A 115,343-nucleotide genomic window follows, 5' to 3' on the forward strand; every position below is an offset into this window, starting at 1 on the left:
TTGCCATCGAACTCGATTTTCTAGGTAACCTTATCATCCGTTCGAACGAACTGGAGAACGACGCGCATATGAATGACGCACTGCACGAGCAAGCGGACTTCATCAATACTCATCTCATGAGTTGGTTGCCTCAGTTTGTTAAAAAGTGCCAACAGTTTGATGAATTTGGCTTCTACTCTGCTGCTGCAAGCCTCTTGCACGCCTTCTGTCTGTTAGACCTGACCTACCTTGCGGATGAAAACGACTAACTCCGATATCAACTGATAGGTGCGACACATACTAAAGGCGCAAACGTGGTTTTCAGTCATCTGAGTCAATTTTGCGCCTTAGTTATAAATTTGTGGGATAAATGATTGCCAGCTCACTAAGCTGCGACTACAATTCGCCGTTTAAATGCAATCGCCCATTGGTATTACAGAAAATCATCTCCACTTAGGTGGCAATATCGAGCTTTGAGCTCAATTTGTTGATTCTGCCTAGGCTTGCATACACTTGCCGGTTTCCGCTTTTACATCCGTTTATTCACAAAAGCGCTGGAACCACTAAAATTAAAGCGGCACAAACGTTTACTCACTAATTCAATAAGCCGCGACTAATAGGATATCACTATGGCAACCATTAAAGATGTCGCCCGACTTGCTGGCGTTTCCACGACCACAGTATCCCATGTAATTAATAAAACTCGTTTTGTTGCAGAAGCAACGCAAGAAAAAGTGATGGCGGCGGTCGATGAACTCAACTACGCGCCTAGTGCTGTTGCTCGTAGCCTGAAGTGCAATTCGACTAAAACCATTGGTATGTTGGTCACCCAATCGACCAACTTATTTTTCTCAGAAGTTATCGATGGCGTTGAAAGTTACTGCTATCGCCAAGGCTATACACTGATTTTGTGTAACACAGGTGGTGTTTACGAGAAGCAGCGTGACTACATTCGCATGCTGGCAGAAAAACGCGTCGATGGTATTTTGGTGATGTGTTCCGACTTGACTGAAGAGCTTCTTGAAATGCTTGACCGTCACGCAGACATTCCAAAAGTGATCATGGATTGGGGTCCAGAGAGCTCTCAAGCCGATAAGATCATCGATAATTCAGAGGAAGGTGGCTATCTAGCGACTAAGTTTTTGATTGAGAAAGGTCATACCGATATTGCCTGTCTAAGTGGTCACCTAGAAAAAGCGGTATGCCAAGAACGCATCATCGGCTATAAACGCGCACTGGCGGAAGCCGGCATTGAGATGAAAGAAGATCGCATTCTTGAAGGTAACTTTGAATGTGATACTGCGGTAATCGCCGCTAACCGCATCGCCGCAATGGAAGAGAGACCAACGGCCGTGTTCTGTTTTAATGACACAATGGCATTTGGACTTATGAGTCGCCTTCAACAGCTTGGTGTAAACGTACCTGAAGATATCTCTGTTATCGGTTATGACAATATTGAACTGGCTGAATACTTCTCGCCACCGCTGACAACGGTTCACCAACCGAAGCGACGTGTTGGTAAAAATGCCTTTGAGATTCTACTAGAACGAATCAAAGATAAAGGTCACGAAAAACGCATTTTCGAAATGCACCCAGAAATTGTAGAACGTGACTCTGTCAAAGCCCTAACCTAACGCTGACAAAAGTGCCGAAATCGGCACTTTTTTTTGATCTCTATTCAAAGTTTCTCCCTTCATCTGTCAATTTTTTATTCACCTTGAGGCACAAATAACCAAACATTATTTGAACCAAGATCACATTTCCTAAAATCAATAATCAATAACTTACATAGTTTTCCTATATGCTATATGTGTCACGCACAGGGCAAACCATCTGAAAGGGTGGGACGCAAAGCCACCGGCCTAAACCAATTTTTATTGATAGGTAGCGGGGTTGCCGATGGCAAGGGGAAAGACTCAGTTATAGCAGTGGCTTAACAGAGTTCTGACACCCGTTTGCTATACTCTCGGACCTGATTTTGGTGACACAATCAATAACACCGAGAAAAGAATAAGCATGGATAATCCTATACTAAAAGATTCAATGCAGTTATTCGCTCAGCTTGGAAGAGTAAAGTCTCGATCCATGTTCGGCGGATTTGGCATCTTCGTAGACGATACGATGTTTGCATTAGCAGTGAATAACAAATTACATATCAGAACTGACCGTCAGACCATTTCCACCTTTAAAAAGCTAGGTTACAAACCATACGTTTATAAAAAGCGTGGATTTCCCGTGGTAACCAAGTACTTCGCACTACCAGACGATTGTTGGCAAGACCAAGACGCTATCTTGACTCATGCTAAACAGGCGCTCGCGTTTGCAAAAACTGAAAAAGAGCAGCAGTCTGAAGCGAAGCCAAACCGATTAAAGGATCTTCCTAATTTACGACTGGCGACTGAGCGTATGCTTAAGAAAGCCGGTATCGAATCTGTGGGCGATCTACAGCAGCACGGCGCCGTTGAGGCATTTAAAGCCATCCAAAGAACCCACTCTAGCTCAGTTGGGCTCGAGTTACTATGGGCACTAGAAGGCGCCATCAACGGCACTCACTGGTCTGTGATACCACAAACCAAACGAGAAGAGCTTGCTAGCTTAATCAACTAACCCTTGGTTTTCCCAATAAAAAATCAGCCTTATGGCTGATTTTTTTCGTATTAGATGAAAGGAAAAGGTCACACTCCCTTTCTACTACACTAATACTAAGACACTACAAAGGATATCGTCATGAGCAAGAAGCTAATACTTGGATTAGTACTGGTTGCCATCATCGTATTTTTAGGCGTTAATTTTGGTCAACATCTTACGCTCGAAAACGCCAAAGCGCAGCAAGCCGCACTGGCTGAGTACATCGATGCCAATTTTGTTACTGCGGCACTCACTTACTTTTTTGCCTACATCGCGATTACTGCGTTTTCGATTCCAGGCGCTGCAGTCGTTACCTTGCTAGGTGCTGCATTGTTTGGTTTTTGGACAAGTCTATTACTGGTTTCTTTCGCGAGCACTATTGGCGCGACATTGGCGTTTTTGAGCAGTCGATTCCTACTTCGCGACTGGGTGCAGAGTAAATTTGGTTCTAAACTCGATACCATTAATAAAGGGGTCGAAAAAGACGGTGCCTTTTACCTGTTCTCACTTAGGCTCATCCCGGTATTCCCGTTCTTTTTGATTAACCTATTGATGGGTCTGACGCCAATCCGCGCATCAAAATACTACTTGGTGAGTCAACTTGGTATGCTGCCTGGTACGGCCGTGTACTTAAACGCAGGTACGCAACTTGCCAACATTGATAGCCTTTCTGGCATTGTATCACCGACAGTATTGGCTTCCTTTGCACTACTTGGTTTGTTCCCGCTCATCGCTAAATGGATCATGGCGCGACTGTCTCGCTCACCGCAGGTACAAGAATAGATGAAGATTTTTATCGGCAACAACCCACCAGAAACTCACATCGTGCAGCAGCAACTGGCTTCAGAGGGCATACATTGCGAAGTGCGCGGAGAGGGAGTATTTGGGCTAAGAGGTGAAGTGCCTTTTGACGAAAGCTCACTGCCTTATGTTTGGCTGTTCGATACTGAGCAATCAATGATGGCAAAAGCCATTATCAAGCAGTGGCAGTTAAAAAACCAATATACCAATCACGCAGATTGGCATTGCTTTGCATGTGATGAGCTCAATGAGGGACAGTTTGAGGTTTGCTGGAACTGTCAAACCCCAAAACAAGTTAAGATGCCACTGACTTGATGAAATCTATCGAGTGCTTATTGAACTCGTCTGGCCTTTCAACATTGCACACATGACCACAATCTTTAATCTCTAAAAGTCGGCTGGACTTGTGTTCAGCCACCATCTCTTTGACCGGCTTGATAAACATATAATCTTTATCACCCATCAAATACAAAGTTGGGATCGGCAACTCTCGATCTTTGAAGTAACGGTTAAGCGGATTCACTTCTGTTGTCAGTTGATACCAGCGCTTAAACTCTTTCTGACACAACTTCTTCGCTTCACGTACGAATAAGTGACGAGATTCTTTTTGACCCGGCTGTGGCATCACAATATAAGCAAATAGGCTGTATAACCACATGTAAGGGATCATGTGCTTACTCCAGTTGCCTATCTTCACCAAGATCTGCGAACGCGTGTTAAAACGCGTTACAGCGCCACCTAGCACCATAGAGCGAACTCTTGAGTGCGCGAGCTCCGCAATATTGCGAACGATGATAGTTCCTAGAGACATGCCAACAAAATGTGCTGACTGAATTTTCAAATGATCCAATACGCGCACAATGTCCATTGTCACCTCTTTAAAGGTGTACTTATTGGACATGATGTCTTTTAGAAACTGATTCGACTTACCGTGGCCACGAAGGTCTATAAACAACAGATTGAAATGTTCACGATAAGCACGGATTTGTTTGAACCAGATATTTGAACTACCGCCGGCGCCATGCACAAAAACCACCCACTCGTTACTGGTAGGGTGTTGATACGTTTTATGAAACAGCAAACTCTCTGACATAGTACTCAATATTCTTGATGCAATTGGAAGTAAGTTACCATAATTCGCCTAACGACAGGCAAAAACTATCGATGAATTTGGTAAAAATGATTAATAAGTGTAGCTAAAAATGAAAAAAAGCGGCGATTGCCGCTTTTTAAAGTGAGCTTACTGCTGACTGAGTGCCAAGTCATACATCTTAATGTATTCCTTCGCTGATTCAGTCCAGCTAAAGTCCTTACGCATTGAACGTAGCTGCATTTCATGCATTTGTTCAGGGTGCTGCAGATAAAATAGCAGTGCACGTTGCAGAACAATCAGCAATGCATCATGGCAGGGTTCATCAAAACCAAAACCCGTTGCATTCACTGGATCGTCATCAAAATCAATCACTGTATCTTTAAGCCCGCCCACCTTACGTACAATAGGCAAAGTGCCATAAGCCATACTGTAGATCTGATTAAGGCCGCACGCTTCAAACTCAGAAGGCATCAAGAAGAAATCCGAGGCAGCCTCAACTAAGTGAGCAAAGCGGTTGCTATAAGCTTCAACAAACTTGAGCTTGTCTGAAAACTCTTCAGCAAGGTCGTTCAAATGAGACGCGATTTGTGGCTCACCGGTACCGATAATCACTACCTGAACATCATTCTTTAGGAACTTGTCCAAAATTGGCAAGATATAGTGGAAACCTTTTTGGTGCGTTAATCGGCATACCATGCCCACCATAGGAACGTTGCGTTCAGGCAGTCCTAACTCTTGCTGAAGTGCTGTCTTAGAAGCGAGCTTCCCAGACAACATGCTTTCTAGCTCATCACCGTAGTTGGCAGGCAAAAACTCATCATGCTTAGGGTTCCACTCGGAATAGTCACAACCATTCACTATGCCATGTAAGTCTTTAGAACGATGAACAAAGTCGTCAACAAGACCATGAGAGCCTAGCGGCGTCACTAGCTCAGCGGCATAGTTTGGGCTAACCGCGTTGATTTTGTCCGCAAAGGCAATACCCGCACGCAGCGTACTCACCCAACCTTCACCATATTGCAGAAACTCCATTCCAGAGAGATGGAGCTCTGGAATGATTTCCAGCTGGCTGTATGAAAAGATGCCTTTAAAGATGGCATTGTGAACCGTCAGTACCGATTTCGTACCATCAAAGCGCGTGTCTTCGCCATAACGCGTTCTTAGCAGAAATGGGATGAGGGCTGTATGCCAGTCGTTAGCATGCACAACTGCAGGTTTGATACCAAGCTTTGGTAGAACGTCTAAACTCGCAGCAGCGAAAAAACCAAAGCGCTCGCCGTTATCTGCGTATGCTCGGTTATGCTCAGCGTAAAGCTCTGGGCGGTCGAAGTAGCGATCGCACTCGATCACGTATACTTCTACCCCATCGAGATAGGTTTTTTTAACTTGATAAGGCGTATGAGGCCAATGCTCCAGCTCAGTGGCAAGCACAAACTCATACTGATCCTTATTAGGTAATTTCTGATAGCCAGGTAGCGTAATCGCTACCTCCTTGCCAAGTTCTTGAAGCGCTTTCGGCAGAGCCTTGGCGACATCCGCCAAGCCTCCACTTTTAATCAGCCCTTGAACTTCTGAAACTGGAAACCATACGTCTATGTTTCTCATTCTAGAATCCAACTTTTGTCCCTTTTTTGATGACAACAATGCCACCTGGAGACACATGGAAACGCTTCGCGTCTAGCTCGAGATCCTCGCCGATCACAGTTCCAGGGGCAATTTCAACATTTTTGTCTATGATTGCGCGCTTGATTGTACAACCCGCACCAATCTTAACGTCACCTAGAATAACAGATTCACTCACTACAGAACCAGCAGCAATATTACTTCTAAAACCCAGTACCGATTTGTAGATAGAAGAACCACGAACGTAACTACCACCAGCAATTAAGCTGTCCGTCACTTTGATTTTTTGGTGCTCAGCATCGACAAACGTCGCAGGTGGCAAAGGCGGGTAATAAGTATGTAGAGGCCACTTACGGTTATAAAGCGAGAACTCCGGGTCTTCGTGGAGTAGATCCATGTGAGCAGCCCAGTAAGAGTCGATGGTACCTACATCGCGCCAATAAGTAGTATCCTTCTCACCACTAATTTTGTTCGTAGAGAAATCATACACATAAACACTGCCTTCAGGGAACATCTTAGGAATGATGTCTTTACCGAAGTCATGACTTGAGTTTTCATTCTCCGCATCGATGCGAAGCTCATTACACAAACTCTCTGCTTCGAAAATGTAGTTACCCATAGACACAAGCGCCATGTCAGGGTGGCCTGGTATCGATTTCGGGTTCTCTGGTTTCTCTTCAAAGCCGATCATTTTGCCATTTTCGTCCACTTCAATAACGCCAAACTCAGAGGCCTCGGCGAGTGGCATACGCAGCGCTGAAACCGTCAGCTTAGCTTCGGTACGTTTGTGGAAGTCCAACATCTGACGAATATCCATTTTATAGATATGATCAGAGCCGAAAATGCAGACATGCTCAGGGTTAGCCAGTTCAATGAATCGAACGTTTTGGTAGATAGCGTCGGCAGTCCCTTCGTACCAGCGCTTTCCGTCACGCATTTGCGCTGGGATTGGGTCAATAAATCTGTCGGTAATCCCCGTCAGATTCCAGCCTTTACGCATGTGTTGATAGAGAGATTGGGATTTAAATTGGGTAAGAACATAAATTCTCATCAAGTCCGCGTTAATAAAATTATTGAGCGCAAAGTCGATAAGACGGTAACTGCCTCCAAAAGGTACTGCAGGCTTACTGCGAGATTCCGTAAGAGGACGAAGGCGAGAACCCTCGCCACCAGCAAGGATCATTCCTAAAACACCAGCCATTGATTTCTCCGTTTTTATTTCAGCTTTCCATGTTGCTAGATACTTAGGTTGTATAATTGGGGGGTATCTAGCGTCGTTTTTAACGGATGACAATGTCGATTGCTACACCGATCATTCAAACGTTGAATCTTGTATACAATTCGTTTGAGAGGCCTTATTTTGCTTTTTTTTTGGCCTTATTAGCTCCATAACTTTCGTATGGTTTTTCACTAAATTATCGTTTTATAGCGAGATTACAATGTACTATCGCTCAATATTAAGCATTGAACCCAATTGCATTGAAACTCTTGTGCTTCGTCACAGAATGCCATACTGAGATCACCTGTTCAACACATAGGGTTAACATTGGATTCACTAAATCGCGTAAATTGATAAAACTTACTAAAAATCAGAAGACTAAAGTGATACGACCAGTTAAAAAGTTTAAAAAGTGTTGCATTTGATTAAAAGCCGGACTGAAGTTGATAAATTATGTATAAAATGAATACAAAAAAAGCCCCAAGCGTTAATTGATACGCAAGGGGCTTTTTAAAGCGCAAAGTGCTTGATTTGTTACTTGTTCATTAACGAATGACATCAAGATTAATATACTTGCCTAAATCTCGTTTCTTGCAGCCAGGCACATATGGAATTTCACCCAATTTCGGTGCACCCATCGAGCCTTCCAGCATCTCAATGATCTCAGCATAATGCTCAACGCCTGGGTTAACACGATTCGCAACCCAACCAACCAGCTCAAGTCCATCCGCTTTGATGGCTTCAGCAGTTAACATCGCGTGGCTCAAGCAACCCAGCTTGATACCCACAACAAGCACGACTGGTAACTTCTCTTGCTTAACCCAAGTCGACAAGCAATCGTCTTTTGATACCGGTACGCGCCAACCACCTGCGCCTTCTACCAGCACAAAATCACTGTTTTGTTTATGTTGCTCTAGCACGTTAGAGAGTACTTGGTAATCCACTTCAACGTCATCAGCAATCGCCGCGATATGAGGTGATGCTGGTAGAGACAACGCATACGGGTTGACGAGATCGTAATCAACATTCAGATTCGCTGCCTGCTGGAGATGCAACGCATCCGAGTTACGTAACCCCTGCTCGGTCTTCTCACACCCTGCTGCTACCGGCTTATACCCTATCGTCGTTTTTCCTTGTGCACCAACAGCACTTAATATCGCTTTTGATACAACGGTTTTCCCAACTTCAGTATCCGTACCTGCAATAAATAGTGCTTTCATCATAATGCAACTGATCCTAAACAAATTTGATAACTGGCGGGTAATAGGCCGTTTTGATTTGCGTACTGCTTGTATTCCAGTTCGAGCATCTTCAATGCACCTCGACTGGTAAACCCTTTGGAGCGACCTTCAACATGCGTTGCTCCAATTCCTTTTAGGTCTTTCATCAAACCAAAAGCGGTTTCATACCACATAACTATTTTCGGCAAGTCTAGTTGATGGTGGATGCACTCAGATTGCGCTAACGCAATTTTTACCTGATTGAGAGAGGTAAAGTCGTTGACATGTTGATATGCATCAATTTTGCCCCATGAACGCTTCAGCTCCAGTAAAGAGCCATCAAGAAGCGTTGAAAAATGTAGGCTTCCACCGGGTTTTGTCACTCGCTTCATCTCACTAAGCGGCACAGCTAAATCACTGCACCACTGTAATGCAAGGCTTGATATCACGATATCAAAACGATTGTCTTCAAATGGCAGCGCCTCTGCGTCAGCAACTTGGTAGTGAACTCGCTCGACACCGCAGCGCTGTTCGGCAACAGCAAGCATCTCACTGGACAAGTCAGCACAAACAAGGTTCGCTCCCCGCTCCAACAACGCTTTAGAACAATACCCAGTACCACAGCCTAAATCGAGAACACGATATCTTGTCAAATCGTTTGGTAGCAAAGCCAATAAACGATCAGCGACCAGACGCTGAAGTTCGGCGTGCTGGTCATAAAATCTAGCAGCACGGCCAAACGACTCCGATATCGCAGCTTTATTGGTCTGATAATTCACAAGATTTGCTAATACCTCTGACATTTAGCATCCCTCCGAATGTCGTTTTAAATTGAAAGCAAGTTTTTGAACGGCCTTCGCTTCATGGGCGGCTGATAGCGTAATCCTGAGTCGCGCCGAGCCTTTGGGTACCGTTGGCGGTCGAATGGCCGTCGTCCAACTCTGCTCACGCTTTAACGCAGCGCAAAGTGCTAAAACATCACTTTCTTCGCCAATCAGCCAAGGTTTAATTGGCGTTTTAGTGGCAACAAAACTTGCCGTTCCATTTAGCGTTTCATCATAGATAGCGCCGAGTTCAATCAGCTTTTCCCGGCGCCATTGCTGTGTTTGAATCATCGCGACTGCTTTGGTAATCGCCACAGCATGGGCGGCTGAAAACGCTGTTGAGTAAACGTAGTGACGCGCAAATTGAGTTAGGTAATCTTTCATTTCTCGTGAGCACAATATAGCGGCACCATTGAGGCCAAATGCCTTACCAAATGTCACGACCAGAATATCTGCGCGTTTACTTGTCATTCCGACTGCGCCATTGCCCTGCTCGCCAATCACGCCGATACCATGAGCATCATCAATCATGGACAACGCACCCGCTTGCTTGCACAGAGAGACAAAGCCATCAAGATCGGCAATATCGCCATCCATACTGAACACACTTTCTGTTACTGCCATCATGGGCTTATCGGCCTGCAGCAACTGAGCAAGGTGCCCTTGATTGCAGTGACGATAGCGTTTCATTTCGGCGTCACACAGCATCCCTGCTTCCATCAATGATGCATGGTTTAGTTTATCTTGAAGCAGCAAATCGCCCTTTTGCAGCAATGCAAAAACAACGGCTTGATTAGCGGCAAATCCGGAAGAAAAGAACAGCGCACTGTCATACCCTAGCCATTCCGTTAATGCAGACTCGAGGCTTTGATGCTGATTTGAGTAACCCGTAACCAGCGGTGATGCTGCGCTGCCAACGCCATAGTCACTTACGGCTTGCTGATAGCAAAGTTTGAGCTCATCACTCGCCGCTAAACCGAGGTAATCATTGGACGAGAAATTATCAAACCACTGACCATTGTTTCGAAAAACCGCTTGGTTGCCGCTTTCTAAGGCGATGACAGAGCGTAATAAGTCGCTCTGCTTTCTCTCTTCCAGCGCCTTATGAATGCGCTGATTAAACGCTAGCGTCATAAAATAGGTCGTCTTTGGTAGGACGTGCCGCGACTCGGCTCACCACTTGGTCAAGAAGATCGTTTTCTTGCACCTCATCCGGTTTTTGAGAGGTCTCTTCTCGGTTGATCCCGAGCTTTTTAAACAGCTGAAGATCTTTATCTTCATCTGGGTTTGGTGTAGTAAGTAGCTTACAACCATAGAACACAGAATTAGCGCCAGCCATAAAGCATAACGCCTGCATTTGCTCGTTCATGTCTTCACGTCCTGCAGAGAGACGAACCGCTGATTTAGGCATCATGATCCGAGCAATCGCAATAAGACGAATAAAGTCAAAAGGCTCGACATCATCCACTTCTTCAAGCGGTGTGCCTTTCACTTTAACCAGCATATTGATAGGAACACTTTCTGGCTGCACCGGAAGGTTGGCAAGCTCCATAAGCAAGCCCGCGCGGTCATTAGCACTCTCACCCATACCAATAATGCCACCTGAGCAGATTTTCATACCTGCGTCACGCACGTGACTGAGCGTATCCAAACGGTCTTGGTAGGTTCGGGTCGTGATGATATTGCCGTAGAACTCTGGGGAGGTGTCAAGGTTGTGGTTGTAGTAATCCAGACCAGCATCTGCAAGGTGCGTTGCCTGATCGGGCGTCAACATGCCTAGCGTCATACAGGTTTCTAGACCCATCTCTTTGACGCCTTTAATCATATCGGTGAGCAAAGGCATATCACGCTCTTTGGGGTTCTTCCACGCCGCCCCCATACAGAAACGTGTCGAGCCAGCATTTTTGGCTTTTTGCGCAGCATCAAGTACGCGCTCAACTTCCATCAAACGCTCTGCTTCAACATCGGTTTTGTAGCGTGCGCTTTGTGGGCAGTACTTACAATCTTCAGGGCAAGCACCGGTTTTAATCGATAACAGGGTGCTAACTTGAACATGGTTGGTTTGCTGATGTTGACGGTGTACAGTTTGCGCTTCGAACAATAGATCCATAAATGGCTTGTTCATCAGCTCTTGCACTTCGGCATGCGTCCAATCGTGTCGTACTTCCACAGTTAAATCCTTTGCTCTCATTGTTTTTAGTCTTGGCTAGTGTACCGACAAGCGATACACTGTCAACACCGACCACAAACACAAGTTTACACTTGATTAAAAGTTGAGCGACCGGATTTCATGGATTTAGATTTCGACAAAAAACACATTTGGCACCCCTACACTTCCACACTCAATCCCCTTAGTTGTTATCCCGTAGTATCCGCTAAAGGCGTTCATCTGACTTTGGAGGATGGAACAGAGCTCGTCGATGGGATGTCATCTTGGTGGTCGACCATTCATGGCTACAATCACCCTAAGCTCAATGCAGCACTGCAATCTCAGAGTGAACAAATGTCCCACGTGATGTTTGGCGGTATCACCCACCAGCCTGCCATTGACGTCAGCAAGAAGCTGCTTCAGCTTGCACCCGATAATATGGAGCACATCTTCTTGGCTGATTCGGGTTCGGTAGCGGTTGAAGTGTCACTGAAGATGGCGCTGCAATATTGGCACGCTCGTGGTGAGCGCAGGCCAAAGTTCCTCACTCTCTCCCACGGCTACCATGGCGACACGTTTGCTGCCATGTCAGTGACCGATCCGAATAATTCCATGCATAGCTTGTACAAAGGATTTTTGCCTGAGCATATCTTCGCTGACTCTCCAGAGATTGGGTTTTGGGACGAATGGAATGAAGCGGACATCCGTGATTTCAAATGCAAAATGGATACTCATCACTCTGAAGTCGCTGCGGTGATCCTTGAACCTATTGTGCAAGGGGCTGGCGGAATGCGTTTGTACCATCCTACTTTCCTAAAACGTGTAAGAGAGCTTTGCGATCAATATGGTGTCCTGCTTATTCTTGATGAGATCGCCACTGGCTTTGGCCGCACGGGGAAACTGTTTGCCAGCGAACACGCCAACATCCAGCCAGACATCATGTGTGTCGGCAAGGCTCTCACCGGCGGTTACATGACACTGTCAGCCACATTAACCAGTAAACACGTGGCCGATACGGTATGTGGCGGCGAAGCAGGCTGCTTTATGCACGGCCCGACCTTCATGGGTAACCCACTGGCTTGCGCCGTGGCAAGCGCGAGTTTAGATATTGTTGCGAGCAATGAATGGCAGTCTCAAGTGAGCAGTATTGAATCCCTGTTTGCAGAATTACTGCCTACACTAACACGCTATTCGAATGTAAAAGGTGTGCGTTGGTTGGGCGCAATCGGTGTGGTCGAAACCCAACAAGCGGTGAATATGGAAGTGATTCAGAAGCACTTTGTTGAGCAAGGAGTTTGGATACGACCATTTGGTAAACTCATTTACATGATGCCTCCCTACATTAGTCAGCCAGAGCATATTGAAAGGTTGGTGGCAGCAATCGAGACGGCTCTTGAAAATGAAGAGTGTTTTAACTAACACCAAAAGCGGCTGCTAAAGCAACCGCTTTTCAATGCCTCTCCCAGAGAAAGACTACCTAAGTTGGCTGTCCTTGCTTCCTCTACGATTAAACAAAGCCTGTCGGTAACGATGGTGTTCTTGGTTTGACTGACACTCAATACAGAGTCTCACACCTTTGATAGCGGTTCGCCTTGCTAGTGGAATAGGTTCCCCACATTCATCACAAAACTCGGCACTCACACCCTGGCTTGAAAGACTGCGAACTCTTGAAATTTCATCGTCTATGGTATTTTGAATTTGTTGGCTGACACTATCGTCATTTGCCCACCCTACGGCCATAACATCCCCTCCTCATTATGTTGAGAAACAAACACGCTCCGCAGCAGAGGTGGGTATTATAGTTGTTTAAGCTGACTTGATAATCACATCAAATACATAAAGACTATTACAAATTGGTAATAATCCTAGTGGTGATAGTCGAGAGATAAGAATCACAAGGCAAAAAAAAGCTCGGCAATGCCGAGCTTAGAAACTTGTGTATCGCTAACATTAGCCGATGTGCGTAGCGCCGCCCATGTACTTCTGTAGCGCAGTTGGGATAGCAATACGGCCGTCCGCTTCTTGGTTGTTCTCAAGAATAGCTACCATAGTACGACCCACTGCAAGACCAGAGCCGTTTAGTGTGTGAACAAGCTCAGGCTTCTTCTCACCTTTACGACGGAAGCGAGCTTGCATACGACGTGCTTGGAAATCCCACATGTTTGAGCAAGAAGAGATCTCACGGTATGTCTCTTGCGCTGGAACCCAAACTTCTAGGTCGTAAGTTTTACGAGCACCGAAGCCCATGTCACCAGTACAAAGAACCACTTTACGGTATGGAAGCTCTAGCAGTTGTAGAACTTTCTCTGCGTGACCGGTTAGCTCTTCAAGCGCATTCATTGAATCTTCTGGCTTAGTGATTTGAACCAGTTCAACTTTGTCGAACTGGTGCATACGGATAAGACCACGAGTGTCACGACCGTAAGAGCCTGCTTCAGAGCGGAAACATGGTGTGTGAGCCGTCATCTTAAGTGGCAGTTCAGCCTCTTCAGAGATGGTATCGCGTACTAGGTTAGTCACCGGCACTTCAGCAGTTGGGATTAGAGACAGTTTACGTGGCTCTTCATCGCTTGCTTTTTCAGTCAGTGGCTCTGTATGGAACAGATCTTTACCAAACTTAGGTAGCTGACCTGTGCCAAATAGGCTGTCAGCGTTTACTAGATACGGTACGTACATTTCTGTGTAGCCGTGCTCTTCAGTATGAAGATCAAGCATGAACTGTGCGATAGCACGGTGCAGACGAGCGAACTGACCTTTCATGACGATAAAGCGAGCACCAGTGATCTTCGTTGCGCTGGCAAAATCTAGACCGCCACCCATTTCACCTAGGTCAACGTGGTCCTTTACTTCAAAGTCGTAAGTCTTAGGCTCACCCCAACGAGAAATTTCTACGTTGTCGTTTTCATCTTTACCTTGTGGTACATCGTTCGCTGGCAAGTTAGGCACAGAAAGTGTGATGTCTTCAAGTTGAGCCATTACCGCTGCTAGCTCTTCTTTCTTCGCTTCAAGATCGCTACCTAGTGTACCGATCTGCTTTTTGATCTCTTCAGCGCCTTCTTTGTCGCCAGCAGCCATCTTCTGGCCGATCTGCTTAGAAATGGAGTTACGCGTGGATTGTAAATTCTCAACTTCTACTTGAATCGACTTACGTTGATCTTCAAGTTTACGGATAGTTTCTACGTCTAGCGCGAAGCCGCGACGTGCTAATTTTTCAGCTGTTTCATCCAGCTCTGTACGAAGTAATTTAGAATCCAGCATTGCCAATCCTATGCTTTATAGTTGTGAAGAACTCTGTCCCTGGTCAATTCCTAACCAAGGACAGATATTGATTTGTTAACCGAGTAAAGATAACGAAAAGCCACTACTTTTCATAGCGCTTTTGTGGGCTTTTTGCGTCTAAATCCGCCAGATAATCTAACTTTTCGCCAATTTTGGTTTCGAGCCCGCGATTTGTCGGCTCGTAGTAGCGCGTACCCGCCATTTCAGGGGGTAAGTAGCGCTCGCCAGCGGCATACGCACCCGGCTCATCGTGTGCGTAACGATACTCCGCGCCATAGCCCATGTCTTTCATCAATGACGTAGGGGCGTTTCTTAAGTGATGTGGTACTTCATACTCTGGGAGATTGTGGGCATCTCGCAGTGCTTGCTTCCACGCAGTGTAAACTGCATTACTCTTTGGTGCGCACGCAAGATAGACAATCGCTTGTGCAATCGCCCGCTCACCTTCGGCAGGACCTACACGAGTGAAACAGTCCCATGCGGATAAAGCGACTTGCATCGCTCTTGGGTCAGCATTTCCGACATCTTCTGACGCTATCGCCAATAAACGCCTCGCGATGTACAAAGGATCGCAACCTGCTGCTATCATTCTTGCTGACCAATACAGAGCGGCATCTGGGTTTGAGCCACGAATCGATTTGTGCACAGCAGAAATCAGGTCGTACCAAATGTCACCTTTGTTATCGAAACGATTAACCTTCTCTCCGGCGACTTCAGCAAGTAACGGCAGTGTAATGTCTTTCTCACCAGCCTCGTTCTCCTCCGCCATATCGTACAGAAGTTCAAGGTAGTTCAACGACATCCTTGCATCACCGTTTACCAACTCGGCAAGGCGATCAAGCACATTGTCATGGAACTTCGCGGCGATTGCGCCTAGGCCACGCCGCTCATCATTTTTTGCTTGTTCAAGTACCAGCAAAATATCAGCAGTATCGAGCGAGGTGAGCTTATACACCCTTGCGCGTGAAAGCAGTGCGTTATTGAGTTCAAATGACGGGTTTTCAGTGGTGGCACCAATAAAGGTGACCGTGCCGTCTTCGATGTGTGGCAAGAACGCATCTTGCTGGCTTTTATTGAAGCGATGTACCTCATCGACGAACAAAATGGTGCGTTTGCCAGCGAGTTTGTTTTCTCGAGCACGCTCGATTGCCGCACGGATCTCTTTAACGCCGGAAGTCACCGCAGACACACGTTCCACTTCTGCATTGGCATAATTAGCAGCAACCTCCGCGAGCGTTGTCTTACCGGTGCCAGGAGGTCCCCACAAAATCATTGAGTGCAGTTGCCCAGCCTCAAGCGCTCGTCTTAGCGGTTTCCCCACACCCAAAATATGCTGCTGACCAATATATTGCTCAACGGTTTCTGGGCGCATTCTAGCAGCAAGGGGACGAAAATCTTCGTCCCCTGAAAAATCAAAACTGAAATTACTCACGATAACGTCCTAGCTACCTAGTTCCGTTGGTCATCAATTTCGACACCATCCGGAACTACAAAGGTAAATCGGTCTGAGGCAGGTTTGCCCACTTTTATGTTATCGAAAACAAAGCGGCCTTTTTGGCCATCTTGTTCAATCACATTAAAGCCATGAACAATGCCTTTGCTATCGATATTGATTTGAAATTGGCCTTGCGTTGAGTCGACGGCCGTTGGGACTAAAGTAAATACATCACCTTTTTGGTTGACGCTGTAGTTGTCCCAATCGCTAGCACGATTACGTGTCAGTAACACGAATGGCGTCTGCTCTGTTGCTTGCTCTTGATTGTAAATACTGACCTGCTCGATAAATGGGCTGTAGTACCACAGGTTTTGACCATCGGATACCAGCACATTTTCATCAGGCAGTGTCGTCACCCAGCGAAACATGCTTGGGCGTAAAATATCGACATTGCCTTCCCCTTCCATAACAACATCCCCATCAGGGCTGGTCACTTCTTGAGTAAAAGTCGCGCTAAAACCATCATTCAATTGAAGCCTTTCACTAAGCTCCTTTTGCGGCGTTGCAAAAGCCAGGGCTGAAAAGCCTATTGCTGAAGCACTTAACATCGCGGCATTAAACCATTTCTTCATTTGATTTCCTCTTACCTCTTAAGGCGAATCGAAATTATTCTTTTGGTGGCGCTGGCGCGAGGACTTCGCGGTTACCGTTATGACCCGGTGCGCTTACGATACCTTGAGCCTCTAGCTGCTCGACAATACGCGCAGCGCGGTTATAACCAATCTTAAATCGGCGCTGCACACCTGAGACAGAACCTCGACGTGACTGAACAACATGTTCGACAACTTGATCGAACAGTGGATCCATGTCTTCGTCACCTTCCATCTTTTCACCTGGTAGCAACGTCTCTGGAGACTGCTCGCCATTGGTGATTTCATCAATATAGTTCGGCTTACCGCGTGCTTTCCAGTTATTCACCACGGCATGCACATCATCATCAGACGCAAATGCACCGTGTACACGAGTTGTATGACTAGAGCCCGGTGGCAGATACAACATATCACCCATACCAAGCAGGGATTCTGCGCCGCCTTGGTCGAGGATAGTACGTGAATCGGTCTTGGTCGAAACCGTGAACGCCACACGAGTTGGAATATTGGCTTTAATCAAACCGGTAATGACGTCTACCGAAGGTCGCTGAGTCGCCAGTATCAAGTGAATACCCGCAGCACGTGCTTTCTGAGCCAAACGTGCGATCAGTTCTTCTACCTTCTTGCCTACGACCATCATTAGGTCGGCAAACTCATCGACCACCACTACGATGTATGGAAGTTTCTCAAGCAGTGGCGGCTCTGGATCCATACTGTCGCCTTCTTGCCACAAAGGATCATGAATAGGATGACCGGCGTCTGCTGCCATTTTCAATTTGTCATTGAAGCCCTTGATGTTACGAACGCCAAGCGCTGACATCAACTTGTAACGGCGCTCCATCTCACCCACACACCAACGAAGTGCATTCGAGGCATCTTTCATGTCGGTTACCACCTCAGAAAGAAGATGAGGAATACCTTCGTAGATGGAAAGCTCCAACATTTTCGGGTCAATCATGATAAAGCGTACGTCTTCAGGCGTTGCCTTATAAAGCATACTCAAGATCATGACGTTAACACCCACGGACTTACCTGAACCGGTTGTACCCGCGACAAGCACGTGTGGCATTTTCGATAGATCCGCCACCACTGCTTCACCTGCAATATCTTGACCGAGTACTACGGTAGTTGGTGATTTCGAATCGATAAACGCTTGGCTACCAACCACATCTGAGAAGAAAACGGTTTGACGTGTCATGTTTGGCAGCTCAAGACCAACATACGGCTTGCCCGGAATGACTTCCACCACACGAACCGCCATCGCCGACAGTGAGCGTGCTAAGTCCATTGAAAGGCCAGAAATTCGACTTACCTTTACACCAGGAGCAAGATCCAGCTCAAAGCGGGTAATCACTGGGCCTGGGAAAATATCCACCACTTCCGCTTTGATTTTGTAATCTGCCAGCTTAGATTCGACCAAGCGAGCAATGTTTTCCAGCGCTTCTCGGTCAATAAAGTTCTCTCGCTTCTCTGGGTGGTAGAGAAGTTCTAGCGTTGGCATCGGCTCTACTGGTCTAGGTAAATTCTGATCCCGCTGAACCAAGAATGGATTCATTTTTGCCACTTGCGCTTTTTGCGCCTCGGCCACTATGTTTTGGAACGCCTCGACATCTTGATCAACAGGTTCGTTTTCGGCTTCTGCATCGATAGCATCGAAATCTACTGTCGGTTCAATATGTGATGTTGAAGACTCAACATCTATATCAGCAGTATCAACCCATGGAGGCGTAAAGTCCTCTACCTCTTCAACTTCTTCATATATCGAAGGCTGAGGGTGCACCTGCTGCGTGGCTTCATCCATTGCATAGGTTGATGACTCTACTTGTTGATTAATTGGCTGTTCACTAGCCAAAGGTTCAGGTTGAGGCTCATGAGCAAACATGGTCTGGTGATTAACTGGCTCTTCAAATGTTGGAGCCGCTGTTTGTTCTGCATTTGCCATTGCCGCAGCTGGAGCTGTTGCCGCCACTGACGCAGTAACACTCGACGCTGGCGACTCAGGCTCTTCTCCCTGATTCGCATAGTCATCACTAGAGCGAGCAGCATTTTCCAACTCTTCAATAGTCGCACCAAGCTGACGAGTGCGTTCTACCTGAGGTGGCTGAGATTGAAGAGAACCCGACACTACCGGTTCAACAGGTTGTACTGTTTCAACCGCGCTCACTTCTGATGGCGCTGACGTTACTTGCGGTGCGATTGATTCTTGTGAAGCAGTGTCGTCTTCTGGTTTTGCAAACAGTGGGTCATAGGCTGGTTCAGGCTCTGTCGCAACCGAAGGCGTCGACTCTGGAACATGAATATTGTATTGCTTCTTGCTGGTAGCCGGAGCCTCTTGTACTGCACTGTCTGCGCTAAAGCGTGGGAGCTCCTCTGTGTCATCGGACTCTTGGTCGTCAAGCACAGGCTCATATACTTCTTCTTTGGTACCACGAACCTTGTTGACCAATGCGGCGCTCATCGATAGCACGCTATCACCGATCCACTCGACGACTCTTAGCCAAGAGATTCCAGTAAGTAGTGTAAAGCCCGCTCCCCAAAGAAATAGCAGCACCAAAGTCGTACCAAGCACATTCAGCGTTGGTAAAGACAGGCTGGTTAAAACATCTCCAATTACGCCACCTGAGGAGAAGTACCAGATATCATCAAAGTTGATGTCAGCAAGGCCACAGCTCGTCAGAATAAGAACGGTTAGTCCAAGTAAACGCGTACCCCAGATCATCAAATCAATCGGATCATCTTCGTCACGATTGCGGAAAAAGACCCAAGCACTCAACGCTATGATGAAAGGGATTGGGTATGCCAAAGAGCCGAAAACAAAAAATAGAGTATCCGCTAGCCACGCACCAACAAAGCCGCCAGCGTTTTGAATGTCACCACCCCATGCAGTCTGTGACCATGAGGGATCCGCCGGACTAAAGGTGAATAAGGCTACAGCGAGTAGAATAGAGGTAAGTACAGCTAAGATGAAACAGCATTCTCTTAACCGCTGAAATCCGTTTAGACGAGTCGCCTGAGGCTCTTCACTCGTCTTGATAATCGTTTCGACTCTTTTTTTGTCCTGTTTGAACATAACCAACATCTAATTATTGAAAACAGTCCGAGCGGCAAAAGCCGCTCGGTGTATTCATTGATTTAACCACAATGAGGATTAAAACCCAATCTGACTCGAGAATAAAGCATGCTTTATCATAACTTTAGTCAACTTCTTGTCAGACTTGGAAACGCCGTCTCTAGCGCGTTTTAATCACAAGCTGGTTAGTTTGTTTCACTTCTTCCATAACCACATAGGTTCGCGTGTCATTCACACCAGGAAGGCGAAGCAAAGTATCCCCTAAGAGTTTACGATATGCGCCCATATCCGACACCCTTGTTTTCAAAAGATAGTCGAAATCACCTGATACTAGGTGACATTCTTGAATATCGTCTAACTTCTGTACCGCTGTATTGAACTGTTCAAATACATCTGGCGCTCCACGGTTCAATGTAATCTCTACGAATACAAGTAGTGAAGCATCTAAGTACTGCGGATTTAAGAGTGCGGTGTAGCCCGTAATATAACCCTGTCTCTCCAAACGACGTACACGCTCTAGACATGGTGTAGGCGATAACCCTACACGTTTTGAGAGTTCGACGTTTGAAATACGACCATCTTTTTGCAACTCATTGAGGATGTTGCGATCGATACGGTCTAGTTCCTTGGACGGCTTCTTATAGTTGTCTGCCATTTTTTATTCCACCTTGTTACTTCCTTGCAAAAAAATATACTACAACTCTGTAATATACAGTATCAAATTTTGTGTATTAGCTTCTATACTAGACATTAATTCGACAATAACACCCTACAAACAGTTAATACAACCACATTATAATGAGGAGTCAGGATGATAATTGGCGTACCTAAAGAGATTAAAAACCACGAGTACCGAGTTGGTATGGTTCCAGCGAGCGTTAGAGAACTAATCTCACACGGCCACGAAGTTTACATTGAAACTCAAGCTGGCACCGGTATCGGTTTTTCAGACGATGATTACATCGCTGTAGGCGCATCCATTCTTCCTACCGCTGCAGACGTCTTCGCGAAAGCAGAGATGATTGTAAAGGTCAAAGAACCCCAAGCTGTCGAGCGTGCTATGCTACGTGAAGGACAAATTTTATTCACGTATCTCCATCTAGCACCAGATTTTCCACAAACTGAAGAGCTAATCAAAAGCAAAGCTGTCTGCATTGCCTATGAGACTGTAACAGATAATATGGGTCGTTTGCCACTACTAGCACCAATGTCAGAGGTCGCTGGGCGAATGTCTATACAGGCTGGTGCACAAACACTCGAAAAGTCCAATGGTGGACGTGGTCTACTACTTGGTGGTGTACCAGGTGTTGAACCGGCGAAAGTCGTCGTCGTTGGTGGCGGTGTAGTTGGCTCTAACGCTGCTCGCATGGCTGTTGGTATGCGTGCAGACGTCACAATCCTCGACCGCAATATTGATACATTACGCGTTTTGGATGAAGAATTCCAGGGTCGCGCAAAAGTTGTTTATTCTACAGAAGACGCACTTGAGAAGCATGTTCTAGAAGCAGATCTCGTAATCGGCGCTGTTTTAGTCCCAGGTGCTGCTGCACCTAAGCTCGTCACCAAAGAACACATCGCGAAGATGAAGCCTGGTGCGGCAGTGGTTGACGTTGCTATCGACCAAGGCGGTTGCTTCGAAACTTCTCACGCGACAACTCACGCAGAGCCAACTTACATTGTTGATGAAGTGGTTCACTACTGTGTCGCTAACATGCCTGGTGCGGTTGCTCGTACTTCTACGTTTGCACTGAACAACGCGACGCTACCTTACATCATCAAGCTCGCGAACAAAGGCTACCAGCAAGCACTTACTGAAGATAAAGGCTTCCTAGATGGTCTAAACGTGATTCACGGTAAAGTAACGTGTAAAGAAGTGGCTGAAAGCTTTGACCTTGAATACGTTGAGCCAGCAACGGCTATTGCGATGTTCAACTAATAGGTCTTTAACCAGAAAGAACGACATCCAAATTGAAAAACGGGCTTATTGCCCGTTTTTTTTGTGCCTGCGTTTTACGCTTAACTTATCTGACGCTATGACTTAAACGCGTGCAGCAGTATGTTACGCGGAGTAGTGGCAGTATCGCAAAAAGTCGACAAGCTCACCTGATAGCCGTGAGACTTCAAATACAAGGCTTTGTCCAGCGCTAGCCACACCTCAAGCGGACGACGAAACACACTTTGCACCAAGCTCAGCGCTTCCATCTTCCAAAAACGCGCCTGCCCAACCCGCTCAAAATGCTCGAAATCAACCTGGGGTATAGTGAGTGACTTCTGCGCTGCTGCCCAATGACAAAAATGCTCAAATCCATCAGAAAGCTGCGACTTTTTGATACTCGGTACCGGCTCATATCCCTCAGTAACCTGATTTTGCTGACAGAGCGCATCAAAGCCAAGCCTAAACACCATCTCTTGCTCTCTGTGACGTTTCACGCGTTCACCACCTGTGACGGTTTCCTGAAGGGGAATACGTAGCTCTTGCTTCGTTAAAGAAAGTTCGGCTTGCCTACCTAGCTCAGATAGAGGTTGGTATTGTTCGTCTTGAATTAAGTGATAGCAACAAGGTGACAAAGTGAGTGCTGGAAGCCTCGCATCTATAGCATGTTGAATCAGCGTGACATGCAGATCACCACACGCATGCAATGCAACCGCATGTTGATTGGCATTGAATACCTGTTTTGAACTTTCATCAAATGCATCACCTTGTACGAACTGCATGCTTAAACCACGTCTGTTAGCTTCATGCTGCCCAGCGTCACAAAGGGCTTGCTGATATTCAAAGCTCGTCACCTTCTGCTCAGTTTGAGAGGAAAGAATACGTCCAAGAAAGCCTTTACCAGAGCACCACTCTAACCACTCGCTACCATGATGGTTATGAATGCATGCAGAACCCATTTGGCGAATTTGTTCAAGCTTGCGCCCTGGTACGCCAGAATCGAGGCCACGGGGAAGAGTTAAATGGGAAGCTTCGCCGATCGAATCAATCACGGCAGCCTGTTGAAGCGCATGCAACTCAGGTATGAACGGGCTAAGCGCCTCTGCGCACTGTAACGGAGACTGCTTCAAGGTTTGGATGTGTTCTGGGGAGCATTCAGAAAGCCACTCAGATAAGGCTGGATGCTGTGATTGCCAAGGAAGCTGACCACTGACTATTTGAATAAAGGGATCATGCCGCCAATAATCTTGGTAGGCTTTGAGTATGGCGGTAAGTTGGTCAAATTGCTGGCGCACATTTCCCCCTATTCTTCAGGCAATGCGAAACTGCATGGATTGTAGGGGGAAGTGAGTACTAACAAAAGTACTTTGTGTTATCGAATCGGCAATTCGATATCTCTGAACATCTCTTCAATTTCGGTGTTCGACTTAAGTGATATCGCCTGTTCCACCACTGGACGGGTTAAATGAGGCGCAAATCGCTCCATAAAGTCGTACATGTACGAGCGCAAGAAGGTGCCTTTTCTAAACCCAATGCTAGTGGTGCTCGCTCCAAAGATATGGCTAGCGTCAATAGCAACAAGGTCCGTATCTTGAGAATCATCCATCGCCATACTGGCAATAACGCCAACACCGATACCCATACGTACATACGTCTTGATTACATCGGCATCTGTTGCTGTAAAGACAACTTTTGGTGTCAGTCCTACTTTGTTAAATGCCGTATCTAGCTCTGAACGCCCAGTAAAGCCAAACACGTATGTCACCAAAGAATAGGCCGCAAGATCTTCAATCGTTACGAGGTCTTTTAGTGCAAGTGGATGGTCTTTAGGTACCACAATAGAACGGTTCCAGTGATAACAGGGTAGCATGATCGCGTCTTGGTAAAGGTGCAGTGCTTCCGTTGCGATAGCAAAGTTGGCCGTGCCTTTCGCAATGGCTTCTGACATTTGCGATGGCGTACCCTGATGCATGTGCAGCGATACTTTCGGGTAACGAGCTGTAAACCCTTTGATGACTTCAGGGAGCGCGTAGCGCGCCTGCGTGTGCGTGGTTGAAATGTTCAATGTACCCATTTCAGGATGAGTATGTTCCCCTGCTACGGCTTTGATACTTTCAACTCGAGACAGAATTTCTTGAGAGATTCGAACGATATCTTCGCCGGCATTGGTCACCTGAGTTAAATGCTTACCGCTGCGCTCAAAGATTTGGATCCCTAATTCGTCCTCCAACAAGCGGACTTGTTTACTGATACCAGGCTGAGAGGTATAGAGACTTTCTGCGGTCGCGGACACATTTAGATTATGGTTCACCACCTCAACAATGTACTTTAACTGCTGTAACTTCATCTGCTCGTCTTCATCCTTGTCAAAATTCGCCTCAGCTCACCACCGCCAGCCTAAGCATATAATCAATAGTTATAACGAATTACTAAACAGATTAACAGTTTTTTTGGATAGGAATTGTTCTACCTCTCAAACCCGCTCAGAAAGTTTCCACGTTTTCCTCGGATTATGACCAATTCAACAACTTTGCAGTGTTGGTCAGTTAGCCTTTGGTGTATCCTGTCCCATTAGACTGTAGGGAAACTCACTGTAGATACAAAACGTTATGAATATTGGTTTAATTATTGCGCTCGTCGCCCTTTTGCTGGTTTTGGTACTGGGCTACAACATCATGCTGCAATACAAACTAAAAGCCGAAGCCACTAGAAGGCAAGAGTCGGCCAGATATGTTGCCTTGATTGATGCCACTGAAGAACTGATCAGTGGTGCGAGCTACTTGCCATACAGCAAAGAACTAATGCTATGTCTTCATAACCGCATTTTAGATGCCGTTACGAATATGCATGAGTTGGATCCTAAGAACAAACACTTAGTGCAACGCGTCGAGGCCGCAAAGACACAAATTCAGCAACTGCAAGAAAACTACGAAGGCAGTGAAGCCACATCGTTCAAAGTGCCAACCAGCGACAAGCAAGCGATCATTATGTTGAAACTGGTCAAACGCCTGCGCGATACCGTTCGCACTGAACACAACAAAGGACGTATGGATACCCAATCTTATATGGTTGAAAATGCGCGCCTTGAAACGATCCAGATCCGCATCAACATTGAGAACGTCGTCAAACGTGCTCATGATTCTATGGCCAAAGGACAGCCTGGTACGGCGGCACAGCTGCTGAAAAAAGGGATCGATGCGCTAAGCTCGAAGAACGACAACTACTCCATTCAAGCCAAAGAGAAGCTCACCGAGATGCTCGACAAGCTGCAAAACTCTCGCCAAGCCAAGGCTGAGGAGAAACAGCAACAAGCGAACAGCGAGCGAGACGACGACATCAATGCTCTGTTTGGTGAGAAGAAAAAGTGGTAGAGTTAACCAAGGTCGCAAGCGCGGCCTTTTTTAATTCAACAACAACGAAATTAGCCATGATCAGTCCCTCTCAAATCGACGCCATTTTAGAACCCATCAATCAATTTCTGCACTGCTCGACTCCAGATGCTTGGGTGCAAGAGGCTAAACGCCCAGAAAACCTACCAGTGATCCTTATTGATCACCTATTGTGTGAGCTTAAAGCCGGCCAATCCGCAATGTACTTAATTCGCAAGTATGCCGTTGATAAACAGAGCAGCTCAGCACTGTTTGAATGGTTCAAGCCCTATGAAGACTTTGCGTATCGCCGTATTGGTGACATGGCTTCTTTGAAGGGCAAAAGTAATATTTCTAAGTCGATCATTGCTAAGTCTGATTCACCTTATAGCCAAGATTTGATCGACAAAATGGTTCTACTGATCAAAGAAGAGTTGCATCACTTCTATCAAGTGTTGGAAATCATGGAAAAGAAAGGTATCGCCTATGAGCCAATACCGGCGAGTCGCTATGCCAAGGGCCTGCTTAGCCACATGATAACGCATGAACCCAACACACTTATCGACAAACTGATCATTGGGGCTTATATCGAAGCACGCTCTTGTGAGCGTTTTGCCAAACTTGCGCCGTTTATGGACGATGATATCGCGAAGTTTTACGTGTCCCTGCTTCGCTCTGAAGCTCGTCACTATCAAGACTACTTGACGTTGGCAGAGCAAGTGGCAGGCAAAGACATCAGTGAAAGAGTTGCTTACTTCGGTAAGGTGGAAGCTGAGCTGATTTCCTCGCCAGATACCGACTTTAAGTTTCACAGCGGTATACCCGCTTAATACAAAAATGCCAGAGCTGTTAAGCTCTGGCATTTTTAGTTTTACTCTATCGATTAACGTAGAGAGGCATTTAACCTAGAGAGGTGATTAGCTTAGAGAAGCATTGATCTCAGCAAGAACCTTAGCAGGATCCTCAGCTTGAGTGATTGGGCGGCCAATCACGAGATAGTCAGAACCGGCTTGGATTGCCATATCTGGCGTCATGATACGCTTTTGATCGCCCACTGCAGCGCCTGCAGGGCGAATACCTGGCGTCACCAACTTGAACTCTGTACCTAGCTCTGTTTTAAGCATGCTTGCTTCTTGCGCCGAACAAACCACACCATCAAGGCCGGCATTCTTTGTTAGATTCGCTAAGCGAAGTACTTGTTCTTGAGGTGCTACATCAATACCGATACCCGCTAGATCAGACTGCTCCATGCTAGTCAGCACCGTTACACCAATCAGTAACGGACGATCTTTACCGTAAGGCTCTAAGATCTCGCGAGATGCTGTCATCATGCGCTCGCCGCCACCAGCGTGAACGTTTACCATCCAAACACCCATTTCCGCTGCAGCGCGAACGGCTTTCGAGCAGGTGTTAGGAATGTCATGAAACTTAAGATCTAGAAATACTGAGAAGCCACGCTTGTGCAGCTCTCGAACGAACTCAGGACCAAATAGTGTGAACATCTCTTTGCCCACCTTCAGTCGGCAAGAACTTGGGTCAATTCTATCGACAAAAGCTAATGCATCGGCTTGGTTATCATAATCCAGTGCAACAATCACTTTTTGGTCAATCATTTTCGCTCCTCGTTTTACTCAAAAAAAGCAGCACCTAAGTGCTGCATTACAAATCTGTTCTGGTCTTGGCTACTCGCCGTCCAACCCTCGAATGGGCTTGATCGTACCCCATCCCTTACATGAAGGACAATGCCAATATAATGAATGCGTTGAGAAACCACATTTACGACATCGATAATGCGGCTTTGTCTTTAGCTGCTCACCTACCAGCGATTGCAACGTCGTCAAACTCTCTTTCGCTCTGCCTTCTTCAGCGTTGGCAAGGTGATAATCCATCAAACGATAGAAGCCCTTCATTGTAGGGCTGCGCACCAACTGCCTCGTTAATAGCGCTTGTGCGGCCTCTGTGCCGTCATGCTGGGCAACAAGCTGGGCAAGCATCAATTCTGCAGAGACCCCAGCCCCTTTATCGATGCTGGCTCTTAGAAACTCGACCAAACCTTGTTCTTGGCCAAGGTGGTGATAGCACTCTGCTAAAGTAGGTAAAACTTCACTAATAAAATCTTTATCTTGCTCGAGCACCGACTCCATGTAGGAAATGGTTTTTGGATAATCTTCGTCTTCAAGACAGAGTTTACCCAATGAAATACTCGCTCGAGTACAACGAGGATCCACGGCCAGTGCTTTCTTAAAGTTCTGAATGGCCTTGTTGGTATTGCCATCGGCCTTCTCGATCATGGCAAGCTCACACCAAAAGTGGGCGATACTGTTTCTAATACGCTTTTTGCCCATTTTCAGCAGCGCATTCGCAACCTCGATCGCCTTATGCCACTCACTCGTTTGCTGATAGATAGCAAGCAGCTGAGTTAATGCTGCTTCGCGATGTTCGGGCTCATCGACCAGTTGAACAAAGATCTTCTCTGCTCGGTCTAGAAAACCAGACACCATGTAGTCTTTTGCTAGCTGCTGCAAAGCGAGGTTTTTCTGATCGATGGTAAGTCCTGATCGAGAAATGAGGTTTTGGTGAATACGGATAGCACGGTCAACTTCACCGCGAGAACGGAATAGGTTGCCGAGAGCAAGGTGGGTATCAATCGTTTCGTTGTCGACCTGAAGAAGCTCAATAAAGTGATCGACCGCTTTGTCTGACTGATCTGACAACAATAGGTTAAGGCCCGTCATGTATTGACGAGAGATCTGATGCGATTGCTCTTGGCGATCATGCTTAGCACTGCGCTGACCCATGTACCAACCGTAGGCCGCCGCGATAGGCAAAAGCAAGAATAATAGCTCAAGCATTAATTAAATCGACCTTAACCCTTTATCTCATTAATTGCTGGTAGTCGCGACTTCTTTTGATTCAGAAGGCGTCTGTTTAGCCAGCTGCTTCTTTAGCTTACGCACTGTCATTTGAGACTTCAGGTGTAAGCTACCAAAAATTAACCAAGCAACCACGAAGCCAACCACGAATACACTGCCTAGCAGCGTCGAGAGATGGAAGTCACCTTGCGCTAACAAGTAGTTGAAGGTTACCACTTCCTGGTTTTGAGAACCCAGAGCTAGGGTTACCAGGAACAATGCGATGAGTACAATTATTTTTAGAATCTTCATATGCTCGTGCCATAGTTATTGGATAGCTCGATTATGCAGGAATTTGCCTCAGCGCACCATGGTCTAAGGCAATTATCTTGATAATCTAAGTGATATTTAGAGCAACTAGCCTATTCTTTATCCAAGCAATTGAAGCTCATCAAAGCCGCTCGCCTAAACGTAAAACGGCACACTAAAAAAGTATGCCGTTTCATCAAGATAGAAGCTCTATAGACTTTCGTTCACACGCTCACGAAGCTCTTTACCTGGCTTAAAGTGTGGTACGTACTTACCTTCTAGCTCCACTTTATCGCCTGTTTTAGGATTACGCCCAACTCGTGGCTCACGGTAGTGAAGCGAGAAACTACCAAAACCGCGGATCTCAATACGATCCCCACTTTCCAGTGTAGAGGCCATATGTTCCAAAATATCTTTTACCGCATCTTCAATTTCCTTTGCGGATAAGTGAGTTTGCTCCGCGCAGAGTCTTTCTATCAGTTCAGACTTAGTCATAGGTAGTTACCCTCGTTACTCTTAATCTTTAGTGTCTCTATCTTCGATGTCTCATACTACAGCGGACAGCGGTCTACATATATTCTACATCAACAATGCACTAACTGCCTGTATAAATTGATAATAGTCTAAATTTCGCAAAGATAAAAACAAAAAAAAGGAGCCTTACGGCTCCTTTTTCACTAATGGCGTAAATTATTCGCCTTTAGCAGCTTTGAATGCATCAGCCATAGCATTACCGAACGCGCCTTCTTCTTGCTTGTTCAGTGAAGCCATTGCTTCTTGCTCGTCAGCTTCATCTTTAGCTTTGATAGATAGGTTGATTACGCGGTTCTTACGGTCAACACCGGTGAACTTCGCTTCAACGCTGTCGCCAACGCTTAGGATTAGAGACGCATCTTCGATACGGTCACGTGATACTTCAGAAGCGCGGATGTAACCTTCTACACCTTCTTCTAGCTCGATAGTAGCACCTTTAGCATCAACTGCAGTAACAGTACCGTTTACTAGAGTACCTTTCTTAGTGTCTGCAACGTAAGCATTGAATGGGTCATTTTCCATTTGCTTAACGCCTAGAGAGATACGCTCACGCTCAGCGTCTACTGCTAGAACAACTGCAGAGATCTCGTCACCTTTCTTGTACTCACGAACTGCTTCTTCACCAGCAACATTCCAAGAAATGTCAGATAGGTGAACTAGACCGTCGATGCCGCCTTCTAGACCGATGAAGATACCAAAGTCAGTGATAGACTTGATCTTACCAGTAACTTTGTCGCCCTTAGCTTGCATTTCAGCGAATGACTGCCATGGGTTAGCTTTACACTGTTTCAGACCTAGAGAGATACGACGACGTTCTTCGTCGATATCAAGAACCATAACCTCAACTTCGTCGCCAACATTAACAACTTTAGATGGGTGGATGTTCTTGTTAGTCCAATCCATTTCTGAAACGTGTACTAGACCTTCAACGCCTTCTTCGATTTCAACGAAGCAGCCGTAGTCAGTTAGGTTAGTAACACGACCAGTTAGCTTGTGACCTTCTGGGTAACGCTTAGCAATTGCTACCCATGGATCTTCGCCTAGTTGCTTAAGACCTAGTGATACGCGAGTACGCTCACGGTCGAACTTAAGAACTTTAACTAGGATCTCGTCACCAACGTTAACGATCTCAGATGGGTGCTTAACGCGCTTCCACGCCATGTCAGTGATGTGTAGAAGACCATCAACACCGCCAAGGTCAACGAATGCACCGTAGTCAGTAAGGTTCTTAACGATACCTTTAACTTCAGTACCTTCTTGTAGAGTTTCAAGAAGTTCGTCACGCTCAACACTGTTTTCAGATTCGATAACAGCACGACGAGAAACAACAACGTTGTTACGCTTCTGGTCTAGCTTGATAACTTTGAACTCTAGCTCTTTGTTTTCTAGGTGAGCAGTGTCACGGATAGGACGTACGTCAACAAGAGAACCAGGAAGGAAAGCACGGATACCGTTTAGTTCAACAGTGAAACCGCCTTTAACTTTACCGTTGATGATACCAACAACAGTTTCAGCTTCTTCGTAAGCTTTCTCAAGAACGATCCAAGCTTCGTGACGCTTCGCTTTCTCACGAGAAAGTTGAGTTTCACCGAAACCGTCTTCAACAGCGTCTAGAGCTACGTCAACTTCAGCGCCAACTTCAACTTCAAGTTCGCCAGCAGCGTTCTTGAACTGTTCAGCAGGGATAGCAGACTCAGACTTAAGACCAGCGTCAACAAGAACGTAACCGTTCTCGATAGCTACTACAGTACCTTTAACGATGCTGCCTTGTTGGAATTCTGTTTCGTTTAGAAACTCTTCAAAGAGTTGAGCAAAAGATTCAGTCATTATTTAATCTTCAATAAGTAAACGTCCATGGGCATCCTACCGCATGGGGTTGATAATTTAGTCGGTCATCATCCTTGCGACCAACAGCTCAAAGCCCACCAAGTCAGTGCCTATTAAAGGCTACTTAGTGAGTTTAGATTCGATATATTGTAGCGCTTTTTCCAACACTTGCTCGATGTTTAGCGAGGTTGAATCTAGCACAAGAGCGTCATCAGCCGGACGAAGAGGGGCAACCGCTCGGTTGCGATCTCGGTAGTCTCGTTCTTCGATCTCGCTCAAAAGGTCGTCAAATCTAACATCTAAACCCTTTAGTTGCAACTGCTTAAAACGCCTTTGCGCTCTTTCCTGCGCACTTGCGTCTAAGAAGATTTTTACAGGTGCTTCAGGAAAAACCACTGTGCCCATATCACGGCCATCAGCAACCAATCCAGGTTCAATGTTAAATGCACGTTGACGACGCAATAATGCTTCACGTACGCGTGGCAGTGCCGCTATTTTGGAAGCTGCATTGCCGGTTTCTTCTTTACGAAGCTCGCCAGACACATCTTCCCCTTCCAGAATCACTTTTACCAGTTCGCCTTCAGCAACAAACTGCACATCTAGATGCATCGCTAGCGGTACCAAAGCATCTTCTGATTCTAGATCTACTCCGTGGTGAATCGCCGCTAATGCTAAAACACGGTAAATAGCCCCTGAATCCAGCAAGTGATAGCCTAATTTTTCAGCCAACAGCATACACAGTGTGCCTTTACCAGCACCACTTGGTCCATCCACAGTAATCACTGGTGTGTTTAAGGACATGTTCTACTCCACGTTGTCACATTATTGTTGTTAATTTTACGGCGCAGAATTATATACCCTATAGCCTTAAGTTGCTATGTCTTTGCTAGTTTGACTCTATGTTCTCATGCAATCTATTGATTACTGAGACCATCCTATAAGCAAAACACTTCGGTAGCGCCGCTCAGCCACGTCGAGCTGCAAAGTGTACCCACTATAGTCACCTTTTTGGTACTGCTCCGACAAATGACACAAACTATAGAGTCCCCCACAAGCGCCTAGATTGCCTAGCAACATATCGAGAAACACAAATTCCGTTTTTGAGGTGATGATGGATGATAGCTGGTTAACATTACTGTAAGAAGGCCATGAAGTTGGGTCACTCTCGGTTGAATCAAGTCTAAAAGGGGCTGAATCGCCAACTAATTTTTGCCCCGTAATGCGTTTAGACTCAAAGTTAAAGCCAAGATGTTCACGTAACTTTGATAAAAATAAAGTTATGATTTCGAAATGCTAGATCTTGTTCCGTGTGTTCTTTTGTATGTAGAGAGACGATAGCACTGATTTGTATGGTGTGATTGTAGAGAAGACTGTTTACAGGAAAATCACATTTTTAATCTTAATTTTAGGGCGAGTCTGGTTAAACTTTCAGTAAGAAGTTTATTTTATTATTGAAGTCTTAGGGTTGGCTCGGATTAATACAGCTTGGTATCCAAGCTGCTGACTTTCTCAATGTAGACTTGTGATCGTTAATCCATACGAGCGCTTTAACGTAAACATATCCATTAGGGTTTGGTAACGCAAATATATCAATCGTATCTAAAATCACTTCAGATGGCATGAGCTTGTCGTTCGACAATGACTTTAAATTGAATTCCGATTCACTAGCCTTAAGATAAAGAAACTGATTTTCGTTTGGTTCATATTGAATGTAGGTGTAAGTCTCTTTTTCTTTTAGCTCTGGATAATCACCCCAGTAAGCCAGTACTTCAACATTGCCAATATCAGCACTTCTAATACTCTGATTCTCAAGTTGAACAGTGATTTTATATAGGCATGATTTTTTAGGTTCAAACCATTGACCTTCAATAGATACATCCGAGTCTACGTTAGTCTTCATACTCGGAATAACAGTGAAAATAAAAACAGATAGAGCCCAAGTGGCAGCTACTAAAATAGCAAGTATTTGGAGAGATACGCTAATTGCCTCTAACTTGGGTTTTGCTGTCACCAACCTTGACATTACCTCTCTCACGCATAATCCCTTACATGAATGAATGTGTATCTAAGTATATATCTCTATGCCACTTTGCCAAATCCCACTCCCAGATATGCCTAACTAGTTCCTTACTTCAGGAAGTGACCATTTAATTCGATGTGTCCTGGCTGAGTGAATTTGGGAGCTTGATTAGAGGTTTCCAATACCCGAGGTTGTCCATGAGACTCTAAATTGAGGAAGCGACTGCCAAGGTTTTGTCCAGAGACGTGCCGAAGGGGCATGTAACGCAGAAATGCCCCTTTATCAGTTAGAGCTTTAGCTCATACTCCATTCTTTGCTCTAAATCTTCCATAATTTATCTAATGGCACAGCATAACTTTTGAACTGGTCAACATTCGAAAGCTTGATGCTATTTGCCTCCCTTTCATAACAAATAGCTCTAACCGACTAGTTAGTCGCAATCTACAACCCCATGAATTGTCGCATAAAGATTTGGGTGTAGTGATCCATCTCCGATTTATAATTAGCTAATTTTGCTAAGTTAGCTATCCATTCAGTTGCACACTATGAGCTACAAATGAAAGAAGATATTTTTTTGGCAATACGCAAAGCGATTGATTGCGCTCCACGTAATCAGTTTATGGCTGAATTGCATCTTCAAATGATCAAGTACGCAGACGACCTTCACGACATTACGGCCAAGGAGTTTTGCCAAGAAGTCGAACTCAAGCCAAGTTATGGTACTGAATTCAGCAAGATGAGAAACCTTACAAATCGCTTGAAACAAGCGGGTTTAGATGTAACCAAAATTTAGGATAAGAAATGGCTAGTAGTAAATACCCTCGCGGCTCAGAATGGCGTAAGTGGGATCTACATATTCACACTCCAGCTTCCTTTCATTGGGAAGGTCAAAAGTTTAATGCAGATCCAAACTCGCCTGAAAACACTCGGCTTATCGATGAAATGATCAGTGCTCTGAATGCAGCAGAACCAGCGGCATTCGCAATAATGGATTACTGGACTTTTGATGGCTGGTTCGCATTGAAAAAACGCTTAACGCAACCTGGAGCCCCAAAACTAGAAAAGACGGTTTTTCCAGGCATTGAGTTAAGGTTAGTTGCTCCAATGGATGGACGACTAAATGCTCATGTTCTGTTCTCCAATGAAATAGATGATCAAGTCCTACATGATTTTCGAGCTGGACTGAATATTGCGCTTATCGACCGTCCTCTATCTGATTACTCGTTAAAATGCCTAGCTCGCCATGTAGGTGAAGACTTACTTAAGCAAAAAGGGTTCAGCAAGGAAGATGTTGATAGCAATGATGATACTGCTTTAAAAGCTGGTTCAACTATTGCGGAAATCTCTTGTGAAAGTTATAAGCAGGCAATACGTAATGTCCCTAACCAAAAGGCTCTCGGCTTTATGCCATTTAACACAAATGATGGTTTGGCTGACGTTAAGTGGCAAGATCATTATGCCTACGTTCTTGGTTTATTTGATACATCACCGATTTTTGAAACTAGAACCCCCGACCTCTGGGCAGCCTTTGCTGCGGTAGAAACAGATACAAATAAAAAGTGGATTCGTGATTTCCAACGTGCATTAAGCAATCTACCAAGACTTGCTGTTTCAGGTAGTGATGCTCATAGGTTTACAGGTGAGCCTGGAAACAATGATCGCAGGGGATATGGTGACTATCCGTCAGGAAAAGCAACGTGGATAAAAGCGAACCCAACATTTGAAGGGTTAAAGCAAGCGATAAAAGAACCAGCAAAGCGATCATTTATTGGTGCAACTCCTCCAAAACGACAGCTAGTAAGTGAAAACAGAAGTCGTTTCATTGAAAAGCTAGAAGTCAACAAAGCGGTTGGAACATCACTTATTGATTCCTGGCTTGACCAAACTGAATTACACCTAAACCATGATTTAGTAGCGATTATAGGCAATAAAGGCAGTGGTAAAAGCGCATTAGCAGATATTGCCGCATTACTTGGTAACTCCAAACAAAGCCACCATTTCTCTTTTTTAAAAGAAAATCGATTCAGAGGAAAAACTGGTGAGCCAGCAAGTCACTTCAATACAAAAGTAACATGGGGTGATGGAAAGGAACTTGAGAAAAATCTAAATGAAAATCCAGCAACTGAAAATGTTGAACTTGTAAAGTATATCCCCCAAGGTCATTTTGAAGAACTATGTAATGCACATGTATCAGGCCAGTCAGATGCATTCGAGAAAGAGTTAAGATCTGTAATTTTCTCACATGCTGATGATTCTATTCGTTTAGGTTCTCATGACTTTGACCAGCTTATTGAAAAGCAAGAAAGTTCACTTCGAAGCAAGCTAGAAAGCTACCGCAGCGCATTACACAAGGTAAATGAACAGATAGCTTACCTTGAGAGTCAAATGACAGATGAAGCGCGGAAAATTCTCGAAGAGCTATTAGCTCAAAAGCAGAGGCTACTGGACGAACTGACAAAGGTTAAACCAGAAGAGGTTCCCGAACCAACAAGCGAGCTCACTATTGAACAACAAAAAGTAGTAGAGAAGCTTGCATCGATCGGCCAGGAACTAGAAAAGTTACAACAACAGCATGAATTAAATCGAGAAGAGCTAACAAAGCTGGCTGCAAAGAAAAAAGCATGTAAGAACATCGGAGCAGGCTTTGAAATAGTCAAGAGCGCAGTAAGTCAATTTACTTCTGAGTTTAGCTCTGACGTCCTGCTTCTGGGCTTGAATGTCGAAAAGTTGATTAAGTTAGAAATTGATGAAAAAGTAATTTCAGATTTAGAAGCAGCCTGTGTCAATCGAGATAAAGAACTAAAAGAAAGTCAATTATCTCTTGATACTAATAAGCAATCTCTTACTGATAAGAAAACTCCATTAAACGCACAATTAAATGCGCCACAGCAAGCGTTTCAGCAATATAAAGAGCAGCTTAAGGTTTGGGAAGAAAAGAAAACGGCACTATTAGGAACCAAGGATGAACCAGACTCACTTGAGGGTGTTAAACATAGAAAAGCCCAACTCGATCAACTTCCGAGTAAAAGACAGGAGCTACTTGGACAACGACTGGGATTAACCCGTCAAATATTCAGAGCTATTGATGAGCAAAAATCGAATCGCGAGGCACTTTTTGGGCCAGTTCAATCTCTCATTCAGAGTAACGCTCTGATCCGTGATGAATATAAATTACAGTTTAGGGCTGAGCTGAGTAGTACAACGGATCAAATTTCGAACAAATTATTCTCCATCGTAAAACAAGCATCGGGAGAATTTAGAGGTGAGTCCGAGAGCCTGTCAGTAATCAAAGAGCTAATGGATAGGCACGATCTAGATAACGAAGATTCTCTTATCAACTTTATTCAGGAGTTACACCGAAAACTAGAAGATGCGTCTAAAAATCCAACTGGCATAGCATCTTTGCTGCGTAAAGATCGTTCATCAAATGAAGTTTATGACCTCATATTTGGCCTAAGTTACCTTGAACCGAGGTACACATTGATGTTCCAAGGTGCGCATATTGGTCAGCTGTCACCAGGCCAAAGAGGCGCATTACTGTTGATCTTCTATCTACTTGTGGATAAAGGCAATACTCCCATTATCTTAGATCAACCAGAAGAAAACTTAGATAATGAAACAATTGTTAGCTTACTTGTTCCTGTCTTAACAGAAGCAAAACAAAAGCGACAGATCATTATGGTTACACACAATCCAAACCTCGCCGTCGTCTGCGATGCAGAGCAGATAATTCACTGCGAGTTTGACCGAACAAATGGCCATAACATCACATATACACCAGGGGCTATTGAGTGCAGCATAATCAACAACAAAGTGGTTGATGTGCTTGAAGGTACGATGCCTGCATTCGATAACCGTAGAATGAAGTACATGTAAGTCTATATATAACCAGCCTATCAGAAGTATTCTGGTAGGCTGGAATACATGAAACTGCTGATATATGTAAGTAAGGATTGACCTGAGATGGCAATTTACAATCACTATAGAACATTACTAATCTGGATTAGAATGCGGGTTTCAGCTTAAGTAGCTATGAGCTGGTTAGTCAATAACGTAAGTATAAATGAAGGGTGGTTTAGGGAGTTATGTCTACATGGGCAGGGGTTGAGCTAGGTGATTACACCATTGATGAATGGCAGAACACATATCATAAGTGGCTTTTCAATGATTCTGAACGGTTCAGGGAAGTAGCCAAGGATAGCCAATTCATAGGCTACCGAATGGAGGCCGATAAACTTAAGCGCAGACTCGAGTTGCTTGGAGTAAACCAGCAGTCAGTAGAACTTGAGCTCAATGAGCATAAGGCGCTTTGGGTCGAGCAGTTAAAAAGCCTATTGCAAACACTTGGAGATGACACCAGAGAAAGTCTACCTGACTATCATCTCTATCTAGATGGCCTTCAGAAATGCTCTTTAGATAGTTGGCTGAAGCTCCTCCCTATTGCTAATCGTGTTTGTCGATTAGTGCATAATTATGAAACCCCTTTGAAAATTAGAATTCGGGGTATTCAAGTTTCGTTAACAGACGCAGAGCGAAACCTGCTGAAGTTCATGTGCTCTGATTATGACGAATTCCCTCATTACACCAGCGGAGGTTATCATTTCCCTTGTAAATCAATAGATAGTTACGCATGGGCCATACTTCAGCTAGTAGAACCTGACTCTGTCTGTGAGTTAGATATATCAGGCTTAATAGACAGTGGTTGGGTAGATGATTTTGAAGATTTAGCTGAATACCAGGCGGGACAAACCAAGTTCCATGAAAGAGCGAAAGCAGAAGCATCTGAAATAACAAAACTAAGTGAGTCCGATGGGGGCAACCACGTTTTGCAGCGCCTTTCATACAGCGGGCTAATAACGATACTTGAAGCCTATTTGTCTGATGTGGCGAAAAGACAAGTGCTAAATAAAGATGTTATTAAGAGAAGGTTTGTTGAGAGGTTTGAGCCTTTTGGGAGAAGTCAAAAAAGTTTCAAAATCACAGAGCTTTACTCCAAAATAGAGCAGCTAGACAAATTAATCATTGAGTGCATCGACAGTCAGTCATTTCATAGTGTTAAAACGATTAATGCTTTTTTCACCTCAGTTTTACTGATAAACCTCTCCAACCATTTGCTACAAAGACTATCTGAAGCTGTGGACACTCGTCATGATATTGTTCACCGTGCGGGTAAAACAAGGGAAGGTGAGCCGATCGAAGTTACTCTTCAATCTGTTCAAAAGCTATCAGGTTTGGTTCTTGAGGTGATGGCTTCGGTAGATGAACAGATTGTAGATGGGTTGCTGTATGATTAATAAGTGAATAGCCACCAAATTGATAGCACATTTTAGATTAACTGCCTAAGTTGTTACGAGTGGGACTTTGCCAAACCTCAATTAATCCGTAATCTGCTAATTTAGCAAACGTTGTAACTCACAAGTGTCAATAACCTTCACAGATGGTACTTCGTAACTCAGAAGTGCCCTAAACCTTCACAGAACCTGCAAACGGTACACCTGAGCAGTACACCAATAGACCAAGTTAATCTAATCTGTACTTTGTTCTCTTATACGAAATTTTTCCGTAATTCGACCCCGCAACTATACTCCGATTCATATAACAGGATGATACCAGTTGAGTTTAATAATAAATGGCAGCAACATAGACGGAAAAAGTCCGTCTATAAAGCGTTATACGAGCCTGGTTGGACATAACCTTCCCAGGGCATTGCACCTTTGTTATCTTGAATTATTTGAAGCACTAATTAGTATGAAAAATAGTAAGTATAGAGCAATGTTTGCGAAGGTAAGGTTGCTTATATCATTGTTTAGTAGACTAAAAAATCGATGCTCATATATGTTGAAATAAAAACTGTATGAACGATAAAACAGTAATAAACAATGATCAAATGCTTTTATTTTTCTATCAAGGTAATTGGATTTAGAGTCATCAAATATTGTTCTTTGGTGTTGTGCAAAAAAGAAAGGAAGTAAGAACAAGTAAAATAGGACGTATTGAAATATATCTGCCAAAATAAGCTCCTCTTATTGGTAATTATTAATTTTGTGAAATTCAGACGTAGAAATGCCCTCGCAAACAATCTGCGCAGTTCATCTTGGTATAGTTGAATTCGTTTTATTCAGATAAACGTAGTTCTCGCTATAATCGGCAGCGCAGTACTAGAGGTTCGATTGAATTAATGATCGGAAAGTACCGAATAGGATAATAAGACTCGGTATAGTTCTTATTATATCAGGTGTTGATAACCATTCTCAACTAAATCGTATAATAAAGCGTTTAAGACGGATTCCCAACGCTTGGTAGTGTCGGTTTGATTCAGCTGTAGTGTTTGCGGCACAATGATTTATCTCAGGTGGTAGCGTTGCTCACCACTTAACGTGGCGTTACTTTTCCATACGTGGACTAATCCGTTACATTCTAATTTAGTAATGTAACTGACTCAGTTTTGTCCAAAAATGAGCTAGACACCATGCAAGCTACTAAACAGCACCTCTATAAACTTAGGAGTACGCGTTCGGTTTATTCCGCATCAAGTGCGTAATGACGGTGCACTAGCAAGCTGAACCAATATAAAGGTAGCTAACCTAGTCCACTTTAGTGTTCAACCAATGCCCCACCCGATTAAACACAAAATTTCCTGCCAAATCACAGTTTGCGGCTTTATCTCACAAAGCAATTACCAAAGTACTCAATATTTCGTTCCAGTCACACTTTTGTAATACAATAATATAGTAACATCCTAAGCATACCCATTAATGATTGCTTACCAAAGGAACGATAATGAGATCATTGCACCTCACTCTACTTGCCACCAGTATTATTGCTGGTTCTGCTATTGCGGCTACTGAGTCTCCACTTGCAACCCAATACAACCTTGACCCTAACAAAGCGCCGTCACAAAACTTCGATATGACTAACTGGAAAATTAATTTACCAGTACTCACTACCGAAGGACCACGCAAAGGTAAGACACTTGAGATAGCAAAAGAGCAACTTGGTGATACTAAGACACCTTATGTACATCCGGAGTGGTTCTATACGGACAAAGAGTCTGGCGCGGTTGTTTTTGTGGCACCGAACGATGCACCAACCACACCCAACAGTAAAAATACACGAAGTGAGTTGCGCGCTATGCTTGCAACTGATTACGGAGAGCCAAGCAATAACTTTGTTATCGCCTCACATCCAAATGCCTCTGAATATGGTGCGATTGGCGGTGAGTTAAAGGCGACACTATCAGTTGATCAAGTAAGTGAAAGCGGTAAATACAGTCATAACGGTGCATTTGGTGTTGTGATTGGCCAGATCCATGCGGCTAAAAATGAGCCTCTTAAAATCGTCTATCGTAAGCTCCCTGAACATGAACACGGTTCATTGGTATGGAACTACGAGTTGAACCCAACCAAAGATCTTCAAAACGCGAAAGATGAGAACGGCAAAAAGCTGAGAAAAGACATTCGCCACAACGTATTCGGTGAATACAACTTGCGACAAGGATCTGTCGATCCAAAAGAGGGTATCAAACTTGGTGAAATCTTCTCATTCAGTGTGAACGTTGAAGGCGATATGATGCACCTTACGTTTACCAAGAACCCGGGTACGGATAACGAAATCGTCAAAACTTTCGATGTTGATCTAAAAGCGGGTAACTACCAAGGCCACGACATTGACCAAGGTTACGGAAATACGTGGATGTATTTCAAAGCGGGCGCATACAACCAGTGTAATACGAAGAAAAGCAGCGCCTCTTGTGAGTGGCGCGGAATGGATGCAGGTGACTATGTTAAAGCAAGCTTCTACCAGTTAGAGCTAAATCAATAAACCCTAGCCGTTAAACAAACAAAGGGAGCTCAGTTGAGCTCCCTTTGTTTTTATCTGATCGAGCATTTAGAAGCTGTAGCGAACGCCAATGCCTGCGCCAATGCCTAACTTAAGGTCACTATTGTCAAACATCAGGCTCGGGGTTAACTGTGCGTAGCCATCCCAGTTTCTTGCGAACGGAAGTTCAACGCCAAGCGCAATGCGTGGACCAAATTTGTCAGAGCGTTTGATTTGACCACCAACACCTGCATACCAATTAAAAGGCACATCGCCACCAAAACTGCCACGATTAAAGATGTAATCTGCAGCAATGCCATCGTTACCAACCGCAAAGTTAATCGTATTGTTGATCTGACCAACAATGCTTAGCCCTTGATCTAGACCCATACCAAGTTTGAATCCTGAATTACCACCACGGCGAGATGACGAGCCAGAACTTGACTTAGATTTTTGCGTAGATGCAGTCTGTTTCGTTGCAGGCTGCTTTGATGTTGATGCGGAAGATGGCGCTGCTGCTTGATCCTCTTCTACGATTTGCCACTGCTCTTCGCCACCAGCGGTCGTGTTTGCAAAAGAAGGGCTCATAAATAACGCTGCAACAAGGGCAACGATAAACGGTGTGTTTTTCATACTGGTGTTCTTGTGTTTGCTGCTCTTGCTTAATGCAAAGAGCTTATGAATGTAATGTTGGGCGCATTCTAGAAGCTCACGCTTTTACAATGTCATCATAGAGCAAAAATAGAGCAAGAATGGCTTCAGGAATCGTTGGGTGTGGTAAACACCCAACGACGCGAACAGATAAGACAGATATGAAAGAATGGTACAGCTAGTGACTAATTTACGGAGTCTTGATCAGTTTTGTTGAAAATTAACGACACTGAGTTGACGCAAAAGCGCTGCCCTGTAGTTTGAGGCCCGTCTTCAAATACATGGCCTAAATGACTGTCGCAAGCACTGCAGCGTATTTCAACACGTGTCATACCGTGACTGTGATCGTCTATATAACGAATCGCGGACTCACTGACAGGCTCATCAAAGCTTGGCCACCCACACCCTGAGTCATACTTGTTTTCTGAGCGAAACAGTTCGGCCTGACAACAGGTACAGTGGTATAGCCCTGTGTCCTTATTATGAAGTAGTGTCCCGGTAAATGGAGCCTCGGTACCTTGTTGGCGACAAACACGATACTGCTCATCGGTTAGCGTCTCACGCCAGTGTTGGTCTGGCTTGGCTCTATTTTTGTTTTCCCCAGTCATCTCCTTTACACCCTCTTTTTTATTGTCTACATTTTAATCAGCGCACACTTATTACGTGTAATAAACTTGGTTGTAGCACATTGTTGTCAATTACCCACCAAAGTGTGTCTAACATGTTAACTCACCTTGTCCCCAAGGTTAAATACATCAAGCAAATCATTACAGAGTCACGAGCTAAGTTCAAAAAAACGTCATTTAATACCGAATGTTAAGAAAAGCGACACTTTTTTTTGACTTTAGACAAATTAATTCCGATTATCTATTGAAGTTAGTGACTGGATTCTGTAATTTTACTACCAGTTATCTTTAAACAGAAATTAAGTTGTGGAGCAACTATAATGACTATCAAAGTAGGTATTAACGGTTTTGGCCGTATCGGTCGTTTCGTATTTCGTGCAGCGCAAGAGCGCAACGACATCGAAGTAGTAGGTATTAACGATCTAATCGACGTTGAGTACATGGCATACATGCTTAAGTACGATTCAACTCACGGCCGTTTCAACGGTACTGTTGAAGTTGAAGGCGGTAACCTAATCGTTAACGGCAAAACTGTACGTGTAACTGCAGAGCGCAACCCAGAAGACCTAAAATGGGACGCAATCGGTGTTGACGTTGTTGCTGAAGCAACTGGTCTTTTCCTAACTGACGAGACTGCACGTAAGCACATCACTGCTGGCGCGAAGAAAGTTGTACTAACTGGTCCTTCTAAAGACGCTACTCCAATGTTCGTAATGGGCGTTAACCAAGACACTTACGCTGGTCAAGACATCGTTTCTAACGCTTCTTGTACTACTAACTGTCTAGCGCCTATCGCTAAAGTTCTTAACGACGAGTTCGGTATCGAATCTGGTCTTATGACTACAGTTCACGCTACTACAGCTACTCAAAAAACTGTAGACGGTCCTTCTGCTAAAGACTGGCGCGGTGGTCGTGGTGCTTCTCAGAACATCATCCCATCTTCAACTGGTGCTGCTAAAGCTGTAGGCGTTGTTCTTCCAGAACTAAACGGCAAACTAACTGGTATGGCTTTCCGCGTACCAACTGCTAACGTTTCTGTAGTTGACCTAACTGTTAACCTTAAGAACGGTGCATCTTACGAAGCTATCTGTGCAGCTATGAAAGCAGCATCTGAAGGCGCTCTTAAAGGTGTTCTAGGTTACACTGAAGACCAAGTTGTTTCTCAAGACTTCATCGGTGAAGTTCAAACTTCAGTATTCGATGCTAAAGCTGGTATCGCTCTAACTGACAACTTCGTTAAAGTTGTATCTTGGTACGACAACGAAATCGGTTACTCAAACAAAGTTCTAGACCTAGTAGCTCACATCTCTAAGTAATGTAAGCTTTTAGCTGAATATTTGTAATAAAGGCGACTCATAGGGTCGCCTTTTTAGTATCTGTTTCTGGGTCCAATCGACACCTGGGAGCTATCCCCTCTCCCTAGGAACCAGAGACTTAACCTAGGAAGTTACACTATGGATTTGTCTGTTTTACCTACCCTGACCGCTCTCTCTGACTATGTCACTATCGCTCAAATTGGTGACAATAAAGTGGTTCGCGTTCTTCACCCTAAAGCTTCAGCTGCCATCTCTCTACACGGTGGCCATGTCATTTCATTTAAGCCAGCAGGCCAAGAAGATCTGATTTGGATGAGCAAAGACGCCATCTTTGACAACAAAGCGGCACTGCGCGGTGGTATTCCAATTTGTTGGCCTTGGTTTGGCCGAGTAGCAGCACCGGCTCACGGTTTTGCGCGCAACAGTACTTGGGAGCTCATTGAGCACCGCGAAAATGAACAAGGTGTAATTGTTAGCCTTGGCCTGACCGACACTGACGCTACCCGTGATATCTGGCCACATAAATTCCAATTGGTCTTAAACGTGGAAGTGAGCGATTCATTAAATGTGTCGCTAAACATCACCAACACTGACACCACTTCGTGGCGTTTCTCTGGCGCTCTGCACACCTACCTCAATCTAGGTGACATCGAGAAGATGGAAGTGACTGGCATGGGCTCTAGCTACATTGATGGCTTACTTGATGGCAAAATGTGTGAAGGCCAAGAGGTGCTTACCCTTTCCGATACCATCGACCGCGTTTACACAGCTCCATCTGATGAAATCGTACTGCATGACAATGCATTCGATCGCAAGCTGGCAGTATGCAATAGCGGCGACAACTCAGCAGTACTTTGGAACCCTTGGAAACAAGGTGCGGAATCTATGGGTGACATGAACAATGACGGCTACCTCAGCATGTTCTGTATTGAGTCAACACTTCATGCTGACTCGCTGGAAGCTGGCAAAGAGCTTGCACCCGGTGAAAGCCACCAATTAGCGACACAGATTTTCATCAAGTAATCTGCCAACCTGAAGGAATTCAGCCGACTGAATTGCTTCCCTTCCTTGATATGGTTAGACTTACGAAAATTTTCGTCGAGTCTAACCTATGTCTTATCAATGCCCTCTGTGTCAGCAGCCACTCGCTCTAGACGAGCGCAGTTATCGCTGTAGCAATAATCACCAGTTCGACAAAGCCAAAGAAGGTTATGTCAATCTTATGCCTGTGCAACACAAGCGCTCAAAAGATCCAGGTGACAATAAAGAGATGATGCAGGCAAGGCGCACATTCCTAGCACACGACTTCTATGCTCCCATGAGAGATAAAGTCGCCGACATATTGGGTTCATCTTTAACCGTAACTAAAGGCAATATCCTTGATATCGGTTGTGGCGAAGGGTACTACACCAGCTACTTTGCCGAGGAGCTGACAGGCGATAATCCCGACTTTACCGTCTATGGCCTCGATATTTCCAAAGTCGCGGTTCGCTACGGTTCTAAGCGCTACGACAAGGTTAACTTTTGCGTTGCCTCTAGTCATAAGCTACCTTTTTCTGAAGAGAGTCTTGCCGCGGTGATTCGTATTTATGCGCCGTGCAAACATGACGAGCTGAGCCGCTGTATCGAAGCTGACGGACTGATGATTACGGTCACGCCAGGCAGTCATCACTTATATGAGCTTCGCGAACTTATCTATCAAGATGTGAGACTTCACGATGAAGCTGCTGAAGTGATTGAAGGTTTTGACCTAGTTTCTGAGGCTAAGCTCGACTACACAATGAACCTTAACGGCCAGCAAGCGTATGACCTTTTGCAAATGACACCATTTGCTTGGAAAGCTAGCCAAGAGCTAAGAGAGAAGCTGCAACAGACCGAGCACTTCGACTGTCGTGCCGATTTTATGGTAAGAGTATATCGCAAGAGTTAAAACCAAAACGCCAATTGGTAATGATATTAATTTTCAATTGCATTGAGTCAGGCGCGGTTCTCGTTTACCATAGTACTTCCAAGATAGCCTTCCATTGAAGGCTATTTTTTATTAAAGAGAGTCCCTATGAAAGCTTACCCTATCGCCCTGTCACTCGCTCTGCTCGCCGGTTGTAGCAGCGCACCTTCAAATGACCTGTCCAAGCCAGCTCAATCCGTTAATTCCTTCTACGATTATCAGCTGTATTCTCCACAAGGCTTAGCGGTTTCGCTTTCATCATTACCGGTCGACCTAACAAGTGCCGATGTTATCCTCATTGGAGAGTGGCATACGCACAGTGGCGTGCATCGCTTTCAGACCGATCTTCTAAAACAGCTTGTAAACAACAATGCCAAGCTTGCGCTTTCGATGGAACAGTTCACTCGAGATAAGCAGCCTATTGTCGATCAATATTTGAAATCAGAAATTGGCGAACAAATGCTGATACGCGAAGGAAACGCGTGGCCAAACTATGAAAGCGATTATCGACCGCTTGTGGAACTTGCTAAGCAAAACCAACTCGATATCATTGCCAGTAATGCACCTAAGAGCTTTGTTCGCTGTATAGGGCGTGAAGGACTTAACTACTTAGAAAAGTTGGACAGTAATGAGCGAACTTTAGTTGCAAAGCGCATTGATACCTCCTCTTCAGCCTACAAAGACAAGTTCATGGCCTCAATGCACCATGGCGATAGTGAGCAAACTGAGCGCCAATATGCCGCTCAGTTGACGTGGGACGCTACCATGGCGGAGAGCATCGTTGACTACATCAACCAGCACCCAGGTACGCAAGTCATGCACATTGCTGGTAAGTTTCACACCGAAGACGCTCTCGGAACAGCAGCGCAAATACAAGCTCTAGCACCTAATCTTAACATCGCCGTCATTACTCCAGTCACTGATATAACCAGTGACTCAAGAGATTTTCAGCTCTCGGTTCTCGCGCCACCGGTTCGATATGTGCAAAAAGAGAACCAAATGCAAGCCTATAAGCACCTACATAAACGTAGTGACACGCTCACCTGTGACTAGCGCGTTTGAAGCAATAAGTCCGCTTTTTGGCGTACTTATTGCTTAGCTATCAATGATAAACAGGTTCTATGTCTCACCTAGAGAAATTTTTATAAAGATTTTGCCATGAATGACGACATAGTAATTGATAGCACAAATGGAGATAGCTATGCAGAGCGTCAATTCCGGCATGTCTGCGCCAACCAATCAACTTGGCAGTGCCGCAGCAAACACCATCAAACAGGCAGAATCTAGTGGCAATACTTTGCCGACACCGCAAGGTGAACGTGGTGGCGACAGTGTCTCTATCTCACCGCAAGCAAAAGCGCTATTTGAACAAGAAAAGTCAGCAACGCCAAAGCCTAACAATGCCGATAAAGCAACGGATAAAGATGAAGACGATGGCATGGGTAAGACGGTAACCTCTTTTGCACATGGTGCACTAGGCATGGATCACCCTGACGATCTCGAAGAGCAAAAAGATTCGTCCTACTCGGCGGGTCAGTATGCATCTGCAGCCATCACCGTTGGGGCGTTAATACTCGCCTTGGTATAAAACAACGCTCTTTTGTTGTCACGATAGATAACCAGATTTGAGCGTGTGATGTTATTCAAATGATAATGATGTTATTTGACTTAGAAAACATCGCATGGAACGTTATTTTAAACTCATCGATAAGCCAACCTTTTTTGGCGCTATCGCACTTTTACTCGCTGTTATCATTCCGCTGATCCTGTTCCCAGAGCAAGGCGCTGATATCATTGCGCAAGCAAAACTGATTATGACCGACAAGTTCGGTTTCCTTTATCTAGCACTTGGCCTTGCTGCCCTCTTCTTCATGATATTCATCATTTTTAGCGATATTGGCCAAATCAAACTAGGTGACCCTGACGAAGCGCCGGAGTTTAAGACCTCATCTTGGGCTGCCATGCTGTTTTGTGGCGGCATCGGTGCCAGTATTCTTTATTGGGGTTGTATTGAATGGGCATATTACTACCAATCACCACCATTTCAACTAGAGCCAGGCAGTGAAGAAGCAATCCGCTGGGCAGCAACCTACGGCATCTTCCACTGGGGACCGATTGCTTGGGCAATTTACCTGATCCCAGCACTGCCTATCGCCTACTTCTTCTATGTTCGTAAGCAACCTGCCCTTAAGGTATCGAGCGCATTGATTCCAGTCATTGGCGAAAAGCATACCAATGGCGCGTTAGGTAAGCTTATTGATGTTCTGTTTATTTTTGGTCTTCTTGGCGGCGCAGCAACAACTTTGGGTCTGGCGGCACCGCTTATCAGTGAAGGTCTGAGTGTTCTGTTTGGCTTACCACAAACGACTTATACCCAAATTGGTGTGCTAGCTATCTGTACTGCGATTTTTGCTTACTCTTCTTTCGCGGGTATGGAAAAAGGCATCAAGATCCTCAGCAACATCAACTTCTGGGGTGCGATGCTATTGCTCGCTATCGTTTTGCTGCTGGGTCCAACCATTTTCATTCTAGAGACTGGCCTAGACTCAATCGGCCGCATGATGTCAAACTTCTTTGTAATGGCAACATGGGCAGAGCCTTTCGGAGGCTACGGCAGTTTCGATGACACCCATTTCCCACAAGACTGGACTATTTTCTATTGGGCGTGGTGGCTAGTATTTGCACCAAGTATGGGTCTGTTTGTAGCCAGAATTTCGAGAGGACGCACTATCAAGCAAATGGTCGCAGGTTCACTATTCTTTGGTTCATGTGGCTGCTTCTTGTTCTTTATTATCCTAGGCAACTACGGCTTATCGCTGCAGCTTTCTGGGCAACTCGACATTGTCAGTATTTTGAATGAACACGGCGCGACCAAAGCCATCTTCTCGATGCTTTCAGAGCTGCCATTCTCTTGGTTCATCATTCTGCTGTTCACGCTACTTTGCATTATCTTTACCGCAACCACGTTCGACTCCATCTCTTATATTCTGGCGTCTGTGGTGCAAAAAGATGTGACTCAAGAACCTATGCGTTGGAACCGTCTATTCTGGGCATTCACGCTAAGCTTTATGCCTGCGGTACTGATGTTCCTAGGTGGACTAAGTACACTGCAAACTGCTGCCATTGTTGGTGGTCTGCCACTACTTGGTATTGCTGTCATGCTGATGATTTCCGCAGTGAAAGCAACGACGCTGGATATTCGTCACCAAGAAGATTACGTCGAACCAACCATCAATATTGAAGACCTACCTGAGTTTGATCCTTGGTCTCATGAAGGCGTTGCGCTTGCGAACTTTGAGAAGTGCCGAGACGTTGCACAAGTCGCTGCCGATGAAGAGCGTGCGGCAATGCAGACGCTGTTTAAAGTGAAAAAACGCATCCGCGCCTACGCTCTTGAACATTCTGGGGACGAAAGCAAGGCGATCCCTGAAGAGCTTCAACAGCTGCTTGAAGAAGCACTCAGTGCTCTCACTGAAGCACAAGAACACAAAGAGCAATCATCGCTAGCGGCACAAGACGCTCGCTCACGCTTTACCGAAGTGTGTGCTGGCGCTTAAATGAGCGATGACTAAAAACCAAAAAAGCAGGCTATCTAAGCCTGCTTTTTTACTGGATGAAACCTTACTGCCAATAACTAGCGCGAAGGATGGTTGATGATATGGTCTTCCCAATCAACAACATCAATTTCATACACCACTTTGTTACGAACGCTTTCACCTGCCGCGTGCATCGCTGACTTAGAGCCAGTAATCAGAGGATGCCACTCTGGGATCGATTTCCCTTCCGAAAGCAAACGGTAAGAGCAGGTTTCTGGTAACCAGTTGAATTCACTAATTTTATCGCGTGTTAACTTCAAGCACTCTTCGCCTGATTCAAAGCGATTCGGGTAGTCTTTGCACGAGCACGTTTTGCTGTTGAGCCAACTGCAAGCTACGTTGGTGTAGTAGACTTCATCGCTATCTTCATCCATGAGTTTATGCAGGCAACATTTACCGCAACCGTCACATAGAGATTCCCATTGTGATTCGCTCATTTCTTCAAGTGGCGTGGTTTCCCAAAACGCATTGCTCATTCGTGTTACCCTTTTCATCATTGGAGGCGTTTTATACCTCTAGAGGCTAAAAACTGCAAGCATTGATGCATGATTCACATATGTACAATTCTAGCGCATCTGGTAAACTCGCCGCCTTCATTATCGAGGGTGTTAAGATGGATTGTCGATTAGGCTGCGGTGCGTGTTGTATCGCCCCAAGTATTTCTTCTGCTATTCCAGGCATGCCAAAAGGCAAGCCAAGCGGCGAGCGCTGCATTCAACTTGATGACAACAACCTTTGCAAACTGTTTGGAAAACCCGAGCGCCCTAAAGTTTGTCTGAGTTTCAAAGCTTGTCCAGACGTCTGTGGTGACAGTGATCGTGTCGCTATGGACAATATCTTTGAGCTCGAAAGGCTCACATAACCGGTTTTATCCGTTGTTTTAAAGCTAATTTCCATCCGAGATTCGCGATTTTCACCAAATAGACTATTGTCAGATAAACCTCCCATGCACAAGGTATCTGAAATGAACAAGTATTTGGCAGAGTTGTTTGGCACATTTTGGTTAGTACTTGGCGGCTGTGGCAGTGCAGTATTAGCGGCAGCCTTCCCCGATGTTGGTATTGGCTTACTCGGCGTATCCTTCGCCTTCGGTTTAACCGTCTTAACCATGGCCTTTGCCATCGGACACATTTCTGGTTGCCACCTAAATCCCGCAGTGAGCATTGGTTTATGGGCTGGTGGGCGTTTCGAAACGAAAGAGCTAGTGCCGTACATCGTGGCTCAAGTCATTGGTGGCGTTTTGGCTGGCGGCGTGCTGTATGTTATCGCTTCCGGGCAAGCGGGCTTTGATGCGGTAAGCTCAGGTTTTGCTTCCAATGGCTATGGCGCACACTCTCCAGGACAATACTCTCTCACCTCAGCACTGGTCACCGAAGTAGTGATGACAGCCATGTTCCTGCTGGTCATTATGGGTGCTACCGACAGTAGAGCACCACAAGGTTTCGCTCCGATTGCCATTGGTCTTTGTTTAACCCTTATCCACCTCATTAGTATTCCGGTCACCAATACCTCGGTTAACCCCGCCAGAAGTACCGGTGTTGCATTGTATGTCGGAGATTGGGCAGTGGCGCAGCTTTGGCTATTTTGGGTCGCGCCTATTGTCGGTGCCATCATAGGTGCCTGGATCTATCGCTCCCTTATTAGCAATAACAGTGAATAAGCTGGCTTACAGAATCAAGATAAGATGAAGTTCACCTAAATAGCAGATACAGAAAAGGCGCGATAATTCGCGCCTTTTTATATAGAGTCGTTTGCACAATTGCTTAGATCTTTTGAATGGTTTAGATCTTTTGTCGCCCCATAAGAGAGTGCGACAGGGTTGTGCCATCAACAAGTTCAAGCTCACCACCTACCGGAACGCCATGAGCGATGCGGCTAGCTGACACTTGGTGTTCATGACAAAGCTCTGCAATGTAGTGTGCAGTGGCTTCACCTTCTACTGTCGGGTTAGTTGCAAGAATCACTTCTCCAATATCACCCTGTCGTAAACGGTAATCCAATACATCTAATCCAATATCGCTTGGTCCAATACCGTCTAATGGCGATAAGTGCCCCATCAGAACAAAGTAACGACCAGAAAACTGTCCGGTTGCTTCCACTGCTGCGATATCCGCAGGGCTTTCTACAACACACAGTTGACCATTTTCTTTGCGCTTTGGATTACTGCAAATATGGCAAATTTCTTCTTCAGTAAAGGTTCTACATTGCTGGCAGTGACCGATTTCAGTCATGGCACTTGAGAGTGCGTCCGCCAACTGTAAGCCACCTTTTCGGTCACGCTGTAACAAATGAAAGGCCATGCGTTGTGCAGACTTGGGACCAACCCCAGGTAAGCATCGCAAGGCCTCCATCAAATGCTCCAGCATATGGCTAGTTCGCATTAATTACGTCTCTAATCTTCCAATTAGAACGGCATTTTCATGCCAGGTGGAAGTTGCATACCACCTGTTACTGACGCCATTTTTTCCTTTTGAGTTTCCTCAACACGACGAGCTGCGTCGTTGAATGCTGCTGCAATCAAGTCTTCTAGCATCTCTTTATCGTCTTCCATTAGACTTTCGTCAATTTCAACACGACGTGTGCTGTGGCTACCAGTGATAGTCACCTTAACAAGGCCAGCACCAGACTCGCCAGTTACTTCCATGTTCGCGATTTCTTCTTGAAGCTTTTGCATGCGGTCTTGCATTTGCTGGGCTTGCTTCATCAGGTTGCCCATACCACCTTTACCAAACATAGGTTTCTCTCGGTTTATTCATGTTTCAATTAATAACATGGGGTCTCATTCATCAAATGCAACCCCTGCTCACCGACAATCCCTGTCCCCTAAAAAGGACAAGTCTCGTCGCCAAGCGACTTATAACGGTCGAATACTTTCTTCGTCCAGCTGCGCGGAAAAACGCGTCAGCATGAACTGCACATTGGGATCCGTTTGTAGGCTTTGCGCTGCATCCGAGAGTTTTTTCTGATACAAACTCTCTCGAAGCTCAAGCGGCGTTATACCCTGCTCAGAGATCTCAATGGACAAATGACACTCTTGTTGTAGTAAGACATTTAACCCAGCAAGTAGTTCGGATTGGTTTTTATCCGAGTTCAAGTGCGCGTGGGTAGGCCTTAATCCAAGCTGAATCGATGTACCATCGATAGCGTAAACTGAGTTGAGCGCGAGTTGCTGAACTAACTTACCTACTTCCAGCTTCTCAATCATCTCCGCCCACTTATCTTGGGCTGCGGCCTCTTCGGTCAAACGCTTTGCCATCTTAGGCGTTTTCTCGTGCTCAAGTGCTTTCTTTAGCGTCGACGGTTTAATCGTCGGCTCACTCTTTTGCAAAGTTGCATTATTCGAAGGTCGCCACTGATAGGGCTCATTCGAAGTCGGTTGTTGCGCTTGTGGCGCTGCGACATCTGACACCGGAGCCGAGCTTTGGGCACGACCCTGAGTACGCATTGCAACTCGCTCTAGTACGGAGCTTGGTTCAGATGACGCTTTAGGCTTTTTTGCAGGAGTCGCTCCTGAGCTTTGCGGATTCTGTCCACCAGCCTGTCTACGAGAGCGAAGCTGATGACGTAGACCACCTGCAGCAGGACGAGCACTGGTATTTTGCGAACCACCACTTGGTGCTGGCGCGCTTGCTGGTTGCCCCTGCGGTGGTACTGGCTGATTCTGCGAGGGATGAGCCACAGGCGATGATTGCTGCGGATACCCTTGCGGTGCACTTGGCGGCTGAGATGAACTCATTTGCGAGGTATCAATGTACGGCTCAGGCCCTTCATCGTACTGAGGAATAGAACCCGCATACTGTGGCGCGCTTTGAGTATGTGACATTGGTGGTGTCGACATGGTTTCTACCGGCGCAGTCTGAGGCGGCGCCTGATTGACATTCGTAGCAGGTTGCACAGATTGTGGCTGCATTGGTTGTGACGGCACGTGTTTTGAAGACACTGCTTTTGAAGGCTCTTCTTTTGAAGACAAGCTCGCTGCAGTTATTTCACTCGCTTGCAATTCAGTCACGGGTCTAAAGGCCAGCATTCTTAGCAAGGTCATTTCCACCGCAACACGCTGCGACGGTGAGAATGGCAGATCTTGGCGGCCTTTAAGGGCAATCTGGTAGTAAAGCTGCACATCTGTGGCAGGCAACACTGTCGCAAGATGACGAACTTTGTCTCCGTCAGCGACTTCTCCATCCACACTGGTTGGTAGTGCTTGAGCCATAGCGATACGATGCAACTGTGTCGCTAACTCAGAAAGCAGAATGTCCCAATCAACGCCGTTGTCGGCTAGAGCTGATAACGTCGCCATCACTTGCTGTGCATCGCCTGTGACAATTGAGTCAAGCAGTTGCAGAGCTTGTGCGGTGTCCAAAGTGCCGAGCATTTGGCTCACCACCTCTGCAGTAACATGGCCATTACCAAGCGCAATGGCTTGATCGGTCAGACTCAACGCATCACGCATACTGCCATCAGCGGCATGAGCAAGCAGTGACAAGGCTCTGTGCTCCTGCTCAACTTGTTCATGGCTCAGCACATGCTCTAGCTGTTGATGAATGTTATCAACGGTAATCGGCTTTAGATGGAACTGCAGACAGCGTGACAAAATGGTCATCGGCAGTTTCTGAGGATCCGTCGTCGCTAGAAGGAACTTCACGTACTCTGGTGGCTCTTCAAGCGTTTTCAAAAGCGCGTTAAAACTGTGACGAGACAGCATATGCACTTCGTCAATTAAGTAAACCTTGAAACGGGAGCGCGCTGGCTTGTACTGAACGTTATCCAGTAATTCACGAGTATCTTCTACCTTAGTGCGAGATGCGGCATCGATTTCTAATAAATCAACGCTGCGACCTTCATCGATCTCTTTACAGCTCGAACATTCACCACAAGGCGTTGCCGTAATGCCAGTTTCACAGTTCAAACCTTTGGCAAACAAACGACCAATCGTCGTCTTACCCACACCACGCGTGCCGCTAAACAGGTAAGCGTGATGAAGTCGGTTCTGGTCTAAAGCATTCTCAAGAGCAGTCAGGACATGAGTCTGTCCTACTACTTCAGAAAACTTCTTTGGTCGCCATTTTCTGGCTAACGCGAGATAACTCATGAGGCGTCCTAATTAGTGGCCTTCAAATTCACACAGACTGTATACGTCGACACCCAGCGCTTCAAGGCGTTTGTCACCACCAATTTCTGGTAAGTTGATAACAAAAGCAGCGTGTGCAACTTCACCACCTAATTGGCGAATAAGTTTTGTTGTTGCTTCGATTGTGCCGCCGGTTGCCAGTAGATCGTCTACCATCAACACTTTGTCACCTTCAACAATAGCATCTGTATGAATTTCTAGTGTGTCCATGCCGTACTCTAGCTCATATGACTGCGCCACAGTTTCGCGAGGCAATTTACCTGGCTTGCGAACAGGAACAAAACCTAACCCTAGTTCAAGTGCTAGTGGCGCACCAAACAGAAAGCCGCGAGCTTCTGTACCAACAATTTTAGTAAAGCCTTGGTCTTTGTACTTCTCTACCAATAGCTCAATTGTCGCTTTGTAGGCTGCTGCATCTTCCATCAGACTGGTTACATCACGGAACAGGATCCCTGGTTTTGGGTAATCAGGAATACTTTTGATGCTTGCTTTAATAAGGGAAATTTTGTCGATAGTCATAGTATTGATCTCTGGAAAGGTCTTTGGGTGCCTGTCGTTCAGAGTACGGGTCTTGGCATGTCACGGCCGAAAAATGGCAGTAACAAGCTAGATACGTTCATTCTGTAAGGTATTAAGTAAAACGCCCACATTTAAAGTGGGCACACAACCTTCTAATGTTAGTGATTTTCGTGGTGTTCAGCAACGGGCGGTTTCACAGGAATCCGTAAAAAGAAGACAAAAGTGGCCACAAACAGCGTCAACAGCATAAGTTTTAACCAAAGCGGTTTAACGACAAAGATAGATATTGAGAAGCTAGCAACAATAAGCATTGCACCTCGGCGCTTAACAGTTTTCGTTACGCAGCGATCTTGTTCCCAATCGGTAATGATAGGGCCTAATTTGGGATGCGATTGCAGCCATTGATGGAAGGCTGGACTACCACGAAAAAAACACGCACTAGCCAAAAGGAGAAAGGGGGTCGTTGGTAATAGAGGAAGGGCTATTCCAACCACACCCAAAACTACAGAAATAGTACCCACTGTATTCCACATTAAGCGCTTTACAGTGGTCAAATTTTTTATGGTCAAAAACCTGCGTATCCGTTCATTACTCTGATCCAAGTCAGAGTAGCGGGAAGTGTTGGGATTAGCAATGCGGCGATAAAGCCTAGAAAGTAAAAAATGTTGTAAGGTTCTTTGAATTCTTGATCTGACATGACTCTTGCTCTTAGATTGGGCTAAAATTCAGCTCTTGAACTGGGCTAAAACGTGTACGAAAAAGGGAGGCAATTGCCTCCCAAAGCGTTAACATTTTTACTATAACTCAATTACAACCCGTCAAAAACCGAGTAATTGTAGGGGTATTATTGCCCCTTAAAACGAGCGATTACACCATCAAACCAATATCCCAACTAAAGCTGCTGGATCCAACTCGACTCATCGTCAACTTACCCGATTCTTGAAGCGCGAGATCTTTGGTCATGAAATTACTCAAGCAATTATCGCCCAATCGTCGCCCTCCTGCGATGTTAAACTGCGCCTGGCCGTTATCCCATCGACAACCTAGACCCGCTGGCAATATAGACACCGAGCCTTCAGCAAGATCGATGGTGCCAAACAAGGCTTCTACCGTACTGGCTCCGCTGGCGCATGCCATGCCTTTTTCTAAATTACGTGCCAAACCTTTCAAATCAACGGAGTTATGCTGTAAGCGACGTACATAATCATCAAACAAAGTCCGAACCAGCAAGGTACTTGCTACGCCTCCTTGGTCGGCGGAATCGGCATCGACTAAATAGAAAGCGAGCTGCCCACTCATCAACCAACTGTAATCAAACACCAATGGCAAACTGGTCGTGGACTGCAGCAAGCGATAGCTACTACGCCAAGCTCCCAGCGATGAGTCTTTCTCCGGAAGCAGCGCTGTAAGTAACTCTCTTGCTGCATTTGGATTTTGCTGTAAATAATCCAAGTGCCAATGAAGCTCTTGTTCCTGCTGCTCACTATCACTGCCATCCTCGTCCAACCGGAACCAACGGCTGACAAAGTCGGATTGCTCGGCAGCACTTGAGCTCTCTTCTAGTACAACCTCTATAGCTTCAGCGAGATAGCGATAATCGCTGAGCGGTTTGGTTAGAAAATCTTTCACTCCCATTCTCAGCGCTTTGGCTACATCGCCCATATCCCCTGTAGCGGAAATCACGATCACTGGCAGCGACGGATACTCTACTCTCACTTCTTCTGTGAACTCCATGCCTGTCAAAAGCGGCATAGCTAAGTCGCAAAGAACAAGATCAGGCTGAACCTCACCTAGCATTTTGAGGGCTTCGAGGCCATCTCCAGCCTCAACAACTTGGTGACCAATCGCTTCCAGGAACTTTCTGGTTACACTTCTAAATACTGGGTCATCGTCAACGACCATCACCCTAGCACTGTGTTGCTGCTCGATAGCCACAGCAACTTGACTGTCAGTTTTAGACATAAGACTACGCCTCACAAATTCCATTGAGCGTGTAATTGTTATTATTTTTGGTTTACATCAAACGTCGTATCGTAAGGAAACGCTACAATGATGCAATTCATTGACTATTGGAAACAGGACATACTCCGTTCCTGAGTACTTTAACTGTAGGCAGAAATCCACTTTTATACAAATGCCCCCAATTGTGGCATTATCTTGTGTTCTCGGTTTTGCTATAAAAGTGTCCAATTCGCTGATTTCCCCGTACTTAATATCTAAATACGCGAAATTTCTTGAGAGGGTCTGACTGAAAACCCGGTGGCTTTTCCAAGTTTTGGACTATATTAAAAACCAATAATTACAAATAGTTGAATATATGAAACTCGATGATCTAAATCTGTTCCGACTTGTTGTGGAAAATGGGAGTTATACAGCAACTTCTCGTAAGACCATGATACCTGTTGCAACAATTACTCGACGCATTCAGGCACTAGAGGATTCGTTGAACCTTCGCTTGCTCAATCGTCATGCGCGAAAACTGTCACTGACTGAAGCGGGCGAACGCTTTTACAATGAGTGCTCACCTTTACTGCAACGACTAACGTCTGCGTCAGAAGAAATTGCCGACGAGTGTAAAGGGGCATCGGGTAAACTGAAGATTTCCTCACCATCGAACCTCACTAAGCGTTTGATGATGCCTATGTTCAATGACTTTATGGCTCAGTACCCAGACATCAGCCTTGATTTGACCATGAGCAATCACGCCGATCAACTTGACCCGACTGAGTGGGATGTCATTTTCCGCGTTGGACCGCAGCGCGACTCTAGCCTCATCGCTCGCAAACTCAGCACAGTCAAAGATGTCTTAATCGCAACGCCTGAGTACTTAGCCAAATATGGCGAGCCTAAGCACGCTGAAGAGCTCTCATCTCATCGACTACTCAAAGGTGCACCACTGATTAAATGGCAGCTTAAGAACGTCAGTGGCGAGTCCATCATCAACAATACCAAAGCTCGATTTGAAGCTAACAGCCTCAATGTAGTGCGTCGTGCCTGCTCCGCTGGACTGGGTATTACCTTGATGCCAGATGTGATGATTCAAGAGCACATCGACAACGGTGATTTGGTGCGAATTTTGCCAGAGTGGAGCTCCAACCCGCGTGACATCTACATGCTCTACAACCACAAAGATCATTTACCCGAAAAAGTGCGTTTGTTTATCGATTTCGTCATCGATTACTCTCTTCACTAAGTTTCTAGACCATAATCGCTAGACAATAAAAAACCAGAGCCAAGGCTCTGGTTTTTTTGTGCTTCTTTTAGATAAGAGCGTCTTAGATGCCTTCGTTATGAAGCTCTAAGTTAGCTAAATCTTGCTGAATATCGCGCTGGACTTTTGTATCATCGTTACGCAATGAGTCAACGTAATCCAAGTACGACTGATCGATATCACCCGTCACGTATTCACCATTAAATACTGAGGCTTCGAACTGCTTAACATCTGGGTTGCCTAGGCCTACCGCTTCCAAAAGATCTGGAACCGTTTGGTAGATTAGCGCATCGGCACCAATTTGCTTACAGATTGCATCATTATCGCGGCCGTGAGCAATAAGCTCATTAGCACTTGGCATATCGATACCGTATACGTTCGGGAAACGAACTTCTGGCGCAGCCGAGACCATGTACACTTTGTTAGCACCAGAGTCACGAGCCATCTCAATGATCTGCTCTGATGTTGTGCCACGCACGATAGAATCATCGACTAACAATACGTTCTTACCTTTAAACTCAGAGCGGATAGCATTGAGCTTACGGCGCACTGATTTCTTACGCTGCTGTTGGCCAGGCATGATGAAGGTACGACCGACGTAGCGGTTCTTAACGAAGCCTTGACGGTATGGCTTATCAATCGCTTGAGCGATTTGCAGTGCAATGTCGCATGAAGTCTCAGGGATTGGGATAACAACATCGATATCAAGGTCAGCAAACTCATCTTTGATGCGCTCACCAAGCTTCTTACCCATTTCAACGCGCGCGCTGTATACCGAGATTTTATCGATAAATGAATCTGGACGAGCAAAGTAAACAAACTCAAAGATACATGGGTTTAGTTTAGGATTGTCTGCACATTGACGGGTGAATAGCTCACCATCAAATGTGGCGTAAATCGCTTCACCTGGCGCAACGTCACGGACAAAATCAAAGCCTACTGCATCCAGAGCAACAGACTCAGACGCGACCATGTATTCGGTTTTACCCTCAACTTCACGCTTACCTAAACATAGAGGACGGATACCGTTTGGATCGCGGAATGCAATCATACCGTGACCGATGATCATCGCGGCAACCGCATAAGCACCTTTAATGGCACGGTGAACATTAGTCACTGCGCGGAACACGTCATCCGACGTCACGTTGCCTTTTACGGTATCAATTTCGTGTGCAAGAACGTTAAGCAGAACTTCAGAGTCCGATGTCGTGTTTACGTGACGACGGTCTTTTTCGAACAACTTTTCACGAACTTCGTGTGCGTTGGTGAGGTTACCGTTGTGTGCCAGGGTAATACCAAACGGAGAGTTTACGTAGAACGGCTGTGCTTCAGAAGCGCTAGAGCTGCCAGCTGTTGGATAACGAACATGTCCAATACCTACGTTACCTTGAAGGCGCTGCATGTGCTTAGCTTCAAAAACGTCTTTAACTAGACCATTCGCCTTACGCAGACGAAAACGATTGCTTTCTATGGTAACAATACCAGCGGCATCTTGGCCACGATGCTGTAAAACGGTCAAAGCGTCATAGATAGACTGATTCACAGGCGTTGAGCCAACGATTCCAACAATACCACACATGTCCTAATCCTCGATTTGCGACATTAGCTGGCGCCGCTAAGCGCCAGACAAGAAACTAGAAGTTGCTTCGATGTGTTCAAAAAACGGCTCAATGACCAATTTAAAGTGTGGAACCAGTTCTGAGGTTTCCCACCACTCGCTGTTATTCAGCGTGGTAAAGGTATCAACAAAGAACAGTACCGCTGAGACGATAAGCACACCGCGCAAACCGCCAAATACGATACCAAGTACCCTGTCTGTACCCGAGAGTCCCGTTTTCTGAACCAACTGCCCTATGACATAGTTAATGAGAGCTCCGACAATCAAGGTCGCAACAAACAAGGCAGCGATTGCGGCGCCATTGCGAAACATGTCGTCTTCGATATTAGAAAAGTACACCGCTAATTTTGCGTAGTACTGGCTGGCGATAAAAAACGCGCCAAACCATATCAAAAGCGACATTGCCTCTTTGGCAAAACCGCGAACTAAACTGATCAAGGCCGATAGCCCAATCACACCCAAAATGACAAAATCTAACCAATTCATGAATTCTTCATCTCAAGTTGGCGCGCATTTTAACAGAAAAATGAGCGACGCAAACGTTTTCTTATGGATTTAGTGGCTTAAATTTGAGCAGTTGACCTCTAGAGCCGGTAATTTCCTCTAATTCAATCAATTGCTTCTCTAATTTACTTTTTGAAACATCTGGACCGATAATCACGCGAGTAAAGGTCTCTTCTTGCTTCACGTGAGCTTGATAACCGCGCTTCTGCAGATCTTTCACAAGTGCCGCAGCATTATCGGCATTTTTCAGCGCCATCAGCTGAATAATCCAAGCACTATCAGCGTAATCGTTACGCTCTGGTACCTCTTGCGCTGACACATTGACGATATCCGCTTCAGGCTCTTGAATGATCTCTTCGCCGACAGTAGCCTGCACAGGCGCTTCTGGAAGTACCGAAATGTCCTCTTCTGGCTCCAACACTTCAAACGATTCCACGTCAGCGTTAATTTCTGGCTTAAGTGGAATGCTGGCAAATTCTTCTTTGTAGTGAAGCTTCTTACCGTCAAGCAGGTCTGGCAGGATAATCACCCCGACTGCCACCAGTACGATGGTGCCCACTAAGCGGCTTTGGAATTTACTCGCCATGATTTCTCCTAGATTCGATTTTACTCTGCGGTTTTACCGCCGCAGTGCTCCAACACCTCACCAACCGTATGGAATGAACCCACAACCAAAATCAGATCGTCTTGTTTCGCATCTGATTTCGCCGCTTCAAATGCCGCCACAGGCGAATCATAGCGAGTCAGAGTTTGGTTGGAATCAAGATGAGCACATAGCTCGTCCGCAGATGCAGCTCTTGGACCACTCAATGATGCAGGATACCAATGCTCTGTCAGAGGATTCAAAACTCGGATAGTTTCGGCGATATCTTTATCATGCAGCATACCCATCACCACTTTAAATCGAGTGTTGGGATACAAGCGATTAAGCTGAGTGACCAAATACTCAGCTGAGTGAGGGTTGTGCGCGACATCGAGAATGGTGGTTGGCGTGCCTGCGATGACCTGCATGCGTCCGGCCAGACGAGCGTCTTTAAGACCGTTAACAATGTTTAGGTCGGTAATGTCCAAATTGGCAGCACCCAGCGCCATCAGCGCTGTGTTGGCATTCATCAGCGGAAGAACCGGCATAGGTAAATCTTCTAGCGCGAAGGTGCCGTGGTGCCAGCTCCAAGTCGTGTCTGAGGTTTGCTTATAGTCGAACTGAATACCCGTTTGATAGAACTCTGCACCAATGTCATCGGCATGAGCAGGTACTGTTGCAGGCGGTTTCGGCTGACCACAAATAGCCGGCTTTCCGGAACGATAAATGCCCGCTTTTTCAAAACCGATAACGTTGATGTCATCACCTAGCCAATCGACGTGATCCACTGCAAGACTGGTAATCACCGACACATCATGATCAACCACGTTCGTCGCATCCAGCCTACCGCCTAGACCGACTTCAAGCAGTACAACTTCCACCTTATGCTGTTGGAACTGCTTAAGAGCCGCTAATGTCGCGTACTCGAAAAAGCTCAGGCTGACATCACCACGCAGCTTTTCGATATAGTCGAAAGCTTGGGTGTGTGACTCATCAGGCAGTTCTTGGCCGTTGATACGTACACGTTCATTGTAACGAATTAGGTGGGGAGAACTGTAGACACCAACAGAGTAGCCCGCATCTAATAAGATGGCTTCCATTAATGCACAAGTCGACCCCTTGCCATTGGTACCGGCAACGGTGATAACGGTTGGGGCTGGTTTGGTAAGTTGACCTTTTTGTGCCACGACGGACACTCGGTCTAGGCCAAGATCAATGGCACTGGTATGGATACTGGTTAAGTAATCAAGCCACATCTGTAGTGTCGATGTGGCTTGTGGAATGGATTGTGAACTCATTTAGCCGTCAATATCTTAACGTTTGATAACTTAGTGAGTACTTTACCCTTTTTCGTCCGCTTCTGGTACTTCATATGCAGGTTCTTGTGGAGAATCTTCCACAGAAACCACAAGCGGTGACGCTTGGTTAGTCATTTTCGCAAGCAGACTACCTACGCGCTGACGCATTTCACGGCGATCAACAATCATATCAATCGCACCATGCTCAAGTAGGAACTCACTGCGTTGGAAGCCTTCAGGAAGGTCTTCACGTACTGTCTGCTCGATAACACGACGGCCAGCAAAACCGATAAGCGCTTTTGGCTCACCGATATTGATGTCACCCAGCATAGCAAGACTTGCTGAAACGCCGCCCATGGTTGGGTCAGTCATTACAGAAACAAATGGAAGCCCTTTTTTAGACAGACGCTCAAGTGCAGCACTGGTTTTTGCCATCTGCATTAGCGACATTAGCGCTTCTTGCATACGTGCGCCGCCACTTGCTGAGAAACAAACAAGACCGCAATTGTTTTCCATTGCAGCTTCGACTGCGCGTACAAAGCGAGCACCAACAACAGAGCCCATTGAGCCACCCATAAATGAGAACTCAAATGCACACGCTACCACTGGCTGACCAAGCAATTCACCTTGCATAACAACCAAGGCATCTTTCTCACCACTGTTTTTCTGTGCTGCAGAAAGGCGCTCTTTGTAACGCTTTGAATCTTTGAACTTAAGCTTGTCTTGAGGCTCAAGCTCAGTCGCGAGTTCAACACGGTTACCTTCGTCTAAGAACGTTTCTAGACGACGACGTGCTTTCATTCGCATGTGGTGATTACACTTAGGGCAAACCTCAAGGTTACGCTCTAGTTCTGCGTGATAAAGTACTTGCTCACATGATGTACATTTAGTCCAGATACCTTCTGGGATAGATGCTTTGCGCGAGCTAACGATGTTGCTTTTTTCTAAAATCTTTTCAAGCCAACTCATGGAAGACCTTTTCTCTTGTTACCCCCGCCAAAATGGCGAAAGTGTGAAATTCTAATTAATGCCGTGGGATTAAACCATATTACAGCCAAACTGTAGATAAAAAACTGGTTGTACCTATCCTTGTGACCAAGCCATAACTCCTGATCACGGTAACTTTTCACTGTTTGGAGCCTAGTTACCAACCAGAGTTCAAATCATTCGGCAAAAATAGCGGACCAATTGGCATTTCTGGGAGCTGGTACTCATCTGGATAATCGACGTCGACCAAATACAGACCGTCAGCTTTCGCCGTAGCGCCAGCCAATTTGCGATCTTTTTGCGCCAGTAACCACTCTATCCACTCAGGTGGCTGCTCACCTCTACCGACCACAATCAAGCTACCGGTAATATTTCGCACCATATGATGAACAAAGGCGTTCGCTTTAATATCAATCACCACGTAAGGCCCGTGGCGAGTCACATTTAAGTGCATGATATTGCGCCAAGGGCTACGAGATTGACACTGCACAGCACGAAAGGACGTGAAATCATTTTCACCAAGTAGGTACTGCCCTGCTTGATGCATTTTTTCTACATCCAAGTTGCCATGATAATGACTGATACCAGAAGATAAAATTCCAGGACGTAAATCGTGATTGAAGATCACATAACGATAGCGACGAGCGGTTGCAGAAAAGCGCGCATGGAACGCTTCTGGAACTTCTTTTGCCCAGCGCACCGCTATGTCTTTGGGTAGGTTTGCATTAACGCCCATCGTCCAAGCAACAGGCTTACGTATCGCAGATGTCTCAAAGTGCACCACTTGCCCTGTACCGTGTACACCGGCGTCAGTACGCCCTGCACACTGAACCTCGATCGGTTCGTTGGCAACAATAGATAGCGCCTTTTCCAGTTTTTCTTGAACACTGGTAACTTCGCGCTGTCTTTGCCAGCCAAAGTATTTTTCACCGTTATATTCAATACCTAATGCAACTTTCATAGTTAACTCTGCATCTGTGATTTGTCAAAGGGGGCAAAGTATATACGCAACTCTACTTGGTATAAAGCCACAGCCTGTGAAAGCTCGGTCATTAATTGCTGTCCATCGACGAAAAGGTCATAACCAAAACCTGACCTAATGGCGACACTCAGTTTTTGTATATCGTCGAATCTAGGTTTACCCAAAAAAGAAAAACGGTGGCAAGCCACCGTTTTTTTGGATTTTACTGATGCTCAGAGAGCTTACTAAGTAACCGTTTCGCCTCTTGCTCAACTTGTCCTGAGCCTTCCAGCAAGACTTTTTCGAGTAGCTTTACCGCGCCTTCGAAATCATTCATCTCAATGTAGATTTTCGCCATATCAAGATTACCTGCAGCCTCAGAATCTGAGTCTACATCGACCTCAGAAATCGGTCCAATGACATCAGGGAATTCATCTAACCCAACATCGAGCTTAAGTTCTTCCTCTTCTTGCTCAGATGCCTCTCCGTCATCGACTTGAGCCATGAGCTCATCAATCGTCATAAATTGCTTTTCTTGAGCATCAAAATCAGCGACAGGATCTTGTGAAGACCAATCTTCATCGGACGCTTTCGCAAGAGCTCCTACATCGTTGCCACTCCATATCACTTGCTCTTCATCTGGAATGTCATGGTTGATGGCAGCTCTCTGCTCATCGGTAAGGGTAAATCCATTCCAGTCTTCACCAGCCTCAGACCCTGCTGTCTCTTGCAACATGGCATCGATATCAAGACCAGCGCTGTCCGCTGTCGTTTGATCCACAGGTGAGATGTTTGAGAATGTCGTCCCTTCACTGTCTTGCAAAAGTTCGTCGAGATTGCCTTCTTGTTCAATCGCTGACATATCGACCATGCTAAACGCATCTGCAAGTGCATCAATTTCCGAATGATCTAGCGTTTCACCCACCATTTCTGGTGCAGACGCCAAAGGTTGATCCTCTGGTTCGAGATCCACAGCTGCTTGTTGCTCATCATATTCTGGGAGTAATTCAAGCGAGAAATCATCCTCAAAGTCATGATTATCCGCTTGCTGCACATCCGGGCTCTCAGCTGTCAGAGGCTCACTTTCATCCATATCAAGTAAGGCGTCTTGCTCTGTAAATTCTGGGAACTCAAAATCATCAAATGCGTCTTGTTTGGCTGCTAATGATGGCTCGCTAACTGGGTTTTCTGCTACTTGCTGTTCTGCTTCTGCCTGTTCTGGCACTTGTAGGTCAGCGACTTCATCACTAGCAACATCTCCAAGCTCATGGTCATCACTCTCAGCAGCATTCTCAACCAAACTGTCGGCATCTAGTTCTGCGACAGGTTCAGAGAATGAGTCCGTCTCAAGCTCACTCGCAGCATCACTTTGTGGTTCTTGTTCTGTAAAGGAGTCTAGTGGCTCAGACGCAGGTTCTGGCAATACCTCTTCTTTGCTGAGATTGGCATCAGCAAACGCGTCATCTTCGCTATACTCTGGCAGCTCATCGTCACTGAAAGCCAATTCTGCATCAGAAGAGTCTTCAGGCACTGGCTCATCATCTGAGTCACCCTCTGCATCGGCAAACGCTTGTTCTTCGCCGTATTCACTTTGCAGGGCATTAGCGAGGAAATCTGCATCGTCCTCTTGTGCCGTGTTAGCAAGCGGATCTTGTTGAGGCTCTTCCTCCACCCAATCATCATCTTGAGGTAACCCAAATTCATTGGCTACCAATGCATCCAGTTCTTTTCGAGACTGCTCACTGTCATCTTCATGGTGAGAAAGGTTGCTACCGCTCTCAATTTCTGGTGCAAAGTCAAAGTCCGTATCAGAAGCAACCTGAGGAGTGAGCTCTGGTGATTCAACGGCTTCGGGCTCTGCACTATTATCGGCTATTGAGCCAACGTTTGAATCTTGTGACGATACTTCAAAAGCGTCATCAGTTTCCGATGTTTCAAGTTGCTCAAACGATTCGTGATCGGTTGAAGTTGACTCAGAGGCTATAGACTCTTGAGCTAAAGAGTCGTCTGCTGGATGGGAGATTTGTTGCGCTAGAGTGCTCTCTACTTCCTCATCAAACACGTCCGATTCAGTATTAGCGTCAATAGCTTCTTCAGTGTGCTCATCTGCTGACAAGTCGGCACTAGGCGCTTCGACATCGGCAGCGTCAACCATTGGCTCATCACCTTGGTGAAGCTCAGCCTCGGCGACTGACGCCTCAGTGAGATCAAGCTCATTAGCATCAAGCTGCTCATCTTCCAATGACAGTGACTCTGTAGTGCCTTCATCATCCAACTCTGCTGCTAACTCGACGTCATCACTCAATGAGTCTTGTGGTAACGGCTCAGAGCTTGGGCCTTGCTGGGACATAGGGTCTGGCGCGTTGGCAGCAAATAACGCATCCATTTCTTCATCGCTAATGTCTGAACCAAGCAGATAATCAGAGCCAAATGGATCCAAGTCGAAGTCATCTTCAACAGTGTCATCTTTAGCATCTGATAGGCTGCTCTCAAATAGCACTTCATCTAATAACTCAGTGCTATTCTCATCCAGCTCCGTTTCTTCATCAGCAAGAAGCTGCACATCCTCATCTTCATCTACCGACGCAGACTCTTCTGACAGAACTTCATCAAGAGTTAAGTCTGATTCATCCAAATCCGAGAGCTCAAAATCATCGGTAAGCATGTCGTCAAGCAAGTCGACATCGTCATTATCTAACTCACCCTGAGGCTCAGGCACAGCGTCAGAAGTCGCATCAATTTGCGAGAACTGAGCAAAGAGATCGTCAATATCATCGTTATCTACACTCTCCGACAAGTTATCTGAAGATTGAGGCTCGTCATCGGCGTCACTTTCCTCTGCAATGATTTGTTCCAGAGACGCCAATGGAGAGTCGGCGGAAAGATCATCCAAATCGATATCGCCTTCATCGAGGTCAAAGTCGTCGCCAGCGAGCAGTTCGTCCATTTGCGCTTGGTTTAACGCGCTGTCTTCCTCCAGAAGCTCTTCAGCATCAACCTGTGCGTTATTTTCTTGCTCGGTATCACCTTGAGTATCTAAGCTAAAGTCTGCAAACAGGCTATCTAAGTCATCTTGTGAAACGACATTATTGCTGTCGTCTCCATCTTCGTCAGAAAGGTTGAAATCCAACGCTTCATCATCACTTGGCACTGCAACGTCGTTGAGCACACGTTCCATTTCCTCGAGGCCCAGCGCTTTCTCACCATCTTTAACACTGATGCCGTTGTTGCTAGTATCAAGGTCGACTACGCCAATATCGAGCTCTCCATCGTCATCAATGCTGGCAAATGGGTCATCTTCATCATCTAGATTGAAATCAAAATCCGCCTCATCAAGGTCGGCGAACACATCATTCTCATCATTTTCTTGGCTTAAATCACTCTCTTCAGCTTCATCATCCAAGCCTGCTAATAGGTCATCAGAGAACAGCTCATCATCATCGTCACTGGCAACCGCAGCAGTGGCGACTCCCGCACCAGCACCTGCTGCTGCGGCCATAGCCGGTTTATCCGAGCTTTCAGTTTGAGCCTCATTAAGCTGCGCAGTTGGCTCATCATTTCGACGTTTACGAGAGCGTAATATTGCCATCACCAGAAGGCCAAGAAGCAGCGCTGGTACAAATGCTAGCAGAGCAACAAACCACGGTTTAGAGAGCCAAACATCGAGCTGGCTTGGCGCCAATCGAGCCATTTCAGCCTGTTTACGCTTTTCTTCACTAAGCTGACGTTCGACTTCAGTACGGATACGCTCTTCGTTATCCACTTCCGTTTTTAGTTCTTCCACTTCGTGTTGAACTTCAGAAAGCATCAACCTTAGTTGGTGATTTCGCTCTTCTAAAGACAAAAGTTCGCTTTCCGAGCGACTAAGTTCTTCTCGTAACGCTTCAGTTACATCAGGCGCTTTCGGAACATCCGGCGCTTTGGTAATCACTTCCGCTTCGGCTTTAGGTGTTGCTTCAACTGGCTTAACTGGCTCGGGGTTTACTGCAGTTGGCGTTGTGACTGCTTCTGGCTTGACTTGAAGCTTTTGTGGCTCTGGTTTCGGCTGCACGGGCGCTCGTGGAGGCGCAACGACAGATGCAGGTTGGTTTAGTTTGGCCTGATGCGCAGCTAGAACCGCTAGCGCTTCTTGCAGATCAACACGATTTATCAACGCACTAGATGGGATACGAAGTTCACTGCCTGGCGACAGCTGATGAATATTACCCTTTTCGAATTGGCCTGGGTTTAGTTCATAGAATGCATAAATGGTTTGCTGAACACTGGCACCAGATGGCTTAAAACGTGAAGCAATCGACCACAAGGTTTCATTTTGGGCAGTAGGACCATAGTAGCGCGCAGGTGCACCGCTTTCTTGATTGGCAAGTTGACGAACAGGTTGCGAATATTGCGGAGCCGAGATGACCTCACCGTTAGGCCCGGTTAATCGAATAGTATCAGCGCTGATAGATAAAGAAGTTGTCGCTCCTGCTAGTGCTAACGTCACTAACAAAGGCTTTAAAATTTGATGCATGGAAGGCTCAGCTGTCTGCGTTATACCCAAGTAACCTCAAAGTGCAGGTTCAGGTCATTTAGGTATATAAATTACAAAAATTATCTCGTTACTATATCGGATATTAGCTCCAAAACTATAGGTCAGCCTTTAAAAAACTTGATTCAAGCATGATATCGGTACCAATTTTACATTGGTTAACAGTATAAAGGCCCCTAAAAAGGAGCCTTTGATTAAAAAGTAACAGCAATGGTGCATAAAGCACCACTCAGTGTCTCGCAGACAGCGCAGAACAAGAGTGGGGCGTTCGACCTATTAGAAGTAGTCGCGAATCAGTACTTCTGCAATTTGCACCGCGTTAGTCGCTGCGCCTTTACGGACGTTGTCTGCTACAACCCACAAGTTCACACCACTGTGGTGGCTTATATCATTGCGAATACGACCGACCATCACATGATCTTTGCCGCCCGCATCACGAACTTGAGTTGGCATATCTTCACCATGGAAGACTTCAACACCTTCAGCTTGCTCTAGTAATTGCACCACTTCCTCTGCAGAAATAGGCGCGCTCGTTTCTAGATGCACGGCTTCTGCATGTCCGTAGAATACTGGCACACGAACACAGGTTGGGTTAACCATTAGGTTTGAATCATTGAAGATCTTTTGCGTTTCCCACACCATTTTCATTTCTTCTTTGGTGTAGCCGTTATCCATGAACTGGTCAATTTGTGGAATACAGTTGAACGCAATTTGTTGGCTAAATGCTTTTGGTTCAACAGGTTTGCCGTTTAGTAGCATTGCTGTTTGACCTGCCAGCTCATCAACACCGCTCTTACCTGCACCAGAAACCGATTGGTAAGTGGTTACGTTGATGCGCTCGATACCAACCGCATCGTGAATCGGTTTAAGCGCAACCAGCATTTGAATTGTTGAACAGTTAGGGTTCGCAATAATGTTGCGGTTTCTAAACTCAGCAATTGCTTCTGGGTTCACTTCCGGTACCACAAGCGGTACGTCGTAGTCGTAGCGGAAGTTCGAAGAGTTATCGATTACGACCACACCTTCATCTGCCGCGATAGGCGCCCATTTTGCTGATTGCTCACCGCCTGCAGAAAACAGTGCGATATGGACTTGTGACCAATCGAAGTTCTCTACGTTCTCAACTTTCACTGTTTTACCGTTGATACGATAAGTCTTACCTTCACTGCGCTCACTCGCAAGTAGGTAGATGTCACCCATCGGGAACTCACGTTCTTGTAGCACTTCGACCATAGTTTCACCTACAGCACCTGTTGCTCCAAATACAGCGATATTAAATTGTTGGCTCATTTAGTTACCTCGATTTGAAATCCTAGTTCTGCTAATGGAGCGAGATTACAAGACTCGTCACCCTTAACAAGGACAGCGCCATACTCGCGTCTATCCCAATAAAGTTTACGCATTTTATCGAAGCCATTTTCGCTGTGAATTTCACGGCGGAAAATCGCATCGTCCTTGCGTACATCATAGATTATCTGCGTCATACTGTGCAGCGTTGCTTCATCCCACGCACGATCTAGCGTCAATTCTGGGATTGGAGCAACGGGTAAAAGTGCATCAGGGTTTGCACGTTCAGATACTCCCAAAAACTCACAGTAGCTGTTAAAGATCATGGTCGTACCACGTGCTTTGCCTTCAAGACCGTAGCCCGCTATGTGAGGGGTCGCGAACGTTAACAGAGGTAGTAGCTCAAAATCAACCACTGGTTCAAACTCAAATACATCAAGAACGGCAGTAAATCCATCTTGCTTGAGTAAGCGCTGTTTGAGTGCCTGGTTATCTACAACAGGACCACGCGCAGCATTGATTAAAATTTGATCTGCACGAAAATTATCAAGACGTGCCTGGTTGATTAAGTGATGCGTTGGATATTCACCCTCTCGAGTGATCGGCGTGTGCATAGTGACGACATCTGCCTGCTCTAACAGAGTATCAAGCTCAGTAAAGACTCTTTGGTCGCCTTGCTGCTCCTTGAGTGGGTCATTAAGTAGAACCTTGATTCCAATGCCTTGTAAACACTTTTGCAGGTAGCTACCTACCTGGCCACAACCGATGATACCCACTGTTTTATCAAAGATAGAGAAACCTTGCTGCTGAGCAATAACCATCAAACTGCTGATAACATACTCGGCCACGCCCACTTTGTTGCAACCTGGAGCGGCAGTAAAGAAAATACCTCGCTGCTCTAGAAGCGCTTGGTCAACATGATCCATTCCCGCGGTTGCGGTGCCAACGAATTTAAGCTCATTGGCCTTTTCTAAAAGCGCTTCATTAACCTTAGTGATCGAGCGAATCATAAGCGCATCAACATCAACAAGATCGTCAGCCGTTAACTCGCGGCCAGGTTTGGCGATCACTTCACCGAGTTGGCTAAACAGCTCAACGGCATAAGGCATTGCCTCATCAACAATAATCTTCATGGGAAGTTCCAAAGGGGTTGTCCTTACAATAGGCTGAATTGTGCAAGATATAGCAGCATGTGTCGAGTAGGTGGGAAAGAAAGATAGTGCATGGCAAAATTCAGGTACAAAAATGCCCAGCCATTTGGCTGGGCAAGATCCAGAACAAAAGGATTTTAACCCGCTCTCCAGGGATTAAAACTTGCGTCTGCGACTGGTTTTCACCAGTCAGCTCTGGAAATCATAGAACTGATTAGCCAGGGTTAACCTTGGTACTTCTTCAGTACTAGTGTTGCGTTCGTGCCACCGAAACCAAAGCTGTTAGACATCACAGTGTTTAGCTCTTGCTCACGAGTTTCAGTGACGATATCTAGGCCTTCTGCCGCTTCGTCTAGCTCATCAACGTTGATGCTTGGTGCAATAAAGCTATGGTGTAGCATCAGCGCTGAGTAAATCGCTTCGTGTACACCTGCCGCACCTAGCGCGTGACCAGTCATTGCTTTCGTTGCTGAGATAGCAGGACTGTTGCCACCAAAGACTTCTTGGATAGCGCCAAGCTCTTTAACATCACCTACTGGCGTAGATGTGCCGTGAGTGTTCACGTAATCAATCACTTCAACATCTTGCATTGCCATCTTCATACAACGCACTGCGCCTTCACCAGATGGTGCTACCATGTCGTAGCCGTCTGATGTTGCACCGTAACCCACAACCTCACCGTAGATTTTTGCGCCACGTGCAAGAGCGTGCTCGAGTTCTTCAACAACCACCATGCCGCCGCCACCAGAGATAACAAAACCGTCACGGTTCGCATCGTAAGTACGTGATGCTTTTTCTGGGGTTTCGTTGTACTTAGTAGACAGTGCACCCATGGCATCAAACATCATAGTTTGTGACCAATCTAACTCTTCACCACCACCAGCAAATACGATGTCTTGCTTACCAAGTTGGATAAGCTCCATCGCGTGACCGATACAGTGAGCTGACGTTGCACATGCTGAGCTCATTGTGTAGTTCACACCACGGATTTTAAATGGTGTTGCCAGACACGCAGACACTGTCGATGACATAGTACGAGGTACCATGTAAGGACCAACACGCTTCACGCCTTTTGCGCGTAGTGTATCCACTGCAAGTGTTTGGTTAAGTGCAGACGCACCACCAGAACCTGCAACGATACCTGTGCGGTCATTTGAAACTTGATCGTCTGTCAGACCTGCGTCTTCGATCGCTTGCTCCATTGAAAGATATGCGTACGCCGCTGCGTCGCCCATGAAGCGCATTTTTTTACGGTCGATATGCTCAGCAGGGTTAATTTTCAAATCACCCCAAACTTGAGAACGAAGGCCCATCTCTTTGAATTGCTCAGAGGCGTTAATACCAGAACGGCCTGCTTTAAGAGACGCTAAAACTTCTTCAACGTTGTTACCGATGCTCGAAACAATACCCATACCGGTAATTACGACTCGTTTCATGTGACATTCCTATAAATTCATAAACGGCTAAATGATAACGAAGATACAGGATAAAAGTGGTCAGCTTTCCCATAAATTCGTACAATTCGCATCAATAAATGCTATCGATGCCCCACTAAATGTAGTTGTGATAACTTTCTACCTAGGGGTATAACACGAGATAAGTGTCAAAATTATGACTTCCATCACTCATGCGCAACTCGACTGGAATGAGTCGGGCACCCCGGTATCCGATCAATTTGACGATGTTTACTTCTCCAATGTCAATGGTTTAGAAGAAACTCGTTACGTATTCTTGAAGCAAAACCGACTTCCGGAGCGTTGGCACGATTTCGAGCAGCCGCGTTTTGTCATTGCGGAAACAGGATTTGGCACCGGACTGAACTTTCTCGCGGTATGGCAGTGGTTTGAACAATTCAGACAACAAAACCCAAACGCGGCGTTGCAAGAGCTGCACTTTATCAGCTTTGAAAAATACCCATTATCTCAGCAAGATCTGATCAAAGCACATGAATCTTGGCCGGAGCTGGCAACCTATGCCAAGCAGCTGCAAGCCCACTACCCTATCGCCGTGCCAGAATGCCACCGAATTGTGCTCGCTGATGGCGCCATCACACTCGATCTCTGGTTTGGTGACATTAAAGACTGCCTACCAAGCGTGCCAACCCCATCACAAGGCGTTGTCGACTGTTGGTTCCTTGATGGTTTCGCACCTAGCAAAAACCCAGAGATGTGGAATCAAGACCTCTTCAATGGCATGGTGAAACTTGCCAAACAAGATTGCACCTGCGCCACGTTCACCGCTGCCGGATTTGTCCGACGCGGTCTGATTGAAGCGGGCTTTGAGATGAAAAAAGCCAAAGGCTTTGGCACCAAACGCGACATGATTGTTGGTCACATCGCACAAAAGCAGCCTTATAGTAACTATGAACCTCTTTACTATCGCAGTGAAAAACCGCGTCCACAACACGTCGCCATCATCGGTGGTGGTGTTGCCAGCGCAACCTTAATCGCCGCATTAGAGAAGCGTGGCATTCAAACCAGCCTGTTTTGCAAAGATTCACAACCGGCAGAAGGTGCGTCTGGCAATCGACAAGGCGCCGTCTACCCACTCCTCAATGGCGAACATCGTGGCGTGTCACGCGTCTTCGCACCCGCGTTTTTATATGCGAGACAATTCGCCGAACAAGCGGCAAACCAATTTGATTTTGACCATGATTGGTGCGGTGTCACGCAGCTCATGTGGGATGAGAAATCAGAGCAAAAGCTTACACGTATGCTCGAAGGCAATTTCCCAAGCGAGCTCATTCATCAACTCGATGCAAAGCAAACCAGCCAAGCGATTGGCGTAGCCTCGCCGCACGCTAGCGTTCATTACCCGCTAGGGGGATGGCTTTGCCCGGCTGAGTTAACTCAAGGCCTTATCCGCCATTACGCAAACAGTGGCAAACTTAGCACGCATTTCAACGCTGAAATTGATTCGATTGAGCAAGTCGATAACGGTCAATGGCAAGTTAATGGTTCTAACTTGCCAGTGAGCCCAAATTTTGATGCCGTCATTATTGCCAATGGTCACGAGTTTAGCCATCTTGCTCAAACCAAAGCGCTGCATCTGACCGCAGTAAAAGGACAAGTCAGCCACATTCCAACTACAAAGACACTCGAAGCGATTAAGTCGGTTTTGTGTTACGACGGCTATATGACACCTCACAATCCAAACACAATGACGCACTGTATAGGCGCCAGTTACGATCGTAAGCACATCAATACCGACTTTGATTCGACAGCCCAGCAAGAAAATGGCGACAAACTGAAAGCGTGCGTACCTAATGTAGATTGGGTGAACGAGGTCGACACCAGCGACAATCAATCGCGCCAAGGGATCCGTACGGTCAGCCGAGATCATTTGCCGTTTGTCGGCCAAGTGGCCAATTTTGAAGCGCTCAGCCATGCTTACGATGAGCAAGGCAGTCAGCTCCTTCAATTAGCTCAGCACCCTGAACTTTACTGCATGTTAGGTCTTGGCTCACGTGGGCTCAGCTCAGCGCCACTATTGGCCGAACTGCTAGCTTCCGAGGTTTGTGGCGACCCACTGCCACTGCCAGTCGATGTGCTCAATGAGCTTCATCCTTCAAGAACCTGGATAAAACGCATTAATAAGGCTAAGCCACTAAGCTAAGTTTCAAAGCGAATATAGAGGGTGCCCGGCACCCTCTAATTTCTTACCAGTTAGGCACCAAACTGCATATCACCCATTTACTTTCCCCTGATATCCAACGTTTTATAATTGAGACTCCTGCCTCATTCATGTGATTTCACTCACAACTATTCGACGTTTTAACAAATCACTTCCATAATTTTCTCTAACACAGGGAGTGTTGTTATGAGAGCGATTTGGGCGCTTTGCGTCTACTGTTTATTATCAGGCACAGCCATTGCAGCAAAAGGCGACAATACGCCGCATCAAGCTGATAGCCGAGTGTTGTTCGTAAACCCCGGGTTTGCGCAAGAGAGCTTTTGGCATGATGTCGACCTCTATGCACAAGCGGCGGCAGATGCTTTGGGCTTACAGCTCGAGATCATCCATGGTGAACGTGACCGACTTCTCACCCGTCAAAAGCTTGTCGAAAGATTGCAGCAAAGTCCCACTCCGGATTTTGTCATTCTCGTGAACGAAAAAGGGGCAGGACTCGCCTTGCTGGAGTCCATAACGTCGCCACAAATCAAAGTTACTTTTGCACTCAATGACTTATCATCCAATGACAAACGACTTGTCTCCAACATACCTGACTGGTCCAAGCGTCTACTACCTGGGGTATTTCCAGACAACTATCATATCGGGTTTGTCAGTGCACAGGATCTGTTTGTTAAAGGCAGAGGACAGCCGGGTGACTTTCTACTCATCTCTGGTGATAAAGCCACTCCTGCATCCAACAATCGAGAGGCAGGGGCAACATCATTTATCATGCAAAATGAGAATACTTCCTTAGCCCAACGCGTGCACGGAGACTGGTCGGAGTCCATTGCCTATGAACAGACCAAAATCTTGTTGAATAGACATGACAACGTACGCTACCTATGGACAGCCAACGATCACATGGCGTTTGGCGCGATTAAGGCCATCGAAGAAGCCAATATCACAATCGGCAGCGACATCTTTGTTGGGACAATCAACACATCCAACCAAGTGTTAAACGCATTGGCACAAGGCGAAGTCTCCTCTCTGGCGGGAGGCCATTTCACCGCGGTGGGTCTGTCGTTAGTCAAAATCCATCACTATTTGCACAATGAACCTTGGCCACAGCGCACCAAATACAATTTATTCCAACCGGTACTTTATCCCTCTGAGTTCTACAACATATTGAAAGATAAAGACTGGCAGCGGATAGATTTCCGAAAAATCGACATTCTAGAGAACCCGATCGACCCATTTGTGCCCACTTCTAAGGGGCTCAAGTGACATCGCTACCCATGAAAACACTCAGACACAAAATCATCGCCATCATGGTGGTGGCGACCGGTTTATTGGCGTTATTAAACATTTCAATCCAAGCCTACGTCGACTATCAACAAGAAATGAAGCAGGCCGAAGATAATACCCTGCGCCATGTACGCTCCCTGTATTACCCGATTTCAGAGGCGCTTTGGGATCTAGATCTTCGTCAACTGGAGCAACTGCTAATAAGCGTCAGTAAAGACAGCAACATCCGGAATATTCAGCTCAAAAGTACCGATGGCACCATGCTCGATGCCAACGTATCCGAACCGTTAACGTCGACGACTCACAGCTATGATCTACGCCACCACGGTAGAATGCTCGGTACCTTGTCCTATCAAATTGACGACTCAAAGATTCAAGAAGAAGTATTATCTCGGTTAGCATTAGGATTTCTTTTAAACACCCTAGAAGCCTTAGTGATTATCGCCATTGTTGTGGTGGTGGTTTACTCGCTAGTCACTAAACCGCTTAACGAGCTTTATACGATATCAAAAACCATCAACCCTCAAACGTCGAGTAAATTAAAGCTGCCCAACAGTCTGACTCAGCGTAAAGATGAGCTCTCCTACGTTGCGAAAGCACTGCAAAACCTCAATAACGCTTCAAGGCGCGCGATAGCGGCACAAAGACGTACAGAGCGACAACTGCTTCATCATCAGAATCAACTCGAGCAGAGCATCGAGATTCAAACCAAAGCCTACAAAACCCAAAGTAAGCTGCATCGTATCCTCGCCGATATGTCACTCAATATTCTGACCTGCAGCGAGGACAACATGGCGACAGTTATGTACCGTGCATTTGAGCCCATAGGCCGTTTGCTCGACATCGACAGACTCAGCGTGCTCACCATTGACGAGAATATCGCTCACTATCGCTATTCCTGGCGAGCAGATGGCAGTGAAAATCCCTACCACAAAGGATTCAATATTGGCTCAATGGCATTGCTGCAACGGCGTCTACTTTCTCTAGAACCTATTGTGATCAATGACATTGATTTTCTAAAGACCCAAGCAGATTCTGAGTACAACATGATGAAGAAGCTAGGAATCCATTCGGTAGCCATTTTTCCTCTGATCGATGGTAAAGCGATATTTGGCCTTCTTATTGCTTCCAATATCCACGGCGCACATGACTGGAGTGACACACAGCGAGCCATTTTAAGTCGGCTTTCAACCACAGTAAGTGAAATGCATCTGCGGCTACGCAGCCAAAAAGAAATGACCGCGCTGCAAGAGGAACTTATAGAGGCCAATCAACGTTTACACATCGCCGCAGAAACTGACGAGCTAACTGGGTTGCCGAATCGCCGCCCATTCATGAGCGAGCTTGAACATCATACCCATAGCCTCTTTGTCAGTAGTATTACTACCATGATGATTGATGTCGATCACTTCAAACAATACAACGACCTTTACGGTCACGTTCAAGGTGATTTTGCGCTGCGTTATGTGGCCAACACTTTAAAGCAAGTGCTTGTACCTTGTGGTCATATGGTCGCACGTATTGGCGGCGAGGAGTTTTGTGCCCTGCTGGTCAATGTCTCAGCTCAAGAAGCCATGACCTTGGCGGAAAAAATGCGCCAAGAAATCATATCACTCAACATTCCACATTCAGGAAACAATCCATTCAACGTGCTATCGATTTCTGTTGGCGTTGCTCATCAGCTCGTCGAAGAACAGCTGACAACGCAGCAACTATTGGAAAGCGCCGATGCTGCTTTATACAGAGCAAAGCAAAACGGGCGAAACCAGGTTCAATCTGAGCCGTCAAACCTTGATTAGCGAATTGGCAGCAAATGGTAAATACAATTTATTCAAACGGTTATTATCCTCACGACAAATTATTGCATTTTTTTGACAAACCGCAGGTGCGTACACTGCACAATCTTGCGCTTTTTTGTTCCACTCACTGATTTGGTTCACCTATGAAAAAAATACTATTGCTACTGAGTCTTACTCTGACCGCTGCAGCGCCAAGCTTCGCAGATTCCGAGACCGTACCAGTAGGGATCAGACCATGCTGCGCCTTTGGAACTGGCCTTAAAGCAGAGCTAGGAAGCGTCCCGGTTCCTTTCTACTCGATCAAGAACGTTCTTAATACCGAAGATGTCGATGCGCACGTATTCAACGATGGCTCAGCCAGTGTTGTCGGCAGCCTATTTGGCGCATCTGACGAAGTGAATGGACTCATTTTCACCAATAAAGGCGGCTTTATCGATACCGCACACGTCAGAGATACCGCGGATTTTGCCTTCTATTTATATCGTTCTCTTAAGCAGCGCAACAGCGACAACTATCAAGTGAACCTTACGCGTGAACTGCGTGACCGTCGCATCGTATTTAATAACCTAGACCAACTAGACACAGAACAAGACGATGAAGCCAAACTAGCCGCACTGCTCGCGTTTCGTCTTGCTCAATGGCATGAAATTGCACAATGGTACGGCCTAGTTTCTGTGGGCGGTTTTAAAGAGTATCCATCGGCGTTTTCGCCAGAAGATCTCTACTCGAACATGCTCGGTGCACTCATCGCCTATGAGATTTTGCGAATTAATCCAGACATTACCCAAGATGCGTTCATCGTTCTGATGCCGGAGTATTTCCGTAAGCACCTTAAGATGCTTGACGCTCAAGATGAAGACACCAGTATCGAAAAGCTTAAAGAGATCGATGGCATCTGGTGGGACAGCAGCAAACGTCTGCCAAACAAATGGGTGGTGAAAACGCGAGATTATCACTTTAGTTTGGATTTGATTCCAAACGTGGTTTCTAACGGCACACCGCTGAGCTTATCTGAGTTTGCTAAGCTTGAGCAATACGGACAATTGCAGTTGGTAAAAGCTGACAATATTCAATCGTTTGATATACTGCCGGCCTCATTGAAAGATAAAACCGTGTGGACTCACGAAGAGTTCCAAGCAATTGGCGACATTTCTAAATCTGTTGATGATAAGCACGAGAACAATCGTAACGACGCACTTACTTTAAAGTTGAACTAAACCATGACTGAGATTCAAAAAAATACTGGCATTAAACGCGTTATTTACGCCGCTCGTTACTCTTGGTACGGCCTCATTGCTGCTTGGAAAAACGAAGCGGCATTTCGCCAGGAATGTGCAGCGCTGATCTTTGCAGTCATCATCGCAGCTGTGTTAGATGTTTCTTTGTTCGCTAAAGCCGCCCTCGTGGGCAGTGTTATCTTTGTTATGATTGTTGAATTGATGAACTCTGCGGTGGAAGCCGTGGTAGACCGTGTCGGGCTTGAACGTCACGAGCTATCGGGGCGTGCAAAAGATCTCGGCTCAGCGGCCGTGTTTCTAGCCATTGGCCTCGCCATGATGGTGTGGGGCTCAATTCTCTGGACTCATTTCAGCTAACACTCACTTCCCAATAGCAAATACCATTGGGTAGAAGAAACAGATAGGCTTGATCATGTCGCGATCAAGCCTTTTTTCGTTCTGTTGTTTGCATTACAGTGATTGTTAATGAGTTAGCGCCTTTGGAGCCACTGTGAATCTTCGACAATTGGAAGTCTTCTACGCCATCATGCAAGCCGGAACGGTATCGGGAGCTGCCAGAAATCTGCATGTTTCCCAGCCCAACGTGACGCGCGTATTGGCTCACACCGAACAGCAACTTGGCTTTTCACTGTTTGAACGCATTAAAGGACGGCTAGTTCCGACTCAAGAAGCGCAGACACTGCTACCCGAAGTGGAAAAGATCTATCGCCAGCTTGGTCAGTTCCAAACTCTGACCAACAAAGTTAAAGCTGGACATCAACATATCCGTATTGGTGCACCGCCGGTGCTAGCCACTAAGCTGCTCACCCCTTTAGTGTCTGAGTTTGCCCAGAAAAACGCCTGCTCTATTGACCTCACTACGGGTAATCACGCCGAACTATGTCAGGCGCTGCTCGACAATGAGCTCGATCTTGCCATCACGTTTGGCCGCGAAACACCTGCGGGCATATCACATCGCCTTTTACTGCAGCAATCTATGACCGTGCTCCTTAGTCGTGAGCATCATAAAGCGCTGAGTCCCGAGCTCTCATCACTCTCACTTTCAACATTGTTTCACAGTGACATCGGCATAATTGCACTCGATGAACGCGATCCACTAGGCATGCGCTTGCACGATTCGATAACCGCTCACAAAGCAGATTTTACGCCGACATTTCGCGTCAGAAGCTACAGTGCAGGCGCAGAGCTTGCCAAACTCGGCAGCGGTATCGCCATTGTCGACCCTTGGACTGCGCAGCAATATGCGCTTGAACCCAATCTCATGCGTGTCGCGTTAACTGACAACATTGATTGCTCCGTATCCCTTCTTTCCAGTGATGTTCACCCTATGTCGATTGCCAGTAGGCAGTTTCTAGAAACGCTTTCGGAGATCACCAGCCCATAACTTAATGTTATAGGAGACACACATTAGAGTATTCGATTGTGCTCCTCGTCCTCGCTATCTTGATAGCTCTGATTCACCAATCATTTATCAAGATTCATGAGGGACGATATGAACATTGCTCAGCCTTACCTACTTTTCCTTGGGGACGTGACCGACCCTCTAGCAGCAAAAACAGCGCGCGGCATCGTTAAATGGCGACCAGATGCCTGTTTGGGTGAGTTACGACTGACTAAGCAAACAGTATCACTCGGCCTTGAGCCTCTATCATTGGCAGACGCAAAAGCGATGGGTGCTAAGACACTGGTTATTGGCACAGCGAATGCCGGTGGTTTTATCCCGCCAAGTTGGGTCGAAACGCTTGTACAAGCGGCGCAGCTTGGGTTTGATATTGCCTCTGGCATGCATCAACGCCTTGGTGATATTCCCGAGCTCGCGTCACTTGCTACCCAAAACGCCATACAACTGTTTGACGTTCGGCATTACGATGCTCAGCTTGATGTTGGCACAGGCAAAAAACGCCAAGGAAAACGCCTCTTGACCGTCGGCACAGATTGTTCGGTTGGCAAAATGTTCTCCGCTCTCGCAATTGAAAAAGCCCTGGTCGATCAAGGCTGCCAAGCGCGCTTTAAAGCAACCGGGCAAACCGGCATTCTAATTGAAGGCCAGGGCATTTCGGTCGATGCTGTGGTCGCAGACTTTATTTCTGGTGCGGTTGAAACGCTTAGCCCGAGCTTTACCGAACATGAGTGGGACATTATTGAAGGCCAAGGTTCGCTGTTTAACCCTTCTTTCGCTGGCGTAAGCTTAGGTTTACTCCATGGTGCTCAACCCGATGCGCTGGTACTGTGCCATGAAGTCGGACGCGAGCACATTCGTCACTTACCTCACGCGGCTCTACCAAGCATCGAGCAAACCATCGAGGCCAACTTAATGGCAGCGCGAGTTACTAACCCTGCAGTGCAGTTTGTTGGCATTTGTCTCAACACCTCAAACATTTCTGACAAAGAAGCGAAAGCGCTGTGTCTAGAATGGAGCGAAGAATTCGGCATGCCCGTCACCGACCCTGTTCGATTTGGTGTCGATGCAATCGCAGATCGTGTTCGTTCACTTTAACCCTGACTACAGTAAGGAAGCTCATTACATGCTGTCTATTAGCGCTCATCATCACTCTATTAAACTGGCAAAACCGTTTAGCATCTCTCGCGGTACGAGGACGCATGCAGAGCTAGTTCGTGTCACCTTGCGCTATCAAGACTTTGAAGCAGAGGGGGAATGTACTCCTTATCCAAGGTATGGTGAGTCTGTCGAATCTGTCATCGATCAAATAACGGAATTTGCTAAAGCGCTCACAGCAATGACGCCAAATGAGGCAAGGCTTAGTCTGCAATCTTTCCCAGCCGGTGCCGCGCGAAATGCTGTAGATTGTGCATTATGGGCTTTGGAAGCTCAAATTGCTGACAGTCACTTCCCTTCCCCATTATTTAGTATTGCACCAAGCATAGAAACAGCTATGACGGTATCGGTAGCAGAACTGACCAGCATGGCAGAGCAAGCGAAGGACTATGTGAGCCAAGGGGCAACTCTGCTCAAAGTGAAACTCGACGATCAAGCCGTCGTCGACAAGATCGCTGCGATCCGCGCAGTAGCACCAAACTCGAAGATCATCATAGACGCCAACGAAGCTTGGTCTCAGCTTGACCTTAGTACATTGTTTGCATCACTTAAGCCATTCAATATCACCATGATTGAACAACCGGTGCCAAGTGGCCAAGACCATCTACTCAAAGGGATTGAGCATCCTATTCCTTTGTGCGCCGATGAAAGCTGTCATACCCGAGAACAACTTTCCAACCTGGTTGATTGCTATGAAATGATCAATATTAAGCTCGATAAAACCGGCGGCCTTACCGAAGCGTTAGCACTCGAAAAAGAGGCGCGTTTAGTAGGACTTAGTATTATGAGTGGCTGTATGCTTGGCTCGTCACTCGCCATGAAGGCCGCATTACCGATAGCGACCAATGCTGAAGTTGTTGACTTAGATGGTCCGGTGCTACTTGGGAGTGATGTGGAGAATGGTTTGACCTTTCGAGAAGGTCAGTTGAAGTTATGATTAAATAACAAAGCTGCAAATAGAGTGTATCTATTAGAGTCGGTAGGTACATTATTTGAGCTTTACTTGCATACTAATTAAGAGACACATTCACTTGTTTACAAGCGGTTATTCGGCACGCTTAGAAAGCATAACGGACTGCAATAGCAGTCCATTTCTGATCGTATACATCGCATAGAATAAGTGCCAAAGTAGTCCGAGTTCACACCTGCTTCCTTCAATCGCGCTTTAGGACTGATCGCTCTTTAGGACAGATTAAAAGAGAGCGATTTAATTTGCATTGATAAACCGTTCAGCACTAGAAAACAACTTATCGCAGATTCTTTTTTGCTTGTTATACTCAGGTGTACCTTCAACTAAAGAATCTAAAACTTCTTTCGCTGTTTGATATTCAGCGACCATATTGGAAAACTTCTCTTCAAAGCTGCTCTTGCGGTTTCTGTTACTTGATTTCTTTGCAGGCTTTCTCATTTTATAGATCCCATAATTTTTTTCGCTCACGTTCTATTAGAATATTCTCGATCTTTTTTCTTACTTCATGAATAGTATCTTTGCGAACTTCATTTTCATTATCATCGACAATTTCTTTTTTGACTTTACGAACTGTTGTTTTTTTCAATGACTAATCTCTTTGGTTTAAGAAATATAAAAATTCCCTAAGACCATATTTTGGGAGTTTAGTATTTTTCCTGTTTGTTCCAACTCACTACAAGAGAAATGCAAGTTTAAGTAATTGACATTCCCTCTGTGAGGAATATGACGTGTCAGAACGTCGTTATTAAGCTGACTATTGGTCGCAGACCAAGGTATGTTGTTGTAATAAAGATAGCAATTAACTTGATACAACTAGATTTTGCTCTTAAGTTGATTTTTCTCGCGCAAAACATAGTACTAAAATAGAGATCTTTCCGTTACTAGAAAATCGAAAAGATCTCATCAGAATTCTTACAGTGCAGTAACGTCTGCTGCCTGTGGGCCTTTAGAACCCTGCTCAACGTTAAAGGAAACTTTTTGACCTTCCGTTAGTGTTTTAAAGCCGTCACTGGTAATTGCTTTAAAATGAACAAATACATCAGCACTGCCATTATCTGGTGCGATAAAGCCAAAGCCTTTTGTTTCGTTGAACCATTTTACTGAACCAGTTGTTTTATTTGACATGTATATCTCGATAGTTTAATTATTTTAGAAAGAGAGCTACTAAATAAGGAATGAAGAAAAAGGTATCGCAGGGCAGGATAGAGATGATGAATCAAATCGATAGAGAACTGAGAAAAGCTTGAACTAAATAAGTTATCAATAGCTCACTGTTTGAGCTGAGCTACACTATACACTGTATCAACCAAATAGATATATATTTCTTTGTATATTTTTTATTCTTTATAAATTATACAGTTAAATGCAAATACTCTATACCTTTATTGGGACATTCAACAGTCTATCGGTACTGGAAGTCACAAAATGCTAATGATAGCGGGTTGGAACAGAAGCCTTCTAACAGAAAGTCGAACTCCTTACTATATAATGAAAGCCCTTGGTACGAAAAAGGCGCCATAAATAACTCTATCTATCGCGCCCAATTTCATTCTAGGTACAGTCGTTTAAACACCATTTACCAACAGCGCATCACGCCGCTTTATCACCGTTCGTAAACGCAGCAACATGAGTAACGCAGCAACCGTCAATCCACTAAGTATGCCCACCCAAAAGCCTTTCTCGCCCATGGCAGGTACTATGTGATCCGTCAGTCCTAACACTACACCGAGCGGCAGAGCTAAGCCCCAATAAGAAGCAATCGCCAAAATCATCGGAACCTTGGTATCTTTATAGCCACGCAGTGCTCCGTTGGCAGAGGTCTGCAGCGCATCACTAAACTGATACATAGCAGTGAATACTAGCAAGGTAGCCGCCGTCGCGCTCACCGCTGGGTCAGTGGTATAAAGACGAATAATCCAATCCGGGAACAGCAAGAACATCGCCACCGAACACAGTGACAACATCGCCGCGACCACGATACCGATTTTGCTTCGCTCCACTGCGCCAGCGTCATCTTTTGCACCTAAAGCGTGGCCAACACGAATGGTAATACCAAAAGAGATACTCATTGGAATCACATAGGTCATACTTGAAATGTTAAGCGCAATCTGTGCTGCTGCGACGTTTTCTGCGCCAATTCTACCAATCAAAAGTGCAATCACTGCGAAGATGCTGCCGCACACCGCAATGTTCATCCCAATAGGCAAACCTAGCTTTAATAGGTTGAAGATCTCAGCAAGCCTTGGCTTTACATCGCTAAAGCGAATGATGGTTTTAAAATGGTGATGACCACGAATGTATGAGTACAGCAGCGCAGACATCAACCAATACACCAAACTGGTCGCCCAGCCACAACCTACAGCGCCCAGTTCAGGGAAGCCAAACTTACCGTAAATAAGCACATAGTTAACAGGAATGTTTACTAATAGGCCAATCACGGAAATGATCATTGGCGCCTTGGTATTGTTCATACCTTCACAAAAGCCGTTTAAGGTATAAAACAGCGCAATCCCGGGCACGCCGAACGCCAATGCGTAAGCGTAATCACTGGCAATAGGAATGATTTCCGATGCCACACCAATCCACTCTAGGATCGGTTTTGCGCTAACCAAATAGGCAATCAACAAAGCACTTGAAGTGAGCGCCAGCCATACCATTTGGAAGAACTCGATAGAGATACTATCAAAATCACGAGCACCTCGATGAAACGCCACCACTGGCGTTAAAGCCATAATAATGCCGCGTAGCAGAAGAAGTACCGGGATCCACAAGCTTGCTCCCAGAGCAATCGCGGCAAGATCAGCCGCACTGACTTGGCCAGCCATGGTGGTATCAACAAAACCCATTGCCTGAGTAGCAAGCTGGGTAAGAATAATAGGAACCGACAGGTTCATAAGAGCACCCGATTCACGGGTAAAGCGATTTAAAGGACGCATTGTCGTTTGCATGGGAAAGTTCTAACACCAATATAAATGCACCAATGGAGGCGGGATGGCGAGTGTGCATTTTAGGGTGTGCCTGTCTAAGGCGGCGACAATATAAACACCTTAGCGGGTAAATTCAATACTGCTTTGAGCCTAAATCGCTGAAATAATGCAACCAAAATTGTATTGAACTTCATCACAAAACCACGCAGAATAGCCCGCCTTGCCCTATTCTTGGGTTTACGGCACGTCACGGCGATCTGCCCTCCTCTTTTCTTAAACTGAGTATCACTATGAGTTTTGATTCTTTAGGTCTTTCCCAACCTATTCTGCGCGCGATTAAAGAATTAGGTTACGAGAAAGCATCGCCCATCCAAGAGCAAGCTATTCCTGCCGTCATTGAAGGCAAAGATGTCATGGCAGCCGCTCAAACGGGCACTGGCAAAACCGCTGGCTTTGCTCTACCACTGATTCAAAATCTCGACAACGGTACTCGCGTCAAGAGTAACCACATTCGTGCGCTGATTTTAACGCCGACTCGCGAGCTGGCAGCACAGGTTCACGAGAGCGTATTCAAATACAGCGTTCATCTACCACTGACTTCTCAGTGTGTATACGGTGGCGTAAAAATTAACCCACAGATGATGAAGCTCCGCAAAGGTTGCGATGTTATGGTGGCAACACCAGGTCGCCTGTTGGATTTGTATCAGCAAAACGCCATCAAGTTTTCTCAATTGGAAGTACTGGTACTCGATGAAGCCGATAGAATGCTGGACATGGGGTTTTATCGTGACATTAAAAAGATTCTCGACCTACTACCTGAAAAGCGTCAGAACTTACTATTCTCAGCCACCTTCTCAAACGAGATCCGTGACCTAGCCAAAGGCCTAGTCAACGATCCGGTAGAAGTGTCAGTGACGCCACCAAACTCAACCACAGCATTAGTTGAGCAAAGTATTTACCTTGCTGATAAAAAGCAAAAGCCCGCGATGCTTGCCAAGCTTATCCACGATGGTGACTGGAAGCAGGTGCTGGTATTTAGCCGAACTAAGCATGGTGCCAACCGTCTTGCTCGTTACCTAGAAGGCCAAGACATTACAGCTATGGCAATACACGGGAACAAGAGCCAAAGTGCTCGCACGACCGCACTGGCTAACTTTAAAAGTGGTGAAGTCCGCGTATTGGTCGCCACCGATATCGCCGCGCGCGGTCTGGACATCCCTCAACTGCCACAGGTGGTCAACTTCGACTTGCCAAACGTATCTGAAGACTACGTGCACCGTATCGGTCGTACTGGCCGCGCTGGTGAAACGGGTAACGCTTACTCACTGGTTTGTGCAGACGAAGCGAAAGAGCTGTTTTCTATCGAGCGTTTGATTGGTAAGTTGCTGCCAAGACATGAACTGGAGGGCTTCAAACCCGTTCATGAACTGCCGGAATCAAAACTCGATACTCGCCCAATCAAAGCGAAAAAACCTAAGAAGCCGAAAAAGCCACAGCCGCAGAAGGCACAAGGTCAGCAAAAGCAAGACAATGGCGCAGCTTCAAAGGAAAACAAAGGTTCAGACAAGCCACGCAAGCCAAGAAGTTTCAAGCGCAAGCCAAATAATGGTGGAGAACAAGCAGCGAACAAGTCTCGCAAACCAAGACCAAATCGCTCCCGCCCTAATAAAGCGAAACCAAGTTAATTTACCAAATACAAAAAAGGCTCACGATATATGTGAGCCTTTTTCTTACTAATCAATTAACTAAGCTATTAAAACTCAGCTATTTATTATATTAAGCACTCGCGTAAATAACGCTTCCGCCTTTGATAGTATCGATAATTTGTCGCGACAAATGCTCAGGCAATGCCGGGCAGCCCCAACTGCGCCCTAGGTAGCCATTCTGCTTAAGAAACGACTCATTCGCGTAATCTGCGCCATGAACAACAATGTAACGCTCTCGAGCATTATCGTTGATACCTTTCGTCAATCCATCCAAGCGTAAAGAGTAGCCGTTCGAGCCATAGTAAGTCGAATCGGTTAAAAAGGTGCCTAAAGATGTCTTGCGAGAGTTAATAATATTAGAGAACTTAGTCGCTGTTTTCTCACCACTGTTCACGCCATGAGAGACATAAGTGTTAAACACTAACGATTTCTTATCCATATCAATGACAAAAAAGCGTTTTTCCGTCGATGGTTTTGAATAGTCGATGATGGTCAACAACGACTTACTGCGGTTGGTGGTTTTCTCATAAGCAAGGTACGCATCCTTAAATAATTGAAAATCAACCACTCCGTCGAGTTGTGCACTGCTATAAATACGTTTAATCGTACCTGATTCTAATTTTACTTCGCTACGTGCGCTGTGGGAAAACAGTACAACGGCCGTCAATGCCAACACCCACAACGGCGAAAAAATACTTTTTACCATTATTACAACAAGTTAAGCTAAGTTAAATTTAATTACTGGACGTCACTGTCCTGACAAGTTGCCAATAATAGCCTAACTTTTCGGCAATTAGAATCGTATTTACCGATTTTTACATCATTATTTGAATGCGATCGTGAAATAAACAAACTCTATGAAACCAATGCTTTTAACATCAATAAGTTGCCACAACCAAATAAACAACTTTGCTTAGTGAACACAGTTAAATACTCACTCAGTTTCATTTTTACTTACTATCGAATAAACGCCAAAAACTATGTGATGTACTCAATGCCGAGTCTTCAATAACTTCTGCAACTCACTCAATGGCATAGGTTTATAGTGTAGAAAGCCTTGTGATAAATCACAGCTATTACTCTTAAGCCATTCAAATTGCTCATTATTTTCAACCCCTTCAGCCACACATCGACAGCCTAACGAGTTTGAGAGCTGGATCAAAGCATGATAAATATCCTGCGAGCGCTTACTTTGTAGCAAAGTATCGGCAAAGGTTTTGTCTATTTTAATCTCATCTATTGGGAAATCAGTAAGATAGCTCATTGAAGAAAAGCCCGTTCCAAAATCATCTAATGAAATACTGACACCGATATCTTTTAACTTCAGTAACTTATTTAATGTTTCTTCTCTATCTTCAACTAATAATGTTTCCGTGATCTCCAGTGTTATATGTTGCGGGTGACTGTTTTTTATCAATTCAGTCAATGAGTTAAAAAATGTTGCGCTAGCAAAATCCGCTGGCGAGATATTAATTGAGCATGGAATCATCTTTAGTCCACTTTGTGACAAGGTGTCTAAAGATTGCGTCACGTTTTCTATTACCCAGCGGGTAAAATGGTGAATCATCCCACTACGCTCGGCGATAGGAATAAATTCTGCCGGTGAAAGTTGCCCAAATTCCTTATTCGTCCAACGCATAAGTGCCTCAACACTCACCACTTCTCCGGTACTCATTGAGACCTGCGGCATAAAGTATAGCTGTAGCTCCTGATTCTGGAGTGCCGTATAGAGCTGCTTCTTGATGCGAAACTCGCGGCTAAACTTGCTCAATAGCTCAGGATCACAGTACTCAAATGTTCCTTTACCCACGGCTTTTGCTTTGTACATCGCTGCATCCGCGTGTTTGAGTAAACTGTTTAACTCCTGACCGTCTTCTGGGTAGTTAACAATGCCGATAGAAATTGAGGTCGCAATGGCATTTCGATCAAGCTGAAAAGGACGCGTAATCACATCGATAACTTGCTGTGCTTTACTTTGTGTCAGGCTGGCATCCGCATCGATTAAAAACAAGATAAACTCATCACCACCAATACGAAACAGGCGATCGCTACGACGAGTAATCCCATTAATTCGCCGTGTGAGGTACTTGAGAATTTTGTCGCCGGCATCATGGCCATAGGTGTCATTGATAAGCTTAAAGCCATCAATATCAATAAACAGCAGTGCAAAGCTACTTGGAGTGCCTTTACTTTGACTGTTTTGAATCAACTGACTTGAGAATTTTCGCATCGCTAAGCGGTTGCCGCATCCGGTTAATGTGTCGTAATACGCAAGTTTCTCGATGCGCTTTTCTCGGCGTCTGGATTCTGTAATATCTTGAAATACAACAATATAGTTACTTGGTTTGTCCGCATGCTTTGGATACGCACTGATGTTTACCCATTGAAGATAGCGCACCCTTTCTTTTGACATCGACTGGATCTCGCCTTCCCAGTGGTGATCTCTGGCAAGATGTTTGAGCTGCTGTCGACCAAAATAGCTTTTCTCGTCAGAGTCAAAAAACACGCTTACGTGCTGACCAATAACTTCCGCAGATTGGTAACCAGAAATGTCGCTAAACGCTCGGTTAACAAATGTGATTACGTGCTCTTTGTCGGTAATGATAATGGCCTGACTACCCTCACTAAATACCTGCATCGCAAGCTCAATGTCACGACGATTAGCGACTTTTTGGGTTTCATCGGAAACAATAAAGCCGCTGCCATACAGCTCGCCTTCCACTATTAATGGAAAGCGGCACACCCGCACATTTCCCGAGCCACCAAGACCTTTTGCCAAATTGTAAGCAGAGCTTGGGGTTCGCAAATCAAAGTTACGTACGCCAAACCCATCCGCTTGTCTAACTGAAACACTGTAGTCTCGAATAAACTTTTCTATTGGGGCTGGTAAAGAGGAAAGGATCTGTTCGAAAGCAAGATCGCTAGAAAGTGCAAACAAGCTAGCAAGGTGATCCGAGTACCACACCAACTCGCCGCTTTTATCCATCACGATAAGGCCATCGCTACAGTGGTTGAGCAGAGGTTGAACGATGTCATCGAGATATGCCGGACATCGAGGTTGCAACGCGCTATTCAACTTCGCCTGTGCTTCGCGACTCTCATCCTTGCTATCCAAATGCTGTTCTAGCTGCTGCTTTAGATGGATCGCGTGCCCATTGTGACCGACTTTCATCGCTGACATCCCCTATCCGATGACAAAACTCCTGTATCTATCGATAGTTAGCAAGAATTTACTTAGCTACCAACCTCACCCTGAACAGATACAGTTCAAATCCATGTACGCTTCAGTATAGGAGTCATGTAGTAAGAGCCCAGTCGAGACTAATACTCAAGGATTAAAGTAGCAAAATTGAGACATACCCATAGGTATTAGCGGGGCTCATTACCTATATGAAGAAAAGATCCGAAATTAGTCGCCACTTATAAGAAGATTTCCCTTATAATCAGCGGCCATCTTGACCATGACGCTCTAAACTTACTCTGTTGTGGTCAAGAGAACACGGTCATCTGCTTTTAGGAACATAGAATGTCATTTTCATCACAAGGTTTTTCACCAGAGATAGCACAAGCCCTCACTGAGTGCGGCTATGAAAAACTCACCCCTGTTCAGCAACAGGCGATCCCTCATGCACGTCGCGGACACGATATCCTTGCTCATGCACAAACGGGAACGGGTAAAACGGCTGCATTCTCTTTGCCAATCATCCAGCAATTGCTGGATGCACCAAAGCAAGTTGGCCGTGCGACTACTCGCGCACTGATTCTGGCGCCAACGCGCGAGCTTGTTGATCAGATTGCCAACAATATTGCTGACTATACTAAGTATGTTGACCTAAAGGTCACTGCTGTTTACGGCGGTGCAAAAATGTCATCTCAAGAGCGCAAGCTTGAGAACGGTACTGATGTGTTGGTAGCAACCCCAGGCCGCCTGATTGAGCACATTGAACTTGGTAATCTCAACCTCGCAAACCTTGAGTTCCTCGTTTTCGATGAAGCAGACCGCATGCTGGATATGGGCTTCATCGGCGCTATCCGCACTATCATGAGCGGCATCGCGGAGCATCCGCAAACCATGCTGTTCTCTGCAACCTCTTCAGCGCAAATGAATGCGTTAGCACAAGATCTTCTTCGCAAGCCGAAGCGCATTATTGTAAACGAAGAAAACTCAACCGCAGCGACGGTTTTTCACGTGGTTTACCCTGTTGATGAAGAGCGCAAGCTAGAGCTACTTTCTGAACTTATTGGCCGTAAAAACTGGCAGCAAGTTTTAGTATTCGTAAACTACAAAGAAACCGCAAACGACGTCGTTAAGGAGCTTAAGCTTGATGGCATCAAGGCGGTTCTTTGCCACGGTGATAAAGCACAAAGCTCACGCCGCCGTGCACTAGAAGAATTTAAGTCGGGCAAAGCACGTGTCATGGTCGCGACAGAAGTTGCAGCGCGCGGTCTTGATATCCAAGGTCTACCGCACGTAGTGAACTACGACATGCCATTCCTTGCCGAAGATTACGTTCACCGCATCGGTCGTACTGGCCGTGCTGGACAACAAGGCCATGCTGTTTCTTTTGTAAGTCGTGATGAAGAGCTAACGCTGGTTCAGGTTGAAAACCTCATTCAGCAGCGTATCAAACGTATCCAACTTGCTGGCTACGAGCCAAAAAGCCGTGATGCCCTGCTGACAAAGATGCACAGCAAGCCTGCTTATAAAGATCGCCAAGGTCGTAAGAACAATCCTCAGCAAGAGCAAAGCTCTGCAGAGCGCCGTCTCAAGATGATGCGTGCAATCCGCAATAAATCTAAAGGCGAGTAAAAACGCTAAACTGTTCTAAGAACGCCGCTTACGTGTACGTCAGCGGCGTTTTTTTATTATTACTAAGCCAACTCTAGATTTTATTTAAAACGTTATGTTATAACATTTCAAATATTCAAATTTGGTAGATCTAGATATGGCTCCCCCCTCAATTAATCAGGTACTACTTGTTGCTGGCACACATGGCAACGAGCTTTCAGGTCTTTACTTACAAAAACTCATTCGGGATGGCGTATATCAAGCCGACCGATCAACATTTCAGGTCAAAAGCACGGTCGCTAACCCTCTTGCAGTGAAGAAAAATACTCGCTTTGTCGACATAGACTTGAATCGTGCCTTCTCTGCTGCGGATTTAACATCGGATGCCAACGAAAAACGATTGGCCGCTGAGTTTGTTAAGCAACACGCTGGCAATGAAAATCAATTGATTATTGACCTACACAACACCACCAGCAATATGGGCGCAACCCTGATTCTACTTTCCAGCGACCCTTACTACACAAAGATGGGCGCCTACATCAAACAACGCATGCCTGAAGCGAATATCCTGTTTGAAGATCGTAAGTCTTGGCAAGACCAGCCTTATTTGTGTACGACTGGTCAGCATGGATTAATGCTTGAAGTCGGCGCGCAAGCTCATGGCTCCCTCAAGTACGAAACGCTTGAGCTAATGAAGAATTTACTCACCGCAGTACTCGACTACATAGAAAACACAAACTTAAACCATACAGTTAAGCTCAGCGACTATGAAGCTTATGGATATATTGAAGAGGTCATGTTTCCACTCGATATCGATGGAATGCGCCTTGCGACCGTCCACCCAACGCTTTGTGGCCGTGACTTTGTCGCCGTAGAACCGGGCGAACCTATTCTAGCGACCTTCCTTGGCTACGATGTGCACTGGCAAGGTGAAGAAACCGTCTATCCCCACTTCATCAATGAGAGTGCTTATTGTCAGAGCAATATTGCGATGGCGATGGCAGAGAAACGCATCGTCCGTGTGAGCTAGAGATCAAAAAGGCGGGACTAAAGTCCCGCCTTTTTACTTAAGTACAGAGTGATTGAGATATAAGACTGCTAAACACTGGTGACACAAGCAAGGAGTCGCTGTTCGATGCTCTCATCAAGCTTATGAGCAATGAGCTCAATTCGACTTTCGGCACAATCATCCAGCTCCATTTCGGTTATCCCGTCTGATGTCAGGTTGTAACCAAAAATCCCCATATTGGTGATAAACACCGCCTTCATACGCTCGACATCCAAGTCTAAGAGCAGCAGCGCTAGTTTTTGGCGGTCAAAGACTTTGTCTGGTGCAAATCGCCAGCCAACACTCTTAAATCCTTCCCCTTCATTCTCTGCCTTGATCAGACCGCTCTCCGGCATCGGCAATTCAGACGCAAGCGGTTTTGAAGAATGATGATGGTGGTGATGATGGTGATGCTGATCGTTCGCGAGTGTTGCTCCTTCAAAGGCCGAAAACGGAATATTGCCATGTTCTGCAAATATCAGTTGAGCCTCAGGATGGCCTACCTTCTCTACATAGTTTTTCAGTGATTGCTTCTCGTCGGCTTGGTACAAGTCAATTTTGCTACCTACGACGATATCCGCAATGGCTATTTGCTGATTGAATGTTGCGTGGTCTGTGTAGCGCGTATCAGAAAGCTTTCTAGCATCAACCAACGTCAGTGTCTTTTGCAGCGATAAGACTTTTCGGTAATGTTCAGAGGACAGCACTTCGAGTACTTCTTTTGGGTGCCCAAGCCCTGTCGGCTCAATAAGTAAACGATCAGGTTTGGCCTCGTGCAATAGCTGGTTAAGCGCAATTTGCATTGGAAGTCCCGCTGCACAGCACATACAGCCGCCAGGCACTTCGCGAATAAAGACCTGCTCGGCCTCACCAGATTGTCCTTGTACTAAGCTGCCATCGACACCAATCTCTCCAAACTCATTCACAAGGACAGCCCAGCGCTCATCTGCAGGTTTATTCTTGAGTAGATGTAAGATTGCCGATGTTTTGCCGACACCAAGAAAGCCGGTGATGATGTTCGTTGGTACGCTTTCAATAACCGTGCTCTCAGAGCTCATTTGCGATTCTCCTATAACCTTGCACTAACGTGTGGTTCGCTGACACAACAGACTCTGAAAAAGCGGAGTACTTTGGTGGTACTTTTGAAATGCTGTTGAGATCAAAGTCAGCGCCAATGTTCGTCATTGGCGGAACATGGAAGTCGTTAGGCAAGTCTAGCCCATCAATAACGCAGTTGTGGCGAATGACGCAGCCTTTACCAATCACGGTATCAAATACGACGGAGTTGAAGCCGATAAACACATCATCTTGCACCTCACAAGGACCATGAATGATTGAGCGGTGAGCAATGGAAGAACGTTCACCAATCGTCACGGCCGCTCCTACCTTAGAGTGGATCACCACACCATCTTGAATATTGGTATCGCGTTTGATGGTGATGGGTTCCATATCACCCTCATCATTCACTTCATCCGCTCGAATCACTGCATAAGGACCGATAAACACATTGTCCTCTATGACAACTTTCCCACAGATGATCGCGGTAGGATCAACAAAGGCATTTTCGGATACGACAGGCATATGACCAGTTGGGTTTTTTCTTAACATTTTGGTGCCTCTACAACTTCAGGATTAGCGGCTAAACGACAGCGGCATAGCATTGGAATCTACGAGCAGTGGTTGGGTGTCGTCAAATACTATTTGACCATTTACCCAGGTACGCTTAATGCGAGATGCGAAAGAGTGCCCAGCAAAGGGTGACCAGCCACAATGGTAGAAGCTGTTTTCGTGTGTCACTGGTGTGACTGAATCACAATCAATCAAGACAAGGTCAGCATAGTAACCTTCACGAATAAACCCTCGGTTCTCGACTCCGTAGCGAATGGCAGGGTTATGCGCCGTCTTTTCGACCACGTCACTCACACTCAATCGACCGTAATGGACGTGATCCATAAGTGTAAGCAGTGCGTGCTGCACCAATGGCAAACCCGCTGGTGCTTTGTCGTATTCAACTTGCTTCTCTTCAAACGTATGTGGGGCATGGTCAGTCGCAATAATATCGATTTGACCCGCCTTAATCGCTTCAATAATCGCATCACGATCACTTTGATATTTGACCGCTGGATTACACTTAATGAGGTTACCCTTCTCCGCATAGTCTAGATTGGTAAACCACAAATGATGCACACAAGCCTCAGCGGTAATGTTCTTCCCGGCAACAGGACCAGCCTCAAACAAGCTCAACTCTTTTTCTGTCGTGATATGCAGAACATGCAGCTGACTTTGATGTTTCTTCGCCAGATCGACCGCATAAGATGAAGAGGCATAACATGCTTTGTCATCACGCAGTAAAGGATGATCGTCAATGGTGAATTCAGAGTGAGTCTTAAGCAAACGAGCTTTGTTCTCAGCGATCACTGCGCCACTTTCACAGTGCGTTACGATCAATACAGGAGAATCACGAAAAATCTTGTCTAACGCTTCCGGATGCTCCACTAAGAGATCACCTGTTGATGCCCCCATAAAGACTTTCACGCCGCAGTGTTTGCTAGGATCCAGTCTTTTGATTTGCTCCAAATTATCTTCTGTCGCACCAAGATAGAAGGCATAGTTGGCGGCAGAATTTTTTGCAGCGATAGCGTATTTCTGCTCAAGCGCTTCAATGGTTGTAGTCGAAGGGCTAACGTTGGGCATCTCCATATAACTTGTTATACCACCAGCGACTGCAGCCAATGACTCCGTTGCAATCGAGCCTTTATGAGTGAGCCCTGGCTCTCTAAAATGTACCTGGTCATCAATCATGCCAGGCATCAAGTAGGCCCCTTTTGCGTCAATCACTAGCTCGTTAGGCAGAGCACTAAGATTTGGCGCTACCTGCTCGATGCGTTGTCCTTTAATACGCACGTCCGTCTCTCGAACTTCGCCTTCGTTGACGACTTTTGCGTTGATGATTAGCGTTGATGACATGGGGTTACTTAATCTCCTTAGTAAGTTCTATTTATCTCACTCGAGATAATTTAGGGTAATGTTATAACATAACATTTTTGCTGCGCAATCTTTACTAAAGGAGAGTTAGCACTACCCTAGTCACTCAAGCGTAACATTGGTCGCGTACGATTCTTTGATTATCAAGGAAGGACTATGCTCAACAACTCCCGTTTTATAATGGTGCTATGGACAGCCCTAATCGCATTATCATCGATTGGCGTTTTGCTGGTCATGCCATATTCACTTGTGACAAGCGCACCACTTAATCTCAATCAACTCAGCTGTAATGTCATCAAGCCAATAGGCGACCAAACGTTTCGCATCTACACACCGTCAGACTGGCAAGCCAACGAACTGACGACTTTTTTTTGCGAATCTGTGCTTGTAGGCAGCGACTATGCTCATGTAGAACTATCTTGGAAACCACGCGAGAATATTTCCTCTGACGACATCCTCTCTCAGCAGTTTGATATGTTATTTAGTCGACCGCGAGTACTAAACGGCTTGCTACCTGATCATGAAACATTTTATCAGCAAGGTTTAATTCTCCCCCCATACACCGTCTATCTATACGCTCATATCCCCATCAATAGATTGTCGGCGACCACCTTATACAAAAGAAACATAGGTCTTCTCGATGATAAGCGCAGCCAGTCTGGATTTTTGATTCCGGAAGTAGAACTCAGAAAACGCGGCGTCACATTAGATAACACCAACACACACTGGTTTCATCACCGCAATGATCTTATCAACGCGTTCACCTCAAAGAGCGTCGATTTTATCCCAGCGATCGGTATTGAGCCTGAACTTACGGGATGGCCTGAAGGACAACGTATCGAATTGAAGACCATCCCTTCAGCGGGCAGTTGGTACATTTCCAACGCGGTTCCTAACTCCATCAAATGTGCTGCTAGCGTATCCCTACTCGCGAAGATGAGGCAATCAAAGCCAATGCACCAGCTGTTAGATAACACCCACATCAACATTGATACCTGCACTCAATAAAAAGAAGACCTAAAGATCATGTCCTTTGCCTCCGTCTCCCAAAAGCAAAAAACGCTAATACTATCGACTTGTCTCGGCGTAGCTGTTTTGGGTGCTTTGATGTACCTATATGACTACGCGTTACATTTTGCTATCCAAACCTTGCTTGCTCAGCATTTACCAGTTGCTCTAAATGATGCGCTTGTTAACAGCTACGACGTCACACAGCTGTTAGTGCATTCTGAATCCGTATTGAAGCGTTGGATTGAGTCTTTTCGTTTATTTTCAGTGTTTGGTTCGCCTATTATTAGCAACATCGAAATTTTAGAGATATCTCTAACTGCAGCCACGTCGCAATATTCGGCGGATCTTCTCTTTAAACTGGGGGATGAGCATTACGCTTTGAACTGGATAATCTCCTCAACAATCTCAAACCTATCTTTATCCATAATGATTGCTATCAGCGCACTGTGTGCAGCTAGTACCTATTGCGTTTTGCATTCATCAGCAACCACGCGCACCAAACTAGATCCTGTTACATCGGGGCATGAATATGATGTCGAGTTGGAGCCATTGCCAAGCCAAAAAGATTCGCTCTCGATAGAGACTGCAGCCGACAGTCAGTCTGAACCCAGTAACACGCAATCGGTGCCTACTTCGGTACTAACCATCAACTTGCTCGAACGGTCAATCAGTCTTGATGGCCACACCCTGCAGATGCCCAAAACACCTTTTTTCTATTACTACTGGTATGTAAAAAGAAGCATCGACGACCTTCCTGCCTACATCAATCCTTCAATCTCAAAGCCCGATATTGAAAAGGGTCGAGAACTGGCGCAAATCATGCGCTGTTTTGGTGGGCATGCCAGAGCAATTAATGAGCTTGAGCTACACGGATTAAAAGCTAAAACGCTCGATCAAAACCGAAACAAAATTAAAGATGAGATGTTGGCGTACTTTGGTGAATTAGCGAATCCCTATCTGTTCCAAAAGAGCCGAGACCCAAAGACAGGTCGCTATCAACATCAACTAAGCCAAGATATTTTTATCATAAAAACAGACAGTTAAACTTAGAGACATCTCTAACCACTAAGCAATCTCGTTTTAACATAACCGTCATCAATCCCCTCTAGCTTAACTATCAACTTTTCAAGCACATAAAGGGAAATACTATGAACACCAAGTTTGCTGCGTTGACATTGGCAATCGGTTTAGGGATCAGTGCTCAAGCAAACGCACTGAATATTGTTTTGACTAACGATGACAGCTGGTCAACGACCAATATTCAGACTCTTCATACGACACTTAAAGCCGCGGGACACGACGTGATTATGTCCGCGCCATGCACGGGACAAAGTGGCAAAGGTGGAGCTATCCACTTTATGAAAGAAGTATCGGTTGACCGAACTCAACTCGACAAAGACCAAGTTTGTGTGGGTGATACTGACACAACCGTCGCTTTCGAAGACTACACAGAAGGCACACCAACAATGGCTGCGCTGTATGGTATCGATGTCTACGCTATGGAGCGTTGGGGCAAGCAACCTGACCTCGTTATCTCTGGCCCTAATGAAGGCAACAACGTGGGTTACTCAACCAACATGTCGGGTACGCTTGGTGCAACTAATGCCTCTATTGCACGTGGCATCCCTGCGATTGCTGTAAGCGCTTACGATGGCGAAGCCAGCAAAGCACAAGACGTTGCAAACATCGTTGTTGAGCTTCTTGATCAACTTGTTGAAAAGACAGCAGACGGCGCACCACTATTGCCTAAGTTCACTGGTCTTAACGTTAACATTCCTGAAGATCCAGCGAATCATCGCGGATTCAAACACACCCAAGTGGGTTGGAACGCAGGCCACGACAACATGATCGTCAAGTTCACCGACGACCTAGCCTCAAGCGAGATGTTTATGGGTTACGTCGCAATAGAAATGATGAAACATGACCCAAGTCTGACGATGGACGAAGCCATGGCTATCGCCAGAAGCATATATAAAGACAAAGCAGGCATCAGCATGGATTCTGACGCGAACTACGCTGATCAGTCAGAAAACAGTGAAGGCATTGCTGTTGGCCAAGGATATGTCACCATCAGTGCGATTCAAGCTAACGTTCAAGGTTCTGTAGCTAAATCAGAGTGGGTTCGCTACAAGCTAAACGAACTGTTTTAAGGAGTCGGCATGAAAAAGCTATTACTACTGAGTGCTGCGACCGCGGTTTTAGCAGGCTGTAATGACAGTTCAGATTCAAGCTCTGCAATGAGCCAAGGTGACTTTGTTTCTACCTACCAGGGTCAATACGTAGGTAGCCAACTGATAGATTCAGAGCCAATGCACTTGGGGCTTACTGTCAACGAAGGCGCATTTTACCTGACCGTGACCGACGCTAATGAATCATCAACCGTCTACACCGGCGACTACAGTGAACAGTCTGGTAAGCTAAGCTTCAATCAAGGTGAGATCCAATGTGAGTTAAACGGTGTATATCACTGTGAATCGGGATCAGATAGTGTTGAGTTACGAACTCACGCTCCAACTGATTGGATCGCTATTGAAGAGCTAAGTGGCACATACCGCAATTCAGAAGAGTCTAGGCTCACAATTGTGCAATCTGGTGAGCAGATTTATGTTGAGCTAGCGAATTGCATGCAAGCCGGCCAGAAAATGGGTGCCAACGAGGTCAAATTTGAAGCTGGTTTTTGTTTTGACCAAGAGGTATTAGTCATGATTGAACCTCAGACGCTTGAAACGGATGGCGACACACTCAAAGTAACCTCATCCAACCCACTTTTAGGCGGCTACTGGTTTAAAGGTTAGTCGCCCCCCTAACATACTGAGTACCATCGCAAATACCGTCTCAGGTCGACATCTGGGGCGGTATTCTCTTTGCTGGCTTTCTAACCTTTCAATCAATATCCACAATTCTTTTGGTGACACTGCTCACGGAACCGACTATCATCCTCTAACGCAAATCATTCTCATTGCCATCAATAAGTGCTATCGCTGGCCACTCGCTACTATCTATTATGACTATCTCTCACAAAGACTATTACAAGATTGCCCTGCCCTTTATTATCTCTACCGTCACTCAGCCACTGCTTGGCGCGGTAGACACTGCCGTCATCGGCCAGTTAGGCATTGCTGAGCTTATTGCCGGCGTTGCCGTCGGTACGGTAATTATGAATACCTTGTATTGGTTGTTTGGCTTCTTTCGCGTCAGCACGACGGGTCAAAGTGCGATGGCTCTTGGAAGAGGTGATCAAAGTCTTCTGGCAAGCAGCCTGATGAGACCGTTTGTACTCGCAGCCTCAGTTGGCCTGGTGTTTATTGTCCTGCAATCTTTGCTCTGGCAAGGTGCTCTCTGGATTATTGAACCCGAAGCCGATGTGGCGCAGCAAGCTGAGATCTACTTTTCTATTCTTATCTTTGGCGCCCCGTTTGTCCTGCTCAACTACACGGTGATCGGTTGGTTGATGGGTCAAGCGAAAGCGAAAGAAACACTTTATACCCAAGTCTTTGGCAACGTTCTTAATATCGTGCTTGATGCTGTATTTGTATTGTATTTTGACCTTGGCGTCGCCGGGGTTGCCTATGCAAGTTTAATCGCTCAAATAGTGATGTTTGCCATCGGTATGAGTTTGGTTCTGAGAACTTCAGGGGTATCACTGTCATCGCTCATGTCAGCGTCAAAGATGAGCAAAAGCGATCTTGCGACCATCGTCTCATCAAATACAGATCTACTGCTGCGCACGATTTGCTTGCTCACCTTCTTCAACATGATGGCACGAACGGGCGCTCAGCTTGGTACCGACACTCTCGCGACTAACGCCATCCTGATGCAGATAACCTTTATCGTCAGCTACCTTTTTGACGGCGTGGCGAATGCATCGAGTGTCTTCGCAGGAAAAGCAGTCGGTGAGAAAAATCCATCCATGCTTGATCGCGTTTTGAGGCTCAACTTTCAATGGACTGCTGGCTCAATTATTCTGCTCACACTCGTCATCGCTCTATTTCAGACTCAATGGGTTTACCTATTTACAAGCCTAGAGACCATCGTCGACTTGTATCAGGAAATGACGCCATGGCTACTAATGTTCCCTCTAGTGGCAGGTTTCGGCTTGACCGTGTACGGCATCTTTACGGGTACAGGAACGACAAGGCCTGTCAGAGACTCAAGTATCGCGACACTAATTGTGTTTCTTGTCGTGCAAGCACTTAGCGTGGATTTATGGGGAAATCATGGACTTTGGCTCGCCTTTACCCTGTTCTATTGTGGTCGTATTGCTTTCTTGTATCCGTTCATAGCTCAAGTCAAAAAGAAGTGTATATAGGTAGAGACAGACAACGCTATCCATACACTAAAAAAATAACTAAAACACATTGATAAAAGCGCTCATTAAGAGCGCTTTTAAATTAGTCATTTGAGCTAATTAATATCGATAAGATACAAAATTGGCGCTCTTTCACACTTCTCAGTGAACGAGGGGAATGATACCATTGTTACGTTATAACATAAGCTATCAGAGCCATTCCGTGACCCCCTCAATCCTTACTGTCAATCAGCTTTCAATCCAGTCAAAAGAACGTGTCTTGTTTCAAGATATTCAATTCGACATCAACGCGGGAGAAATGCTTGCAGTAATGGGACCATCTGGTATCGGTAAGTCAATGTTGGCAAGGGCAATTGCTGGCTTTACTCCAGACTCGATGTCGGTTTCAGGCGATATCTTCTTAGCGGGTACCAACGTCAGTAATGTATCCCTGATAGAGCGAGCACCAGAGCAGCGACCAGCGTTTATTTTTCAAGATGCTCTGCAGGCTTTGAACCCTCTAGTGGCGGTCGAGGCTCAGCTGACACTGGCACATACAGGTTGGCGTACCAAGCCTAAAGCAGAAGAGCGAAGCTCTATCGTCGCGCTACTTAAGCGACTTGGCTTTTCTGATCCTTCAGCAATCCTCAAGCTATACCCAAGCCAGTTATCCGGTGGGCAGAGACAACGAATCTGCATCGCGATCGGACTGCTAAGTAAAGCGTCTCTGTTAATTGCAGACGAACCAACCAGTGCGCTTGATCCGGTTACTGAACAAGAGATCCTAACTCTAATCCGCGAAAGTGTTCGAAATGCCAACATGGCAGGTATCCTGATCACTCACGATCTCCAAAGTGCATTAGAGTGCGACAAAATGGTGGTTATTGATGAAGGCCGAGTTATCGCTTACGGCGAACCCCGCCACGCACTTGAATGTAGTTCACATGATTTTTGCAAATCTTTAAGGGGATTGATCTGATGCAAGCCATTTCTTCTCAGCAAACCTTTCGAGCAGAAAGCGCAGAAGCATCAGGCGTGCTGTTTGAGCATGTGGGCGTGCATCATTACTCAGTGCCTAGGTGGTTGGGCGGTAAGCCTTTTAGAGCACTAGATCAGGTATCTCTAAAGATTACTGAGCGTAGCGTTGCGATTGTCGGCCCTTCTGGTGCGGGCAAGTCCACTATGATTGAGCTCTTGTTTGGCTTACGCGTGCCGCAAGAAGGTCGCGTCACGGTGTTGGGACACACTCTGCCTATCGCCTCTAGCAATGAGCGGCTTGCGCTTTGTAAGCAGATCCAGCTGATCCCGCAGGAGCCACATACTAGCCTCAACCCGTATTACACCGTTGCCCAAGTGTTGACTGAACCGCTAGAGAGCCTAGGTATTGAGGGCAACCATCAGCAAAAAGCCCAGAGAGCACTGGAAGAGGTTGGGCTCCGTCCTGAGCTATTAACCCTAACACCAAGCCAACTCTCTACAGGTCAAGCGCAGCGCGTAGCGATTGCCAGAGCACTCATCGTTGAGCCTGAGTTACTGGTTGCCGATGAACCTACCAGCAGCCTTGACCCGGTTAACCGTCAGCGTCTTATTGATTTGCTGAACACGCTCAAGCAACAACGAGCGCTTAAACTCATTTTAGTCACGCATGATCTCGGCGCAGCCAACGCGTTGTGCGATGACATTGTGGTCTTAGACCAAGGGCAAGTCGTGGAGCATGATTATGCAACTCGCATTATGAACTCCCCGAAACACCCAACAACTAAGGCGTTAATCCACGCCCAATCGCTGACTTCAGCGGCCAATAAACATAACACTAACTCACAAACACAATAGAGAACACTCACCATGCGTTTCCATTCCATTAAACTAGCATGTGCGCTTGCTTTAGTTTTGCCATTGACAGGCTGTTTTGATTCTAAAGAAGAAGCTCAAAATACAGCAACCGACACAGCGGTAAAATCAGAGATTCGTGTTGCTATGATGCAGCCGCCGCGCACTGGCCTATCGCCACTTTCAGACGATGCTTTCAAACTCTCTCGCTGGAGCACGGCGGAAACGCTTATCAACCTAACGCCGAAATCAGAAGCAGAGCCAATGCTCGCTACGGCATGGGAACAAGTTGATCCATTGACTTGGCACTTTACCATTCGTGAAGGCGTTAAATTCCACGACGGTTCAATGCTGGACGCTAATACTGTCGTAAACTCACTTCAAAAGGCACTCGATGCCGCGCCAAAGCCGCGTATTCTTGATGGCATCGACCTTGAAGTGACCGCATTGGATGCAAGCCACGTTGAGATCAAAACGACCTTCAACGATCCACTGCTCCCAAGCCGACTATCCAGCCCTCAGTTGGCGATTCTTGCTACCAGCGCATATCAAGATAACGGCCGCGTCATCCCAACAGGTGCAGGTACTGGTCCATTCGAACTAGTAGAAATCAACGGCACCACCAGCGCAAAACTAGAGCGCTTCGATGGCTACTGGGGTGAGAAAGCTAAGATTGAAACCGTTATCGCAGAATACGTACCAAACGGCTTTGCTCGCGCAGCAGCACTTCGCACAGGTACAGCTGATGTTGTAGAAGCCGTGCCAGTTTCCCAAATCGCGACACTGGATGAAAACCTGCTCCACGAAGTGGCTATGCCGCGCACCAACACCCTTTACCTCAACAACAAGTCTGAGGTATTTAGTCAGCTTGAGCTGCGTAAGGTAGCCGCAGCAGCAGTTGATCGCGAGCAGATCATTCGTACCGTTTACGAAAACCATGCTGATATCGCAGAAGGCCTGCTGGGGCCTGCACTGGCTTGGGCTGCACCTATTCGTTCAGAAGCGGCTCCCCTAGAAAAAGGTAAAAAAGCCAACGGCGAGAAAATCGTTATCGGCACCTTTACTGACCGGGCTGAGCTACCAGAAGTTGCGGCACTTCTGAAGCAGCAATTAGAAGCAGCAGGCTTCCAGGTTGAGCTTGATATCCGTGAATACGCACAAATTGAAAACGATGCACTGTCCGGCAAGTTTGATGCGTTCATCCTGTCACGTGCGACCGTACTAGATTCGGGTGACCCAGTGGCATACATGCAGAGCGACTTCGGCTGTGAAGGCTCATTCAACCTAGGTCAATTCTGTTCAGAGACCGTAGATGAAGCACTGACTCACGCAGACCTTCAGCCTCTTGGTGAACAGCGTCAAAAGGCGATCATTGCTGCTGAGCAAAAAATTCTTGCTGAGTTCGCTGCGATCCCACTACTGCACGAGCGTGTGGTTCAAGGTGAAAGTGAGCGTGTAACGGATGCGGTTCGCGATCCAAGCGAGCGTCGTCTAATCAACGCACAAACCAAGGTTAACTAAACCCAATGATGCCTGCTGGTGCCCATAGACTATCGTTAAACGCAATCGCCCCATGGCTATCGCGTTTGGCGTCACTTATTGCCGTTGTTATCCTTGTCGGTTTAATGCCGGATATTGCCGGCATCGACCCAAGCCAATCTATCCTTCGAGCACGTGCTGGTCAGCAACATATGCTGACGCCTGAAGCACTTGCGGCGGTTAGAGAGGATCTTCAACTCGATCGTTCTGCCACAGAAAGGCTAATTGATTGGTTGGGTGATGCCCTTCAGGGCGACTTAGGTGTGTCTTGGATAGATGGCACATCAGTGTCAGATGGCATTCAGCAGACATTGTCTACCTCACTTTTCCTAATGTCACTCGCACTCGGGCTGACATTTTTTCTGTGCGGACTTGGTTTACTGCATACGCTCTATCGATGGAAGGCCAACAAACTCGCTCAAACTCACAACAGTTTGAGTACGGTACTGATATCGCTGCCAGAGTATGTCATCGCCTCGGTACTAATACTGGTTTTCTCCATCTGGCTGGGTCTATTTCCACCTTATGGTTGGCAGAGCTGGCAAGATATCTGGCTGCCAAGCCTCGCTCTGGCATTGCCTGCCAGTGGTTTGTTTAGCCGACTCCTCAGAGACAGCTTGCAACGCGTTCTTAACGAGCCTTGGGTCATTACTTGGCTAAGCGCGAATGTGAGCCCAAACCAAATCCTAAGATTTGCGGTAAAACGCGCCATTAGCAGCCTCATTCCTCAGATTTCGATGATCATGATAGGTCTAACTGGCGGCGCGGTAGCGGTAGAACAGATTTTTTCGATTCCAGGTATTGGCCGACTCATTCTTGGCGCAGCTAAGGCGCAAGATTTACCGATGCTACAAGGTGGCCTTTTAGTACTGCTCTTGATCTCAATCTTTATTAGTAGTGTCGGGTTACTTATTCAACAATGGATTCTTGGGCAGAGTTTAAAAAGTGGCAAATTGATCAGCAGCCACACAACATTTTCGTTTACTTCGAGTAAGGGCAAACGCCTCACAGCCTACTCTATTTTTGCCGTTCTATTTCTGGTTGTCTTTTGGTCGCTAATTCGTGATCCATATACTAGCCAATACGTTAGATTGGCAGCACCAAGCCTTGAAGCGCCGCTCGGCGCCGACGGTATCGGCCGAGACTTAATGGCTCGCATTGGTGCAGGCATGCTATCGACATTCAAAGAAGGTTTTATCGCGACCTTACTCAGCTTATTTGTTGGCATCATCTTGGGTTTCAACACCAGAATAAGCCAAGGTCTTATCGAGATTACTAAGGGCGTCCCTTACATTATTGCCGGTCTGTTGGTTGCGGGTTTAACCGGGATGCACCCGAGTAGCGCAATGATCGCCATCGTCTTTGTTTCTTGGGCACCGCTCGCTGCACATTGCTCAAGCCTAATTGCGGAGGCCAAAGCCCAGCCCTATACCCACTTAGCCCCAATCTGGGGAACGGGTCGCGTCAAGGTGCTAAGGCATTACATTCTGCCTTACGTTATGCCTCCACTACTAAGGCACGCATTACTAAGATTACCAGTGATTACCTTAAGCCTGACCGCGCTGAGCTTTATTGGTCTGGGTGCCAAGCCACCTTCCCCAGAGTGGGGCTTGATGATTGCCGAGAACTTACCCTATATCGAGCGAGCACCAATGGGTGTGATAGGCCCCATAGCGGGGCTTGTTATGATGGGTGTTGCAATCAATTTGTTGTTTGATGATTAAGCTGTCCATGATCCGAATCAAGGTAAAACGCGTGCAACAAGATTAACATCTCGCAACACGAAATTTTGAGATCATTAAGATCTAACATCGCTCTCAATATAAAAGCCTAATAATGAACAATAACAACACTCACCTTACCCTCGAAATGATCGACGGTGCGATCGCTAAAGTCGAATCAGCAAACCACGTTTCCCTAGAAGGTTTGAAAACGCTTCTCAGCCTGCAGCCGGAGCAAACTGTGGAAATGTTTGGAGCGATGCGTGCTCTTGAGTCAATCGACGATAGATATAAGCAGTTGATGACCAAGTATCCGCAGCTACTGGACAATGCCCAGCACGTTTTGGAAACCTCCATTCTGCTTGGATAAGTTGACCAAAATATAGATTCAGCGCGCCACACTCTCTTAGTTGGCGCGCTCAATTACCTGCATTCCGCCGCTATAACTCGCGCAACTCCAACACCCTCGCCTACCCCTTGATAATGAACGCAATTGAACATATCCCTATTGCCAACCATACTGATATGTAACCTTTTTCCTTTTCGCTGAAGACTGTTCTTCATTATTTGGAACGCTCACAGACTCTCAGAATGCAGGAAGCAATGTGCGATGTCGGAATCTAACCAACAATTCGAACTCATTTTCTTTGAAGAAATGGCTGAACATCTTGAAGAGATGGAATCCCTATTACTTGAAATGAACCAAAATGATGACGAGCCTGACTTGGCAGATAAGCTTGACGCTATTTTTCGAGCAGTTCACTCGATAAAAGGCGGCTCTGGCATTTTTGGTTTTGACGATATTACTCACGTCAGCCACGTTCTCGAGAGCTTGCTCGATAAGATGCGCAATCATCAAATTACCCTCACCCAAGCCGTTGTCGATGCGCTACTTAATGCCCGTGACTTACTCGACGTACTCAAAGGCTCATATCAAGCCGATCACGACTCAGCGTCATTCAAATCGCAAATCGATACGCTGTGTGATGAGCTGCAGCGCGCAACAGTGTCACCAGATTCTCCACCAACAAATTCAGAGGCCGCCCCTTTCTCTACCAGCGCACCCTTGTCCGCGGCGGAGAAATCAACCATCAAAATCCTGTTGGTTGAGGACAGTAAGGTGATACAAAAAGTCGCCAGTTTCACTTTAAACAAGATTGGTTTTAGTTCAGTAGAGGTTGCAGAGAATGGCAAGCATGCACTAGAAATCTTAGAGGCCTCGCAAGACGAACCTTTCCAACTGATTCTCCTCGATTGCCAAATGCCGGTGATGGATGGATATCAAGCAACTGAAAAGATACGACAAGGCGCGGCGGGAGAGAGTCACAAGAGCGTCACCATTATCGCCATGACCGCAATGACAGGAGATGAAGAGCAGCAAAGGTGTATAGAAACGGGAATGGATGATTACCTGTTAAAGCCAATGAAAGCCGAGCTAGTAGAGAAAAAAATAAACCAGTGGCGCGGCAAAATACTCCCCAATTCTGAGCCAGCACCGCCCTCTAGCCCCATATCACAGCCGAAAAAAGCCGACAGTAGTCAACGCGCGATCCCAGCGACCAAGTCTCTGGAGTCGGCCTCAATTCGAGTGAGCACGCAAAAAGTTGACCTGCTTATCAACCAAGTGGGTGAGCTCATCATCACTCAATCTATGTTGCAAAAACTCACCTTCGATTTAGGGCTAAACAGCAACGAACTGCTTGCCGGTAGACTCAACCAGCTAGAGGCGAATACCAGAGATCTTCAAGCCACCGTCATGTCGGTACGCATGATGCCCATCGGCACCGTTTTTGGTCGTTTTCCACGTATCGTACGAGATCTTTCCCACGCCCTGAAAAAAGAGATTCAGCTCAGCATCGAGGGTGAGCAAACACAGCTCGACAAAGGACTGCTCGAAATGTTGGTCGATCCGCTCACCCACTTGGTTCGCAATAGTATTGACCATGGTATCGAGGCGCCAGAGCAAAGAGCGAAACTCAACAAAGCCTCCCACGGCACGATCACATTGTCTGCGGTGTATCGCGGAGGTGACGTCATTGTTCATGTCGATGATGACGGTGCAGGCATCGATCCACAAAAAATCCTCACCAAAGCCAAAAATAACGGGCTGACACTGCCTCAAAACATGAGCGAGCAGGACATATTTCAATTGATCTTTTCTGCCGGTTTCTCAACAGCAGAACAAGTTACCGAAGTCTCTGGTCGAGGTGTGGGTATGGACGTAGTCAAACGTAATATCGCGAGTATGGGAGGCACAGTAGAAATAAGTTCTACTCTTGGAATCGGAACCAGAATGTCGATCCGACTGCCGCTTACCCTTGCCATACTCGAAGGAATGTCGATCAGTGTCGGTGAGCATGTCTACATCATTCCATTGTCTAATATTGTTGAATCGCTGCAACCAAAACAGCACGACCTCAAAAAACTCAACAGCGGCGAGACCATGATAAAAGTACACGATGACTACATCCCAGTGCTTCGATTGCATAACTTCTTCAATCTAGACACCGAGATCACCGACCTTAGCGATGGCATTATGGTGCTACTCGAACACGGCAGCAAAACCATTGCTTTATTTGTTGATAGCTTGCTTGGACAGCAACAAGTGGTGGTCAAAAACCTAGAAAACAACTTTCGCAAAATCCCTTGTGTTTCCGGAGCCACCATCATGGGAGATGGGCGAGTCTCGCTGATCTTAGATGTCGCCGATTTGGTTCGCCAGCCCGATACCTTGCACTGCAAATAACCGCTATCAACAAGTTAACTTGGTATAAGCCAACTATTTCCTAGACTATTTTCAACTCTATCAGTTTATTGCTCATAATGTGCTCTCCTTAAGAGTGACATTAACCCAATGCAACGGATAACCACTTTGGAAATAGGAGCGAAAATAGTGAACAGCGCCTCCGACAACGACAGCCAATCCGACGCAAAAGGCTACTTAACCTTTTGGCTTGGTGAAGAATATTACGGCATCGATATTCTCACGGTTCAAGAGATCATTACTTACAGTCAAGTGACTGCCATCGCCAACATGCCACCCTACATCAAAGGGGTCATGAACCTTCGTGGTGTGGTGATACCCATTGTAGATATGCGGCTCAAGTTTCAGCTAGAAGATGTACGCTATCACGACATGACCGTCGTCATTATTCTCAATATTGGTGAGCGTATCGTTGGCATTGTGGTCGATAGCGTCGCCGATGTGGTTGCCATCGATGCCAACGACATACAGCCCGCCCCCGACTTTGCTGGCGCCCTTGATACCAAATACATTCAAGGGCTCGCTTCGCAAAGCGAGCTCATGCTTATTCTAATTCACATCCAAAAACTGATGACCAGCCGTGACATGGCACTGTTCGAACAACTCGATAGTGACGCTTCGCTTGTCCACGACAATCAGTAAGGTTATGCCCATGAGTAACAATGACCAAGAATACCTTATCAAAGAGAACGAGATACTGGTGTCAACCACGGACATGTCTGGGCGCATTACCTTTGCCGATGACAATTTTGTCCGCGTCAGCGGTTTCTCCAAAGAAGAGTTAATCGGAAGTCCGCACAACATTGTTCGCCATCCAGAAATGCCGAAAGAAGTGTTTGAAGATCTCTGGCGCGAAATCAAAGCCGGCAACTGCTGGTCTGGGATCCTCAAAAACAAACAAAAAAATGGCGGCTTCTACTGGGTAAAATCCGATGTCACACCCCTGTATAAAGACGGGAATCAACTTGGTTTCATGTCGGTTCGCTCCATGCCCGATAAAGCCGAACTCGATAATGTCAAAGCGCAATATGCGAAGTTCAAAGACGGCGAACAAGATGACCACACCATACAAAGTGGTAAGGTGGTAAAAAAACATCGAACAAACCCGCTGCGTGCACTCACCATTAAACAACGCCTGTTTGGCTTAGTGGCCATGGCCACTGTCGCCCTGCTTACTGTCCTCGGTATTGGCATACACAGCTCGTACACTGAAAAAGAAGCTGTCGAGCATCTTTACAATAATCATATCGAGTCCTACAGCCGACTGCACAGCATAGACAAACTCTGGATAGAGAATCGTTTATTGTTGCAATCTCTACTGCTACCCAACAGCTTCGACTATCACGTCACCGCAGGGCAACAGCTCAAGCAAAACACGACCGAGTTAGAGCAACTCAGCGCAGCACTGATCAATAAGTTTGATACCGAACACGCCTCCACCATCGAAAAGTATCGAGTCATCGCCAACCAAAGCACTCAGCTTGCAACCACGACTCTGCCTGAAATTTATAGCATACTGATGTCAAGCGATGCCAGCCTTCACGACAGTGAACTGTTTAGAACTCGCGTTTCTGTCGCCATTTCAGAAATCACCAGCTACGAAGACAATCTCGGCGCTTTGATTGGCGAGAACCGAGTTCAATCTGCCGAAATCTACGATCAAAGTAAGCAGGTGTTCTGGTTTGAAGTCGCCTTAGCCTCGGCTATCACTCTGCTGTTTATCGGCATCTACTTGGTGTTTGCGTATCTGTTTAGCCACGACATCAATCGTCGACTCAAAGATATCCGACGTTACTTTAAACGACTAGTCAAACAAGACTATCTGTTTGACATTGATGTCAAAAGCAACGACGAAATCGGCCAAGTTCTCCAGTCACTCAAAGTCATGAAAGTTCAATTAGCCTATAGCATGGAAAGCGTACGCCAAAAAGCAGTCTCGGCGACGCGAATCAAAATCGCGTTAGACAACGTGAGTACCAACATGATGATTGAAGACAGTGACCACACCATTATCTACGTCAATCCAGCCATCGAAGGTATGTTTGAGCAAGCCCAGCAAGAATTCCAAACCTTAGCTCCTGATTTTGATGCCACAAAGCTTGTGGGATCCAAAATCAAAGATCTAAATATTCCTGGGCTCTGCCCTCCACCCCACCAGCTCAGCCCTGCGAGTGGATTCGAGCAAGAGCCACATTCAGCCAATAAAGAGCAGGTGCAGGAAGTGGATATCAACGGCCGCATTTTTCGCATCGTCAGTAATCCTGTTATCGACGCAGCAGGCCAGCAAATTGGTTATGTGACCGAATGGTCAGATCGCACCACAGAGATCGCGGTCGAGAAAGAAATTGAGCACGTGATCGCCTCAGCCGTTGATGGAGACTTCACAAAACGCATGGCGCTTGATGGCAAGAACCCATTTTTCACCATGCTGTGTGGCAACATGAATCGCCTGCTAGAGATAAGCGAAGTGAGTTTGGCTGACATTGTTTCCGTGCTGTCTGCGTTAGCCAAAGGCGATCTCACCGCACAAATTGGCGCCGATTACTCCGGTGCTTTTGGCGAGCTTAAAACCAGCTCGAACCTTACTGTCAGTAAGCTCAAAGAGATGATTCAACATATAAAAATCTCGGCAGATACCATCAATACTGCGACCAAAGAAATTGCCATTGGTAACATCGATCTCGCACAGCGCACAGAAAAGCAAGCGCGCAGCCTAGAAGTGACCTCATCCAGCATGGAAGAGCTGACGATTACCGTAAAACAAAACTCCGAGCACTCTAAACAAGCCAACTTACTTGCGAAACAAACCTCCGACAATGCACGTAAGGGCGGCGAAGTGGTTAAGCAGGTGGTTGATAACATGTCAGAAATCCATACCAGCTCACGAGAGATCATGAACATTATCTCCGTCATCGACAGCATTGCTTTTCAGACCAATATTCTCGCTCTCAATGCCGCCGTCGAGGCCGCTCGAGCAGGAGAGCAAGGACGTGGGTTTGCTGTTGTTGCTACCGAAGTTCGTAACTTAGCGCAGCGCTCTGCTGCAGCGGCCAAAGAAGTAGAGAGCCTGATTAACTCCTCAGTGAATAAGATTGAGACCGGTTCGAAACTGGCCTCACAAGCCGGTGATTCTATTTCTGGTGTGGTTAATTCCATTCAAGATGTGGCGCAGCTGATAGAAGAGATCACCCAAGCCTCAGTTGAGCAAAGCACGGGGATCGATCAGGTGACGCAAGCGATACTGGAAGTTGATGATGTGACCCAGCAAAACTCTGCTTTGGTGGAAGAAGGCTCAGCAGCTGCAAGCTCACTCGAAGAACAGGTGGCTAACTTAGCACTCTATGTCTCGGTGTTTGATACCGGAGATCAAAATGTCAGTGACATTGGAGAGGTGCAACTTCCGACTCAGGAGAGCCATTTAAGACCCGTCAGTCCACGCTTACTTTCAAATAGTGACAATGAGGACTGGGCTGAGTTTTGATGATTGTACATACTCATTTTGAATATACCGATGACGACTTTGCTGCGATCGCCTCCCTTATCTACAAAAGAGTGGGCATTGACCTTCACAGCAACAAAAAAAAACTGGTCTACAATCGGCTAGTCGGAAGATTAAGAGCACATCAACTGAGCCGTTTTGCTCAGTATATTGCCTTACTTAACGACCAGTACCACGTTGAGTGGGAGTACTTTGTCAACGCGCTCACCACCAACTTGACCTATTTTTTCCGCGAACCTTATCACTTCACGCTCCTCAAGCAGCATGTTCGCGACCATTATGTTGGCAATAGAGTCATTGAGCCGATTCGGATCTGGTGCAGTGCCTGCTCAACCGGTGAAGAGGCGTATAGCATCGCCATCACCATGGCTGAGGCGTTTGAAAGCTATCAGCCTCCGGTCAAGATACTGGCAACCGATCTCAACACGCAAGTACTCGCGACCGCAAAGCATGGACGCTATACATTGGAGCAATTAGGCAGCGCGAGTGAGGAGCAAAAAAAACGCTTCTTTCACTTTAATAAAGCGGCGAAAATGTACGAAGTAAAGCCAGAGATACAAGCGTTGGTGCACTTTAAGCGACTGAATCTTATGGATCATCAATGGCCAATGCAAAAGCAGTTTCACACCATTTTTTGTCGTAACGTACTGATCTATTTCAACAGAGAGACCCAGCACTCGATCCTGACCAAGTTCGCGAATTATTTGCCGAAAGACGCCTTACTGTTTCTCGGTCACTCTGAAAGCTGCCCTGCGGAGCAAACACCGTTCAAGCTGCTAAAACAAACCGCTTACCGACGAGTATAACAACGATGCTAAAAGTACTGATCACCGATTCTAATAATGGTACCTGCCAACATCTAAAAAGCATCATCAGCAGTCAAACCAACATGACGGTAGTTGGCATCGCCCATGACGCTCACCAAGCCAGAGCGTTGATTAAAGAAGTCGAGCCCGATGTGGTCACACTCGCTATCGAACTCGTTGGCATGAATGGCCTTGCGTTTCTCGGCAAAATTATGACCTTGCGCCCTATGCCAGTTGTCGTCATTTCTCAGCTTTTCTCCAATAACCCATTACTCGCCAAACAAGCCATCAAACTGGGTGCAGCGTCCTACATTCAAAAGCCGGATTTATCTGCGGTGTCATCAAGCCATTTTGATTCCTTCGCCCGAGAGGTGATTAAAAAACTAAGAGAAGCAGAGTCTCAGTTCAAACGCGCGCAGCAAACCATGCTTTCTCAAAGCAGCTCATCACTGCCAAGGCCGGCGTTGCACCAAGAGCCAACCACTCAATCAACGGGGCAAGTTTCACATCGACTCATTGCCATTGGCGCTTCAACCGGTGGAACCGAAGCCATTACCACTCTACTTCGATGCCTACCTGAAAATAGCCCAGGTATTGTTATTGCTCAGCACATGCCTTCAGGCTTTACTGGCTCATTTGCCACACGGCTACAAGGAATATGCACGGTTCATGTACAAGAGGCACGCCATGATGAAGTGATCAAATCTGGCCACGTCTACATTGCACCCGGCGGCTACCATCTGAAAATACAGAAACGCGCAGGCTGTTTTTACACACAACTCAACGATGATGAGCCAGTCAATCTCCATAAACCTTCGGTTGACGTTCTATTTGAGTCCGTCGCTGAGCAAGCCGAAAAAAGGGGCATCGGTATCATTCTTACCGGGATGGGAAAGGATGGCGCGCGCGGCTTATTAAAAATGAAGCAAGCCGGCGCTATGACCTATGCACAAGATGAACAAAGCAGTGTGGTGTACGGCATGCCGAGAGCAGCAAAGAGCTTAGGTGCAGTGTCGAAAGAGCTACCTCTTGAGGATATAGCGGAAGAGCTACTTCAGCTTAACTCTTATACGGTTACTCCTGATGTTTGACCCCTTGGTTCATTCTCATAAAAGCGGCGAACACCTTTCAGTATTCGCCGTTAGCGCTGTTGCCGTTCAGACTACAGCGTCTTCATATACTCCACTAACGCTTGCTTTTCTGCCTCGGTTAATTGAGTACCATAATCATGTCCCCAATTGCTGTTTCCCAGCAAAGTAGTATCAAGCAAGGTTGAGTTTGGTGTTTGCTTATTTATCAAGCCGACATTCACAGGATCAAGCTCCCTGCTACCCACATAGAAACTTTTTAATCGCTCCTCCGACGGTTGTAATAACTCCATCAAACTGAGTACCGAACCATTGTGTAAGTATGGCGCCGTCGCCCAAATACCATTCAGTGGTCTGGCTTTGTAGACCTGCCCTGTCGCTATTTCGGTGTTGACCGACTGTTGTTCAGGATTTTTAAAGAACTCATCAATTTGACGATCGATGTCTTTGGCTAACGTTTTAGCTTCAAGTAATTTAACCAGAAGATTAAACGCCTCGACGCACTTCGACTCGCTCGCTTTGTAGAGATTACATTTGTCATAAAGTTTGATTAACTCGTTGTAGGCAAACGTCAACGAAGCAAATGCTTCTGCATCTTCCTTCAATCGCACATTAAGCGGGACATTGATACCATTGTTCGGCTGAGCCGCGAGTTTCCCTCCCATATACTGCACGAAGGCTGCCAATGCGGCTTCATCAAGCTTGTTGACGGCACTACCGACCACCGAATTCACCAAAGGATCAAGACCTTGTGTGGTATAGCCTATGGTTGGTCCTGCAATAATCGCCTCTTTACGACCTGAAAATTGATCGGCATTTCGTAGGCTCACCATATTCAAGATCTCTTGGGAATCGGTTTGCAGCTCAGAAAGTGGGGTCATGACGGCTTTGTAGTTTTGCCCCTCATCCTCACGAGCCACCACGGTATGACAACTTGCGCACTCTTGCTTATAGAGCGCTTTACCTTTATTGGCTTTATCTGTATCTATCTGGAAGGCTTTCAGGTTCGATTCAACCGGCCATTTTGGTGACCTTAACTGCGCGACGCGCGCCTCCAGTAAACCTAAACCTCTAAAATCGATTGAGTTGCTATAGCCGATACCATGACCGCTTGGATTGATATCGATTTTGCCGTACACACCGAGCACTTCACCGCCATTTCGTATGAGCGCCCCTATGCTCAATGGCCCATTGGGCGCAAATCCTGTCCACTGCACATAGTCCGACTGATGGGTACCCCAAAGAAACGGATAGCTCACAGGTGCGGTTGCCGCTCTTGCGTTGCGAGGATCGTCTGTAAAGACGCTCAGTACTT

Annotated in this window: 99 protein-coding genes and 1 riboswitch (1 of these 100 running past the window's edge); of the genes, 48 read left to right on the plus strand and 51 right to left on the minus strand. The window is 46.1% G+C overall.

Annotation, left to right across the window (positions count from 1 at the left end):
• The 5 genes from ACVA6Q_RS13945 to ACVA6Q_RS13965 all read left to right on the plus strand — a co-directional run.
• A partial coding sequence (locus ACVA6Q_RS13945) for a molecular chaperone TorD family protein (protein WP_446647905.1) occupies positions 1–248 on the plus strand: 248 nt, incomplete at its 5' end.
• A gap of 360 nt (positions 249–608) precedes the next feature.
• Positions 609–1,613 (plus strand): HTH-type transcriptional repressor PurR, encoded by a 1,005-nt coding sequence (gene purR / locus ACVA6Q_RS13950; RefSeq protein WP_353498332.1) that lies wholly within the window; start codon positions 609–611, stop codon positions 1,611–1,613.
• Between the two features lie 179 nt (positions 1,614–1,792).
• Positions 1,793–1,880, plus strand: a riboswitch (cyclic di-GMP riboswitch).
• 115 nt (positions 1,881–1,995) lie between these two features.
• Positions 1,996–2,586 (plus strand): TfoX/Sxy family DNA transformation protein, encoded by a 591-nt coding sequence (locus ACVA6Q_RS13955; RefSeq protein ID WP_353498331.1) that lies wholly within the window; start codon positions 1,996–1,998, stop codon positions 2,584–2,586.
• Positions 2,587–2,706: 120 nt separating this feature from the next.
• Positions 2,707–3,390, plus strand: a complete 684-nt coding sequence (locus ACVA6Q_RS13960; protein WP_112462003.1) for a TVP38/TMEM64 family protein — start codon at positions 2,707–2,709, stop codon at positions 3,388–3,390.
• Entirely contained in the window at positions 3,391–3,723 is a 333-nt protein-coding gene (locus ACVA6Q_RS13965) for a putative signal transducing protein (protein ID WP_446647906.1), read from the plus strand. It abuts the gene before it with no gap.
• Here the strand turns inward: ACVA6Q_RS13965 and ACVA6Q_RS13970 are convergent.
• The 7 genes from ACVA6Q_RS13970 to bioB form a co-directional block, all read right to left on the minus strand.
• A complete protein-coding gene (locus ACVA6Q_RS13970) occupies positions 3,704–4,501 on the minus strand; it encodes an alpha/beta fold hydrolase (protein ID WP_112462002.1) in 798 nt (265 codons plus the stop codon). The two genes, ACVA6Q_RS13965 and ACVA6Q_RS13970, sit on opposite strands and share 20 nt — an antisense overlap.
• Positions 4,502–4,648: 147 nt before the next feature.
• Positions 4,649–6,106 (minus strand): glycogen synthase GlgA, encoded by a 1,458-nt coding sequence (glgA, locus tag ACVA6Q_RS13975; protein ID WP_446647907.1) that lies wholly within the window; start codon positions 6,104–6,106, stop codon positions 4,649–4,651.
• Between the two features lies 1 nt (position 6,107).
• Positions 6,108–7,325 carry a glucose-1-phosphate adenylyltransferase gene (glgC, locus tag ACVA6Q_RS13980; protein ID WP_446647908.1) on the minus strand — a complete coding sequence of 406 codons (1,218 nt, stop codon included), beginning with the start codon at positions 7,323–7,325 and terminating at the stop codon, positions 6,108–6,110.
• Positions 7,326–7,888: 563 nt separating this feature from the next.
• Positions 7,889–8,566, minus strand: a complete 678-nt coding sequence (bioD, locus tag ACVA6Q_RS13985) for a dethiobiotin synthase (protein ID WP_446647909.1) — start codon at positions 8,564–8,566, stop codon at positions 7,889–7,891.
• Positions 8,563–9,366, minus strand: coding sequence for a malonyl-ACP O-methyltransferase BioC (bioC, locus tag ACVA6Q_RS13990; RefSeq protein ID WP_446647910.1), 804 nt, complete (start codon positions 9,364–9,366; stop codon positions 8,563–8,565). The genes bioD and bioC overlap by 4 nt, the downstream gene beginning before the upstream one ends.
• The gene (locus tag ACVA6Q_RS13995) at positions 9,367–10,521 is read right to left on the minus strand and encodes an 8-amino-7-oxononanoate synthase (RefSeq protein WP_446647911.1); all 1,155 of its coding nucleotides are present in this window, start codon (positions 10,519–10,521) and stop codon (positions 9,367–9,369) included. It lies immediately after the preceding gene.
• A complete protein-coding gene (bioB, locus tag ACVA6Q_RS14000; protein ID WP_446647912.1) occupies positions 10,505–11,557 on the minus strand; it encodes a biotin synthase BioB in 1,053 nt (350 codons plus the stop codon). Before bioB ends, ACVA6Q_RS13995 begins: the two co-directional genes overlap by 17 nt.
• A gap of 120 nt (positions 11,558–11,677) precedes the next feature.
• Here bioB and bioA point away from each other — a divergent pair, with 120 nt between their 5' ends.
• Positions 11,678–12,955, plus strand: coding sequence for an adenosylmethionine--8-amino-7-oxononanoate transaminase (gene bioA, locus ACVA6Q_RS14005; RefSeq protein ID WP_446647913.1), 1,278 nt, complete (start codon positions 11,678–11,680; stop codon positions 12,953–12,955).
• 54 nt (positions 12,956–13,009) lie between these two features.
• Here bioA and ACVA6Q_RS14010 read toward each other — a convergent pair whose 3' ends face one another.
• The 6 genes from ACVA6Q_RS14010 to lrp all read right to left on the minus strand — a co-directional run bounded on the left by ACVA6Q_RS14010 (position 13,010) and on the right by lrp (position 20,625).
• Entirely contained in the window at positions 13,010–13,276 is a 267-nt protein-coding gene (locus tag ACVA6Q_RS14010) for a DksA/TraR family C4-type zinc finger protein (protein WP_353498323.1), read from the minus strand.
• Between the two features lie 210 nt (positions 13,277–13,486).
• Positions 13,487–14,794 carry a serine--tRNA ligase gene (gene serS / locus ACVA6Q_RS14015; RefSeq protein WP_446647914.1) on the minus strand — a complete coding sequence of 436 codons (1,308 nt, stop codon included), beginning with the start codon at positions 14,792–14,794 and terminating at the stop codon, positions 13,487–13,489.
• 103 nt (positions 14,795–14,897) lie between these two features.
• Positions 14,898–16,187, minus strand: coding sequence for a replication-associated recombination protein A (locus tag ACVA6Q_RS14020; protein WP_446648066.1), 1,290 nt, complete (start codon positions 16,185–16,187; stop codon positions 14,898–14,900).
• 77 nt (positions 16,188–16,264) lie between these two features.
• Positions 16,265–16,882 (minus strand): outer membrane lipoprotein chaperone LolA, encoded by a 618-nt coding sequence (gene lolA, locus ACVA6Q_RS14025; protein ID WP_418641591.1) that lies wholly within the window; start codon positions 16,880–16,882, stop codon positions 16,265–16,267.
• Positions 16,883–16,916: 34 nt separating this feature from the next.
• Positions 16,917–19,970 carry a DNA translocase FtsK 4TM domain-containing protein gene (locus ACVA6Q_RS14030; protein ID WP_446647915.1) on the minus strand — a complete coding sequence of 1,018 codons (3,054 nt, stop codon included), beginning with the start codon at positions 19,968–19,970 and terminating at the stop codon, positions 16,917–16,919.
• Positions 19,971–20,130: 160 nt separating this feature from the next.
• Entirely contained in the window at positions 20,131–20,625 is a 495-nt protein-coding gene (lrp, locus tag ACVA6Q_RS14035) for a leucine-responsive transcriptional regulator Lrp (RefSeq protein WP_004734558.1), read from the minus strand.
• 156 nt (positions 20,626–20,781) lie between these two features.
• Here lrp and ald point away from each other — a divergent pair, with 156 nt between their 5' ends.
• Positions 20,782–21,906 carry an alanine dehydrogenase gene (gene ald, locus ACVA6Q_RS14040; protein WP_353498318.1) on the plus strand — a complete coding sequence of 375 codons (1,125 nt, stop codon included), beginning with the start codon at positions 20,782–20,784 and terminating at the stop codon, positions 21,904–21,906.
• Positions 21,907–22,001: 95 nt separating this feature from the next.
• Here the strand turns inward: ald and ACVA6Q_RS14045 are convergent, their stop codons facing one another.
• Both ACVA6Q_RS14045 and cysB read right to left on the minus strand, forming a co-directional pair.
• Positions 22,002–23,198: a methyltransferase gene (locus ACVA6Q_RS14045; RefSeq protein WP_446647916.1), complete on the minus strand. Its 1,197-nt coding sequence runs from the start codon at positions 23,196–23,198 to the stop codon at positions 22,002–22,004.
• A 77-nt stretch (positions 23,199–23,275) separates the two neighbouring features.
• Positions 23,276–24,250, minus strand: coding sequence for an HTH-type transcriptional regulator CysB (gene cysB / locus ACVA6Q_RS14050; protein ID WP_446647917.1), 975 nt, complete (start codon positions 24,248–24,250; stop codon positions 23,276–23,278).
• Positions 24,251–24,512: 262 nt separating this feature from the next.
• Here cysB and ACVA6Q_RS14055 point away from each other — a divergent pair, with 262 nt between their 5' ends.
• Complete coding sequence (locus ACVA6Q_RS14055; RefSeq protein ID WP_353498315.1) at positions 24,513–25,274, plus strand: DNA repair protein; 762 nt, start codon at positions 24,513–24,515, stop codon at positions 25,272–25,274.
• 56 nt (positions 25,275–25,330) lie between these two features.
• Positions 25,331–26,101, plus strand: coding sequence for a tRNA isopentenyl-2-thiomethyl-A-37 hydroxylase MiaE (miaE, locus tag ACVA6Q_RS14060; RefSeq protein WP_446647918.1), 771 nt, complete (start codon positions 25,331–25,333; stop codon positions 26,099–26,101).
• A gap of 87 nt (positions 26,102–26,188) precedes the next feature.
• Here the strand turns inward: miaE and pyrF are convergent, their stop codons facing one another.
• From pyrF to ACVA6Q_RS14095, 7 genes are all read right to left on the minus strand, one after another.
• On the minus strand, positions 26,189–26,884 hold the full coding sequence (pyrF, locus tag ACVA6Q_RS14065; protein ID WP_353498314.1) for an orotidine-5'-phosphate decarboxylase: 696 nt from the start codon (positions 26,882–26,884) through the stop codon (positions 26,189–26,191).
• Positions 26,885–26,953: 69 nt separating this feature from the next.
• A complete protein-coding gene (gene lapB, locus ACVA6Q_RS14070; protein ID WP_353498313.1) occupies positions 26,954–28,123 on the minus strand; it encodes a lipopolysaccharide assembly protein LapB in 1,170 nt (389 codons plus the stop codon).
• Between the two features lie 30 nt (positions 28,124–28,153).
• Positions 28,154–28,435 carry a LapA family protein gene (locus tag ACVA6Q_RS14075; RefSeq protein WP_112461991.1) on the minus strand — a complete coding sequence of 94 codons (282 nt, stop codon included), beginning with the start codon at positions 28,433–28,435 and terminating at the stop codon, positions 28,154–28,156.
• Positions 28,436–28,642: 207 nt separating this feature from the next.
• On the minus strand, positions 28,643–28,927 hold the full coding sequence (gene ihfB, locus ACVA6Q_RS14080) for an integration host factor subunit beta (RefSeq protein WP_237484779.1): 285 nt from the start codon (positions 28,925–28,927) through the stop codon (positions 28,643–28,645).
• A gap of 195 nt (positions 28,928–29,122) precedes the next feature.
• Complete coding sequence (rpsA, locus tag ACVA6Q_RS14085; protein ID WP_353498312.1) at positions 29,123–30,793, minus strand: 30S ribosomal protein S1; 1,671 nt, start codon at positions 30,791–30,793, stop codon at positions 29,123–29,125.
• Between the two features lie 120 nt (positions 30,794–30,913).
• Entirely contained in the window at positions 30,914–31,594 is a 681-nt protein-coding gene (gene cmk, locus ACVA6Q_RS14090) for a (d)CMP kinase (protein ID WP_112478152.1), read from the minus strand.
• Positions 31,595–32,252: 658 nt separating this feature from the next.
• On the minus strand, positions 32,253–32,828 hold the full coding sequence (locus ACVA6Q_RS14095; protein ID WP_446647919.1) for a hypothetical protein: 576 nt from the start codon (positions 32,826–32,828) through the stop codon (positions 32,253–32,255).
• A gap of 541 nt (positions 32,829–33,369) precedes the next feature.
• Here ACVA6Q_RS14095 and ACVA6Q_RS14100 point away from each other — a divergent pair.
• From ACVA6Q_RS14100 to ACVA6Q_RS14115, 4 genes are all read left to right on the plus strand, one after another.
• Entirely contained in the window at positions 33,370–33,606 is a 237-nt protein-coding gene (locus tag ACVA6Q_RS14100) for an HTH-like domain-containing protein (RefSeq protein ID WP_446647920.1), read from the plus strand.
• A gap of 8 nt (positions 33,607–33,614) precedes the next feature.
• Positions 33,615–36,689, plus strand: coding sequence for a TrlF family AAA-like ATPase (locus ACVA6Q_RS14105; RefSeq protein WP_446647921.1), 3,075 nt, complete (start codon positions 33,615–33,617; stop codon positions 36,687–36,689).
• A 209-nt stretch (positions 36,690–36,898) separates the two neighbouring features.
• The gene (locus ACVA6Q_RS14110) at positions 36,899–38,107 is read left to right on the plus strand and encodes a HEPN/Toprim-associated domain-containing protein (RefSeq protein ID WP_446647922.1); all 1,209 of its coding nucleotides are present in this window, start codon (positions 36,899–36,901) and stop codon (positions 38,105–38,107) included.
• A 1,486-nt stretch (positions 38,108–39,593) separates the two neighbouring features.
• Entirely contained in the window at positions 39,594–40,634 is a 1,041-nt protein-coding gene (locus ACVA6Q_RS14115; protein ID WP_446647923.1) for a polysaccharide lyase family 7 protein, read from the plus strand.
• Positions 40,635–40,700: 66 nt separating this feature from the next.
• On the opposite strand, the gene ACVA6Q_RS14120 is transcribed toward ACVA6Q_RS14115, so the two are convergent.
• On the minus strand, positions 40,701–41,264 hold the full coding sequence (locus ACVA6Q_RS14120; protein WP_353498308.1) for a hypothetical protein: 564 nt from the start codon (positions 41,262–41,264) through the stop codon (positions 40,701–40,703).
• 203 nt (positions 41,265–41,467) lie between these two features.
• A complete protein-coding gene (gene msrB, locus ACVA6Q_RS14125) occupies positions 41,468–41,890 on the minus strand; it encodes a peptide-methionine (R)-S-oxide reductase MsrB (RefSeq protein ID WP_353498307.1) in 423 nt (140 codons plus the stop codon).
• Positions 41,891–42,228: 338 nt separating this feature from the next.
• On the opposite strand from msrB, the gene gap reads away from it, so the two are divergent.
• From gap to ACVA6Q_RS14155, 6 genes are all read left to right on the plus strand, one after another.
• The gene (gene gap / locus ACVA6Q_RS14130) at positions 42,229–43,224 is read left to right on the plus strand and encodes a type I glyceraldehyde-3-phosphate dehydrogenase (protein ID WP_446647924.1); all 996 of its coding nucleotides are present in this window, start codon (positions 42,229–42,231) and stop codon (positions 43,222–43,224) included.
• Positions 43,225–43,362: 138 nt separating this feature from the next.
• Positions 43,363–44,247, plus strand: a complete 885-nt coding sequence (locus ACVA6Q_RS14135; protein ID WP_353498306.1) for a D-hexose-6-phosphate mutarotase — start codon at positions 43,363–43,365, stop codon at positions 44,245–44,247.
• Between the two features lie 88 nt (positions 44,248–44,335).
• Positions 44,336–45,154 carry a 23S rRNA (guanine(745)-N(1))-methyltransferase gene (rlmA, locus tag ACVA6Q_RS14140; protein ID WP_446647925.1) on the plus strand — a complete coding sequence of 273 codons (819 nt, stop codon included), beginning with the start codon at positions 44,336–44,338 and terminating at the stop codon, positions 45,152–45,154.
• Between the two features lie 126 nt (positions 45,155–45,280).
• A complete protein-coding gene (locus ACVA6Q_RS14145; RefSeq protein ID WP_446647926.1) occupies positions 45,281–46,225 on the plus strand; it encodes a ChaN family lipoprotein in 945 nt (314 codons plus the stop codon).
• Positions 46,226–46,373: 148 nt separating this feature from the next.
• Positions 46,374–46,760 (plus strand): hypothetical protein, encoded by a 387-nt coding sequence (locus ACVA6Q_RS14150; RefSeq protein ID WP_446647927.1) that lies wholly within the window; start codon positions 46,374–46,376, stop codon positions 46,758–46,760.
• 94 nt (positions 46,761–46,854) lie between these two features.
• Entirely contained in the window at positions 46,855–48,729 is a 1,875-nt protein-coding gene (locus tag ACVA6Q_RS14155) for a BCCT family transporter (RefSeq protein WP_353498302.1), read from the plus strand.
• Between the two features lie 77 nt (positions 48,730–48,806).
• On the opposite strand, the gene ACVA6Q_RS14160 is transcribed toward ACVA6Q_RS14155, so the two are convergent.
• Positions 48,807–49,244: a YcgN family cysteine cluster protein gene (locus ACVA6Q_RS14160; protein WP_112461964.1), complete on the minus strand. Its 438-nt coding sequence runs from the start codon at positions 49,242–49,244 to the stop codon at positions 48,807–48,809.
• A gap of 137 nt (positions 49,245–49,381) precedes the next feature.
• On the opposite strand from ACVA6Q_RS14160, the gene ACVA6Q_RS14165 reads away from it, so the two are divergent.
• Complete coding sequence (locus ACVA6Q_RS14165; protein ID WP_446648067.1) at positions 49,382–49,630, plus strand: YkgJ family cysteine cluster protein; 249 nt, start codon at positions 49,382–49,384, stop codon at positions 49,628–49,630.
• Positions 49,631–49,714: 84 nt separating this feature from the next.
• Complete coding sequence (gene aqpZ / locus ACVA6Q_RS14170) at positions 49,715–50,428, plus strand: aquaporin Z (RefSeq protein WP_446647928.1); 714 nt, start codon at positions 49,715–49,717, stop codon at positions 50,426–50,428.
• Positions 50,429–50,549: 121 nt separating this feature from the next.
• Here aqpZ and recR read toward each other — a convergent pair whose 3' ends face one another.
• The 6 genes from recR to ACVA6Q_RS14200 form a co-directional block, all read right to left on the minus strand.
• The gene (gene recR, locus ACVA6Q_RS14175; RefSeq protein ID WP_446647929.1) at positions 50,550–51,149 is read right to left on the minus strand and encodes a recombination mediator RecR; all 600 of its coding nucleotides are present in this window, start codon (positions 51,147–51,149) and stop codon (positions 50,550–50,552) included.
• A 23-nt stretch (positions 51,150–51,172) separates the two neighbouring features.
• Positions 51,173–51,502 carry a YbaB/EbfC family nucleoid-associated protein gene (locus tag ACVA6Q_RS14180; RefSeq protein ID WP_042474318.1) on the minus strand — a complete coding sequence of 110 codons (330 nt, stop codon included), beginning with the start codon at positions 51,500–51,502 and terminating at the stop codon, positions 51,173–51,175.
• A gap of 120 nt (positions 51,503–51,622) precedes the next feature.
• Complete coding sequence (gene dnaX / locus ACVA6Q_RS14185) at positions 51,623–53,857, minus strand: DNA polymerase III subunit gamma/tau (RefSeq protein ID WP_446647930.1); 2,235 nt, start codon at positions 53,855–53,857, stop codon at positions 51,623–51,625.
• Between the two features lie 12 nt (positions 53,858–53,869).
• On the minus strand, positions 53,870–54,415 hold the full coding sequence (apt, locus tag ACVA6Q_RS14190) for an adenine phosphoribosyltransferase (protein WP_446647931.1): 546 nt from the start codon (positions 54,413–54,415) through the stop codon (positions 53,870–53,872).
• Positions 54,416–54,573: 158 nt separating this feature from the next.
• A complete protein-coding gene (locus tag ACVA6Q_RS14195) occupies positions 54,574–54,948 on the minus strand; it encodes a YbaN family protein (RefSeq protein ID WP_446648068.1) in 375 nt (124 codons plus the stop codon).
• Positions 54,949–55,282: 334 nt separating this feature from the next.
• Positions 55,283–56,377, minus strand: coding sequence for a response regulator (locus ACVA6Q_RS14200; RefSeq protein WP_446647932.1), 1,095 nt, complete (start codon positions 56,375–56,377; stop codon positions 55,283–55,285).
• 355 nt (positions 56,378–56,732) lie between these two features.
• Here ACVA6Q_RS14200 and ACVA6Q_RS14205 point away from each other — a divergent pair, with 355 nt between their 5' ends.
• Complete coding sequence (locus ACVA6Q_RS14205) at positions 56,733–57,608, plus strand: LysR family transcriptional regulator (RefSeq protein ID WP_353498295.1); 876 nt, start codon at positions 56,733–56,735, stop codon at positions 57,606–57,608.
• A gap of 82 nt (positions 57,609–57,690) precedes the next feature.
• Here ACVA6Q_RS14205 and purF read toward each other — a convergent pair whose 3' ends face one another.
• The 10 genes from purF to fabB form a co-directional block, all read right to left on the minus strand.
• Complete coding sequence (gene purF / locus ACVA6Q_RS14210) at positions 57,691–59,205, minus strand: amidophosphoribosyltransferase (protein WP_353498294.1); 1,515 nt, start codon at positions 59,203–59,205, stop codon at positions 57,691–57,693.
• A 36-nt stretch (positions 59,206–59,241) separates the two neighbouring features.
• Positions 59,242–59,730 carry a CvpA family protein gene (locus tag ACVA6Q_RS14215; protein ID WP_353498293.1) on the minus strand — a complete coding sequence of 163 codons (489 nt, stop codon included), beginning with the start codon at positions 59,728–59,730 and terminating at the stop codon, positions 59,242–59,244.
• 61 nt (positions 59,731–59,791) lie between these two features.
• Positions 59,792–60,334, minus strand: coding sequence for an SPOR domain-containing protein (locus ACVA6Q_RS14220; protein ID WP_418641603.1), 543 nt, complete (start codon positions 60,332–60,334; stop codon positions 59,792–59,794).
• Between the two features lie 20 nt (positions 60,335–60,354).
• Positions 60,355–61,629, minus strand: a complete 1,275-nt coding sequence (folC, locus tag ACVA6Q_RS14225; RefSeq protein WP_353498291.1) for a bifunctional tetrahydrofolate synthase/dihydrofolate synthase — start codon at positions 61,627–61,629, stop codon at positions 60,355–60,357.
• Between the two features lie 42 nt (positions 61,630–61,671).
• Positions 61,672–62,598, minus strand: a complete 927-nt coding sequence (gene accD / locus ACVA6Q_RS14230) for an acetyl-CoA carboxylase, carboxyltransferase subunit beta (protein WP_446647933.1) — start codon at positions 62,596–62,598, stop codon at positions 61,672–61,674.
• 175 nt (positions 62,599–62,773) lie between these two features.
• A complete protein-coding gene (gene truA, locus ACVA6Q_RS14235) occupies positions 62,774–63,577 on the minus strand; it encodes a tRNA pseudouridine(38-40) synthase TruA (RefSeq protein WP_353498289.1) in 804 nt (267 codons plus the stop codon).
• A 223-nt stretch (positions 63,578–63,800) separates the two neighbouring features.
• Positions 63,801–68,090: a FimV/HubP family polar landmark protein gene (locus ACVA6Q_RS14240; RefSeq protein WP_446647934.1), complete on the minus strand. Its 4,290-nt coding sequence runs from the start codon at positions 68,088–68,090 to the stop codon at positions 63,801–63,803.
• A 294-nt stretch (positions 68,091–68,384) separates the two neighbouring features.
• Positions 68,385–69,398: an aspartate-semialdehyde dehydrogenase gene (locus ACVA6Q_RS14245; RefSeq protein ID WP_446647935.1), complete on the minus strand. Its 1,014-nt coding sequence runs from the start codon at positions 69,396–69,398 to the stop codon at positions 68,385–68,387.
• Entirely contained in the window at positions 69,395–70,528 is a 1,134-nt protein-coding gene (locus ACVA6Q_RS14250; RefSeq protein WP_446647936.1) for a 4-phosphoerythronate dehydrogenase, read from the minus strand. Before ACVA6Q_RS14250 ends, ACVA6Q_RS14245 begins: the two co-directional genes overlap by 4 nt.
• A 242-nt stretch (positions 70,529–70,770) precedes the next feature.
• Positions 70,771–71,982: a beta-ketoacyl-ACP synthase I gene (gene fabB, locus ACVA6Q_RS14255; RefSeq protein WP_353498285.1), complete on the minus strand. Its 1,212-nt coding sequence runs from the start codon at positions 71,980–71,982 to the stop codon at positions 70,771–70,773.
• A 175-nt stretch (positions 71,983–72,157) separates the two neighbouring features.
• On the opposite strand from fabB, the gene mnmC reads away from it, so the two are divergent.
• From mnmC to dgcA, 8 genes are all read left to right on the plus strand, one after another.
• The gene (gene mnmC, locus ACVA6Q_RS14260; protein WP_446647937.1) at positions 72,158–74,161 is read left to right on the plus strand and encodes a bifunctional tRNA (5-methylaminomethyl-2-thiouridine)(34)-methyltransferase MnmD/FAD-dependent 5-carboxymethylaminomethyl-2-thiouridine(34) oxidoreductase MnmC; all 2,004 of its coding nucleotides are present in this window, start codon (positions 72,158–72,160) and stop codon (positions 74,159–74,161) included.
• Between the two features lie 204 nt (positions 74,162–74,365).
• Entirely contained in the window at positions 74,366–75,442 is a 1,077-nt protein-coding gene (locus ACVA6Q_RS14265) for an ABC transporter substrate-binding protein (protein WP_446647938.1), read from the plus strand.
• Positions 75,443–75,453: 11 nt separating this feature from the next.
• On the plus strand, positions 75,454–77,262 hold the full coding sequence (locus ACVA6Q_RS14270; protein ID WP_446647939.1) for a sensor domain-containing diguanylate cyclase: 1,809 nt from the start codon (positions 75,454–75,456) through the stop codon (positions 77,260–77,262).
• A gap of 143 nt (positions 77,263–77,405) precedes the next feature.
• Positions 77,406–78,479 carry a DUF4056 domain-containing protein gene (locus ACVA6Q_RS14275; RefSeq protein ID WP_446647940.1) on the plus strand — a complete coding sequence of 358 codons (1,074 nt, stop codon included), beginning with the start codon at positions 77,406–77,408 and terminating at the stop codon, positions 78,477–78,479.
• 3 nt (positions 78,480–78,482) lie between these two features.
• A complete protein-coding gene (locus ACVA6Q_RS14280; RefSeq protein ID WP_353498280.1) occupies positions 78,483–78,857 on the plus strand; it encodes a diacylglycerol kinase in 375 nt (124 codons plus the stop codon).
• 133 nt (positions 78,858–78,990) lie between these two features.
• Positions 78,991–79,884 (plus strand): LysR family transcriptional regulator, encoded by an 894-nt coding sequence (locus ACVA6Q_RS14285; protein ID WP_446647941.1) that lies wholly within the window; start codon positions 78,991–78,993, stop codon positions 79,882–79,884.
• Positions 79,885–79,992: 108 nt separating this feature from the next.
• Positions 79,993–80,997: an N-acetyltransferase DgcN gene (dgcN, locus tag ACVA6Q_RS14290; protein WP_446647942.1), complete on the plus strand. Its 1,005-nt coding sequence runs from the start codon at positions 79,993–79,995 to the stop codon at positions 80,995–80,997.
• A gap of 31 nt (positions 80,998–81,028) precedes the next feature.
• Positions 81,029–81,994 (plus strand): N-acetyl-D-Glu racemase DgcA, encoded by a 966-nt coding sequence (dgcA, locus tag ACVA6Q_RS14295; RefSeq protein WP_446648069.1) that lies wholly within the window; start codon positions 81,029–81,031, stop codon positions 81,992–81,994.
• Between the two features lie 270 nt (positions 81,995–82,264).
• On the opposite strand, the gene ACVA6Q_RS14300 is transcribed toward dgcA, so the two are convergent.
• The 4 genes from ACVA6Q_RS14300 to ACVA6Q_RS14315 form a co-directional block, all read right to left on the minus strand.
• Positions 82,265–82,465, minus strand: coding sequence for a hypothetical protein (locus tag ACVA6Q_RS14300; protein WP_446647943.1), 201 nt, complete (start codon positions 82,463–82,465; stop codon positions 82,265–82,267).
• Position 82,466: 1 nt separating this feature from the next.
• Positions 82,467–82,613 carry a hypothetical protein gene (locus ACVA6Q_RS14305; protein ID WP_446647944.1) on the minus strand — a complete coding sequence of 49 codons (147 nt, stop codon included), beginning with the start codon at positions 82,611–82,613 and terminating at the stop codon, positions 82,467–82,469.
• Positions 82,614–82,939: 326 nt separating this feature from the next.
• Positions 82,940–83,152: a transcription antiterminator/RNA stability regulator CspE gene (gene cspE / locus ACVA6Q_RS14310; protein WP_446647945.1), complete on the minus strand. Its 213-nt coding sequence runs from the start codon at positions 83,150–83,152 to the stop codon at positions 82,940–82,942.
• Between the two features lie 440 nt (positions 83,153–83,592).
• A complete protein-coding gene (locus ACVA6Q_RS14315; protein WP_446647946.1) occupies positions 83,593–84,975 on the minus strand; it encodes an MATE family efflux transporter in 1,383 nt (460 codons plus the stop codon).
• Between the two features lie 269 nt (positions 84,976–85,244).
• Here ACVA6Q_RS14315 and ACVA6Q_RS14320 point away from each other — a divergent pair, with 269 nt between their 5' ends.
• Entirely contained in the window at positions 85,245–86,639 is a 1,395-nt protein-coding gene (locus tag ACVA6Q_RS14320; RefSeq protein ID WP_446647947.1) for a DEAD/DEAH box helicase, read from the plus strand.
• A gap of 91 nt (positions 86,640–86,730) precedes the next feature.
• On the opposite strand, the gene ACVA6Q_RS14325 is transcribed toward ACVA6Q_RS14320, so the two are convergent.
• Both ACVA6Q_RS14325 and ACVA6Q_RS14330 read right to left on the minus strand, forming a co-directional pair.
• Entirely contained in the window at positions 86,731–87,366 is a 636-nt protein-coding gene (locus ACVA6Q_RS14325) for a murein L,D-transpeptidase catalytic domain family protein (protein ID WP_353498271.1), read from the minus strand.
• Between the two features lie 285 nt (positions 87,367–87,651).
• Positions 87,652–89,841, minus strand: coding sequence for a putative bifunctional diguanylate cyclase/phosphodiesterase (locus ACVA6Q_RS14330; RefSeq protein WP_446647948.1), 2,190 nt, complete (start codon positions 89,839–89,841; stop codon positions 87,652–87,654).
• 345 nt (positions 89,842–90,186) lie between these two features.
• On the opposite strand from ACVA6Q_RS14330, the gene ACVA6Q_RS14335 reads away from it, so the two are divergent.
• A complete protein-coding gene (locus ACVA6Q_RS14335; protein ID WP_353498269.1) occupies positions 90,187–91,470 on the plus strand; it encodes a DEAD/DEAH box helicase in 1,284 nt (427 codons plus the stop codon).
• 136 nt (positions 91,471–91,606) lie between these two features.
• Positions 91,607–92,479, plus strand: coding sequence for an aspartoacylase (locus ACVA6Q_RS14340; RefSeq protein ID WP_446647949.1), 873 nt, complete (start codon positions 91,607–91,609; stop codon positions 92,477–92,479).
• Between the two features lie 68 nt (positions 92,480–92,547).
• Here the strand turns inward: ACVA6Q_RS14340 and ACVA6Q_RS14345 are convergent, their stop codons facing one another.
• Genes ACVA6Q_RS14345 through ACVA6Q_RS14355 form a run of 3 tightly spaced genes read right to left on the minus strand, consistent with a single transcriptional unit; the run spans position 92,548 to position 95,464 of the window.
• Positions 92,548–93,555 carry a CobW family GTP-binding protein gene (locus tag ACVA6Q_RS14345; RefSeq protein WP_446647950.1) on the minus strand — a complete coding sequence of 336 codons (1,008 nt, stop codon included), beginning with the start codon at positions 93,553–93,555 and terminating at the stop codon, positions 92,548–92,550.
• Entirely contained in the window at positions 93,545–94,105 is a 561-nt protein-coding gene (locus ACVA6Q_RS14350; protein WP_446647951.1) for a carbonate dehydratase, read from the minus strand. The genes ACVA6Q_RS14345 and ACVA6Q_RS14350 overlap by 11 nt, the downstream gene beginning before the upstream one ends.
• A 24-nt stretch (positions 94,106–94,129) precedes the next feature.
• Positions 94,130–95,464: a dihydroorotase gene (locus tag ACVA6Q_RS14355; RefSeq protein WP_446647952.1), complete on the minus strand. Its 1,335-nt coding sequence runs from the start codon at positions 95,462–95,464 to the stop codon at positions 94,130–94,132.
• A gap of 174 nt (positions 95,465–95,638) precedes the next feature.
• Here ACVA6Q_RS14355 and ACVA6Q_RS14360 point away from each other — a divergent pair, with 174 nt between their 5' ends.
• From ACVA6Q_RS14360 to ACVA6Q_RS14430, 15 genes are all read left to right on the plus strand, one after another.
• Positions 95,639–96,490, plus strand: a complete 852-nt coding sequence (locus tag ACVA6Q_RS14360; protein WP_446647953.1) for a hypothetical protein — start codon at positions 95,639–95,641, stop codon at positions 96,488–96,490.
• Between the two features lie 99 nt (positions 96,491–96,589).
• The gene (locus ACVA6Q_RS14365) at positions 96,590–97,537 is read left to right on the plus strand and encodes a hypothetical protein (RefSeq protein ID WP_446647954.1); all 948 of its coding nucleotides are present in this window, start codon (positions 96,590–96,592) and stop codon (positions 97,535–97,537) included.
• A gap of 104 nt (positions 97,538–97,641) precedes the next feature.
• Positions 97,642–98,643, plus strand: coding sequence for a 5'/3'-nucleotidase SurE (locus ACVA6Q_RS14370; protein WP_418641612.1), 1,002 nt, complete (start codon positions 97,642–97,644; stop codon positions 98,641–98,643).
• 9 nt (positions 98,644–98,652) lie between these two features.
• Complete coding sequence (locus ACVA6Q_RS14375; protein WP_353498261.1) at positions 98,653–99,288, plus strand: hypothetical protein; 636 nt, start codon at positions 98,653–98,655, stop codon at positions 99,286–99,288.
• Between the two features lie 209 nt (positions 99,289–99,497).
• Positions 99,498–100,802, plus strand: a complete 1,305-nt coding sequence (locus ACVA6Q_RS14380; RefSeq protein WP_446647955.1) for an MATE family efflux transporter — start codon at positions 99,498–99,500, stop codon at positions 100,800–100,802.
• A gap of 202 nt (positions 100,803–101,004) precedes the next feature.
• A complete protein-coding gene (locus ACVA6Q_RS14385; protein WP_446647956.1) occupies positions 101,005–101,760 on the plus strand; it encodes an ATP-binding cassette domain-containing protein in 756 nt (251 codons plus the stop codon).
• Entirely contained in the window at positions 101,760–102,614 is an 855-nt protein-coding gene (locus ACVA6Q_RS14390) for an ABC transporter ATP-binding protein (protein ID WP_446647957.1), read from the plus strand. Before ACVA6Q_RS14385 ends, ACVA6Q_RS14390 begins: the two co-directional genes overlap by 1 nt.
• A 12-nt stretch (positions 102,615–102,626) precedes the next feature.
• Positions 102,627–104,132 carry an ABC transporter substrate-binding protein gene (locus ACVA6Q_RS14395; protein WP_446647958.1) on the plus strand — a complete coding sequence of 502 codons (1,506 nt, stop codon included), beginning with the start codon at positions 102,627–102,629 and terminating at the stop codon, positions 104,130–104,132.
• A 5-nt stretch (positions 104,133–104,137) separates the two neighbouring features.
• Complete coding sequence (locus tag ACVA6Q_RS14400) at positions 104,138–105,874, plus strand: ABC transporter permease subunit (protein ID WP_446647959.1); 1,737 nt, start codon at positions 104,138–104,140, stop codon at positions 105,872–105,874.
• 112 nt (positions 105,875–105,986) lie between these two features.
• On the plus strand, positions 105,987–106,241 hold the full coding sequence (locus ACVA6Q_RS14405; protein ID WP_353498255.1) for a hypothetical protein: 255 nt from the start codon (positions 105,987–105,989) through the stop codon (positions 106,239–106,241).
• Positions 106,242–106,481: 240 nt separating this feature from the next.
• Complete coding sequence (locus tag ACVA6Q_RS14410; protein WP_446647960.1) at positions 106,482–108,617, plus strand: chemotaxis protein CheW; 2,136 nt, start codon at positions 106,482–106,484, stop codon at positions 108,615–108,617.
• Positions 108,618–108,764: 147 nt separating this feature from the next.
• The gene (locus tag ACVA6Q_RS14415) at positions 108,765–109,277 is read left to right on the plus strand and encodes a chemotaxis protein CheW (protein WP_353498253.1); all 513 of its coding nucleotides are present in this window, start codon (positions 108,765–108,767) and stop codon (positions 109,275–109,277) included.
• A gap of 10 nt (positions 109,278–109,287) precedes the next feature.
• Positions 109,288–112,116: a methyl-accepting chemotaxis protein gene (locus ACVA6Q_RS14420; RefSeq protein ID WP_446647961.1), complete on the plus strand. Its 2,829-nt coding sequence runs from the start codon at positions 109,288–109,290 to the stop codon at positions 112,114–112,116.
• On the plus strand, positions 112,116–112,940 hold the full coding sequence (locus tag ACVA6Q_RS14425; RefSeq protein WP_446647962.1) for a CheR family methyltransferase: 825 nt from the start codon (positions 112,116–112,118) through the stop codon (positions 112,938–112,940). Before ACVA6Q_RS14420 ends, ACVA6Q_RS14425 begins: the two co-directional genes overlap by 1 nt.
• Positions 112,941–112,945: 5 nt before the next feature.
• Positions 112,946–114,031 carry a protein-glutamate methylesterase/protein-glutamine glutaminase gene (locus ACVA6Q_RS14430; RefSeq protein WP_446647963.1) on the plus strand — a complete coding sequence of 362 codons (1,086 nt, stop codon included), beginning with the start codon at positions 112,946–112,948 and terminating at the stop codon, positions 114,029–114,031.
• A 71-nt stretch (positions 114,032–114,102) separates the two neighbouring features.
• Here the strand turns inward: ACVA6Q_RS14430 and ACVA6Q_RS14435 are convergent, their stop codons facing one another.
• On the minus strand, positions 114,103–115,343 hold the 3' portion of the coding sequence (locus tag ACVA6Q_RS14435) for a di-heme-cytochrome C peroxidase (RefSeq protein ID WP_446647964.1). Its footprint extends 808 nt past the window's final position; the window shows 1,241 of its 2,049 coding nt (coding positions 809–2,049); the start codon falls outside the window, past its right edge — the gene reads right to left on this strand; the stop codon is at positions 114,103–114,105.

This window comes from Vibrio sp. DNB22_10_4 (assembly GCF_052879755.1).

Excerpts from the sequence above, each read along its gene's own strand:
- purR (WP_353498332.1), top strand. The coding sequence starts at position 609 with ATGGCAACCATTAAAGATGTCGCCCGACTTGCTGGCGTTTCCACGACC.
- ACVA6Q_RS13955 (WP_353498331.1), top strand. The coding sequence starts at position 1,996 with ATGGATAATCCTATACTAAAAGATTCAATGCAGTTATTCGCTCAGCTT.
- ACVA6Q_RS13960 (WP_112462003.1), top strand. The coding sequence starts at position 2,707 with ATGAGCAAGAAGCTAATACTTGGATTAGTACTGGTTGCCATCATCGTA.
- ACVA6Q_RS13965 (WP_446647906.1), top strand. The coding sequence starts at position 3,391 with ATGAAGATTTTTATCGGCAACAACCCACCAGAAACTCACATCGTGCAG.
- ACVA6Q_RS13970 (WP_112462002.1), bottom strand. The coding sequence starts at position 4,501 with ATGTCAGAGAGTTTGCTGTTTCATAAAACGTATCAACACCCTACCAGT.
- glgA (WP_446647907.1), bottom strand. The coding sequence starts at position 6,106 with ATGAGAAACATAGACGTATGGTTTCCAGTTTCAGAAGTTCAAGGGCTG.
- glgC (WP_446647908.1), bottom strand. The coding sequence starts at position 7,325 with ATGGCTGGTGTTTTAGGAATGATCCTTGCTGGTGGCGAGGGTTCTCGC.
- bioD (WP_446647909.1), bottom strand. The coding sequence starts at position 8,566 with ATGATGAAAGCACTATTTATTGCAGGTACGGATACTGAAGTTGGGAAA.
- bioC (WP_446647910.1), bottom strand. The coding sequence starts at position 9,366 with ATGTCAGAGGTATTAGCAAATCTTGTGAATTATCAGACCAATAAAGCT.
- ACVA6Q_RS13995 (WP_446647911.1), bottom strand. The coding sequence starts at position 10,521 with ATGACGCTAGCGTTTAATCAGCGCATTCATAAGGCGCTGGAAGAGAGA.
- bioA (WP_446647913.1), top strand. The coding sequence starts at position 11,678 with ATGGATTTAGATTTCGACAAAAAACACATTTGGCACCCCTACACTTCC.
- ACVA6Q_RS14010 (WP_353498323.1), bottom strand. The coding sequence starts at position 13,276 with ATGGCCGTAGGGTGGGCAAATGACGATAGTGTCAGCCAACAAATTCAA.
- serS (WP_446647914.1), bottom strand. The coding sequence starts at position 14,794 with ATGCTGGATTCTAAATTACTTCGTACAGAGCTGGATGAAACAGCTGAA.
- ACVA6Q_RS14020 (WP_446648066.1), bottom strand. The coding sequence starts at position 16,187 with ATGCGCCCAGAAACCGTTGAGCAATATATTGGTCAGCAGCATATTTTG.
- lolA (WP_418641591.1), bottom strand. The coding sequence starts at position 16,882 with ATGAAGAAATGGTTTAATGCCGCGATGTTAAGTGCTTCAGCAATAGGC.
- ACVA6Q_RS14030 (WP_446647915.1), bottom strand. The coding sequence starts at position 19,970 with ATGTTCAAACAGGACAAAAAAAGAGTCGAAACGATTATCAAGACGAGT.
- lrp (WP_004734558.1), bottom strand. The coding sequence starts at position 20,625 with ATGGCAGACAACTATAAGAAGCCGTCCAAGGAACTAGACCGTATCGAT.
- ald (WP_353498318.1), top strand. The coding sequence starts at position 20,782 with ATGATAATTGGCGTACCTAAAGAGATTAAAAACCACGAGTACCGAGTT.
- cysB (WP_446647917.1), bottom strand. The coding sequence starts at position 24,250 with ATGAAGTTACAGCAGTTAAAGTACATTGTTGAGGTGGTGAACCATAAT.
- ACVA6Q_RS14055 (WP_353498315.1), top strand. The coding sequence starts at position 24,513 with ATGAATATTGGTTTAATTATTGCGCTCGTCGCCCTTTTGCTGGTTTTG.
- miaE (WP_446647918.1), top strand. The coding sequence starts at position 25,331 with ATGATCAGTCCCTCTCAAATCGACGCCATTTTAGAACCCATCAATCAA.
- pyrF (WP_353498314.1), bottom strand. The coding sequence starts at position 26,884 with ATGATTGACCAAAAAGTGATTGTTGCACTGGATTATGATAACCAAGCC.
- lapB (WP_353498313.1), bottom strand. The coding sequence starts at position 28,123 with ATGCTTGAGCTATTATTCTTGCTTTTGCCTATCGCGGCGGCCTACGGT.
- ACVA6Q_RS14075 (WP_112461991.1), bottom strand. The coding sequence starts at position 28,435 with ATGAAGATTCTAAAAATAATTGTACTCATCGCATTGTTCCTGGTAACC.
- ihfB (WP_237484779.1), bottom strand. The coding sequence starts at position 28,927 with ATGACTAAGTCTGAACTGATAGAAAGACTCTGCGCGGAGCAAACTCAC.
- rpsA (WP_353498312.1), bottom strand. The coding sequence starts at position 30,793 with ATGACTGAATCTTTTGCTCAACTCTTTGAAGAGTTTCTAAACGAAACA.
- cmk (WP_112478152.1), bottom strand. The coding sequence starts at position 31,594 with ATGTCCTTAAACACACCAGTGATTACTGTGGATGGACCAAGTGGTGCT.
- ACVA6Q_RS14100 (WP_446647920.1), top strand. The coding sequence starts at position 33,370 with ATGAAAGAAGATATTTTTTTGGCAATACGCAAAGCGATTGATTGCGCT.
- ACVA6Q_RS14105 (WP_446647921.1), top strand. The coding sequence starts at position 33,615 with ATGGCTAGTAGTAAATACCCTCGCGGCTCAGAATGGCGTAAGTGGGAT.
- ACVA6Q_RS14110 (WP_446647922.1), top strand. The coding sequence starts at position 36,899 with ATGTCTACATGGGCAGGGGTTGAGCTAGGTGATTACACCATTGATGAA.
- ACVA6Q_RS14115 (WP_446647923.1), top strand. The coding sequence starts at position 39,594 with ATGAGATCATTGCACCTCACTCTACTTGCCACCAGTATTATTGCTGGT.
- ACVA6Q_RS14120 (WP_353498308.1), bottom strand. The coding sequence starts at position 41,264 with ATGAAAAACACACCGTTTATCGTTGCCCTTGTTGCAGCGTTATTTATG.
- msrB (WP_353498307.1), bottom strand. The coding sequence starts at position 41,890 with ATGACTGGGGAAAACAAAAATAGAGCCAAGCCAGACCAACACTGGCGT.
- gap (WP_446647924.1), top strand. The coding sequence starts at position 42,229 with ATGACTATCAAAGTAGGTATTAACGGTTTTGGCCGTATCGGTCGTTTC.
- ACVA6Q_RS14135 (WP_353498306.1), top strand. The coding sequence starts at position 43,363 with ATGGATTTGTCTGTTTTACCTACCCTGACCGCTCTCTCTGACTATGTC.
- rlmA (WP_446647925.1), top strand. The coding sequence starts at position 44,336 with ATGTCTTATCAATGCCCTCTGTGTCAGCAGCCACTCGCTCTAGACGAG.
- ACVA6Q_RS14145 (WP_446647926.1), top strand. The coding sequence starts at position 45,281 with ATGAAAGCTTACCCTATCGCCCTGTCACTCGCTCTGCTCGCCGGTTGT.
- ACVA6Q_RS14150 (WP_446647927.1), top strand. The coding sequence starts at position 46,374 with ATGCAGAGCGTCAATTCCGGCATGTCTGCGCCAACCAATCAACTTGGC.
- ACVA6Q_RS14155 (WP_353498302.1), top strand. The coding sequence starts at position 46,855 with ATGGAACGTTATTTTAAACTCATCGATAAGCCAACCTTTTTTGGCGCT.
- ACVA6Q_RS14160 (WP_112461964.1), bottom strand. The coding sequence starts at position 49,244 with ATGAGCAATGCGTTTTGGGAAACCACGCCACTTGAAGAAATGAGCGAA.
- ACVA6Q_RS14165 (WP_446648067.1), top strand. The coding sequence starts at position 49,382 with ATGGATTGTCGATTAGGCTGCGGTGCGTGTTGTATCGCCCCAAGTATT.
- aqpZ (WP_446647928.1), top strand. The coding sequence starts at position 49,715 with ATGCACAAGGTATCTGAAATGAACAAGTATTTGGCAGAGTTGTTTGGC.
- recR (WP_446647929.1), bottom strand. The coding sequence starts at position 51,149 with ATGCGAACTAGCCATATGCTGGAGCATTTGATGGAGGCCTTGCGATGC.
- ACVA6Q_RS14180 (WP_042474318.1), bottom strand. The coding sequence starts at position 51,502 with ATGTTTGGTAAAGGTGGTATGGGCAACCTGATGAAGCAAGCCCAGCAA.
- dnaX (WP_446647930.1), bottom strand. The coding sequence starts at position 53,857 with ATGAGTTATCTCGCGTTAGCCAGAAAATGGCGACCAAAGAAGTTTTCT.
- apt (WP_446647931.1), bottom strand. The coding sequence starts at position 54,415 with ATGACTATCGACAAAATTTCCCTTATTAAAGCAAGCATCAAAAGTATT.
- ACVA6Q_RS14195 (WP_446648068.1), bottom strand. The coding sequence starts at position 54,948 with ATGTGGAATACAGTGGGTACTATTTCTGTAGTTTTGGGTGTGGTTGGA.
- ACVA6Q_RS14200 (WP_446647932.1), bottom strand. The coding sequence starts at position 56,377 with ATGTCTAAAACTGACAGTCAAGTTGCTGTGGCTATCGAGCAGCAACAC.
- ACVA6Q_RS14205 (WP_353498295.1), top strand. The coding sequence starts at position 56,733 with ATGAAACTCGATGATCTAAATCTGTTCCGACTTGTTGTGGAAAATGGG.
- purF (WP_353498294.1), bottom strand. The coding sequence starts at position 59,205 with ATGTGTGGTATTGTTGGAATCGTTGGCTCAACGCCTGTGAATCAGTCT.
- ACVA6Q_RS14215 (WP_353498293.1), bottom strand. The coding sequence starts at position 59,730 with ATGAATTGGTTAGATTTTGTCATTTTGGGTGTGATTGGGCTATCGGCC.
- ACVA6Q_RS14220 (WP_418641603.1), bottom strand. The coding sequence starts at position 60,334 with ATGGCGAGTAAATTCCAAAGCCGCTTAGTGGGCACCATCGTACTGGTG.
- folC (WP_353498291.1), bottom strand. The coding sequence starts at position 61,629 with ATGAGTTCACAATCCATTCCACAAGCCACATCGACACTACAGATGTGG.
- accD (WP_446647933.1), bottom strand. The coding sequence starts at position 62,598 with ATGAGTTGGCTTGAAAAGATTTTAGAAAAAAGCAACATCGTTAGCTCG.
- truA (WP_353498289.1), bottom strand. The coding sequence starts at position 63,577 with ATGAAAGTTGCATTAGGTATTGAATATAACGGTGAAAAATACTTTGGC.
- ACVA6Q_RS14240 (WP_446647934.1), bottom strand. The coding sequence starts at position 68,090 with ATGCATCAAATTTTAAAGCCTTTGTTAGTGACGTTAGCACTAGCAGGA.
- ACVA6Q_RS14245 (WP_446647935.1), bottom strand. The coding sequence starts at position 69,398 with ATGAGCCAACAATTTAATATCGCTGTATTTGGAGCAACAGGTGCTGTA.
- ACVA6Q_RS14250 (WP_446647936.1), bottom strand. The coding sequence starts at position 70,528 with ATGAAGATTATTGTTGATGAGGCAATGCCTTATGCCGTTGAGCTGTTT.
- fabB (WP_353498285.1), bottom strand. The coding sequence starts at position 71,982 with ATGAAACGAGTCGTAATTACCGGTATGGGTATTGTTTCGAGCATCGGT.
- mnmC (WP_446647937.1), top strand. The coding sequence starts at position 72,158 with ATGACTTCCATCACTCATGCGCAACTCGACTGGAATGAGTCGGGCACC.
- ACVA6Q_RS14265 (WP_446647938.1), top strand. The coding sequence starts at position 74,366 with ATGAGAGCGATTTGGGCGCTTTGCGTCTACTGTTTATTATCAGGCACA.
- ACVA6Q_RS14270 (WP_446647939.1), top strand. The coding sequence starts at position 75,454 with ATGAAAACACTCAGACACAAAATCATCGCCATCATGGTGGTGGCGACC.
- ACVA6Q_RS14275 (WP_446647940.1), top strand. The coding sequence starts at position 77,406 with ATGAAAAAAATACTATTGCTACTGAGTCTTACTCTGACCGCTGCAGCG.
- ACVA6Q_RS14280 (WP_353498280.1), top strand. The coding sequence starts at position 78,483 with ATGACTGAGATTCAAAAAAATACTGGCATTAAACGCGTTATTTACGCC.
- dgcN (WP_446647942.1), top strand. The coding sequence starts at position 79,993 with ATGAACATTGCTCAGCCTTACCTACTTTTCCTTGGGGACGTGACCGAC.
- ACVA6Q_RS14300 (WP_446647943.1), bottom strand. The coding sequence starts at position 82,465 with ATGAGAAAGCCTGCAAAGAAATCAAGTAACAGAAACCGCAAGAGCAGC.
- cspE (WP_446647945.1), bottom strand. The coding sequence starts at position 83,152 with ATGTCAAATAAAACAACTGGTTCAGTAAAATGGTTCAACGAAACAAAA.
- ACVA6Q_RS14315 (WP_446647946.1), bottom strand. The coding sequence starts at position 84,975 with ATGCAAACGACAATGCGTCCTTTAAATCGCTTTACCCGTGAATCGGGT.
- ACVA6Q_RS14320 (WP_446647947.1), top strand. The coding sequence starts at position 85,245 with ATGAGTTTTGATTCTTTAGGTCTTTCCCAACCTATTCTGCGCGCGATT.
- ACVA6Q_RS14325 (WP_353498271.1), bottom strand. The coding sequence starts at position 87,366 with ATGGTAAAAAGTATTTTTTCGCCGTTGTGGGTGTTGGCATTGACGGCC.
- ACVA6Q_RS14330 (WP_446647948.1), bottom strand. The coding sequence starts at position 89,841 with ATGTCAGCGATGAAAGTCGGTCACAATGGGCACGCGATCCATCTAAAG.
- ACVA6Q_RS14335 (WP_353498269.1), top strand. The coding sequence starts at position 90,187 with ATGTCATTTTCATCACAAGGTTTTTCACCAGAGATAGCACAAGCCCTC.
- ACVA6Q_RS14340 (WP_446647949.1), top strand. The coding sequence starts at position 91,607 with ATGGCTCCCCCCTCAATTAATCAGGTACTACTTGTTGCTGGCACACAT.
- ACVA6Q_RS14345 (WP_446647950.1), bottom strand. The coding sequence starts at position 93,555 with ATGAGCTCTGAGAGCACGGTTATTGAAAGCGTACCAACGAACATCATC.
- ACVA6Q_RS14350 (WP_446647951.1), bottom strand. The coding sequence starts at position 94,105 with ATGTTAAGAAAAAACCCAACTGGTCATATGCCTGTCGTATCCGAAAAT.
- ACVA6Q_RS14355 (WP_446647952.1), bottom strand. The coding sequence starts at position 95,464 with ATGTCATCAACGCTAATCATCAACGCAAAAGTCGTCAACGAAGGCGAA.
- ACVA6Q_RS14360 (WP_446647953.1), top strand. The coding sequence starts at position 95,639 with ATGCTCAACAACTCCCGTTTTATAATGGTGCTATGGACAGCCCTAATC.
- ACVA6Q_RS14365 (WP_446647954.1), top strand. The coding sequence starts at position 96,590 with ATGTACCTATATGACTACGCGTTACATTTTGCTATCCAAACCTTGCTT.
- ACVA6Q_RS14370 (WP_418641612.1), top strand. The coding sequence starts at position 97,642 with ATGAACACCAAGTTTGCTGCGTTGACATTGGCAATCGGTTTAGGGATC.
- ACVA6Q_RS14375 (WP_353498261.1), top strand. The coding sequence starts at position 98,653 with ATGAAAAAGCTATTACTACTGAGTGCTGCGACCGCGGTTTTAGCAGGC.
- ACVA6Q_RS14380 (WP_446647955.1), top strand. The coding sequence starts at position 99,498 with ATGACTATCTCTCACAAAGACTATTACAAGATTGCCCTGCCCTTTATT.
- ACVA6Q_RS14390 (WP_446647957.1), top strand. The coding sequence starts at position 101,760 with ATGCAAGCCATTTCTTCTCAGCAAACCTTTCGAGCAGAAAGCGCAGAA.
- ACVA6Q_RS14395 (WP_446647958.1), top strand. The coding sequence starts at position 102,627 with ATGCGTTTCCATTCCATTAAACTAGCATGTGCGCTTGCTTTAGTTTTG.
- ACVA6Q_RS14400 (WP_446647959.1), top strand. The coding sequence starts at position 104,138 with ATGATGCCTGCTGGTGCCCATAGACTATCGTTAAACGCAATCGCCCCA.
- ACVA6Q_RS14405 (WP_353498255.1), top strand. The coding sequence starts at position 105,987 with ATGAACAATAACAACACTCACCTTACCCTCGAAATGATCGACGGTGCG.
- ACVA6Q_RS14410 (WP_446647960.1), top strand. The coding sequence starts at position 106,482 with ATGTCGGAATCTAACCAACAATTCGAACTCATTTTCTTTGAAGAAATG.
- ACVA6Q_RS14420 (WP_446647961.1), top strand. The coding sequence starts at position 109,288 with ATGAGTAACAATGACCAAGAATACCTTATCAAAGAGAACGAGATACTG.
- ACVA6Q_RS14425 (WP_446647962.1), top strand. The coding sequence starts at position 112,116 with ATGATTGTACATACTCATTTTGAATATACCGATGACGACTTTGCTGCG.
- ACVA6Q_RS14430 (WP_446647963.1), top strand. The coding sequence starts at position 112,946 with ATGCTAAAAGTACTGATCACCGATTCTAATAATGGTACCTGCCAACAT.